The organism is Arthrobacter crystallopoietes, from assembly GCF_002849715.1.
Classification (GTDB): Bacteria; Actinomycetota; Actinomycetes; order Actinomycetales; family Micrococcaceae; genus Crystallibacter; species Crystallibacter crystallopoietes.
Map to the genome: position 1 here is coordinate 736893 of NZ_CP018863.1, position 110215 is coordinate 847107.

116 protein-coding genes, 1 pseudogene and 2 riboswitches (2 of these 119 only partly in view) are annotated in these 110215 nt (G+C 65.1%); of the genes and pseudogenes, 51 read left to right on the forward strand and 66 right to left on the reverse strand.

Annotation, left to right across the window (positions count from 1 at the left end; genetic code table 11):
* Positions 1-698, reverse strand: partial view of a M20 metallopeptidase family protein gene (locus AC20117_RS03555; protein WP_074700959.1) — the 5' portion only. 601 nt of this gene lie to the left of the window's left edge; only the first 698 of its 1299 coding nucleotides appear in the window; the start codon lies at positions 696-698; its stop codon lies off the left edge, out of view.
* Between the two features lie 122 nt (positions 699-820).
* On the opposite strand from AC20117_RS03555, the gene AC20117_RS03560 reads away from it, so the two are divergent.
* On the forward strand, positions 821-1828 hold the full coding sequence (locus tag AC20117_RS03560; RefSeq protein WP_101632520.1) for an Lrp/AsnC family transcriptional regulator: 1008 nt from the start codon (positions 821-823) through the stop codon (positions 1826-1828).
* Positions 1829-1873: 45 nt separating this feature from the next.
* On the opposite strand, the gene AC20117_RS03565 is transcribed toward AC20117_RS03560, so the two are convergent.
* Together AC20117_RS03565 and AC20117_RS03570 are read right to left on the reverse strand one after the other, a co-directional pair.
* Entirely contained in the window at positions 1874-2902 is a 1029-nt protein-coding gene (locus tag AC20117_RS03565; protein ID WP_074700958.1) for an NAD(P)H-dependent flavin oxidoreductase, read from the reverse strand.
* Positions 2903-2915: 13 nt separating this feature from the next.
* Positions 2916-3833 (reverse strand): NAD(P)/FAD-dependent oxidoreductase, encoded by a 918-nt coding sequence (locus AC20117_RS03570; RefSeq protein ID WP_074700957.1) that lies wholly within the window; start codon positions 3831-3833, stop codon positions 2916-2918.
* Positions 3834-3969: 136 nt separating this feature from the next.
* Between AC20117_RS03570 and AC20117_RS03575 the strand changes: the two genes are divergently transcribed.
* Entirely contained in the window at positions 3970-4269 is a 300-nt protein-coding gene (locus tag AC20117_RS03575; protein ID WP_074703245.1) for an acylphosphatase, read from the forward strand.
* 31 nt (positions 4270-4300) lie between these two features.
* Here AC20117_RS03575 and AC20117_RS03580 read toward each other — a convergent pair whose 3' ends face one another.
* Entirely contained in the window at positions 4301-5428 is a 1128-nt protein-coding gene (locus AC20117_RS03580) for an HNH endonuclease family protein (protein WP_236777428.1), read from the reverse strand.
* Between the two features lie 245 nt (positions 5429-5673).
* Here AC20117_RS03580 and AC20117_RS03585 point away from each other — a divergent pair, with 245 nt between their 5' ends.
* A complete protein-coding gene (locus AC20117_RS03585) occupies positions 5674-6633 on the forward strand; it encodes a diacylglycerol/lipid kinase family protein (RefSeq protein ID WP_074700956.1) in 960 nt (319 codons plus the stop codon).
* Here AC20117_RS03585 and AC20117_RS03590 read toward each other — a convergent pair.
* Positions 6630-7268 carry a TetR/AcrR family transcriptional regulator gene (locus AC20117_RS03590; RefSeq protein WP_083339745.1) on the reverse strand — a complete coding sequence of 213 codons (639 nt, stop codon included), beginning with the start codon at positions 7266-7268 and terminating at the stop codon, positions 6630-6632. The two genes, AC20117_RS03585 and AC20117_RS03590, sit on opposite strands and share 4 nt — an antisense overlap.
* A 379-nt stretch (positions 7269-7647) precedes the next feature.
* Here AC20117_RS03590 and AC20117_RS03595 point away from each other — a divergent pair, with 379 nt between their 5' ends.
* Positions 7648-7896: an SCO4226 family nickel-binding protein gene (locus AC20117_RS03595; protein WP_074700955.1), complete on the forward strand. Its 249-nt coding sequence runs from the start codon at positions 7648-7650 to the stop codon at positions 7894-7896.
* A gap of 86 nt (positions 7897-7982) precedes the next feature.
* On the opposite strand, the gene AC20117_RS03600 is transcribed toward AC20117_RS03595, so the two are convergent.
* From AC20117_RS03600 to AC20117_RS03615, 4 genes are read right to left on the reverse strand one after another with little or no spacing between them, the layout of a single operon-like run.
* Positions 7983-8372 (reverse strand): universal stress protein, encoded by a 390-nt coding sequence (locus AC20117_RS03600; protein ID WP_074700954.1) that lies wholly within the window; start codon positions 8370-8372, stop codon positions 7983-7985.
* Positions 8369-10060 (reverse strand): tripartite tricarboxylate transporter permease, encoded by a 1692-nt coding sequence (locus tag AC20117_RS03605; protein ID WP_418202252.1) that lies wholly within the window; start codon positions 10058-10060, stop codon positions 8369-8371. Before AC20117_RS03605 ends, AC20117_RS03600 begins: the two co-directional genes overlap by 4 nt.
* A gap of 21 nt (positions 10061-10081) precedes the next feature.
* Positions 10082-10585, reverse strand: coding sequence for a tripartite tricarboxylate transporter TctB family protein (locus tag AC20117_RS03610; protein WP_074700952.1), 504 nt, complete (start codon positions 10583-10585; stop codon positions 10082-10084).
* Complete coding sequence (locus AC20117_RS03615; RefSeq protein WP_074700951.1) at positions 10582-11598, reverse strand: Bug family tripartite tricarboxylate transporter substrate binding protein; 1017 nt, start codon at positions 11596-11598, stop codon at positions 10582-10584. The genes AC20117_RS03610 and AC20117_RS03615 overlap by 4 nt, the downstream gene beginning before the upstream one ends.
* Positions 11599-11834: 236 nt before the next feature.
* On the opposite strand from AC20117_RS03615, the gene AC20117_RS03620 reads away from it, so the two are divergent.
* The 3 genes from AC20117_RS03620 to AC20117_RS03630 are packed head-to-tail and all read left to right on the forward strand — an operon-like array spanning position 11835 to position 14387.
* Positions 11835-13412 (forward strand): sensor histidine kinase, encoded by a 1578-nt coding sequence (locus tag AC20117_RS03620; RefSeq protein WP_074703242.1) that lies wholly within the window; start codon positions 11835-11837, stop codon positions 13410-13412.
* Positions 13409-14077, forward strand: a complete 669-nt coding sequence (locus AC20117_RS03625; RefSeq protein WP_074700950.1) for a response regulator — start codon at positions 13409-13411, stop codon at positions 14075-14077. The genes AC20117_RS03620 and AC20117_RS03625 overlap by 4 nt, the downstream gene beginning before the upstream one ends.
* 16 nt (positions 14078-14093) lie before the next feature.
* Positions 14094-14387 carry a hypothetical protein gene (locus AC20117_RS03630; protein WP_074700949.1) on the forward strand — a complete coding sequence of 98 codons (294 nt, stop codon included), beginning with the start codon at positions 14094-14096 and terminating at the stop codon, positions 14385-14387.
* Here AC20117_RS03630 and AC20117_RS23220 read toward each other — a convergent pair.
* The 3 genes from AC20117_RS23220 to AC20117_RS03640 all read right to left on the reverse strand — a co-directional run bounded on the left by AC20117_RS23220 (position 14274) and on the right by AC20117_RS03640 (position 17944).
* Positions 14274-15197, reverse strand: a complete 924-nt coding sequence (locus AC20117_RS23220) for a hypothetical protein (RefSeq protein ID WP_139186787.1) — start codon at positions 15195-15197, stop codon at positions 14274-14276. The two genes, AC20117_RS03630 and AC20117_RS23220, sit on opposite strands and share 114 nt — an antisense overlap.
* Positions 15198-15251: 54 nt before the next feature.
* The gene (locus AC20117_RS03635) at positions 15252-15950 is read right to left on the reverse strand and encodes a dienelactone hydrolase family protein (RefSeq protein ID WP_236777429.1); all 699 of its coding nucleotides are present in this window, start codon (positions 15948-15950) and stop codon (positions 15252-15254) included.
* 86 nt (positions 15951-16036) lie between these two features.
* Positions 16037-17944, reverse strand: a complete 1908-nt coding sequence (locus AC20117_RS03640; RefSeq protein WP_158300429.1) for a penicillin-binding transpeptidase domain-containing protein — start codon at positions 17942-17944, stop codon at positions 16037-16039.
* A 220-nt stretch (positions 17945-18164) separates the two neighbouring features.
* On the opposite strand from AC20117_RS03640, the gene AC20117_RS03645 reads away from it, so the two are divergent.
* Positions 18165-18398 (forward strand): hypothetical protein, encoded by a 234-nt coding sequence (locus AC20117_RS03645; protein ID WP_074700946.1) that lies wholly within the window; start codon positions 18165-18167, stop codon positions 18396-18398.
* Between the two features lie 23 nt (positions 18399-18421).
* Positions 18422-19054, forward strand: coding sequence for a cyclodeaminase/cyclohydrolase family protein (locus AC20117_RS03650; RefSeq protein WP_074700945.1), 633 nt, complete (start codon positions 18422-18424; stop codon positions 19052-19054).
* An 11-nt stretch (positions 19055-19065) separates the two neighbouring features.
* Here AC20117_RS03650 and AC20117_RS03655 read toward each other — a convergent pair whose 3' ends face one another.
* Together AC20117_RS03655 and AC20117_RS24090 are read right to left on the reverse strand one after the other, a co-directional pair.
* The gene (locus AC20117_RS03655) at positions 19066-20211 is read right to left on the reverse strand and encodes a N(5)-(carboxyethyl)ornithine synthase (protein WP_074700944.1); all 1146 of its coding nucleotides are present in this window, start codon (positions 20209-20211) and stop codon (positions 19066-19068) included.
* On the reverse strand, positions 20208-20342 hold the full coding sequence (locus AC20117_RS24090) for a hypothetical protein (RefSeq protein WP_257790778.1): 135 nt from the start codon (positions 20340-20342) through the stop codon (positions 20208-20210). The genes AC20117_RS03655 and AC20117_RS24090 overlap by 4 nt, the downstream gene beginning before the upstream one ends.
* A 356-nt stretch (positions 20343-20698) precedes the next feature.
* On the opposite strand from AC20117_RS24090, the gene AC20117_RS03660 reads away from it, so the two are divergent.
* The 4 genes from AC20117_RS03660 to AC20117_RS03675 all read left to right on the forward strand — a co-directional run bounded on the left by AC20117_RS03660 (position 20699) and on the right by AC20117_RS03675 (position 23772).
* Positions 20699-21235 carry an AMIN-like domain-containing (lipo)protein gene (locus AC20117_RS03660; RefSeq protein WP_074700943.1) on the forward strand — a complete coding sequence of 179 codons (537 nt, stop codon included), beginning with the start codon at positions 20699-20701 and terminating at the stop codon, positions 21233-21235.
* 226 nt (positions 21236-21461) lie between these two features.
* Entirely contained in the window at positions 21462-22283 is an 822-nt protein-coding gene (locus tag AC20117_RS03665; protein WP_074700942.1) for an amino acid ABC transporter substrate-binding protein, read from the forward strand.
* A gap of 42 nt (positions 22284-22325) precedes the next feature.
* Positions 22326-22985, forward strand: a complete 660-nt coding sequence (locus AC20117_RS03670) for an amino acid ABC transporter permease (protein WP_074703241.1) — start codon at positions 22326-22328, stop codon at positions 22983-22985.
* The gene (locus tag AC20117_RS03675) at positions 22972-23772 is read left to right on the forward strand and encodes an amino acid ABC transporter ATP-binding protein (protein WP_074700941.1); all 801 of its coding nucleotides are present in this window, start codon (positions 22972-22974) and stop codon (positions 23770-23772) included. The genes AC20117_RS03670 and AC20117_RS03675 overlap by 14 nt, the downstream gene beginning before the upstream one ends.
* A 5-nt stretch (positions 23773-23777) precedes the next feature.
* Here AC20117_RS03675 and AC20117_RS03680 read toward each other — a convergent pair whose 3' ends face one another.
* Positions 23778-24467 carry a hypothetical protein gene (locus AC20117_RS03680; RefSeq protein WP_074703240.1) on the reverse strand — a complete coding sequence of 230 codons (690 nt, stop codon included), beginning with the start codon at positions 24465-24467 and terminating at the stop codon, positions 23778-23780.
* 381 nt (positions 24468-24848) lie between these two features.
* On the opposite strand from AC20117_RS03680, the gene AC20117_RS03685 reads away from it, so the two are divergent.
* Positions 24849-25055: a hypothetical protein gene (locus AC20117_RS03685; RefSeq protein WP_074700940.1), complete on the forward strand. Its 207-nt coding sequence runs from the start codon at positions 24849-24851 to the stop codon at positions 25053-25055.
* Here AC20117_RS03685 and AC20117_RS03690 read toward each other — a convergent pair.
* Positions 24997-26250, reverse strand: a complete 1254-nt coding sequence (locus AC20117_RS03690; protein WP_236777430.1) for a benzoate/H(+) symporter BenE family transporter — start codon at positions 26248-26250, stop codon at positions 24997-24999. The two genes, AC20117_RS03685 and AC20117_RS03690, sit on opposite strands and share 59 nt — an antisense overlap.
* Before the next feature lie 163 nt (positions 26251-26413).
* Between AC20117_RS03690 and AC20117_RS03695 the strand changes: the two genes are divergently transcribed.
* Positions 26414-26935: an SRPBCC family protein gene (locus tag AC20117_RS03695; protein ID WP_074700938.1), complete on the forward strand. Its 522-nt coding sequence runs from the start codon at positions 26414-26416 to the stop codon at positions 26933-26935.
* Between the two features lie 175 nt (positions 26936-27110).
* Here the strand turns inward: AC20117_RS03695 and AC20117_RS03700 are convergent, their stop codons facing one another.
* Entirely contained in the window at positions 27111-27725 is a 615-nt protein-coding gene (locus tag AC20117_RS03700; RefSeq protein ID WP_074700937.1) for a flavodoxin family protein, read from the reverse strand.
* A gap of 264 nt (positions 27726-27989) precedes the next feature.
* On the opposite strand from AC20117_RS03700, the gene AC20117_RS03705 reads away from it, so the two are divergent.
* On the forward strand, positions 27990-28838 hold the full coding sequence (locus AC20117_RS03705) for a prephenate dehydratase (RefSeq protein ID WP_074700936.1): 849 nt from the start codon (positions 27990-27992) through the stop codon (positions 28836-28838).
* Positions 28839-28878: 40 nt separating this feature from the next.
* On the opposite strand, the gene AC20117_RS03710 is transcribed toward AC20117_RS03705, so the two are convergent.
* Both AC20117_RS03710 and AC20117_RS03715 read right to left on the reverse strand, forming a co-directional pair.
* Positions 28879-29955 (reverse strand): ATP-dependent DNA ligase, encoded by a 1077-nt coding sequence (locus AC20117_RS03710; protein ID WP_074700935.1) that lies wholly within the window; start codon positions 29953-29955, stop codon positions 28879-28881.
* 9 nt (positions 29956-29964) lie between these two features.
* Positions 29965-30528, reverse strand: coding sequence for a dihydrofolate reductase family protein (locus AC20117_RS03715; RefSeq protein WP_074700934.1), 564 nt, complete (start codon positions 30526-30528; stop codon positions 29965-29967).
* Positions 30529-30720: 192 nt separating this feature from the next.
* Here AC20117_RS03715 and AC20117_RS03720 point away from each other — a divergent pair, with 192 nt between their 5' ends.
* Entirely contained in the window at positions 30721-31707 is a 987-nt protein-coding gene (locus AC20117_RS03720) for an aldo/keto reductase (RefSeq protein ID WP_074700933.1), read from the forward strand.
* 13 nt (positions 31708-31720) lie between these two features.
* Here AC20117_RS03720 and AC20117_RS03725 read toward each other — a convergent pair whose 3' ends face one another.
* On the reverse strand, positions 31721-32440 hold the full coding sequence (locus tag AC20117_RS03725; protein WP_083339742.1) for a PIG-L deacetylase family protein: 720 nt from the start codon (positions 32438-32440) through the stop codon (positions 31721-31723).
* 259 nt (positions 32441-32699) lie between these two features.
* Here AC20117_RS03725 and AC20117_RS03730 point away from each other — a divergent pair, with 259 nt between their 5' ends.
* On the forward strand, positions 32700-32948 hold the full coding sequence (locus AC20117_RS03730) for a hypothetical protein (protein ID WP_074700931.1): 249 nt from the start codon (positions 32700-32702) through the stop codon (positions 32946-32948).
* Positions 32949-33013: 65 nt separating this feature from the next.
* A riboswitch (SAM riboswitch) is annotated at positions 33014-33132 on the forward strand.
* Positions 33133-33193: 61 nt separating this feature from the next.
* Positions 33194-33700, forward strand: a complete 507-nt coding sequence (locus AC20117_RS03735) for a flavin reductase family protein (protein WP_074700930.1) — start codon at positions 33194-33196, stop codon at positions 33698-33700.
* A gap of 88 nt (positions 33701-33788) precedes the next feature.
* On the opposite strand, the gene AC20117_RS03740 is transcribed toward AC20117_RS03735, so the two are convergent.
* A complete protein-coding gene (locus tag AC20117_RS03740) occupies positions 33789-34715 on the reverse strand; it encodes a LysR family transcriptional regulator (protein WP_074700929.1) in 927 nt (308 codons plus the stop codon).
* Between the two features lie 123 nt (positions 34716-34838).
* On the opposite strand from AC20117_RS03740, the gene AC20117_RS03745 reads away from it, so the two are divergent.
* The 3 genes from AC20117_RS03745 to AC20117_RS03755 are packed head-to-tail and all read left to right on the forward strand — an operon-like array spanning position 34839 to position 38088.
* Positions 34839-35750 (forward strand): 5-dehydro-4-deoxyglucarate dehydratase, encoded by a 912-nt coding sequence (locus AC20117_RS03745; RefSeq protein ID WP_211482341.1) that lies wholly within the window; start codon positions 34839-34841, stop codon positions 35748-35750.
* Positions 35751-35761: 11 nt separating this feature from the next.
* A complete protein-coding gene (locus AC20117_RS03750) occupies positions 35762-37075 on the forward strand; it encodes a glucarate dehydratase family protein (RefSeq protein ID WP_236777431.1) in 1314 nt (437 codons plus the stop codon).
* Positions 37069-38088 (forward strand): 2-hydroxyacid dehydrogenase, encoded by a 1020-nt coding sequence (locus AC20117_RS03755; RefSeq protein WP_236777432.1) that lies wholly within the window; start codon positions 37069-37071, stop codon positions 38086-38088. Before AC20117_RS03750 ends, AC20117_RS03755 begins: the two co-directional genes overlap by 7 nt.
* Before the next feature lie 70 nt (positions 38089-38158).
* On the opposite strand, the gene AC20117_RS03760 is transcribed toward AC20117_RS03755, so the two are convergent.
* The 7 genes and pseudogenes from AC20117_RS03760 to AC20117_RS03785 form a co-directional block, all read right to left on the reverse strand.
* Positions 38159-38878 (reverse strand): sulfite exporter TauE/SafE family protein, encoded by a 720-nt coding sequence (locus tag AC20117_RS03760; RefSeq protein WP_074700927.1) that lies wholly within the window; start codon positions 38876-38878, stop codon positions 38159-38161.
* Entirely contained in the window at positions 38875-39921 is a 1047-nt protein-coding gene (locus AC20117_RS03765; protein ID WP_074700926.1) for an ABC transporter ATP-binding protein, read from the reverse strand. The genes AC20117_RS03760 and AC20117_RS03765 overlap by 4 nt, the downstream gene beginning before the upstream one ends.
* Positions 39914-40999, reverse strand: a complete 1086-nt coding sequence (locus AC20117_RS03770; protein WP_074700925.1) for an ABC transporter ATP-binding protein — start codon at positions 40997-40999, stop codon at positions 39914-39916. The genes AC20117_RS03765 and AC20117_RS03770 overlap by 8 nt, the downstream gene beginning before the upstream one ends.
* Positions 40999-41697 (reverse strand): ABC transporter permease, encoded by a 699-nt coding sequence (locus AC20117_RS03775; RefSeq protein ID WP_236777433.1) that lies wholly within the window; start codon positions 41695-41697, stop codon positions 40999-41001. The genes AC20117_RS03770 and AC20117_RS03775 overlap by 1 nt, the downstream gene beginning before the upstream one ends.
* Before the next feature lie 116 nt (positions 41698-41813).
* Positions 41814-42038: pseudogene (locus AC20117_RS24190) on the reverse strand (ABC transporter permease); the annotation flags it as partial.
* Between the two features lie 9 nt (positions 42039-42047).
* Positions 42048-42977 carry an ABC transporter permease gene (locus tag AC20117_RS03780; RefSeq protein WP_074700924.1) on the reverse strand — a complete coding sequence of 310 codons (930 nt, stop codon included), beginning with the start codon at positions 42975-42977 and terminating at the stop codon, positions 42048-42050.
* Positions 42978-43008: 31 nt separating this feature from the next.
* The gene (locus AC20117_RS03785) at positions 43009-44580 is read right to left on the reverse strand and encodes an ABC transporter substrate-binding protein (RefSeq protein ID WP_101632523.1); all 1572 of its coding nucleotides are present in this window, start codon (positions 44578-44580) and stop codon (positions 43009-43011) included.
* Between the two features lie 295 nt (positions 44581-44875).
* Between AC20117_RS03785 and AC20117_RS03790 the strand changes: the two genes are divergently transcribed.
* From AC20117_RS03790 to AC20117_RS03810, 5 genes are all read left to right on the forward strand, one after another.
* On the forward strand, positions 44876-45826 hold the full coding sequence (locus AC20117_RS03790) for a 2-hydroxyacid dehydrogenase (protein WP_074700922.1): 951 nt from the start codon (positions 44876-44878) through the stop codon (positions 45824-45826).
* A gap of 32 nt (positions 45827-45858) precedes the next feature.
* The gene (locus AC20117_RS03795) at positions 45859-46254 is read left to right on the forward strand and encodes a universal stress protein (RefSeq protein WP_074700921.1); all 396 of its coding nucleotides are present in this window, start codon (positions 45859-45861) and stop codon (positions 46252-46254) included.
* A gap of 135 nt (positions 46255-46389) precedes the next feature.
* Entirely contained in the window at positions 46390-47208 is an 819-nt protein-coding gene (locus AC20117_RS03800; protein ID WP_074700920.1) for an IclR family transcriptional regulator, read from the forward strand.
* A 127-nt stretch (positions 47209-47335) separates the two neighbouring features.
* A complete protein-coding gene (locus AC20117_RS03805) occupies positions 47336-48742 on the forward strand; it encodes an NAD-dependent succinate-semialdehyde dehydrogenase (RefSeq protein WP_074700919.1) in 1407 nt (468 codons plus the stop codon).
* A gap of 124 nt (positions 48743-48866) precedes the next feature.
* Positions 48867-49253, forward strand: coding sequence for an Hsp15 family ribosome-associated heat shock protein (locus AC20117_RS03810; RefSeq protein WP_170837953.1), 387 nt, complete (start codon positions 48867-48869; stop codon positions 49251-49253).
* A 68-nt stretch (positions 49254-49321) separates the two neighbouring features.
* Here AC20117_RS03810 and AC20117_RS03815 read toward each other — a convergent pair whose 3' ends face one another.
* The 4 genes from AC20117_RS03815 to AC20117_RS03830 form a co-directional block, all read right to left on the reverse strand.
* Complete coding sequence (locus tag AC20117_RS03815; protein WP_074700918.1) at positions 49322-50374, reverse strand: alpha/beta hydrolase; 1053 nt, start codon at positions 50372-50374, stop codon at positions 49322-49324.
* Between the two features lie 63 nt (positions 50375-50437).
* A complete protein-coding gene (locus AC20117_RS03820; protein WP_074700917.1) occupies positions 50438-50905 on the reverse strand; it encodes a DUF3237 domain-containing protein in 468 nt (155 codons plus the stop codon).
* 237 nt (positions 50906-51142) lie between these two features.
* On the reverse strand, positions 51143-51517 hold the full coding sequence (locus AC20117_RS03825) for a cupin domain-containing protein (protein WP_074700916.1): 375 nt from the start codon (positions 51515-51517) through the stop codon (positions 51143-51145).
* A 188-nt stretch (positions 51518-51705) separates the two neighbouring features.
* The gene (locus AC20117_RS03830; RefSeq protein ID WP_074700915.1) at positions 51706-52659 is read right to left on the reverse strand and encodes an aldo/keto reductase; all 954 of its coding nucleotides are present in this window, start codon (positions 52657-52659) and stop codon (positions 51706-51708) included.
* 145 nt (positions 52660-52804) lie between these two features.
* On the opposite strand from AC20117_RS03830, the gene AC20117_RS03835 reads away from it, so the two are divergent.
* The gene (locus AC20117_RS03835) at positions 52805-53032 is read left to right on the forward strand and encodes a hypothetical protein (RefSeq protein WP_074700914.1); all 228 of its coding nucleotides are present in this window, start codon (positions 52805-52807) and stop codon (positions 53030-53032) included.
* Here AC20117_RS03835 and AC20117_RS03840 read toward each other — a convergent pair.
* The 4 genes from AC20117_RS03840 to AC20117_RS03855 all read right to left on the reverse strand — a co-directional run bounded on the left by AC20117_RS03840 (position 53029) and on the right by AC20117_RS03855 (position 55803).
* Positions 53029-53220, reverse strand: a complete 192-nt coding sequence (locus AC20117_RS03840) for a hypothetical protein (RefSeq protein WP_101632525.1) — start codon at positions 53218-53220, stop codon at positions 53029-53031. The genes AC20117_RS03835 and AC20117_RS03840 overlap by 4 nt on opposite strands.
* 87 nt (positions 53221-53307) lie before the next feature.
* Positions 53308-53622: a 2Fe-2S iron-sulfur cluster-binding protein gene (locus AC20117_RS03845; protein ID WP_074700912.1), complete on the reverse strand. Its 315-nt coding sequence runs from the start codon at positions 53620-53622 to the stop codon at positions 53308-53310.
* Positions 53623-53646: 24 nt separating this feature from the next.
* The gene (locus tag AC20117_RS03850) at positions 53647-54855 is read right to left on the reverse strand and encodes a cytochrome P450 (RefSeq protein ID WP_074700911.1); all 1209 of its coding nucleotides are present in this window, start codon (positions 54853-54855) and stop codon (positions 53647-53649) included.
* A gap of 9 nt (positions 54856-54864) precedes the next feature.
* Complete coding sequence (locus AC20117_RS03855) at positions 54865-55803, reverse strand: ABC transporter substrate-binding protein (protein WP_236777434.1); 939 nt, start codon at positions 55801-55803, stop codon at positions 54865-54867.
* A 160-nt stretch (positions 55804-55963) separates the two neighbouring features.
* Between AC20117_RS03855 and AC20117_RS03860 the strand changes: the two genes are divergently transcribed.
* Both AC20117_RS03860 and dctA read left to right on the forward strand, forming a co-directional pair.
* On the forward strand, positions 55964-56836 hold the full coding sequence (locus AC20117_RS03860; protein WP_074700909.1) for an IclR family transcriptional regulator: 873 nt from the start codon (positions 55964-55966) through the stop codon (positions 56834-56836).
* 146 nt (positions 56837-56982) lie between these two features.
* On the forward strand, positions 56983-58515 hold the full coding sequence (dctA, locus tag AC20117_RS03865; protein WP_083339741.1) for a C4-dicarboxylate transporter DctA: 1533 nt from the start codon (positions 56983-56985) through the stop codon (positions 58513-58515).
* 96 nt (positions 58516-58611) lie between these two features.
* Here dctA and AC20117_RS03870 read toward each other — a convergent pair whose 3' ends face one another.
* The gene (locus AC20117_RS03870; protein ID WP_074700908.1) at positions 58612-59055 is read right to left on the reverse strand and encodes a DoxX family protein; all 444 of its coding nucleotides are present in this window, start codon (positions 59053-59055) and stop codon (positions 58612-58614) included.
* A 156-nt stretch (positions 59056-59211) separates the two neighbouring features.
* Here AC20117_RS03870 and AC20117_RS03875 point away from each other — a divergent pair, with 156 nt between their 5' ends.
* The 8 genes from AC20117_RS03875 (at position 59212) to AC20117_RS24095 (ending at position 66419) form a co-directional block, all read left to right on the forward strand.
* Positions 59212-59799 (forward strand): phosphatase PAP2 family protein, encoded by a 588-nt coding sequence (locus AC20117_RS03875; RefSeq protein ID WP_074700907.1) that lies wholly within the window; start codon positions 59212-59214, stop codon positions 59797-59799.
* A 67-nt stretch (positions 59800-59866) separates the two neighbouring features.
* A complete protein-coding gene (locus AC20117_RS03880) occupies positions 59867-60568 on the forward strand; it encodes a TetR/AcrR family transcriptional regulator (RefSeq protein ID WP_074700906.1) in 702 nt (233 codons plus the stop codon).
* 56 nt (positions 60569-60624) lie between these two features.
* Complete coding sequence (locus AC20117_RS03885; RefSeq protein ID WP_074700905.1) at positions 60625-62667, forward strand: 3-hydroxyacyl-CoA dehydrogenase NAD-binding domain-containing protein; 2043 nt, start codon at positions 60625-60627, stop codon at positions 62665-62667.
* A complete protein-coding gene (locus AC20117_RS03890) occupies positions 62660-63841 on the forward strand; it encodes an acyl-CoA dehydrogenase family protein (RefSeq protein WP_074700904.1) in 1182 nt (393 codons plus the stop codon). Before AC20117_RS03885 ends, AC20117_RS03890 begins: the two co-directional genes overlap by 8 nt.
* A 19-nt stretch (positions 63842-63860) precedes the next feature.
* Positions 63861-65537, forward strand: a complete 1677-nt coding sequence (locus tag AC20117_RS03895; protein ID WP_074700903.1) for a long-chain-fatty-acid--CoA ligase — start codon at positions 63861-63863, stop codon at positions 65535-65537.
* Between the two features lie 102 nt (positions 65538-65639).
* On the forward strand, positions 65640-65969 hold the full coding sequence (locus AC20117_RS03900; protein WP_074700902.1) for a DUF4190 domain-containing protein: 330 nt from the start codon (positions 65640-65642) through the stop codon (positions 65967-65969).
* Between the two features lie 94 nt (positions 65970-66063).
* Positions 66064-66243: a hypothetical protein gene (locus AC20117_RS03905; RefSeq protein ID WP_074700901.1), complete on the forward strand. Its 180-nt coding sequence runs from the start codon at positions 66064-66066 to the stop codon at positions 66241-66243.
* Positions 66244-66284: 41 nt separating this feature from the next.
* Positions 66285-66419: a hypothetical protein gene (locus AC20117_RS24095; RefSeq protein WP_257790779.1), complete on the forward strand. Its 135-nt coding sequence runs from the start codon at positions 66285-66287 to the stop codon at positions 66417-66419.
* 131 nt (positions 66420-66550) lie between these two features.
* Here the strand turns inward: AC20117_RS24095 and AC20117_RS03910 are convergent, their stop codons facing one another.
* From AC20117_RS03910 to AC20117_RS03935, 5 genes are all read right to left on the reverse strand, one after another.
* Positions 66551-67897, reverse strand: a complete 1347-nt coding sequence (locus tag AC20117_RS03910; protein ID WP_236777536.1) for an APC family permease — start codon at positions 67895-67897, stop codon at positions 66551-66553.
* 332 nt (positions 67898-68229) lie between these two features.
* Positions 68230-68415, reverse strand: coding sequence for a DUF1918 domain-containing protein (locus AC20117_RS03915; protein WP_074700899.1), 186 nt, complete (start codon positions 68413-68415; stop codon positions 68230-68232).
* A gap of 59 nt (positions 68416-68474) precedes the next feature.
* Positions 68475-69014 (reverse strand): OsmC family protein, encoded by a 540-nt coding sequence (locus tag AC20117_RS03920; protein WP_074700898.1) that lies wholly within the window; start codon positions 69012-69014, stop codon positions 68475-68477.
* A gap of 36 nt (positions 69015-69050) precedes the next feature.
* Positions 69051-69166: riboswitch (SAM riboswitch) on the reverse strand.
* 70 nt (positions 69167-69236) lie between these two features.
* On the reverse strand, positions 69237-70958 hold the full coding sequence (locus AC20117_RS03925; protein ID WP_083339739.1) for an FMN-binding glutamate synthase family protein: 1722 nt from the start codon (positions 70956-70958) through the stop codon (positions 69237-69239).
* Positions 70959-71488: 530 nt separating this feature from the next.
* The gene (locus tag AC20117_RS03935) at positions 71489-72586 is read right to left on the reverse strand and encodes a DNA alkylation repair protein (RefSeq protein WP_074700896.1); all 1098 of its coding nucleotides are present in this window, start codon (positions 72584-72586) and stop codon (positions 71489-71491) included.
* Between the two features lie 448 nt (positions 72587-73034).
* Between AC20117_RS03935 and AC20117_RS03940 the strand changes: the two genes are divergently transcribed.
* The 4 genes from AC20117_RS03940 to AC20117_RS03955 all read left to right on the forward strand — a co-directional run bounded on the left by AC20117_RS03940 (position 73035) and on the right by AC20117_RS03955 (position 75009).
* Positions 73035-73343, forward strand: a complete 309-nt coding sequence (locus tag AC20117_RS03940) for a DUF3040 domain-containing protein (RefSeq protein ID WP_074700895.1) — start codon at positions 73035-73037, stop codon at positions 73341-73343.
* Between the two features lie 45 nt (positions 73344-73388).
* A complete protein-coding gene (locus AC20117_RS03945; protein WP_074700894.1) occupies positions 73389-73703 on the forward strand; it encodes a hypothetical protein in 315 nt (104 codons plus the stop codon).
* 170 nt (positions 73704-73873) lie between these two features.
* Positions 73874-74470 carry a protoglobin domain-containing protein gene (locus AC20117_RS03950; protein WP_074703235.1) on the forward strand — a complete coding sequence of 199 codons (597 nt, stop codon included), beginning with the start codon at positions 73874-73876 and terminating at the stop codon, positions 74468-74470.
* On the forward strand, positions 74464-75009 hold the full coding sequence (locus tag AC20117_RS03955; protein WP_236777436.1) for a hemerythrin domain-containing protein: 546 nt from the start codon (positions 74464-74466) through the stop codon (positions 75007-75009). The genes AC20117_RS03950 and AC20117_RS03955 overlap by 7 nt, the downstream gene beginning before the upstream one ends.
* A 63-nt stretch (positions 75010-75072) precedes the next feature.
* Here AC20117_RS03955 and AC20117_RS03960 read toward each other — a convergent pair whose 3' ends face one another.
* Entirely contained in the window at positions 75073-75762 is a 690-nt protein-coding gene (locus AC20117_RS03960; RefSeq protein ID WP_074700893.1) for a FadR/GntR family transcriptional regulator, read from the reverse strand.
* Entirely contained in the window at positions 75759-77093 is a 1335-nt protein-coding gene (locus AC20117_RS03965) for an MFS transporter (protein WP_074700892.1), read from the reverse strand. The genes AC20117_RS03960 and AC20117_RS03965 overlap by 4 nt, the downstream gene beginning before the upstream one ends.
* Positions 77094-77344: 251 nt before the next feature.
* On the opposite strand from AC20117_RS03965, the gene AC20117_RS03970 reads away from it, so the two are divergent.
* On the forward strand, positions 77345-78280 hold the full coding sequence (locus tag AC20117_RS03970; protein WP_074700891.1) for a ketopantoate reductase family protein: 936 nt from the start codon (positions 77345-77347) through the stop codon (positions 78278-78280).
* A gap of 131 nt (positions 78281-78411) precedes the next feature.
* Here the strand turns inward: AC20117_RS03970 and AC20117_RS03975 are convergent, their stop codons facing one another.
* The 5 genes from AC20117_RS03975 to AC20117_RS03995 form a co-directional block, all read right to left on the reverse strand.
* Entirely contained in the window at positions 78412-78621 is a 210-nt protein-coding gene (locus AC20117_RS03975; protein ID WP_074700890.1) for a hypothetical protein, read from the reverse strand.
* Between the two features lie 158 nt (positions 78622-78779).
* Positions 78780-79679, reverse strand: coding sequence for an ABC transporter permease (locus AC20117_RS03980; protein ID WP_083339736.1), 900 nt, complete (start codon positions 79677-79679; stop codon positions 78780-78782).
* On the reverse strand, positions 79669-80640 hold the full coding sequence (locus AC20117_RS03985) for an ABC transporter ATP-binding protein (RefSeq protein WP_074700889.1): 972 nt from the start codon (positions 80638-80640) through the stop codon (positions 79669-79671). The genes AC20117_RS03980 and AC20117_RS03985 overlap by 11 nt, the downstream gene beginning before the upstream one ends.
* Positions 80637-81731 carry a LolA family protein gene (locus AC20117_RS03990; protein WP_074700888.1) on the reverse strand — a complete coding sequence of 365 codons (1095 nt, stop codon included), beginning with the start codon at positions 81729-81731 and terminating at the stop codon, positions 80637-80639. The genes AC20117_RS03985 and AC20117_RS03990 overlap by 4 nt, the downstream gene beginning before the upstream one ends.
* Before the next feature lie 84 nt (positions 81732-81815).
* Positions 81816-82088 (reverse strand): hypothetical protein, encoded by a 273-nt coding sequence (locus AC20117_RS03995; protein ID WP_074700887.1) that lies wholly within the window; start codon positions 82086-82088, stop codon positions 81816-81818.
* Positions 82089-82379: 291 nt separating this feature from the next.
* Here AC20117_RS03995 and AC20117_RS04000 point away from each other — a divergent pair, with 291 nt between their 5' ends.
* A complete protein-coding gene (locus AC20117_RS04000; protein WP_074700886.1) occupies positions 82380-82796 on the forward strand; it encodes a ChaB family protein in 417 nt (138 codons plus the stop codon).
* 16 nt (positions 82797-82812) lie between these two features.
* On the opposite strand, the gene AC20117_RS04005 is transcribed toward AC20117_RS04000, so the two are convergent.
* The 7 genes from AC20117_RS04005 to AC20117_RS04035 all read right to left on the reverse strand — a co-directional run bounded on the left by AC20117_RS04005 (position 82813) and on the right by AC20117_RS04035 (position 90133).
* Entirely contained in the window at positions 82813-83130 is a 318-nt protein-coding gene (locus tag AC20117_RS04005; protein WP_074700885.1) for a DUF3040 domain-containing protein, read from the reverse strand.
* Positions 83131-83332: 202 nt separating this feature from the next.
* A complete protein-coding gene (locus tag AC20117_RS04010; protein WP_074700884.1) occupies positions 83333-84931 on the reverse strand; it encodes a sulfatase family protein in 1599 nt (532 codons plus the stop codon).
* Complete coding sequence (locus AC20117_RS04015; protein WP_101632527.1) at positions 84928-85722, reverse strand: ABC transporter ATP-binding protein; 795 nt, start codon at positions 85720-85722, stop codon at positions 84928-84930. The genes AC20117_RS04010 and AC20117_RS04015 overlap by 4 nt, the downstream gene beginning before the upstream one ends.
* Before the next feature lie 62 nt (positions 85723-85784).
* Positions 85785-86558, reverse strand: coding sequence for an ABC transporter permease (locus AC20117_RS04020; protein WP_074700882.1), 774 nt, complete (start codon positions 86556-86558; stop codon positions 85785-85787).
* Positions 86558-87331 carry an ABC transporter permease gene (locus AC20117_RS04025; protein ID WP_074700881.1) on the reverse strand — a complete coding sequence of 258 codons (774 nt, stop codon included), beginning with the start codon at positions 87329-87331 and terminating at the stop codon, positions 86558-86560. The genes AC20117_RS04020 and AC20117_RS04025 overlap by 1 nt, the downstream gene beginning before the upstream one ends.
* A gap of 25 nt (positions 87332-87356) precedes the next feature.
* On the reverse strand, positions 87357-88346 hold the full coding sequence (locus AC20117_RS04030; protein ID WP_074700880.1) for an ABC transporter substrate-binding protein: 990 nt from the start codon (positions 88344-88346) through the stop codon (positions 87357-87359).
* Positions 88347-88411: 65 nt separating this feature from the next.
* A complete protein-coding gene (locus AC20117_RS04035; RefSeq protein WP_074700879.1) occupies positions 88412-90133 on the reverse strand; it encodes an amidohydrolase in 1722 nt (573 codons plus the stop codon).
* A gap of 181 nt (positions 90134-90314) precedes the next feature.
* Here AC20117_RS04035 and AC20117_RS04040 point away from each other — a divergent pair, with 181 nt between their 5' ends.
* Positions 90315-90944 carry a TetR/AcrR family transcriptional regulator gene (locus AC20117_RS04040; protein WP_074700878.1) on the forward strand — a complete coding sequence of 210 codons (630 nt, stop codon included), beginning with the start codon at positions 90315-90317 and terminating at the stop codon, positions 90942-90944.
* A 13-nt stretch (positions 90945-90957) separates the two neighbouring features.
* Here the strand turns inward: AC20117_RS04040 and AC20117_RS04045 are convergent, their stop codons facing one another.
* From AC20117_RS04045 to AC20117_RS24145, 4 genes are all read right to left on the reverse strand, one after another.
* Positions 90958-91836, reverse strand: coding sequence for a formylglycine-generating enzyme family protein (locus AC20117_RS04045; RefSeq protein ID WP_236777537.1), 879 nt, complete (start codon positions 91834-91836; stop codon positions 90958-90960).
* Positions 91837-91971: 135 nt separating this feature from the next.
* A complete protein-coding gene (locus tag AC20117_RS04050) occupies positions 91972-93312 on the reverse strand; it encodes an MFS transporter (protein ID WP_236777437.1) in 1341 nt (446 codons plus the stop codon).
* A 72-nt stretch (positions 93313-93384) separates the two neighbouring features.
* On the reverse strand, positions 93385-93891 hold the full coding sequence (locus AC20117_RS04055) for a DUF6010 family protein (RefSeq protein WP_139186786.1): 507 nt from the start codon (positions 93889-93891) through the stop codon (positions 93385-93387).
* A gap of 86 nt (positions 93892-93977) precedes the next feature.
* Entirely contained in the window at positions 93978-96725 is a 2748-nt protein-coding gene (locus AC20117_RS24145; RefSeq protein ID WP_074700875.1) for a helix-turn-helix transcriptional regulator, read from the reverse strand.
* Between the two features lie 135 nt (positions 96726-96860).
* Between AC20117_RS24145 and AC20117_RS04065 the strand changes: the two genes are divergently transcribed.
* The 5 genes from AC20117_RS04065 (at position 96861) to AC20117_RS04085 (ending at position 102735) form a co-directional block, all read left to right on the forward strand.
* Positions 96861-97106: a heavy-metal-associated domain-containing protein gene (locus tag AC20117_RS04065; protein WP_074700874.1), complete on the forward strand. Its 246-nt coding sequence runs from the start codon at positions 96861-96863 to the stop codon at positions 97104-97106.
* A gap of 57 nt (positions 97107-97163) precedes the next feature.
* Positions 97164-97673 carry a hypothetical protein gene (locus tag AC20117_RS04070; protein ID WP_074700873.1) on the forward strand — a complete coding sequence of 170 codons (510 nt, stop codon included), beginning with the start codon at positions 97164-97166 and terminating at the stop codon, positions 97671-97673.
* A gap of 96 nt (positions 97674-97769) precedes the next feature.
* Positions 97770-101060, forward strand: a complete 3291-nt coding sequence (locus AC20117_RS04075) for a heavy metal translocating P-type ATPase (protein ID WP_257790780.1) — start codon at positions 97770-97772, stop codon at positions 101058-101060.
* 123 nt (positions 101061-101183) lie between these two features.
* The gene (locus AC20117_RS04080) at positions 101184-101885 is read left to right on the forward strand and encodes an alpha/beta fold hydrolase (RefSeq protein ID WP_211482307.1); all 702 of its coding nucleotides are present in this window, start codon (positions 101184-101186) and stop codon (positions 101883-101885) included.
* A 43-nt stretch (positions 101886-101928) separates the two neighbouring features.
* Positions 101929-102735 (forward strand): IclR family transcriptional regulator, encoded by an 807-nt coding sequence (locus AC20117_RS04085; RefSeq protein ID WP_074700871.1) that lies wholly within the window; start codon positions 101929-101931, stop codon positions 102733-102735.
* A gap of 43 nt (positions 102736-102778) precedes the next feature.
* On the opposite strand, the gene AC20117_RS04090 is transcribed toward AC20117_RS04085, so the two are convergent.
* The 6 genes from AC20117_RS04090 to gap all read right to left on the reverse strand — a co-directional run bounded on the left by AC20117_RS04090 (position 102779) and on the right by gap (position 109693).
* Positions 102779-103768: a 2-hydroxyacid dehydrogenase gene (locus tag AC20117_RS04090; protein WP_074700870.1), complete on the reverse strand. Its 990-nt coding sequence runs from the start codon at positions 103766-103768 to the stop codon at positions 102779-102781.
* Positions 103769-104731 carry a hydroxymethylglutaryl-CoA lyase-like TIM-barrel protein gene (locus AC20117_RS04095; RefSeq protein ID WP_074700869.1) on the reverse strand — a complete coding sequence of 321 codons (963 nt, stop codon included), beginning with the start codon at positions 104729-104731 and terminating at the stop codon, positions 103769-103771. It lies immediately after the preceding gene.
* A complete protein-coding gene (locus tag AC20117_RS04100; protein ID WP_074700868.1) occupies positions 104728-105978 on the reverse strand; it encodes a CaiB/BaiF CoA transferase family protein in 1251 nt (416 codons plus the stop codon). Before AC20117_RS04100 ends, AC20117_RS04095 begins: the two co-directional genes overlap by 4 nt.
* A 46-nt stretch (positions 105979-106024) precedes the next feature.
* Positions 106025-107518 (reverse strand): GntP family permease, encoded by a 1494-nt coding sequence (locus AC20117_RS04105; protein ID WP_074700867.1) that lies wholly within the window; start codon positions 107516-107518, stop codon positions 106025-106027.
* 269 nt (positions 107519-107787) lie between these two features.
* Entirely contained in the window at positions 107788-108504 is a 717-nt protein-coding gene (locus tag AC20117_RS04110; protein ID WP_101632529.1) for a DUF2637 domain-containing protein, read from the reverse strand.
* Between the two features lie 169 nt (positions 108505-108673).
* Positions 108674-109693 carry a type I glyceraldehyde-3-phosphate dehydrogenase gene (gene gap / locus AC20117_RS04115; protein ID WP_074700866.1) on the reverse strand — a complete coding sequence of 340 codons (1020 nt, stop codon included), beginning with the start codon at positions 109691-109693 and terminating at the stop codon, positions 108674-108676.
* 104 nt (positions 109694-109797) lie between these two features.
* On the opposite strand from gap, the gene AC20117_RS04120 reads away from it, so the two are divergent.
* Positions 109798-110215, forward strand: the 5' end (the start) of a protein-coding gene (locus AC20117_RS04120) for an ROK family protein (RefSeq protein WP_074700865.1). The gene runs 836 nt beyond the window's last position; the window shows 418 of its 1254 coding nt (coding positions 1-418); the start codon lies at positions 109798-109800; its stop codon lies beyond the right edge, outside the window.

Here is a 110215-nt window from a genome sequence, read left to right on the forward strand (position 1 = left end):
GGGGCGGAACCATGTCCGCCGGCACCGTGCACTGTCACGAAGAGCCCGTCCGAGGCCGACATCAGGATGTCCGGCTTGGTGAAAAACCGGGCGTTGGGCTCCAGTCCGGCCATCACATGCATTCCGAAAGCTGCGTCGGGACGTTTGCCGGCTGCATCCAGCACGCCTTCGCGGATCATGACGCCTGCGCCGTCGCAGCCCTCTTCCCCCGGCTGGAACATAAGCACGACGTCGCCGGCCAGCTGGTGCCGGCGCTCGGCGAGGAGGGTGGCGGCGCCGGCGAGCATTGCGGTGTGCAGGTCGTGGCCGCAGGCATGCATGGCGCCGTCGATGCGGGAGCTGTAGTCCACACCGGTGGCTTCCTGGACGGGCAGGCCATCCATGTCGCCGCGCAGCAGCACCACCGGACGGTCAGCGGCTGCAGAACTTCCGGTAGCGGCGGAGGCAGCGGCGTCGATCGTAGCGGCGTCGTCGTTCCTTGCGGCGGGCTGGTCCAGGCCTGCAGTGCCGCGGAGAACCGCGGTCACGGACGTGGTGTCCTGGCCGAGCGTGATTTCAAACGGCAGGCCATCGAGGGCTTCCAGCACCTTCTCCTGCGTCCGGGGCAGGTCCAGTCCGATCTCCGGCTCCTGGTGCAACCGGTGGCGCAGCCGGACAATTTCATCCTGCAGCTGACGGGCATCCGCTGTGACGGTCATGGGTAGACTCCTGACAAAAAGACGTTCCAACCATTATTCAGTGATTGGACTCACAATGGCCTAAAATCCAAGAAAACAACATCAAAACTGTCCGATTCTGAAGAAACGATCACGTCCGACCCATGGATCTCAGCGACGACGACAGAGCGCTCATCAATCTCCTGCAATTGGCACCGCGGATCAGCTGGACCGACGCCGCAGCCGTCCTGGACCGCCACCCCGGCACACTGGCGGCGCATTGGCAGCGGTTGCGGGCCGGGGGGCTGGCCTGGATCACCGCGCATTTGCTGGGCGATCCGGATGAAATGACGCTCAGTTTTGTGGACGCCGACTGCGAGTTGAGCCGGCGGCAGGAAGTCGAGGACGCGCTTTGCGCCATCCCGGAAGTTGTCTCGCTGGAAGAATCCGCCCGGAACCGGGATCTTGTTTTGACCGTGGTGACGCCAAGTTGGGCGGCGTTCACCCGTACCGTGCTGCCCCAACTGGCACAGATACCCGGTCTGGTCCGCTACCAAAGCGGAGTCTGCACCACCCTGCACACCGGCGCCGACTCCTGGGAGCTGGACGCCCTCAGCCCGCAGCAGCGCGCCCGCTTCCGGAAACTCCAGCCGCCTCCGGCGGGCACCTCCGCGGGGCCGCCGCCGTCGTCGTACTGGCCTATTGTCCAGGAGCTGAGCCGCAACGGCCGAGCCACCGCAACGGAGATCGCGCAGGCTACCGGGCTGCATCCGGTCACCGCGCGCCGCCAGCTCAACCGGGTGCTTGAGTCCGGCACGCTGGCCTTCCGCTGCGAGGTGGCACAGGATTACTCCGGCTTCCCGGTCAGCTGCCAATGGTTCGTGGACGTACCTCCGGACCAGCGGCTCCGGGCCGCGGCCGTGCTGCGGCAAATCGGGCAGCTGAGACTGTGCGCTTCCACCACCGGAACCAGTAACTTCACCTTCATCATGTGGCTGCGCTCGGCCTCCGATGTCACGGACGTCGAAGCGGCTTTCCTGGCCGCTGTGCCGGGAGCGCGGATTGTGGAGAGTTCGCTGACCGTCAAGTTCGTCAAGCGTGTGGGCTGGATGCTCAATACGGACACCACGGCGACGGGAGAAGTGGTAGTGCCACGCCCGCCGGCTGGTTAAGTTGGGCGACTGGCCAGGACGTTGGCTGGCCAGCTGCCATCCAGCTCAGGCCACCCGGCCGAGCCGCCGGGCCACGTCCGCAGCAGGTTCCGCCGTCGCGTCCGGAAAGCCGACGCCGGCCCACAGCGACATCAGCTGCGGATCCTGCGCCTCGGCCGCCGCGGCCCGGACGGCCCGGGTGAGCTGGTTGACCTGCGGGTAGACCGCCGGGGCGTACTTGCTGAACCCGCGGATGAAGTCATTCTCCAGCCCGCGGGCCAGCCGTCCGGAGAAGGCCCGGGTGAGTGCGGTTGAGCTGAAGCGGGCGTCGATCAGGGCGTCCTTGTAGAACTTGGCGGCGCCGGATTCCGGGGTGCGCAGGAATGCCGTGCCGGCCTGCGCCGCCACCGCCCCCAGTTCCAGCGCCCGCCCCGTCTGGGCCGGGGAACTGATTCCGCCGGCCGCCACCAGGGGAAGGCCGACGGCGGCACGCACCTCGGGCAGCAGCGTTTCCAGGGTCTGGTCATTGGGCTCGGCCCGTACGCTGAACGTCGACCGGTGTCCGCCCGCTTCCGCGGACTGGACCACCAGTACGTCGCAGCCGAGCGCCTCGGCCGCGCGGGCGTCCTGGGCGCTGGTCACCATGGCCCACACCGAAATGTCCGCCCGGTGCAGTTTGGCGACGGTCTCTTCCTCCGGCAGCCCGAAGGTGAACGAGACGACCGCCGGCCGGGCTTCAAGCAACAGCTCCAGTTTGCCGGCGTAGTCGTCGGTGTCCTGCCAGTCCGGCTCCGGGACTGCGGTCTCCAGGAACTCGGCGAGCCGGCGCCGGTAGGCCTCGACGGCTTCGACGTCTTCGGTGGCCGGTTTCCCGGCGGTGTTCGCGGGCACGAAGAGGTTGACCCCGAACGGCTTGTCCGTCAGCGCGCGCAGGTGCGCGATTTCCTCGGTAACCTTGCCCCGCGCTTTCAGTGCCCCGGCCAGGAAACCCAGCCCGCCGGCGTCGTTCACTGCCGCGGCCAGCGCAGGGGTGGACGGCCCTCCCGCCATCGGGGCGGCGACGACGGGCAGTTCAAGTTCGGCTGGAGTCCACATAACCGAAGACTACCTAACCCCCGGCTGCCGCCACATCTTCGCGGACTAGTTCGGCGTTCACCGAGACTGCCACCCGGTAGGCATCCCCCGCGGCGGCGATGAGCTGGGCGGACGGATCGTTCGCGTTTCCCACCGCCCAAACCCCCTCGATGTCCGTCTTGCCGATTCTGTCGGTGGTGATGCAGCCGTCCTCCGCGCGGCCGCAGCCCAGCGACGACACGATCGCGGCATCGACCGCGGCTTCAGGTTCAACGAACAGGGCCTGGCAGTCGACACGCTGCCCGTCCGCCAGTTCAAGCGCGGCCAGGGCATCGCCTTCAACGACCAGCTTCTTCACCTCGCCCGGCACAATCGCCACGTCCCGGGCAGCAAGCCGCCGGCGCTGGGCGTCATCCGGCTCCCCCGAGATGTGCGTGAACAGCGTGACGTGCGGTGACCATTGGCGGACCAGCAGGGCCTGTTCCAAGGAGGTATCGCCCGTGGCGAGTACCCCGAGTTTGCGGTCGCGGACCTCCCACCCGTGGCAGTAGGGGCACTGCAGGAGGTCCTTGCCCCAGCGCTCGCCGGCGCCGGCCAGCTCCGGGAGCACGTCGCGCAGCCCGGTGGCCAGAATGAGATGCCGCCCGCCCACCTGGCTGCCGTCGTCGAGCACCGCGGAGCGGGCTTCGGTAATGTCCACCACGGTTGCTTTAATCAGGTCAACGCCGTAACCGCGGACTTCTTCGCGCGCCAGCCGGAGCAGCTCCGCCGGGGTGGTCCCGTCCCGGGTGAGAAAACCGTGGGCGTGGGAGGCCAGCTGGTTGCGCGGAGTGCCGGAATCCACCACGGCTACCCTGCGCCGCGCGCGGCCGAGCACCAGCGCTGCGCTGAGGCCGGCGACACCACCGCCGATGATGACGACGTCGTAGTCCTGTTTCTGTGCGGAGGTCATGGACCAGTTTTACCGTTCCGGCCGTGGGCTGGGACAGTGCTTTGAGCGAATCGGACAGAATTCCGTGCGGCCGGCGATACCGGCCTTCTTCGGGCCAGCCCTCGACCATCCGGCTCGGGCTGGCTACGTTGGATGCATGGCTATTGATGACGAGGTACAACAGAACCGGACCCGGCTTCTGGCCATTGTGAGCGGGCAGGTCCAGGGGGTGGGCTTCCGCTATTGGGCGCGGGAACAGGCCGAGCAGCTATACCTGCACGGTGCCGCCATGAACCAGCCCGACGGCACCGTCAAGATCGTCGCCGAGGGCCCGAAGGCAGCGGTCGAGGATCTACTCGCGCGGCTGGATTCGGGCAACACGCCCGGGCAGGTCCGGAGTATCGACGCCACATACTCGCGGGCCACCGGAGAATTCACGCGCTTCGGGGTGGGTTAGCATCACCATCCGCTGACGCTGACGTTTACGATTACGGCAGGCTCACGCAGGCCAGCAGGTCGCCGTCGGCGTCCAATCCACCGATGTCCCCCATCGTCGGGTGGTAGTACTCGAACCAGGTTTGGGCTTCGGCGTGCGTGCCGAAGTCCGAACAGTTCACGCTCCGCGCAGGCGCCGGCTGCGGGCCGGCTCCTGCCGGGGCATTGTCCGCTTCCGGCGCGGGCGTCCCTGTGGGTGCCTTGGCCGCTGGAGCCTTAGCCGCTGGCGCTGTGGCCGCCGGCGCCTCCGCTTCGGCCAAGGGTTCCTCCACGAGGGTTGAACCGGCAGCAGCCTCGTCCGGACAATCGGCCAGGATCCGTTCCATCGCATCGTGCTCTGCCAGCGTCACCCACAGCGAGTAGGCGGCCTTGACCGAGATCTGACGGGAGACGTACGCGCACCGGAAGGACTTGTTCTGCGGCAGCCAGGTGGCGCCGTCGCCGTCGGACTTCTGGCTGTTCATCCGCTGCGTGGTCGCCAGCAGATTCAGCGGATCGTTCGCCAGCAAAGTGCGCTGCTCAAGCGTCAACTGCTGCGCGCCCTTCTGCCAGGCATCACTGAGGGCCACCACGTGGTCCACGGGCACCAGCGCGCTGGTCTCCTGGCCGCGGGTGAATTCGACCGTCCGCCCCGAGTACGGGTCCTGCAGCACGCCGCTGATCACGCGGCAGGATTCGTTACTGCGGAAGGTGGGCGAGTCCACGTCGCGCGCGAGGATGTCGTTCCGGGTATCGCAGCCGTTGCGGTCCACGTCCGCCCATGCCTGCCCGAATTCGTCGCGGTCATACCCGGTCTTCGGTGCGCGGCCCTTGATCGGCAGGGTTTCCAACAGTGCGAGTGCTGCAACATCGGGCTCCTGCCGGTCCAGCGGCTCGGCCGATTCCGGTTCGGGGCTTGGATCCACTGGAGCAGGCGCCTTCGCCGGCGCCGGGTTCCCAGTGGCGGAAGGCTCAACCAACGACGGCGGCGTCGGCACCGCCGCTGCCGGCGTTTGGCTTGGCGCCGGGCTGCTTTGGCCCCTGCTTTCCTCCGCGTCCGCCGACGTTCCGGCGATCAGCCAGAAAACCAGCAGCACAACGATCAGAAAACCGGCCGCAATGAACCGCCGGCGTGGTCTCACGGCCGCTTGCTTCTCCCCCAAGGAACTCTTCCCCCAACTCAAAAGATCTTCTCCTACACAGTACCGCCCGGTTACGACAGTCTGTGGAGACTCAATGCTGGCGGGCCCCCCGGGGCCGCTTTTTTGCTGCCGCACCAGCTCGGCAAGACCCGTCCGGGTCCAATCAGCCGCTGTCCGCCCCAGCACGGCGGACACACGATTAGACTCAGATCAAGCACTGTCAGCACAAAAACCTGAGGACGCACATGACCGAGCCATCGAACACGTCCCGGCGCGCCGCCGTCGTGCTTAATCCCATCAAGCCGACAACCGTGGACATCCGGGACCTGGTATCAAAAATCAGTGCTGACGAGGGGTGGGACGAACCGCTCGTGCTGGAAACCACCAAGGAAGACCCGGGCCACGGCATGGCGCAGCAGGCTTTGGACGAGGACGTGGACCTGGTGATCGCCGCCGGTGGCGACGGAACCGTGCGCTGCGTCGCCGAAGAACTGGCCGGCACGAATACGCCGCTGGGACTGCTACCGCTGGGAACCGGCAACCTGCTGGCCCGCAACCTGGATCTTGACGTCGATGATCCCGAAGGCTCCGTCCGGGTCGCCCTGACCGGCACGGAACGCCGTCTTGACGTCGTCCATGTTACGGTCGACCGCGCCATGGAGGCACATGTTTTCCTGGTCATGGCGGGCCTGGGCTTCGATGCGGCGATGATGGGCGATACGCGGGACGACCTCAAGGACAAGGTCGGCTGGCTGGCCTATGTCGACGCCGGAATCCGCAATCTGCCCGGCAAGCCGCAGCGGACCAAGATCACTATCGACGGCGGAAAGCCGATCGGCCGCCGGCTGCGCAGTGTCATGGGCGGCAATTGCGGCAAGATCATGGGCGGTCTGGAAATCTTCCCCGGGGCCAAGATCGACGACGGGCTGTTGGAAATCATGACTGTGGCACCGCACGGGACGTTCGGCTGGCTTGGGGTGGTCGCCGGGTTGCTCCGCCGCGGTAAGGGCAAGGACCCTTCGATCGAGTATTTCCAGTGCAAGTCTGCCGTAATTGAGACGCAGGTGCCGCAGGACATTGAGATCGACGGCGACTATCTGGGCAAGGGTACGCACATCGCCATGCGCGTTGAACCCAACTCCCTGCGCGTGCGGATGCCGTACGGCAAAAAGGATCCTGCCATCCTGACCAGCCCGGAGCCCTAAACTTCCTTGCCGGGCTCCGGAGGCGACCGGTGTTCTTCGAGAAGCCGGAGGCCCATCTTCCGCGCCCGGCTGGCCGCCTGCAGGTCCCCCTCGGCCGCCAGGATGATGGAGCCCTTCATCAACAGGTGCCAGGCGTTGGAAAACTCTTCCGTATCGGAGAGACCAGCTTCATCGGCCCACCGCCGCAACTGGCCGCGGATCCTGCCCAGATACTCAACGCAGGCTTGGCCCAGCGGATGGCCTGCACCCATTTCCAACAGCACGTTGACGAAGGAGCAGGCTTCAAAATCGTAGCGCTGGAACCACTCGTCGAAGACGTCGAAAACAGCCAGCAGCCGCTGCTCCGCGGTGTCCCCTCTATGCATGGCTTCCGCCACCACGTAACCCGTGGTCCATACTTGATCCCTGCGTTCCAGGAACGCCAGCCCCAGATCGTCTTTTGAGGCGAAATGGCGGTAAAAGGTAGCTTTGGCTACGCCGGATTCTCGGATCAGCTCATCTACTCCAACGTCCCGGATGCCGCGCGTCGAGAACAGTGCATAGGCGGTTGCGAGGATTCGCTCCTTCGGATCGAGGCGGACGACGGCTGCTGCCGGAGCATCGGCACGGCCATCATCTTCGATCCTCGATGTCATACAACAAATTGTAGCCGGTAGACAGACCTGTCTTTCTTTCCGGCCTGCAATATGAAAGACTAATCTTGCAGCGCGCGGCTTGCCGCCCGAACCCCCAACCGGGCGCCCCGCGTGTAAGCCCTCGGTAGAGACCCCCAACGTCTGCCGAGGGCTCTCTGCTTTAACCGGATGCTTGTCATGCCACGGGCGGGAAGAGGACCATGTAGGTAGGGCTTCCGGGAAAAGTCCTTGCCGAATCCAAGCCGTTCCAGTCGACGCCGGTGAATGAACACGTCAAGCAATCCATCGGCCGCTCTGGAATAACCGGGCTCCAATCCGCCCACTGCAATTGTTCGACGTCGCCAGAAATGGCAACGTCATCAGAAAAAGGAAAGCTGTTATGCCCGAGTTCATGGACGTGCATCACAACATGGTCGGCATCACCGCAGAGGCCCTCAAGGAGGCCCATAACGCGGACCTTGCCATCCAGGATGAAGAAAAAGTGGAATTCAAAAAGGCGTGGGCCGATCCGGAGAGCGGGGTTGTCTACTGCCTATCCGAAGCACCGTCGGCCGAGGCCGTCCAGCGTATCCACGAGCGCGCCGGCCATCCCGCCGACGAAGTGCACGCCGTACCGCTCGTCGTCTGAAGCACGGCACAGAAATAAGCAGAGGAGCCGCTTCCCCACGGGGAACGGCTCCTCTGCTTATTTGCCTCTCTGGCGGGCGGCGCGGCTTACGCCTTGACCGCGAGGACCGGACACTCTGCCTGCAGCAGGATCCGTTGCGCGGTGCTGCCCATGATCAGCTTGCCCACCGGAGTACGCTTGCGCAGACCGATCACGATCAGGTCCGCCCGATGCGTTTCCGCCGCATCGAGCACCTCATCCGCGGCGTCGTTCCCGCCCATGGGCTGAAGCAGGATGTGTTCCACCCCGGAGGCCGCCAGCCGGCTGTCCAGCGCTTGGGCGGCATCGGACTGGACAAACCGCTGGTCCACGAAGACATCCCCGCGGGTCGAGTTCACCACGACCAGCGGCGCCTTGGCGTTGGCGGCTTCCCTGATGGCCCGTTCCAGGGCGGCTTCGCCTTCCGGCGTGGGGATGTAGCCCACCACTATGCTCATGATCGCTCCCGTTCATTGTGGATGTTGTCCGAGCGGTGGCGCCCTGCGGGTTCCGCGGGACCGCCGCCGCTGTTGCCGTCGTGCTCCGGCAGGACATTGTCTTTGTCCTTGTCCTGGCCCGCGTCCTTGCCGCCGTAGGCTTGGCCCTTGGCCACGCCGCCGTCGTCGTTGGTTGCAGCAGTTTCACCCGGAGTTTCCGGGACGTTGCCAAGGAGGACTGAGTCAGGCCGGCGCTTGCGGATGATCTTCAGTGCCAGCGGTGCGAGCAGCACCAGTGCCACGATGATGTAGACAACGACGGCGACCGGCTCGCTCCACAGGCCGGAGATGTCTCCGGCGCTCAGCTGCAGCGTGGTGCGCAGGGACTCCTCCGCGCGCGGGCCGAGGATGAGGCCGATGACCAGGGGCAGCACCGGCAGGCCATAGCGCCGCATGGCGAAGCCGAGCAGACCGAGCAGCAGCAGAATCACCAGGTCGAACGTCTGCAGGTTGACTGCATAGGCGCCCAGGGTGGCGAAGAACAAGATGCCGGCGTAGAGGTACGGACGCGGCAGCTGCAGCAGCTTGGCCCAGACCGGCGCCAGCGGCAGGTTGATCAGCAGCAGCAGGGTGTTGCCGATGAACAGGCTGGCGATCAGCGCCCACACCAGCTGCGGCTCGCTGTCGAAAAGCAGCGGCCCGGGCTGGATGCCGAACTGGATGAAGGCAGCCAGCATGACGGCGGCGGTAGCGTTCGTCGGCAGGCCCAGTGCCAGCATCGGGGTCAGGGTACCGGCGGCCGAGGCATTGTTCGCAGCCTCGGGACCGGCAACGCCCTCGATCGCGCCGTGGCCGAATTCCTCCGGGTGCTTGGACAGCTTCTTCTCCGTCACATAGGAGAGGAACGTGGGAATCTCGGCGCCGCCGGCAGGCAGGGCGCCGAACGGGAAACCGTACGCGGTGCCGCGCAGCCAGGGCTTCCAGGACCGTTTCCAGTCCTGCTTGCCCATCCAGGGCCGGCCCACCGGAATGGTTTGCAGCGGCTTGCGGCGCAGATGCGCGGCGATCCAGAGGGCTTCGCCCACCGCGAAGATCGCGACGGCGACAACCACGATGTCCAGCCCGTCCACCAGCAGCGGCTGGCCGAAGATGAGGCGCTGCTGCCCGGTGACCGGGTCTGCGCCGACCAGGCCGATGGCCAAGCCGATTCCGAGCGCGGAGAAACCGCGCAGCTTGGAACCGCCGAGCACCGCGGTCACAGCGATGAGGGCCAGAACGATGATGGCCAGGTAGCTGGGGTCGCCGAGACTGACGGCGAAGTCAACCACAAACGGCGCGAAGGCCACGAGCAGGGCGGTGCCGATGGTGCCGGCAACGAAGGAGCCGATGGCTGCCGTCGCCAGCGCCTGAGCAGCCCGGCCGGACTTGGCCATCCTGTGGCCTTCGATCGCGGTGATGACCGTGGACGATTCGCCCGGGGTATTCAGCAGGATCGAGGTGGTAGAACCGCCGTACATGCCGCCGTAGTAGATGCCGGCGAACATGATGAACGCACTCGTCGGCTCCAGCGAGTAGGTGACCGGCAGCAGCAGGGCCACGGCCATGGCGGGGCCAATGCCCGGCAGCACGCCGACCGCGGTGCCCAGCAGCACGCCGATGAAGGCGTACAGCAGGTTGATCGGCGTCGCCGCCGTCGAGAATCCCTGCATCAGCAGGTCGAATGTTTCCACTTAGAGCACTCCTTCCAACAGTCCGGCCGGCAGCATGATGCCCAGGCCAAGGTAGAACCCGTAGAAGGTGCCCAAGGCCATGACCACGGAGATAACGGCGTCACGGACATAGCGGCGGCTGCCGAGCGCCCAGACGCTGCCCCAGAACAGCAGGGTTCCGGAGATAACCCAGCCGACGGTGTCGATCAGGGCAATGTTGAGCACAAACGCGCCCAGCAACGGCAGCACGGTCCGCCAGTCGGTGGGGTGCGTCAGGTCCACGTCTTCGCCTTCCTCGGCTTCGCCGTGGCCGCCGCGCAGCACGTTGATGGCCAGCAGGACGGCACAGACCAGCAGCAGTGCCCCGACGATATACGGCAGGGTCTTCGGGCCGACAGGGTCGGTCTGGGAATACGGGACGTTCAGGGACAGCGCGTCGAGGATGACGATCGCGCCGACCGCCCCGAGCAGGGCAGCGAGGCCCAGCTCGGAGCGGCCTTTCAGCCGGGAAACCAGCTTGTTCACGCAAGCCCCAGTTCGGTCAGGACGTTGGCCACGCGCTCATCCTGTTCCTTCAGGAAGGTGGAGAACTCCTCGCCGGTGGCGAAGGCGTCGGTCCAGCCGTTGGTTTCGAGGGCCTGCTGCCACTCGGGCGTGCCGTGCATCTTTTCCAGGGCGCCGATCCACTTCTGCTTGTCTTCTTCGCTGACTCCCGGAGGGGCAACGATGCCGCGCCAGTTGCTGAAGACCAGGTCAATGTTGGATTCCTGCAGGGTGGGGGCGTCGACGCCCTCGAGGCGCTCTTCGCCGCTGGTGGCCAGGACGCGGATCTCGCCGCTCTTGATCTGGTCGATGTACTCGCCGGCGCCGGAAGCGGCGAAGCCGAGCTTGTTGCCCAGGATGGCCGGGAGCAGGTCGCCGCCGCCGTCGTAGGACACGAAGTTCACGTCCTTCGGGTCAATGCCGACGGCCTGGGCCAGCTGCATCGGCAGCAGGTGGTCGGGGCCGCCCGGCGAGGAGCCGCCACCCACGCTGACCTTGGACGGATCTTCCTTCCAGGCCTTCACCAGATCGTCAATGGTCTTGTAGGGGGAGTCCTTGGAGACCATGATGGCGCCCGGCTCCTGGATCAGGCGTGCCAGCGGCGTGGTCTCGGTCAGCTTGGACTCGGACTCGTTGGTGTAGCTCGCGCCCACCACGCCCAGGCCCATCAGCATGGCCAGGTCGCCGTTGGCTTCTTCGTTGACGGTGCGGGCCAGGCCTACGGTGCCGCCGGCACCGGCCAGGTTGAAGACCTCGATGTTGGAGGCGATGTCGGTTTCCTCCATCACCTTCGCGGCAACGCGGGCGGTGGTGTCGTAGCCGCCGCCCGGCGTGTTGGGAACCATGATGCGCAGGTCGGTGACCGGGCCTTCGGCAGCCGCCGAGGTGCCCGCGGCGTCGCTGCCGCTGCTGGAACCGGTGACACCGCAGCCGGAAGCCGCCAGGGCAATGCCTGCCGCCACGGCGGCCAGTCGGAATGCGTTGAATCGACGCATGGGAATCCTCTTCTCATCAGGAGTACGAATAAGTCCACGGTAGGGCCGGCCGTGATGGCCGTCACGCTTGTGTTCTCAAAGAAAGTTGTGTTCATTGTGGTCACGCTCACATGCCGGAAAAAGGCCGGATAATGGGTATAGTTCACCCGATCAACCGGGGACATGGACCCGGCTCCGAGGTGGAAAGGATCCCAGTGCTCAAGCACGCCGGCAGGCTGACAAGACGACGCCGACGCATCACCCTGGCCGGTCAGTATCTGGTCCTGCAGCTGCTGATTGTGCTGGCCGTGCTTGTCGGCGTCATCGCCATCTCGCTGGCTCAATCCGCGCAGGCTTTTGAACGCGTCGAAGGACGACGGGCCCTCTCCGCCGCCGAAACCCTCGCAGCCATGCCTGCTGTGCGCTCGCTCCTCCCCCGCGCCGAGCCGCGGCTGGGCTCCGCGCTGCCGGCGGTGGCCGAATCCGTCCGGACCGTTTCCGGTTCCACCTTCGCCATTCTAGCCAGGCCGGACCGCACCATCATCACTTCCCCCGATCCCTCCCAGCTGGGCGAGCTCCTGCCCCTGGGCGAGAGCAGCGTGCTGTCCGGGCGGTCCTGGACCGGCGAGGTCAACATGGACGGCACCACCTCGCTGGTGGCACATGTCCCGGTGCTCGACGACGGCGGACAAACGGTGGGAATTGCCGCCGTCGGACGTGAATACCCCTCCATGTGGGAGCGCCTGGGCCAGGCCGGACCCAACCTGCTCACCTATCTGGGTGTCTCGCTTGCCCTCGGCACCGCCGGTTCCCTGCTGCTGGCGCGGCGCGTCAAACGCCAGACTCTGGGCCTGGAGCCTGAGGAGATCGCCGGGCTGGTGGAGCACCGCGAAGCCATGCTGCACGGGGTGAAAGAGGGGGTCATTGCGCTGGACCCGCAGCAGCGGATCACGCTGACCAATGACAGCGCGCGCCAGCTCCTGGGCCTGCCGCTGGACTGCGTTGGCCGCACCCTCGACGAACTGGACCTGATGCCGCAGCTTCGCGAGGTGCTGACCCGCGACCAGGCGGACGCGGACCGGCTGGTCCTGGTTGGCGAGCGCGTGGTGGTCTTCAACCGCATGCCGATGCGTTCCCGCGGCAGGGTGATCGGTTCCGTCACCACCCTGCGCGACCGCACCGAACTCTCCTCGCTGGAGAAGGAGCTCGGCGCCACCCGCACCACCACGGACACCTTGCGCGCGCAGACCCACGAGTTCGCCAACCAGCTGCACACCATCTCCGGCCTAATCCAGCTCGGCGAGTATGACGAAGTGATCAACTTTGTCGACGGCGTCAGCCTCAGCCGCACCCGGCTCTACGATGACGTCACCAGCCGCATCCAGGATCCGGCGGTCGCAGCCCTCCTGATCGCCAAGGCCAGCCTCGCGGCCGAGCGCAATGTTGCGCTGGAACTGGCCGAAGGTTCCGGCCTGGAACGGGCGGACGATGAGCTGTCCCGGGACCTGACTACCGTCGTCGGCAATTTGGTCGACAATGCCCTCGACGCCGTCACGGGCATTCCCGCCGCTAGCGTCCGGATCCTCCTCGAGGACACCGCCGATGAGGTTCTGGTCATGGTGAAGGACTCCGGCCCGGGCGTGGCCGTGCAGTCCCTGGAGGACATCTTCACGCAGGGTTTCACCACCAAAACCTCACAGAACGACGGCGGACGCGGCTTCGGTCTCGCGCTCACCCGGTTAGTATGTCTGAGGCGGAACGGCGAAGTGAGCGTCCACAACGACGGCGGCGCCGTGTTCACCGCCCGCCTCGGAAAGCGGAGCCCACAGTCATGATCAAGGTACTTATTGTCGACGACGACTTCATGGTCGCGAAGGTCCATGCCGGCTTTGTCCGGCAGACGCCCGGATTCGCCGTCGTCGGCGTTGCCCACACGGGAGCCCAGGCACTTGTCGAGGCCCAACGGCTCCAGCCTGATCTTGTCCTGCTGGACATCCACCTCCCCGACATCAGCGGGCTGGACCTGCTGCAGCAGCTTCGCGAAGAGGTGCCCGAGCTGGACGTGCTGGTGATCAGCGCCGCCCGCGAGGTGGACACCGTGCGCCGGGCGCTGCGCGGCGGCATTGTGCACTACCTGATGAAGCCGTTCTCCAACGAGGACCTGCGCGAGCGGCTCGAACACTACCAGCAGGCCTACCGCCCGCTTGCCTCGTCCAAGAGCACCGCCGAGCAAGCGGACGTGAACCGGGTCTTCGGCGTGAGCCGGACCGAGCGGCCGCTGCCCAAGGGGTGCAGCGTCGAGACCCTGCGCCTGGTGGAGCAGCTGCTGCGGGACACCGGAACCGACCTTTCGGCCAGCGAAGCTGCGGACCGGCTGGGCACCTCCCGGGTCAGCGCCCGGCGTTATCTCGAGTACCTCAGCGACGACGGGCGCGTGAAAGTCCAGCTCCGCTACGGCGGGGTCGGCCGCCCCGAACGCCGCTATGTCTGGCGTTCCTGACGGTAAACTTTCGGTCATGACGAGTACCAACACGGTGTTCGGCTGGGCTTTCGGCGACGGTGCCCGAGCCGACGACAAGGACTATCTGGCCAGGCTCCGTCAGGACTCCCTGGAGAACGCGCGGCAGGAAGCAGCCCGGAAGGGAGTGGATGTTGTTCCGGACTCGGCCGACTTCACGCTGGTCTCGGACGAGGATTCACTGATCGATTTGGGTGAAGCCGGGCAGAACCGGATTGTCATGCGCTGCACGGTCGACGTGACGGGCCCGGGTGCCGGACAGCTGCGGGCCGAGGGGCCGATGAACGGCTAAGACGCCGTCATCCGGAGGATCCGGCCGTGGATGCCCCAGATAACGGCAGAAAAAGACTGCCGTTCCCCACGCAACCGCCAGAATGGACAGCCCAACGCTGTCGACGGAACCTGCGCTGGCAGGATAGAGAAGCCAGGTGGCTCCCAGCACCACCGAACTGATCCAGCAGCTTGTGCCGAGCAGCGTACGGCCCGGGGCCCAGAACGTCATGACAAGAACGGCCAGCGACAGGTACAGGCCGAGCGCGGCCTGCACAGGCCAGTGGGTCAGCCCCCAGGTGATGTCGTCTTCGATGCCCGGCGTTTGCGAGAGCTCCACCGCCGCTGCCGCATACGCCCACCAGAACGGAACTCCCACCAAGGCCAGCAGGAGCAGCGGACCGCTGGGATCCAGCCCCGACGTCGTGCGCCGGCGCCGTGGTTGGCGGCTGGGGCTGCCGGGGCTGCCGCCGGAGGTACTTCTTCTGTCGTGCCGCCCGGCAACGGAACTGAGCAAGGTCATGGGGATGAGGATGGCCGCCACTACCAGCGGCGAGGTGTCATGCGTGAAGATCCAGGCCAGCAGCAGTGCCGCCGCGGTGGTCCAGAGCTGGACCAGGGCCGGGCCCGGCTCCTGCGGTCGGGCCGCGATGGCCAGGAAGGCACCGCTGATCACGAAAGTGAAGAGCACGCCCCAGCTGGCCTCCAGTCCCATGACCGCGGCGAAGCCTTCGTTGGCGCTGAAGACCGTGAGCAGATCGACGATCCCGAAGAACGCCACCGCCCAGAACAGCACTGCCAACCCCGCCCAGATACGGGCACCGGCGACCATAGACAAAAGTCTATCGCCGCCGGTGCCTTCAGCGCAGAGATGCTGCGGGTAGAGCTACTTGACGTTGGCCTTCAGGCAGGAAACCGAGCGCTCCCAGGCCAGCTTCGCTTCCTCGGGGCGGTAGTTGCCTTGCGGGTTTTCGTCATTATGGAAGGCGTGCGGGGCGTCGTAGTAGAAGAACTCGACCTTGGCCCCGGACTCGCGGCGGATCTGCTCTTCCTGCGCCCGCGCCTTCTCCGCCGGGTAGGACGAATCCTGCTCCCCGTAGTGCCCCTGCACAACGGCCCGCACTCCGGTGTAGGAGTCCGGCACGGCCTGTCCCACCCCGTAGAACGGCACGGCCGCACCGATCCGGTCGCCCTGTTGCGCGGCGAGCGCCAGGACAAAGCCCCCGCCCATGCAGAAGCCGATGGCTCCCACCGTGGAGCTGGTCACGGCGTCGCTGGCGAGCAGGTAATCCACGGCGCCGGCGAGCAGGCGTGCGCCCTCTTCCTCGGGCAGCTTGGACATCATCTTGCCGGCTTCCTTGCCGTCGTGCGTGATCCAGCCGCCGTAAAGATCGGGGGCCAGCGCGACGAAGCCTTCGGCGGCGAGCCGGTCCGCCACGTCACGGATGTGGTCCGTCAGGCCCCACCACTCCTGGATGACGATGACGCCCGGGCCCTGGCCGGACGCGGGCAGGGCCAGATAGCCGTGTGCTTCTCCGCCTGCCGATGCAAAGCTGACGTTCTGGTGCGGGGTCTTCTCAGCCAAACTTCCTCCTGGTGTCGCATTCATCGAAATGTCGGTTAGTCGATCCACGGTCCAGTGTAGATGTCACTGGATGGAGTTCCGCGGGCTCAGTTTCCCCCAACGGCTTTAAGGAACTCCTCCACCATGGGCGCTCCGGTGACGGCGCCCAGGTCTCCGTCCTCCACGAACACCGCCAGCGCCAGGTCGCCCTGACCGGCGATCACCCACGAGTGGGTCTGCAGCGGGTCCTCGCTGCCGTATTCGGCCGTACCGGTCTTGCCGATCACCGGCGCCCCCGGCAGGTCGGCAAGGTTGGCCAGATAACCATCAACGACGGCGGAGCGCATCATGCCGGTCAGCTGGTCGGCTTCCTCCTGCGTGAGTTTCGGGACGTCAGGCAGCTCCGCCTCGGCGTCGTTTCCCTTGACCAGCTGCGGAACGACAGCCTCCCCCTTGACCACGGACGCCATCATGGTGGTCAGGGCCAGCGGTGAGGTCTGGACGCGGCTCTGGCCGATCATCGATGCGGCATGGGCCGTTCCTTCGGTGTCCTCACGGGGAACGTTCCCCATGAACGCTTCCAGACCAAGGTTGGCGTTCATTCCAATGCCGAGCGCCCCGGCTGCGTCGGCCAGCTCATCCTGAGGCAGGTTCTCATACTGGGAGACGAAAGCGGTGTTGCAGGAATGGGCAATGGCTTCGGTCAGCGTGATCTCGCCCAGGAAAGCTGCCGGGTAACCGTCGGCATTTTCAAAGGTGCGCCCATCGGCGACGAATTCCGCCTCGCAGGTCACGGAGGATTCCGGCGTCATGCCCTGGCGAAGCAACCCCAGGGCCGTGGCGATCTTGAACGTGGATCCAGGCGCGTACTGGCCCAGGAAGGCGGTATTGTAACCGTTGCTGTCCGGACCATTGGCCGCGGCGAGGATCTCGCCGGTGGACGGGCGCATGGCCACAATGGAACTGGGCGATTCGATGTCAGCCAGCACTTCCTCCGCCGCCCGCTGCATGTCCGGCTCCAGGCTGATCTGGACGTCCTGCCCGTTCTCGGGCTCAATGCTGAACAGCTCCCGCGGTTCCGCGGCTTGGGTCTCGGCGGCGCCCTGCTCGCCGTCGTTCTCTTCAGTGGCTGGGACGGCGGAAATCGTCAGGCCCGGCGTGCCCGACAGGTCATCGTTGTAGGCGGCCTGCAGCCCGGAAGTGCCCACCGTCTCGCCGGGGACGATCTTGCCTTCGGACTTTTCGATGTCCTCGGCCGTAGCTTCGCGGACAGTGCCCAGCACTGCCGCCGCGAATTCGCGCGAGGGCGCCAGCGGCAGCTCGTCTTCGAGGACGGCCGAACCGTCAATGGAGTCCAGCCGGTTTTGGTCCAGATCTTCGAAGGCGGCCTCACGGAGGGTGATGGCATCCACGAACGCCTCCGGCCCGTAGGACTCGACCTTCGACTGGTAGTCGCCGGCGTCGATGTCCACCAGTTCGGCCAGCTGCTGCGCGGAGGCCTTCGCCTCGGCAGCGCTCAGCCCGGACTTGTCGATGCCGACCACCCGGACCGGCCGCTCGGTCACCAAGGGTTCGCCGTCTGCATCGAGAATGTCGCCGCGCTCAGGTTCGGCGGTAGTCTTCGCCAGCCGCTCGCCTTCCGCCAGGGACGGTTCCACGATGGTCGGTGACCACACGACCTGCCAGCTATCGTCCGCGTGGGCGAGCTCCGCCGTCGTTGTATAGGTCCATTTTTTCTCGGAGTCCGGGATGGTCCATTCGTAGGACAGCGTGGCGGTGGTGCGGCTGTCCTGGACCTCGCCCACCTCGGCCACGGAGACCTCAGGCATCAGCGGATCCATGCCTTCCAGAACGCCGGCCAGCTGCGCCTGAACATCCGCCCCGGTGGCGCCGGAGAAGGCGATGCTCTCCACGTTCTTTCCGCTCAGGCCCTCCGCGAGTGCGGCGGCCGTGCTCTGCGCCTCGTCCTTGCTGGGGGCGCAGGCGACCGCCGTGCCGACCAGCAATAGTGCCAATACTGTTCCGAGCAAGCGCCGCAGCATGTTCCCCCTGTTGTCCGGTGACCTTTAGCGAACTTATAATCGCGCGGCGGATATGTCGAGTGCGCGGGAAAGTTATGGGGATCCGGTCGGTTATTGACGGGGTTGGCGGTTGGTGCTGACCTTTGGGCCCGGAGTTACTAAGCTGGCTGAGTAATGCCACGGGATGTGGCCATCCGACCGAAGGGAAGCAGCCATGACTGAACAGAATCTCCCCGACCCCGACCTCAACGTCCAAGGGGAAGATCCTGTTATCCCCGACGAAGGCGTGGATGCTGTCCCGCCGGAGCTGGTGGAAGGCGGCATCGACACCAAGGAAGAGGGCACGGTGGATGAAACCGTGTCGGACGAAATGGACAGCTACGACCGGACCGGAGGCGACAAGGGCGCGCCCTTAAGCGAATTCGATCCCGGAAACTCCGAGCAGTAGCCTGCGTCGGGAAGCCCGGCCAAATGATCCGTGACGAGAAGATCCGTGGATTCCTCGACCGCCTTGCCTCCGGCGAACCCACGCCGGGAGGCGGCGCGGCCGGGGCGCTGCAGGCTGCGCAAGGCGCCGCATTGCTGTCCATGGCGGCGAACTTCACCACCGGCCCAGAGTACGCCGAGCATGCGGAGCGCACCGCGCGGATCCTCGCTGCTGCGCGGGATCTGATTCCGGCGGCCTTGGAACTGGCGGACGCGGACGAAGAGTCCTTCCACACGGTGGCGGATGCCTACGGACTCCCGGACGGGACCGATGAGGAATCACAGACCCGGACCCGGACTGTGCAGGAATCGTTGGCCCAGGCCGCCGAGCCACCCCGCAAACTGGTCGAGCTCGCCGGGGAGATCCTTCGTCTGGGGCAGGAACTGGCCGGCTTTTCCAACCCGAACGTCCTCAGCGACATCGGAGCCGCCGCCGAGGCCGCCCGCGCTGCCGCTTCCTCCGGCCGCGTGACATTGGAGATCAACATCGCCGATCTCAAAGACCAGCAAACCCTGACGGCGCTTCAGCCCGCGGTGGCCGAAGCCGGGCGGATCATCAACGGCTGCGAGGAGCTCTCGGCCCGCATCCGCCATCTCATCAACGGCAGCGACCGCTGACCGCTGCCGGTCTAGCGGTGCGGGTACTGCGCTGACCGGTCCTGGAAGGCAAGAATGGCAGGATTGCGGATCACGCCGTCGCGAATCTCGATGGCGCGGTTGATGACCGCGTCCTCATCCCAGCCCGAGGGACCCGCCATGACGGTGCCGAGGAACGGCAGGACTGCCTGGCTGATCTCCCACGTGGCCGAATTCCACAGATAGGACGGGCTGTGGTCTACACCGTAGTAGTTGATGTGGTCCCCGACTTCGAACATCGGCGAGGTAAACGTCGTCGGACGCGCCCAGCTGAACCCCATGCCCTCGTCGCAGGAGACGTCCACAATCAGGCTCCCCGGCTGGAAGGCGTCCAGATCCTCGGTCCGCAGGTAGGTCAGCGGCGCGTTGGGATCCTGCAGCGTGCAGTTGACGACAATGTCGTTCTCGGCCAGGAACGGCGCCAGCGGCATCCGGCCCCGCGGCGTGATCACGTGGCTCAGGAACGGCGCAGTCTGATCCTGATCGAACTGGACGATGTCAACCGAGTGGATCGGCGAGCCGACGGCGGCGACGCTGCGGCTGGTGAGCACCTGCACGCCGTGCACGCCGTGGGCATTGAGGGCGGTGACGGCGCCGCGGGCTGTGGCACCGAATCCAATAACGACGGCGCGCAGCCTTCGTCCATAGTCGCCGGTGGACCCGGTCAGCTGAAGCGCATGAAGGACCGAACTGTATCCGGCCAGTTCGTTGTTCTTATGGAAAACGTGCAGGCCGAACCCACCATCGCTGGTCCAGTGGTTCATCGCTTCGAAAGCGATGAGAGTCAGGCGTTTGTCGATGGCAAGCTGGGTGACGGCGCGGTCCTGGACGCAATGGGGCCAGCCCCACAGGATCTGGCCATCGCGCAGTTCGGCGAGGTCTTCGGGCTGGGGCTTCGGCAGCATGATCACGTCCGATGACTCAACGAGCTCAGAGCGCGCGGCGATGCGGCCTACCAGCGGCTCCAGTTGCGCGTCGGAGAGTCCGAACTGCTCGCCGTAGCCGTGCTCCAAGGTAATTCTGCTTCTGAGGGCAGGGTCAATCTGCTCAAAGTGAAGGGGATGGATCGGCAGTCGCCGCTCGTCGGGCTTGCGAGTGGTCGACGGGATTCCCAGGCTCAGCTGGCTCACGGCGCTCAGTTTTTCTTGGCCTTGGTGAGCTTTTCCAGTTCGGATGCAGCGGCGGCGCCGGCCTTCTTGTCAGTGCGCTTTTGCTTGATCGATTTGGCGGGCTTTTTGGACATGGACTGTCGCGGGGACTTGTCTGCCATTGGGGGATTCCTTAATTGGAGCCGCAATGGCTCCGAGGTTCTGAGACTACACCACGCTTTTTAGCGTGAATCATTGATCGATTCACTGCGGAGCGGGCGAATCCGAAGGGCCGATGGCAGTCTCGCGCTGCCCCGTTGAGGGTGAACTGACCCGTAATCCGCTGTGACCGGCCATTGCGAAACGGCTACAAAGAGGCCCCTCGCACGAGGGTGAAACCTGACTTCCACACCCGGTTTGAAGTACTTCTGAAATATCCCGTGACGGTTCGGAATCAGTATGGAACGACAGGGATTAAACGGCTGGATCCGGTCATATTCTGAGAGCATCATTCGCGCAATTTGAAAGGCATTCAGCCATGAAAAAACTGCATGCGTGGCTCGCGGTCATTATGTTGATCGTTGGACTGGGACTTGTCGCACCCAGCGCAGCCACTGCAGCACCTTACTGCGGCATCTCTTGGGGATCACTCGCTAAAACGTCTTCGGCCACGACCTACGGGCACCTGACCAATGTCAGGGCAGGCAAGCACGCTTGCTTCGACCGCCTGGTGTTCGATATCAAGGGCAAGCGCTCCGGATACGTCGTCAGCTACGACCAGGTTTACACCGAAGGTAAGGGGGACCGTGTTCACCTTCGCGGCACGGACCTGCGCATCATTGTCAAAGCTCCCGCCTATAGCAACGGCAAGGCAACCTACAATCCGCGCAACAAGTCCAACATCGTCAATGTCAAGGACTTCCGGACCTTCCGCCAGGTAGCGTGGGCCGGCAGTTTCGAGGGCCAGACGACCATCGGGCTCGGCGTCCGGGCACGGCTGCCGTTCCGGGCCTTCACCCTGAACGGGCCAGGCTCCCAGTCAAGGCTGGTGATCGATGTCGCCCACCGTTGGTAGGCACTTAAGAAACTAATCATTCCCAGCTATAACGAACGCGGTGTCCCCGCAGGTGGCCATGCAAGCGCACGGTCCACCTGACGGGGACACCGTCGTTCCTGCTGTTGGCCAGCCATGACACATTTCGGAATATTGGCTCTACCCATCGACGTTGTACGTGCTACCGTTCAGCGTTCCCGGCCACCAACCGACAGCGCCACCGACATCTTCTCAAAGGGGTCCCACCATGATTCGTCGCCGCCTCTCCCTGCTTGGCGCCTCCGCCGCGATTGCTCTCGCCGTTGTCGGTTGCGGATCTTCCACGCCCGCCGAACCCGGCGCAACCTCGGCGGACGCCGGCCCCACAACCCTGCAGGAAATCCAGGATGCGGGCGTCATCACGGTTGGCACCGAGGGAACCTACAAGCCGTTCTCCTTCCACGAGAACGGTGCCGGAGAACTGACCGGGTTCGACGTCGAAATCATCACTGCCGTGGCCGACAAGCTCGGCGTGGAAGCCCAGTTCGAAGAGACCCAGTGGGACGCGATCTTCGCAGGTTTGGAAGCCGGCCGGTTCGATGTCATCGCCAACCAGGTTTCCATCAACGAGGAACGCCAGGCCAAGTACGACTTCTCCGACCCCTACACGGTGAGCACGGGCGTGCTCGTGACCAAGGCGGACAACTCCGAGATCACCTCCTTCGATGACCTCGAGGGCAAGACGACGGCGCAGTCCCTGACCAGCAACTGGTACACGCTCGCGCAGGAATCCGGCGCGAATGTGGAGGCCGTTGAAGGCTGGGCGCAGTCCGTGACGCTGCTCGAGCAGGGCCGGGTGGACGCGACCATCAATGACAAGCTGACCTACCTGGACTACCAGAACACCAGCAACAACGAGAACATCAAGATCGCCGCCGAAACCGAGGAAGAGTCCCTGAGCGCGCTGGCGTTCAAGAAGGGCAGCACCGAACTGGTCGACGCGGTGAACACCGCTCTCGAGGAACTGCGCGCCGAGGGCAAGCTGACGGAAATCTCCGAGAAGTACTTCGGCGAGGACGTTACGCAATAACGACGGCGGCAGCAGCCCAGGCGCTAGCCTAGCCGTATGGACATTGATTGGGACCTCGTTGCCAGTTCGTTCTGGCCGATGGTCCAAGGCGGCATCCGGGGAACCATCCCGCTCTCCTTGGCATCCTTCTTCCTGGGGCTGGTCCTCGCGCTGATCGTCGCATTGATGCGGCTGAGCGGAAACAAGGTCATTTCGGCGATCGCCCGCGGGTACGTGTCCGTCATCCGCGGCACGCCCTTGCTGGTGCAGCTGTTCGTGATCTTCTACGGCCTGCCCTCCATAGGCGTGGTCATCGATCCGTGGCCCAGTGCCATCATCGCGTTCTCGCTTAACGTCGGCGGCTACGCGGCGGAAGTGATCCGCGCAGCCATCCTGTCCGTGCCGAAGGGCCAGTGGGAGGCCGGGCACACCATCGGGATGTCGCCGGTGACCACGCTGCGCCGGATCATCCTGCCGCAGGCCGCTCGGGTGTCCGTACCGCCGCTGTCCAACACGTTCATTTCGCTGGTCAAGGACACCTCGCTGGCCTCGCTGATCCTGGTTACCGAGCTGTTCCGCCAAGCGCAGGAGATCGCCGCATTCAGCCAGGAATTCATGGTGCTCTATGTCGAAGCCGCCGTCATCTATTGGGTATTCTGCCTGATCCTCTCCAGCGGGCAGTCACAATTGGAAAAGAGGCTGGACCGCTATGTCGCCCACTGATCCCCTGGCCCCGCGCGGAACGGTACCTGCGCACGAGCCCGTATTGACCGTGTCCAGCCTGCGCAAGTCCTTCGGCGCGAACCACGTGCTCAAATCCATCGATCTGTCCGTCCGGCAGGGCGAGGTGCTGGCCCTTATCGGACCGTCCGGTTCCGGTAAGACCACGGTGCTGCGCTGCCTGAACGGCTTGGAAACGCCCGACGGCGGAGTGGTCGCCTTCCGCGGTATCCACCCGGTGGATTTCGCCTCACCGCCATCCAAGAAGCAGCTCGCCTCCCTGCGGGACCAGAGCGCGATGGTCTTCCAGCACTACAACCTCTTTCCGCATAAGACGGTGCTGGAAAATGTGATCGAAGGTCCTGTCCAGGTGCAGAAGCGGCGCAAGTCCGAGGCCGCCAGCGAGGCGTCAAACCTGCTGGAACGCGTGGGGCTGGCGGACAAGAAAGACCAGTACCCGCACGAGCTTTCCGGCGGCCAGCAGCAACGGGTCGGCATTGTCCGTGCGCTGGCACTGAAACCCTCACTCCTGCTCTTCGACGAGCCGACCTCGGCACTGGACCCCGAACTGGTCGGCGACGTCCTCCACGTGATCAAGGAACTGGCTGAGGAAGGCTGGACCATGGCGCTGGTCACGCACGAACTCGCTTTTGCGCGAGAGGTAGCCAGCGAAGTGGTCTTCATGGATGGCGGCGTGGTGGTGGAACGTGGCCATCCGGACCAGGTGCTGCGCGATCCGCAGGAAGAACGCACCCAACAGTTCGTGCACCGGCTGCTCAACCCGTTCTAGGTCAGCTATCTCCCGAGGCCCTCTTTATCCACATTCCGGTGGAAACGCATTCCCGCGAGGCCGCCCAGGATCGCCCCAGCAAGCGTAACGGCCAAGATCACCAGCAGCGTAATGACGGCACTCAGGGTCATCTGGTCGGTTCCCATCGGGATGCGCGGGAAGGCGTTCATGTTCGCAACAATGTTGAACTGGTTTCCTGCCACTGCTCCGGCCACAGCAACGATTATCGCGATGACCACGGCCCAGATCCATACCGCAATGCCCTGCTTCATTCCGTTGAAGCGCGCCATCCTGCCGGCGACGTAACCTCCGCAGTAATAGGCGATGAAAAGAATCACAGCCAGCACTATGGCTCCCACGATTCCCGCCGTCGCCGCATCCTGCGCCGCCGCGCCTGCTGCCTCGTCCGGGCTCAATCCGGTATTCGCGCCGATCGCGACCCCGACTGCGCTGACTAAGGCGATCAGCAGCACCGCAGCGCCGGTCGCCGTCAGCCAGCCGAAGAAGGCCGAGCCAATCTTGACGCCGCCGTACTTCTCCTTCTCCCGGCCGACAACCGTGCGCCGGTCCTCCCGCCCGTCGACGCGGGCTGGTTCCGCACCGTCCCCCGGTCCGCGGTCCACCGATTCACGGGATGAGGACCCGCTGTCCGGCCGGTCGTAATCCGGCCCGATCGCTTCGTGTCTTGCATTCATGATGACGATTCCTTCCACCCGCCACTGCTCCGCGGTGCCCGAAAAAGCACCGCGAACAACACGGATAGTAAGTAGTCTTATTTGTTAAGTGAATCACTGCCTATATCACTGCGCAAGTGCGATGGAAACCCCTACAGGACGCGGCGGGCTAGCCATCGTGGAAAAAACAGCTAGAATCGTTGTCGATTACAACTAAGTAATATCTGAGCCGCATTCTGTCATCCTTCGTCTCACTGGCAGAGTGGGCACACCTGGGTCCGGCCGTTCCCCACAGCCCGGAACCAGGTTCCCGGGGAGTCCCGGCCGCCTCGGCCCCAACCGAGGAACCGGAACTCAAAAAAGCCCCGCAGCAGCGGGGGGACGAAAGATTGACTCAGCACTATGACCTCATTGACACATAAGAAGATCACCGCCACCTCTGTGGACGAAGCAGACAACCTGCTCGACGCGGTTGTGGACGAGCTCCAGCAACTGGCCGGCCAGGACGGCATCCACGGCATCCTGGTTACCAAGACCGGCCCCGGTCAGTTCACGGTTGAGTTGAGCGAAGAGGTGCCGTTCGGCGTGACCGAGGAAGCCATCGCTTAGTCCGCTTCAACAGGACATGGACCACCAGCCCTGCCAGCAGCGCCCAGAATGCGGCACCGATACCGGCGAAGCCAACGCCCGAGGCGGCAATCACGAAAGTGACCAATGCTGCCTCCCGTCCATCGGCGTCGGAAATCATCGTGGACACCGAAGAGCCAAGCACGCCCAGTAAGGCCAGGGCGGCTATCGTTTCCATGATCCCGTCCGGACCGAGCACCACCAGCGCCGCCACCCCCGTACTCAGGAGACCGAATACCAGATAGGTGACGCCTGCAATCCGGGCTGCGCGCCAGCGCCGGGACGGATCGGAATGCACCTCGTCATTGGCGGCCAGGGCGCCGGAGATCGCTGCCAGATTCACGGAATGCCCGCCGAACGGCGCCGCGAGCAAGGTCAGCGCGCCGGTCAGCACCATCGAGAACCGCCACGGGACCCGGTAGCCGAAACTGCCCATAACCACCACTCCGGGCACGTTCTGCGAAGCCATCGTGACAATGAACAGCGGCACGGCCAGAGCGGCGGCGGGCAGCAGCTCCAGCGACGGCGCCGCCAGACTGACCTGGGGCAGCAAATTTTCCCAGTGCAGCTCCCGCATTCCCGGGCTGGCGGCAATGACCGCAAACCCCACGAGCACGACGGCGGGTGTGGCCCATTTGCTCCACCAGCGCATCCCCAGCACCCAGACCAGCACGAGCGGCAGAAGCAGCCCCGGATTCGCGCCGGCGAGCCCCACCGCATCGAGGCAGATGGACAGGATGATTCCCGCCAGCATGCCCGAGGCTACTCCGGATGGAATCAGCTCGATCAACCTGCCCAGCGGGCGGATGACTCCGGCGAGAACCACCAGGACGCCCACCATGGCAAAGGCCGCGACAGCCGTCGGCCACCCGCCGGGAAGGACCCCGGTCGAGGCCAGCAGCGCAGCTCCCGGCGTTGACCACGCCAGGGTCAGCGGCATCCGGTAGCGCTGGGCCAGTATCAGCATCCCGATCCCCTGCAACACGCACAGCGCCAACAAGCCGGAAGCCGCTTGTGCCGGCGTCGCGCCAACCCCGCGAAGCCCTGTCAGGACCACTGCAAAGGAACTGGTAAAACCGACGACGGCGGTGACGATGCCGGCGGACAATGTTGCATCATGCGCGAGCACCGGTGCTGGTTGCGCGGCAACCTCTGGTTCATCTTGTTTGCTGGCCACAGCCAGAGGCTAGCATTTACGCCGGAAACAAAATCAGTCAGCAAACTTAGTTTCCCATTGTGGCGAACCACCCCCTTGTGTAGCGTGATGATGAGTGGCCACTAGCTGGTCCGCGACGGCGGACATTTTGCACTCAAGGCACTCAAGCCAAAGGAGCACAATCATGGAAACGGTAGAAGAGACCATTGATGTAGGCGTCCCGGTAAGCACGGCTTACAACCAATGGACACAGTTTGAGTCCTTTCCGAACTTCATGTCCGGGGTTGAGTCCGTAACCCAGCTGACCAACACGACGAACCACTGGATCACCAAAATCGGCGGCGTGGAACGCGAGTTCGACACCGAGATTGTGGAGCAGCACCCGGACCAGCGCATTGCCTGGCGCAGCCTGGACGGCAAGTCCCATGCCGGGGCCGTGACCTTCGAGCGGCTCGGAGCGGACAGTACCAAGGTCGCAGTCCGCTTCGAATGGGACCCGGAGACCTTCACCGAAAAGGCCGGCGCCAAGCTTGGGATCGACAGCCTCCAGGTGAAGTCGGATCTGAAGAAGTTCAAGGAGTTCGTCGAAAACAGAGGCGCCGAGACGGGCGCATGGCGCGGCAATGTTGATGACACTGCTGCGGGCAGCGCCGGCCAGGCTGCCGCAAACATGGACGAGGACCTGCCGCCCGGCCGCCCGGTCTAAACCGTCCGCTGAAACTCGGACACTGCGGCACTCAGGCAGTTGCCAGCTTCTTCAGGGGTAATTTTCAAAGTGGCGTCGTAGTGTTTTAGACACCTCATCAAAGGTGCGAGTGAACAAGACACCGGCTGGTCCTAGAGCCTCCCCCAACCTCCTGGACCGGCCGGTGTCGTTCGTTTTAGCCCGTGGGGTAGGGCATTTTCTTCAGGCTCGCTGCCAGATGCACGGCGTTGCGGGCGGACGTCGCCGTCGTCGTTGCTGTTACCTCCGGCGTTTCGGGCAGGTCCTGGAAATCGGTGCCGTGCATGGCCTCCCCGACCCAGTAGGTGGATCCCTGTGCCGGAATACTGAAACCGACGTCGCCCAAGCCTTGGTAAAGCTCGGCGGTGACATGATGGGCGCCATCTTCATTTCCGACGACGGCGACCAGCGCCACCTTGTCATACATGCTTGGCCGGCTCTGGCCATCCGTCTCGGAAAGCTCCGCATCGAGGCGCTCCAGAACCTTTTGCGCAAGACTTGCCGGATGCCCCAGCCAGATCGGCGTGGCCAGCACCAGGATGTCCGATCCGAGAATCTGCTCCCGGATCCGGGGCCACTCGTCGCCGTCGCCCATGTCGGTCTGGACACCGGGCTTGATGTCGTGGTCCACGACCCGGATCAGATCGCACTCCACGCCTTGGGAACCGAGTTGCTGGATGACTTGGCGGGCCAGCAGCTCGCTGCTCGAGGGCTTGGGCGACGGTGTCAGGGTGCAGACCAGGGCAAGGGCTTTGAGCTTCACATCATCCATGGGGCCATTCTGCCGACGATGCTGGCGGGCGGCCACCCCGAACGGCACATTCGCTTTCAGGTTATTCACAGGCTGCTCCGGGTTTACTTCCATGTACAAGGCCTAGTGTTGAAAACACCTCATAGGTGCGAGTGATTACGGCACCGGCGGTCGGAGTTTCCCCCAACCTCCCGATCCGCCGGTGCCTTCTCTTTTGTCACGTTCGTTAAACGCGGGAGCAGACGCGAAAGCATCCGCCGGAGCGGGCGATGCGATAATTCAGCCATGACTGATGCAATCGCCTACCAGGGTGAACCCGGCTCCAACTCCCATATAGCGTGTACCGAAGTGCGCCCCGACTGGGAGGCTGTGCCGTGCGCCAGCTTCGAGGATGCCTTTGCCCAAGTCACCAGTGGCCAGGCAAAGCTGGCTATGATTCCCATTGACAACTCGATCGCCGGGCGCGTTGCCGACATCCATGCGATGCTCCCCAACACCACACTGCAGATTATCGAGGAACACTTCCTGCGCATCAGGTTCAGCCTGCTGGGCATCCCCGGCACCAGCATTGACCAGGCGAAGGAAGTCCACAGCCACATTCATGCGCTGGGGCAGTGCCGCAAGCTCATCCGCGAGCTCGGACTGAAGCCTGTCATCGCCGGCGACACTGCCGGGTCTGCCCGCGAGGTCAGCGAATGGCAGGATCCGGCCAAGGTTTCCCTCGCACCGCCGATGGCAGCCGAACTCTACGGACTCGATGTGCTCGCCCATGATGCCGAGGACGATCCCACGAACACCACGCGCTTCGTGGTGCTGGCGGACAAGCAGCCGATCCCCAGCCGCGAAGAGCTCGCGGGCCCGGCGGTGACGAGCTTCGTCTTCCGCGTCCGGAACGTTCCGTCAGCCCTTTACAAGGCGCTGGGCGGCTTCGCCACTAACGGCATCAACATGACCCGGCTGGAAAGCTACATGGTCGGCGGCGAGTTCGCGGCCACGATGTTCATGGTGGATGTGGAAGGCCACCCCGAAGACACGGCGATGATCCACGCCTTTGAGGAACTGGACTTCTTCACCACCGAAATCCGGATCCTCGGCGTCTATCCGGCGCATCCCTTCCGGCGCAAGACCGCCTAGGAAATGGCGCCCGGGCCGCGGCCGGCGGCCGCGACCCAGATCAGCCGTTCCCGGGATTGAGTACTTCATCCAGGTTGAACTTCACCGGTTCTTCCAGCTGCTCGTAGGTGCAGGACCGGGGATCCCGGTCCGGCCGCCAGCGGGCGAACTGGGTGGTGTGGCGGAACCGTTCGCCCTCCATGTGGTCATACTTCACTTCGACCACGCGCTCCGGGCGCAGCGGCGTAAAAGACAGGTCCTTGCCCCCGCTCCACCGGCTGCCTTCGGAATTGCGCGGGGTCCGGGTGCCCTCTTCTTGCTTCGCCCACGCCCACGGATGGTCATCGAAGGTAGTAACCAGCGGCTGCAGTTCCTCGAACAGCTCCTGGCGCCGCTGCATCGAAAACGAACCGGCCACGCCCACATTGGCGAGTTCACCGTCGTCGTTATAGAGCCCGAGCAGCAGGGAGCCGATCCGGTCCGGGCCGCTTTTGTGCACCCGGTAGCCAGCGAGCACGCAGTCCACCGTGCGCTCGTGTTTGATCTTGAACATTGCCCGCTTGTTCGGCTGGTACAGGCCGTCCAGCGGCTTGGCGATCACGCCGTCGAGCCCGGCGCCTTCAAACTCATGGAACCAGCGCACGGCCACGCCGTGGTCCGCCGTGGCATTCGTCAGATGGATCGGCGGCTGCGCGTGGGCGAGGGCCTTTGCCAGGCGGGCACGCCGCTCGGCAAAGGGCTCGCCGGTCAGGTCCTCATCGCCCAGGGCCAGCAGGTCGAAGGCGACGAACTTGGCCGGCGTCTGCTCGGCGAGAAGCTTCACCCGGCTGGCCGCGGGATGGATCCGCTGCTGCAGGGCCTCGAAGTCCAGCCGGTCCCCCGAAGCTCCGACCAGGACGATTTCGCCGTCGACCACGCACCGTTCCGGCAGGTTCTTCTTGACCGCTTCGATGATTTCGGGAAAGTAGCGGTTCATCGGCTTTTCGTTGCGGCTGCCGATTTCGACGTCGTCCCCGTCGCGGAAGATGATCGATCTGAACCCGTCCCATTTGGGTTCGAAGCTCATGTCGCCGTCGGGAATCTCGCTGAGGGGCTTCGCCAGCATCGGGGCGACCGGGGGCATTACCGGAAGTTTCATGCGTCTCTCCTACCGGACGGTATAGCGGACAGCGACACCGCCGGGCTCCAGGACCTCGGCGCTGTGCGGGACAAACTTTTCCCCGGCGGCCGACGGCGGATACGCCGGCAGCCCTTCGCCGAGCACGGTGGGCAGCATGTGCAGGTACAGCTCGTCCACCAGTTCCTTGCGGAACAGCAGCCGTGTCAGCGTCAGCGAACCCCAGACGATGACGTCACCGCTCTCGGTGTCTTTGAGTTCGTGGATCCGGGCGGGAATGTTGTCGCCGATGACCTGCGCCTCGCCGTCGCCCCAGGGAGCCCGTTGCAGAGTTCTGGACACCACGTGCTTAGGCAGCCGGTTGATTGGCTCCGCGATGGGCTCCTGCCTCGGATCAGCGCCGGGCCAGTAAGCGGCGAACATCGAGTAGGTCACCCGGCCGAGCAGGATGGCGGAGCAGCCTTCGAGCAGGCGGGCGTTGGCATCCATAATGGACGTCCAGCCGCGGATCTGGTCCATAAACCGCAGGCCGCCGTCGGGCTCGGCCGCGTAGCCGTCCATCGTGGTGAACTGCTGGATGATGAGCCTGCCCATGGTGGTCCTTCCTGCGCAGCCAGGCCACCGTCGTCCGCTGGCCGAATAGAAGTATCCCTCCATCACGTTAGTGTCCGCGGCCCGATTTGGACAGGGTCTTACCGCCCAGGCCTTCTGCGGGCTGCGGGCCGCTCGTGCTAAGAAAGTAAGGACAGTTCCGGACAGAACAGCCCCAATCGACAGGACTCAACAGTGCAATCTCGCCGCATCGGCACCCAGGAAGTCGGCAGCATCGGTCTGGGCTGCATGAATCTCAGCCACGCCTACGGAACCCCGCCCTCGCGGGAAGCTGCCGCCGATTTGCTCCGGCATGCGCTGGACAGCGGAGTCGTCCACTTTGATACTGCGGCGCTGTACGGGGCCACGGCCAACGAGACACTGGTCGGCGAGGTACTCGGTTCCCGGCGCGACGAATTCTTCCTGGCCAGCAAATGCGGCATGACCAGTGTTGACGGCAAACGTGTGATCGACGGCCGGCCGGAAACGCTCAAAACCACGTGCGAAGAGGCGTTGCGCCGGCTCCGCACAGACCACATCGACCTCTACTACCTGCACCGCTGGGACCAGGACATTCCGATCGAAGACAGCGTGGGCGCCCTGGCCGAACTGGTCCAGGAAGGCAAGATCGGCGGGATCGGTCTGTCCGAGGTTTCGGCGGCGACGCTGCGGCGGGCAAATGCCGTCCACCCTATTGCCGCGCTCCAGACCGAGTACTCGCTCTGGAGCCGCAATCCCGAGCTCGGCGCGCTGGCCACGTGCGCCGAACTCGGCACGGCCTTCGTCGCGTTCAGCCCGCTGGGCCGCGGCTTCCTCACCGGGAAGATCCGCGACGTCGCAGCGCTGCCCGAATCGGATATCCGCCGGGCGATGCCGCGCTTCTCCGCCGCGAACTACCCGCGGAACCTTGAGCTCGTGGATCAGTTCGCGGGCCTGGCCAAGGAAGCCGGCTGTACTCCGGCGCAGCTGGCCATCGCATGGCTGCTGCATCAGGGCGAGCACGTCATCGCGCTCCCGGGAACCACCAGCGTTCCCCACCTGGACGAGGACCTGGCGGCCGACGCCGTCGTCCTTAGTGAGGAGGTGCTCAAGCGCGCGGACACGCTGATTAACGAGCAGACCGTGCACGGCCCGCGCTACACTCCGGCCATGCAGGCGGACGTCGATACCGAAGAGTTCTGAACCGCAGGCCGGGTTAGAACCGGTACAGCTCGAACCCGACCCTCCGGGCAGAGGCTTCGGGACCACCGGTGGTCAGCTCTATCTGGCGCCGGGCCTGGACCTCAACGGGCTCTGGGCTCAGTGCCTGCAGATAGCGCCGGTGTTCGCTCAGGGACCGGACGGCCCGTTCAATGCTGTCCTCGTCGACGTCCAGCCAGTGCGTGGGGTGCATGGAACACACGCCCACCCAGCGCACGCCGGCATGCGGCGGCAGACCTTCGGCGCTGAGCTCGGGGAAGATCCACTCGTTAGCCGCGTCCGCCACCGCGTCCATGACGGCTGTTCCCAGATGGCGGTGGTCGGGCGAATTCCAGCTGCCCGGCCCCCAGGTCTGGCCGAAGTTCAGGGTAATGATGCCGTCCGGCCGGTGCCGGCGGATCGCGCGGGCGATATCCAGCCGCAGACCGGGAGTGTTCTCGATCCTGCCGTCCGCGTAGTCGAGAAACTCCAGGTCTTCGACGCCGACGTGCCCGCAGGCCCGGCGCTGCTCCTCGGCCCGGATCACCGCCGACTCTTGGGGATCGAGCCCGGCAATGCCCGCTTCGCCCCGCGTCGCCAACACGTAACCGATGCTCTTGCCCGCCGTGGTCCACTGGGCCACGGCCGCTGCGGCTCCGTACTCCGGATCATCCGGGTGGGCCATAACCAACAGCGCCCGCTGCCAATCGGCCGGCATTTCCGACGACGATTCCATAGCTGCCTCCCCCGTTCACAGGCCCTGCACTGGCCCGATGGCTGTTGTTTCACCCAGCGTAGCCGGGGCGGCACGGCCGGCCACTTGATAACGGCGCCATGTCGGGCCAACGGCGAGAATCTCTTTCCCATTACGGTCATTGTCGTCAGTGCGCCGCGTCCCTACCATGGAAGAACCTCAATACCTGTCCCTGCGGGACTCAGCCACGAACCACAGCTTTGCCTTCATCCGCGCACTTCTCCCGCCCCAAGGATCTGCCGTGAAAAATCTGCCCCGCCGACTGGCCATGCGAACCCTGGCCGCCCTTGACCTGCACTGCGCCCGTTGCGATTCGATAGGCGAACACCGCCTGGACAAGCACCTGGGCAGAGCCGGAGCTCCGGCTTCCCCGATCGTCCGGGCGAGACAGTACGTGCTGGTCTGCGCCGCCTGCGGCGTCGCCCAGGAACTGACGGAGCAGCAAAAGAGATCAGTCCTGCACTACACGGCCCACCCCCTGACGGCCTGACCGCGCGTTACCTACTATTGCCTTGGCTTGACCGGCGGCCGGTCAAGCTCTTAGCGTGATAGCTGAATCATGAGCGCCAACATCAAGCCCTGGCTTGTTGGCCGGCAACCCTCTCGTGCGTAGCGGGGTGCTCCAGGTGATGATTCGGCCGTACCGAAGAACAGCGGTTCGGCAAGTACCGCGTATCCGCCCCGCGTCTTGAACCCGGGCCAGCGGATCCGCCTGATGGCAAAGGAATGCCCGCGATGCCCCTGACTGACGACCTGCAGCCCGACACCCTCCGCAACGCCTTCGGCCGCTTCCCTTCCGGCGTCGCCGCGTTGTGTGCTCTGGTCGATGGCGAGCCGCAGGGAATCGTGGCTTCTTCCTTCACCGTCGGCGTCTCCATGGACCCACCGCTGGTGATGTTCGCAGTGCAGAACACCTCCCGCACCTGGCCGGTTGTCCGCCAGGCCGGCCGGATCGGCGTGTCGATCCTCGGTACCGGGCACGACGGCGTCTGCCGCCAGATCGCCTCGAAGACCGGTGACCGCTTCGCCGGCCTGCCCCTGCACTCCACGGACGAAGGCGCCCTCTTCCTCGAGGATGCCGCGCTGTGGCTGGAGTGCTCCGTGGAGCAGGAAGTCCCAGCCGGCGACCACCACGTGGTGCTACTGCGCGTCCATGGCCTCTCCACGCACGATGGCGCCCACGAACCGCTGGTCTTCCACGGCTCCGCGTTCCGTCGGCTCGAACAGCCCGCCTACATCTGAGGAAACCGCGGCAAAATAACGACGGCGGCTGCTTCGGTTCAGGGACCGGCCGCGGATCGCACCGAACAGCAGCGTTGCCAGGTCGGGTCTAATCGGCGGCGTCGGCGGATGGGTCGTCCAGGTTCCCGTCCAGCAGGCTCAGAAGCTTCAGAACCGCCGGGTTGGTATTGTTCTCGTTCCACGCAACTTCGAGGTCCACGCGGTTCAGCGCTTGGGTACCGTGGGAGCCCTCGATCTCGCGGAACCGTACCCCCGGCGGCGAAAACGCCCGCGTCGACGCCGGAACCAGTGTCACGCCCAAGCCCGCTTCCACGAAGGCCAACAGTGCCGGGACCTGGCTGGCGTACTGGGTGATCCGGGGCTCCGCGCCTGCGCTGGCAAACAGCCGCAGCACCAGGTCGTGGAAGTAACGGGCCTCGCTGGTCGAGTACATCATGAGGGGTTCACCGCTCAGGGCCTGCAGCGGCAAGGACTCCCTCTCCTCCAGCAGCGGGCTCTCCGCGGGCAAGGCAATCACCAGTCGGTCCTGCATCACCGGCCGGTACTTAATGCCCGGCCGGGCAACGATGGGCCGCAGCAGCCCGATGTCTACAGTGCCTTTCACCAGCCCGTCCATCTGGTCCGTGGAAACCAGTTCGCGCAGCAGCAGGGAGACGCCTGGCTGTTCACTGGCGGAGCGCCTCAGGAGCCGAGGCAGCGCACTCTGGCCTGCGATGGCGGTGTAGCCAATAGTGACGGCGCCGGCGTCCCCTGTTGCCACGCGCTGGACGTCCAGCTGCGTTTTGATGGACAGGTCAAGGATCTGGCGGGCGCTGGGCAGCAGCGTCCGTCCCGCAGCCGTCAGCTCGACTCTGCGGCTGGTGCGGTCGAAGAGCTGGGCATGCAGTTCCTTTTCCAATAGCTGGATCTGCCGGCTCAGCGGCGGCTGCGTCATGTTGAGCCGCTCGGCTGCCGCGCCAAAGTGCAGCTCTTCAGCTACCGCGACAAAGGACTCCAGCTGGATCAGCGTAAACATCAATGCGCTCCTTGTATTGTTCTGTGCCTATTTTAGCTTGGACGCGCATCGACGAGGGCGCTTATCGTCAGAGGAGTGCAGGCGACAACGAAGCGCCGGTCCTTTAGCTACCAAGGAGATCAAATAATGCTTGACGGTGTGCTGTTCTTTCCCATTACTCCCTTCGCCAGCGATGATTCCGTGGATCACGGCGCACTCAAAGAACATCTGGAGCATGGGCTGCAGTTCAAGCCAGGCGGCATATTCGTCGCTTGCGGGACGGGCGAATTCCACGCTCTTTCCCTGGTCGAACTCTCCGATGTGGTGACCACCGCCGTCGCTACGACCGCGGGCCGCGTGCCGGTCTATGCGGGAGCCGGTGGGGCGCTGGCTCTCGCCAAGGAACAGGTCGGTCTGGCGGAAGCGGCCGGAGCCGACGGCATCCTGCTCTTCCCTCCTTACCTTGTCAGCAGCCCGCAAGAGGGTCTGGTGGCATACGTCAGGGCCATCGCCGGGGCGACTTCGCTGCCCGTCATCGTCTATCACCGTGCCAACGCCCGTTTCACGGAGGCCTCCGCCGTGGAGATTGCCCGTATCCAAAATGTGGCCGGGCTGAAGGACGGCGCCGGAGATCTGGACTTGATGGCGCGTATTGTCCGCGCCGTCAAAGACGAGCTGGCGGGAACAGGCAAGGACTTCCAGTTCTTCAACGGCCTGCCCACAGCCGAGGCATCCCAGCAGGCTTACCGCGCCATCGGCGTGACGCTGTACTCCTCCGCAACGTTCGCTTTTGCACCTGAACTCTCGGTCGCCTTCTACCAAGCGCTCGAAGCCGGCGACGAAGAGCGCCTCGGCCAGCTGAGCCGCGAATTCTTCCATCCGCTGGTACGGCTGCGCGATTCGGTGCCGGGTTACGCCGTCGCCCTGGTCAAGGCCGGCGCCGAACTCGGCGGAATCCAGAGCGGGCATGTCCGGCCGCCCCTGACGGACGCCTCGGAACAGGACCGCGAAGAGCTCAAGCGTCTGCTGGCCGCTGCCCGCGCCCTGCTCGGCTGAGGGGCCGAACCGTGAGCAAATCGATACTGGAACAGGCTCCTGTGCTGGCCAACCTCGGCCAAGCCGCTATCACCGGCGTAACCATCACTCCCGTCGCCTTCAAGGACCCGCCTCTGCTCAACACCGTGGGCGTTCACGAACCGTTTGCCCTGCGGGCGATCGTCGAGGTCCACACGGATGCCGGCGTCAGCGGCGTCGGCGAAACCTACGGCGACGAGGCGCACCTGGCACGGCTACAAGCGGCCGCCCGGTCCCTTCCCGGCACGGACATCTTCAACATTAACCAGCTGCGGGCAAAAGTTGCCGCAGTGCTGGCCGCAGACACCAGCCAAGGCGGCCACGGGATGAGCGGGATGGTCACCGGCTCCAGCACCACGGATCGTGTCCTGTCCCCCTTCGACGTCGCGGCCCTGGACATCCAAGGCAAGCTGCTGGGCCGCCCCGTCAGCGACCTGCTCGGCGGCGCCGTCCGGGAGACCGTCGACTTCAGCGGATACCTGTTCTATAAGTGGGCCGGGCACCCGGACGCCGAGGCGGATTCCTGGGGCGAAGCACTGGACCCGCAGGGCATCGTCGAGCAGGCCCGCCGGATGGTGCGGGACTACGGATTCACCGCCCTCAAGCTCAAAGGCGGCGTGTTCGAGCCCGATCAGGAAATCGCCGCCATCAAGGCACTGCGTGCCGAGTTCCCCGGCCTGCCGCTGCGGCTGGACCCGAATGCAGCCTGGACAGTCGAGACGTCCATCCGGGTCGGCCGGGAGCTCGACGGCGTGCTGGAGTACCTCGAAGATCCTACTACTGGCATCGATGCCATGGCCCAGGTCCGCCGCGCGGTGCCAATGCCATTGGCCACCAACATGTGTGTGGTGAGCTTTGCCGATGTCGCGCCTGCGGTAGCGGCCGGAGCCGTGGACGTCATCCTCTCGGACCATCATTTCTGGGGTGGTCTGCGCCGCTCGCAGGCGCTGGCGGGAATCACCGATACCTTCGGCATGGGGTTGTCCATGCATTCAAACTCGCATCTGGGGATCAGCCTGGCGGCCATGGTCCATCTGGCGGCCGCTACCCCGAATCTGGACTACGCCTGCGATACGCACTGGCCTTGGAAGGATCCGGAAGAGGATGTCGTCCTTCCAGGTTCGCTGGAGTTCAAGGACGGCGCCGTCGCGGTTCCAACGCTGCCGGGACTGGGCGTGGAACTGGACCGGGGCCGGCTGGAGAAACTGCACCGCCAGTACCTTGCCTCCGGGCTGCGCAGCCGCGACGACACCGGTTACATGCAGCGGATCCATACGGCCTACGAACTCAAGTGCCCGCGGTGGTGACGATCCAGGAAGGCACGGCGGTGGAGCGGCCGCTGAACATCGTTGTCACCGACCCGATCATCAGCCGTTTCGAAACCCAGCTAAAGCACGACGGCGGCGCGCACCATTGGCAGATGGCCGCGGCTTGGGATGCAGACCGGCAAGGCAAAGCCCTTGCCGACGCGGACGTGGTGGTCTGTTCCGCCCTTCCCGCCGAGCAGGCGTCCGCAGCCTCCCGGCTGCAACTGGTCCACGTTACCGGGGCAGGCTTCGACAAAATTGCGGTGGGTTCGCTGGCTCCGTCGGTGATCGTGGCGAACACGTTCCATCATGCCCGCCCCATTGCCGAACACGTTCTGATGGTCACGTTGATGCTCTCGCGCCGCGTCCTGACGGCGGACCGCGAGCTCCGCGCCGGGAACTGGCAGACCATCGCCACCAGCGCCGACGTGCCGTTCCACCCGACACTGGATTCCATGGTGCTGGGACTGGTGGGCCTGGGCTCGATCGGCACCGAAGTCGCCCGGCTAGCCCAAGCCATGGGAATGACGGTGCAGGCCATCCGCAACAATTCGGCCGCCATACTTCCGGAGGATCTGCATCCGGCGTGGGTGGGCGGTCACGACGAACTGCCCAAGCTGCTGGAGACTTCCGACGTGGTGGTCGTGACCGTCCCGCTGGACGCAGCCACCCATGGACTGATCGGGGCTGCCGAAATAGCCCGGATGAAGAGCTCAGCCGTCCTGATCAATGTGGCCCGCGGTCCGGTAGTGGACCAGGCCGCGCTGTACGACGCTCTGGCGGGCAACCGCATCGCGGGAGCCGGGATCGACGTCTGGTGGGGGCCACCCGAGAAGGGCAACGTCCCGCCGTCGGACTTTGCGTTCGAGGCGCTGCCGAACGTCGTCGTAACGCCGCACTACTCCGGCCATGCGCGCGTCACCTTCGAGCGCCGGGCTGCCGACATTGTGGCCAACATCGGCAATCTGGCTGCGGGACGGCCGCTGTTCAACATAGTGCGTGCCGCCGATTAGAACGACGACGGCGAAGGAGAGGCCTGGTTTCCGGCGGTTGCTTGCCGGAAACCAGGCCTCTCCTTCGTGATCAGCCCAGCAGCAAGCGGCCCACCAAAAGGACGGCGCCGAATCCCGCTGCTGAGAGTGCTGCGAGTCGCAGGCGGCGGCGGTCCAGGAAACGGTTGGTGTAGCGGGAGACGACATATCCGGCGAGTGCGGCGGGGACCATCCAGGCCGTCAGGATAAGGACTTCGGAGGTCACTTGACCAGCCGCTGCAAGTGCCACCAGTGAAACCGCTGAGCCGACCATGAAGAAGGCGCTCATGGTGCCGCGCAGCCGTGCGCCCTGCTGTCCTTGCCACACCAGGGCCATGGGAGCCCCGCCGATGGACGTCGAAGTCCCCATGACGCCGGAGGCAGCCCCCGCCGCGATCAAATTTGCCCTGCCCGGGAAGGGTGACCAGCCGAAGAAGGCCAGCACCACCCCTAGCAGAACGGCTGCGGCGACCAGCCAGGCCAGTCCCTCGCCGGGGAGGACCACTACCAGCCAGGCACCGAACAGGCTGCCGGGAATCCTGCCCACCAGCGCCCAGCCGGCCCCCTTGAGATCAAGATGAGCCCGCTCCCGGGCAGTGACCATGGTGGTCAGCATCAGGGCCAGGATGATGATGCTGGCGGGTAGGAGAGCGGGGTCGACGAGTGCGATGACGGGTGCGGCGAGCATGCCCATGCCGAAGCCGATCGAGGACTGCAGGCCGGCTGCAGCGAAGACGGCTACGGCAATCAGGGCATACTCGGCCGGGGTCACTGGGCCGGTACCGGGTCCGGGGTGCGGACCTTGATCGTCTCGAGCGGAAAGTGGCATTCGGCGGCATGCGAGGCGTCTTCGGGGGCGGGGACGGCCGGGGGCAGCTGCTCGGCGCAGATGTCCTGGGCCTTCCAGCAGCGGGTCCGGAAGCGGCAGCCCGAGGGCGGATCCAGCGGCGAGGGTATTTCGCCCTGCAGGATGATCCGGTTGCGCTCGGTGCCGGTGACATCCAGTTTGGGGGAAGCAGACATCAGCGCGGCCGTGTACGGGTGGCGGGGGCGGTCGAAGACTTCCTCCGTGGCACCGGTCTCGATGATCCGGCCTAAATACATCACGGCCACCCGGTCCGCGACGTGGCGGACCACGGACAGGTCGTGCGAGATGAACACGTAGGCCACCCCGAGCCGATGCTGCAGGTCGTTCAGGAGGTTGAGCACCTGGGCCTGGACGGAGAGGTCCAGGGCCGAGACCGGTTCGTCCAGGATGATCACGTCGGGGTTCAGGGCTAGCGCGCGGGCGATGCCGATGCGCTGGCGCTGGCCGCCGGAGAATTCCTGCGGAGACTTCTTCGCGTCCGAGGGCCGCAGCCCCACCATGTGGAGCAGTTCGCGGACGCGGGCCTCGCGTTCCCTGGACGTGCGGTAAAGGTCCTTGTGTGCCCGCCACGGCTCGGAAATGATTTCCCCGGCGTTCATGCGGGCGTTCAGGGACGCGAACGGATCCTGGAAGACCATCTGCACCCGCCGGCGCCAGGCCAGCAGTTCCTTGCCGCGCATGCCGAAGGGGTCCTGCCCGTCGAAGCGCACGGTCCCGGAATCCGGCCGTTCCAGCATCATCAGGGTCCGGGCCAGCGTGGACTTGCCGCAGCCGGACTCGCCCACCAGGCCCAGCGTCTCGCCGCGCCCTACCGAGAGGCTGATGCCGTCCAGGGCACGCAGCCGGCTGTTGCCCGAAGGCCCTTTGGGGACGTGGAAGGTCTTGGTGACGCCCTCGACTTCGAGCAGCGTCCCGCTCCCCTGCGGCCGGGTCAGTGTTTCAGTCATTGTCCAGCTCCTCGCTGAAGTGGCAGGCCGCAGCCCGCACGGTGACAGGCAGTGCCGTGGCTGTGGCAGGCCGGGCGGGATGGCGGCCCGGGTTCCCGCCGTCGTCCTTGATCGGCAGCAGTTCCGGGCGCCGGGCCCGGCAGATCTCCTGCACCATCGGGCAGCGCGACTGGTAAACGCAGCCGGGCGGGATGTTGTGCAGTTCGGGCGGGCTGCCGGGAATGGAATTGAGCTCACCGCCGCGTTCGGCGTTGACCGGCACTGATTCCAGCAGGCCCTTGGTGTAGGGGTGGCGGGGGTTGGAGAAGACATCGGCCACCCGCCCGGTCTCCACCACATTCCCCGCATACATGATCGCCACGGTATCGGCTTCTTCGGCGACAACGGCCAGGTCGTGGGTAATGAGCACTACCGCCATGTCGCTTTCCTCGCGGAGACTGCGCAGCAGGGCCATGATCTGGGCCTGGACGGTGACGTCCAGGGCCGTGGTCGGCTCGTCCGCGATCAGCAGCCGCGGGTTCAATGCCACCGCCATCGCGATCAGGATCCGTTGGCGCATGCCGCCGGAGAACTGGTGCGGGTACGCGTTAACCCGGGACTCCGGCTCCGGGATGCCCACGCGTTTCATCAGTTCGATGGCCTTTTCCTTGGCCTGCTTCGCGGAGAGTTTATGGTGGATCCGGAAGGCCTCGCCCAGCTGCGTGCCCACCGGATAAACCGGGTTCAGGGCGGTCAACGCGTCCTGGAACACGATGCCCAGCTCCGGTCCGGCGAACTTGCGCCGCTGCCGCGGACTCAACGCGGCCAGGTCCGTCCCGTTCAGGACGATCTCGCCGCCGGTCACGTCCGCGATCGGATCCAGCAAACCGGCAACGGCCTTGGCCGTCATGGACTTGCCGCAGCCGGACTCGCCCAGCAACGCCAGGGTCTCCCCGGCACGGGCCTCAAAACCCACATTGTCCACGGCGCGCACCGTGCCGCGGCCCGTGCGCAGGTCCACGGTCAGTCCCTCGACTTTCAGCACCGTGGTGCCGGTCTGCCCGGCCGTAGCCGGCGAGTCCTGGGTGAGAGCGCTCATTACTTCGACTCCTCGGTCTTGACAGGAATACGGGCGATCAGGCGTTTGCGCGGCAGCGCCAGACGCCAGCGCTGCGCCGGATCGGTAGCGATCCGCAGCCAGGCCGCCAGCACGTTCGCGGCGATGGTAGTGATCACGATGGCCAGGCCGGGGAAGATGGAGAGCCACCACGCGGTCTGCAGATACTGCCGGCCCTGGGCCACCATCAGGCCCCAGCTGACGTCCGGCGGCTGGATGCCGATACCCAGAAAGCTCAAGGAAGACTCGGCCAGCATGACGTAGCAGAACTCCAGCGTGGCCAGCGTCAGCAGCGTCGGCAGCACCACCGGGATGACATGGCGGCCAATGATGGCGTTGGGCCTGGCACCGAAGGTCCGCGCCGCGTCCACGAACGTCCTGCTCTGCAGCTCCGCCGACTCGGCGCGGGCGGTACGCAGATAAATCGGGATCCGGGTAATCGCCAGGATCAGCACAATGTTGGCAACGCTGGGGTTGAAAACATAGAGCACGACGACGGCGAGCAGCAGCGAGGGAAAACTCATGATCACATCTGCGACGCGCATGGACACGGTTTCACGCCAGCCGCGGTGGTAGCCGGCCCACACTCCCCAGAGGGAACCGATGACCAGCGCAACGCCGACCGCCGGCAGGGCCACGGAAATCGTGGTCCGGGTGGCCACGACCAGGCGGCCGAGCACGCTGCGGCCGAGCGAGTCGCTGCCCAGGAAGTACTCCCAGCCGTTGGCCAGCGTGACGGCGCCTTGTTCGCGAACATGAGGTTCTGCCTGGTAGCCAGGTCCCCCATCAGCATCGGGCCGAAGAGGGCCACCAGACCGACGAAGACCAGTACGGCGGCGGCGACGGTGGCGAATTTATCGCGCAGCAGCAACCGGAAGAGGCCGAGCTTCTTGTCCGAGCTGTCGGCTTTGGTGCCCTTGGGGTCGCCGCCGGGCGGCGGAGAATCCGGGAGGGTGGTGTCAGGTTGTGAAGCGTTAGTGTGCGGCGGCTCGTGGCCGGAAGCGGTGATGGGCGTGGTCATGGGTTCCTCCTACGCCTTCACAGTGGCCGGGCGGACACGTGCATCCAGCAGCGCGTAGCCCAGGTCAATGAGGATGTTCAGGACAAAGATTGCAATCGCGGTCAACAGGACCGCTGCCTGCAGGACCGCGAAATCGCGCTGCAGGATGGAGTCGATCATGAGCTTGCCGATGCCGGGCCAGCCGAAGATGGTTTCCACCACCACCGCCCCGTTGACCAGGCCCACGGTCAGATCGCCCGCCACGGTCAGCGCCGGCGCCGCCGCATTGCGCAAAGCATGATGGGTGACCACCCGCACGTCGCCGGCACCCTTGCTGCGGGCCAGCTTGATATACGGCTCGGACAACGCGGACACCATGGCGCCCCGGACAATCTGGACCAACACCCCGAACGGCCGCAACAACAAAGTCGCAATCGGCAGCACCCAGGCCGACGCGCCGCCGACACCGGAGGTCGGCAGCCAGCCCAACGTGATGGCAAAGATCCAGATGCCGACAATAGCCAGCCAGAAGTCCGGGATCGACGCCGCGGCCATCGACACGAAACTGGAAATACGGTCGGCGATGCCGTTAGGCTTCAACGCCGCCCAACAACCGACAATCACCGCCAGAATGACGGCCAGCACCATGGTAGTAGCGGCCAACTGCAGGGTGGCCGGGAAAGCCCGCAACGCCATGGCTGCCGCGGACTCCCCCGTCCTGAGGGACTCACCGAAGTCCAACCTGAGGACCCCGCCGAAGTAATCGGCCATCTGCGTCAGCAGCGGCTGGTCCAGACCATGACGGGCAGTAAAGTCCGCCCGCATCTGGTCCGTCGCATTCAGCGGCAAATACAGGTTGGCCGGATTACCGGTCAATCGGGCAAGCGCGAACACCCCCACAATCACAGCCACCAACGGCAACGCGCTGGAAAGGATTCGCTTTCTCAGGTAGACAAGCATGGTTTCGTTCCTCGTTTCCCTGCTGTCGTTTTCAGCTGGCCGGGGTCATCTCGGTCAGGCGCAACTCGTCGCCGGAGGATGAGTTAGGCGTGTAGTTGATAGCTGCAGACTTGCCCAAGATGCCCGTCTGGTGTGCGATGGTCGCGAACTGCACGACGTTCTCGTTCTGATAGGTGAAGATGTCTTCGTAGGCCTGCTGCCGGTCATCTCCGGAGCTCTTGCCCGCTTCAAGCAGCCGCTTGTCGAATTCTTCCGTTCCGAAGGAGCTTTGGGCGCCGTCGCTGAGCATGTACTGCTCAACGGTGAACGCGGCGTCCCCAGCCTGGTTGCCATGCTGGATCAGGAGCGCGATGGGACCTTGGTCCTCAACGAACGGCCGGATCTGGTACTGCAGGTGCTGCGACGTTTCGGTCATCTTGAGTTCAACGTTGAGACCTGCCTGGGCCAGCTGTTCCTGCAATACCTGCGACAGCTCCGTGACCTTGGGGAACTGTGCGTTGCGGGCTACCAAAGTGATCTTGGTGTCAACCGGCACGCCGTCCGCCTTGGCTTCTGCGACAAGCGCCTTGGCCTTCTCAAGATCGAAGGGCCAGGCCTCCAGCGAGGCGTTGTGTCCAACTACCCCTTCCGGGATCAGCTGTGCTGCTACCTTGTCCTTGTTCTGGTACAGGCTGGCGACGATGCCTTCCTTGTCGATGGCGTAGTTAATGGCCTGGCGGACGCGGATGTCGTCCAGCGGCGCGGTATCGCCACTGAGTCGCAGGCCGATCGTTTCGTTATTCGGGTAATTCACGCCAAGATCTCCGGCGCCGTCGTCCGGCCCCAGACCCATCGCAATATCGGCTTCGCCGCTCGTCACCATGGCCGCTCGGACAGTGCCCTCGCCACGCCACTGGTACTCAGCCTTGGGGAAGGCCGGCGCATCGCCCCAGTATCCGTCCCACGTGCTCAGCGTAATCTTCTGGCCGGCATCCCACTGCTCGATCTTGTAGGGCCCGGTACCGATCGGTTCCCGGACCTTCTCCGTGTCGCTGGTGGAGGTTGGTACTACTTCGAGGAAGGACAACCGTAACGGAAGAATCGGATCCGGTTCCGGCGTCGTAACCTTCAGAGTTGTTGCATCCACCGCCTCGACTTCCAGATCGGTGTCGCCGAAGACATACCCTTCGACGTTGCAGCCGAGATCGGAGTTAACAGCGCGGTCGATAGTGTAGGCGGCGGCTTCCGCGTTGAAGTCGGTCCCGTCCTGGAACTTCACATCATCGCGAAGTTTCAGAGTCCATTCGGTATCGGAGGTTGCCTCCCACTCGGTTGCCAGCAGCGGCTCGAGTTCGCCGGTAGTCGGGTTGCGCTCGATAAGAGGCTGTGTGACGTTCGACCGGACAACGACGCCGGTCGAGGTCAGGTTCGCTTCGCAGGCCTCCAAAGTGGGGGGCTCCTGCTGGAGGACCACTCGGAGGGTGTCGGACGCGGCACCGGCGGTAGCGCCGGCGGCATTCTCTGAGTTGGCTACGGAACAACCGCTTAGGAGCAAAGCGGACCCGGCAACGACGACGGGTATCTGCAGCCTGAGCTGTCGTTTGATGGATGGTGAAGAAGACATCATTAGGTTCCTTCGGGTCGAAAGCACTGCATTCGGTTCGTTGTCTACGTATGAAGCTCAAGTCTGTGCTGGTGTTCCCCAGCTTGTGGCTCGAGGCGCCAACCGTCAATAAGCAGTTTTTGTGTGAACGGCAGCCAAAACCCGACCAGGCCTTGACACTGCATATGACCCAGCCCACTTTTCCGCATGATTCCGCGGATTTTTGTGGGCGTTCAGGCATCAATACACCGAGCGTATTGATCTATCCAATTTCAGAGTTGGACGCGCATCGATCGACATCACTAATGTCCAGACCATGACGACAACCAACGCAGTGCTGCAGGTAGGGCCCTTGATGCCTGCCGTTCAGGATCCGATCACCACCGAGTACGGTGCCGTGCGCTTGCCCGATAACGCAGATGAGCGTGCAGCTTTCCTTGCAGCACGAGGCGCTGAGTTCGGCGTCGCCGTGACGTCCGGGCGCTTCGGTGTCGGCACCGGACTGATGCAACAGCTCCCGAACCTGCGTGCGGTAGTTAACTTCGGCGTCGGTTATGACACCACCGATGTGGCTCAAGCCGCTGAGCGCGGCATCGCCGTCAGCAACACTCCCGACGTTCTCAATGACTGTGTCGCCGATACCGCGCTCGCCCTTTATCTGGATGTCCTCCGCCGGATCAGCACCGCGGACCGCTACGTCCGGCGAGGCGACTGGCTAAGCAAGGGCAACTTTCCGCTGGCGACGAAAGCCAGTGGAAAGCGCGTCGGCATTGTCGGCCTCGGCCGCATCGGCAAAGTCATCGCGCGTCGCTTGGAAGGCTTCGATTGCCTCATCTCGTATCACAACCGACGTCCCGTTGACGGCGTTTCGTACGAATACCGGGACTCGCTGATTGATCTTGCACGGGACTCAGATGTCCTCATCGTGGCAGCCGCCGGCGGTCCCGACTCTGCCGGATTGATCAATGCGGAAGTCATTGAGGCACTTGGCCGCGACGGATACCTCATCAATATCGCCCGGGGTAGCGTCGTCGACGAGTCCGCTCTCGTGGCCGCGCTGGTCAAGGGAAAATTGGCCGGCGCCGGGCTGGATGTCTTCGCCGACGAGCCCAGGGTTCCCGTGGAACTCCTGGGTCTGGACAACGTCGTCGTCCTCCCGCATTTGGGCAGCGGCACGCATGAAACGCGCGCTGGCATGGCCCAGCTGACTTTGGCCAACCTCAAGCGCTTCCTGGACGACGGCACTTTGGAAACTCCCGTCCATTAGTCTCCCGCATACACCAGCAAACAGGAGTAAACATGAGTGTTGCCGTTGGCTTCGTCCCCACGGATGAAGGTCGTATTGCCCTGCAAAGTGCCATTGATGAGGCGGCCCTGCGCAGCACCAATCTGAGGATCCTCGGTCCCGCCCTGGCGGAAAATACTCCTGCTGCACAAGCAGAACTGACCGAAGCCCTGAAGCGTGCCGCGGATCTTGGGGTTCCGGCGGTGGTCCGGGACATGGAGGGCGACGACGACCCGGGCGACCTGATCGTTGATGTCTCCTTTGAGGACGACGTCGAGCTCGTTGTCATCGGGGTCCGCCGCCGCTCCCGGGTGGGCAAACTGATTCTAGGCAGCACCGCCCAACGTGTGATCCTCGAAGCCGGTTGCCCCGTCCACGCGGTCAAACCCTCAGTGGGTCCGCGCGGCTGACAGAAGCTCTCCCGAGCCTGCCCGCATGCGCTTCATCGACTGGGCGTGTCTGCATATGAAGACGGCTGGGCCACGACCGTACGTTTCCGCTACAGTGTGTCGTCAACGGTTTGTCTTCCCTGGAAGGAGGCCCCCATGAGCGCACCTTCTGCCGTGCCCGCCCGGGCGGGCACGGCCGCCCTCAGCGGCATTCGTGAGGTAAAGTCGGCGGCCCGGACCGTGGAAGTTCTTGAGTTTCTCGCAGCACGGCGCAACCGGCCAGTGACCATCCGGGAACTGTGTTCGGAATTGTCCGCCCCGCGCAGCAGCATCTATGCCCTGCTGCGCACTCTCACTGACTTGGGCTGGGTCCGCACGGATCCTACCCGCTCCATGTACAGCATCGGAATCAGGGCCCTCCTCGCCGGCACCACGTATCTGGACACGGATCCGCTGCTGCGGATCGTCCAGCCACATCTCGAAGAGCTGGGCAAACGCCTCGGCGAAACCGTGCACTACGGCAGACTGGATGGCTCCGACATTGTCTATCTGGCAACCCAGGAGTCTCCCGCCTATGAACGCAAATCCAACCGCGTCGGCCGTCGACTACCCGCTTACGCAACATCACTAGGCAAAGCGGTTCTGGCAAATTTAGGCACCGATGTGGATGCGCATTTGCCGGAGAAGCTGCTGCCCTTGACCCAGCACACGATCACCTCGCGCCGAAAGCTCAAGGCTGATCTGGAGGCTAGCAGGAAGAGGGGCTACGCCCTCGATAACGAAGAGAACACCCTGGGCTTGCGTTGCTTTGGAGTGGGCCTCGACTTGGATGACAGCGGCGGCGACGCCTTGAGTTGTTCGGTGCCCCTGGATCGTTTGAGCCCGCCTCGCGAGCAGGAGATCGTGAACGAACTCCTCGCGACTGCAACACTGATGCGAAAAATCGTTCGCAGTCTCGACGGCCTGCTGGGCTGACCCGCCGAGCGTCATCCCGCACCCACCGTGACCGGTTTCACAAAACCGGTCTTTCGCGACATGATTGCTGCATAGCCGGAAATAATGTGGTTTCCGGCGTGCCGTTGATCAGATAGGAGCACTGGCCGTGACCGCTACGACCAACACCGCCTCATCCACGAAGACCGCTTACCGGGTCCTGAACCCTGCTACCGGCGAGGTGGTTGAGGAATTCCCCACTGCCACGGACGCGGATATCCAGGACGCACTCGCGGCAGCCCAGGAAGCCTTCCAGTCCTGGAAGGACGTGCCGATCACCGAGCGCGCCAAGGTGGTCTCCCGCATCGCGGAGCTGTTCACCGAGCGCGCCGACGAGCTGGCCGCCATCATTACCGAAGAGATGGGCAAGCCCATCTCCGAGTCCAAGGACGAGGCCGAGTTCTGCACGGACATTTTCAACTACTTCGCCACCGAGGGCCCGACCCTCGCGGCCGACCAGGAGATCAAGGCCATCGGCGGCGGCCGCGCCATGATCCAGAAGCTCCCGGTCGGCCCGCTGCTGGGCATCATGCCGTGGAACTACCCGTACTATCAGGTGGCCCGCTTTGCCGCGCCGAACCTGATGCTCGGCAACACCATCATCCTTAAGCACGCGGAGAACTGCCCGAAGTCCGCCCTGGCCATCCAGAAGATCATGGACGACGCCGGCCTGCCCAAGGGCGCCTACGTCAACGTCTTCGCCACGCATGACCAGGTCGCGGAAATCATTGCCGACCCGCGCATCCAGGGCGTCTCCCTGACCGGTTCGGAGCGCGCCGGTGCTGCCATCGGCGAGATCGCCGGACGCAACCTCAAGAAGGCGGTCCTCGAACTCGGCGGCTCCGACCCGTATGTGGTTCTGGACGCCGCCGACATCAAGGCCGCCGCAGATGCGGCCTGGGCAACCCGGATGGAAAACACCGGCCAGGCCTGCAACTCGAACAAGCGCATGATCGTCATGGAAGACATCTATGACGACTTCGTCGCCGAACTGACCGAGCGGGCCAAGAACATGAAGCCCGGAAACCCTGCCGAGGGCACCGAAAACACCTTCGGCCCGCTTTCCTCCCGTGCCGCGGCGGAAGGCCTCGCCGAACAACTGAAGGACGCCGTGAACAAGGGCGCCACCGTCCACGCCGGCGGCAAGCTGGTGGACGGCCCCGGCTCCTACCTCGAGCCCACGGTCCTGACCGGCGTGACCAAGGAAATGCGCGCCTACAAGGAAGAGCTCTTCGGCCCGGTCGCCGTGGTCTACAAGGTCTCCAGCGACGAGGAGGCCATTGCCCTGGCCAACGACACCGACTACGGCCTCGGCGGTGCCGTCTTCTCCACGGATGAGGAACGCGCCCGCAAGATAGCCCAACGCCTGGAGGTCGGCATGGCCAACGTCAACGGCGTCGGCGAGGGCGCGGACATTCCGTTCGGCGGCGTCAAGCGCTCCGGCTTCGGCCGCGAGCTCGGCCCGCTCGGCATGGACGAATTCGTCAACAAGCGCCTCTTCTACATCGCCGACTGACACCGTCAGCAGGCAAACAGAGTACGACGTTGGCACTCGGGTGAGCCGAAAAACTCACCCGAGTGCCGGCGTCGTACGTTGCTGCTCCCGGCGTTTTCTGCGTCCGATAAACTGAGTGACCATCATGAGCATCCCCACAAGCAGTCCGAAATCAGTACGCATCGACGCCTGGCTGTGGGCCGTCCGCGCCTACAAAACCCGCTCCGCCGCCACGGCTGCCTGCCGGGCGGGGCATGTGCGGCTGAACGGGAATCCCGCCAAGGCGTCGCAGGCCGTGGTGCCCGGCGATACTCTGCGGGTGCGGCAACCGGGCTTTGAGCGGATTCTCGAAGTCCGGCAGCTGATCGCCAAGCGCGTCGGGGCCGAGGCCGCCTCGCACTGCTATACCGACCACACGCCGGAACGGCCGCCCACGCCCTCGCTCGGCATCCCGCAGCGGGACCGCGGCACCGGGCGGCCCACTAAGAAGGACCGCCGCGAGCTGGAGCGGCTCCGCGGCCTGCGCGGCTGAGCGCCGCAATCCACTCGGAAAGTACCGCAGCAGCGTCCCACCTCAGCCACCGCGCTCCACTGCCCGTCTCAAGTGGTCTTGCGCCGCAGGAAGTCCACGCTCCGGGACAGGACGAGCTGTCCGGCCCTGCTGTCCAGCTTGAACTGGTATTCGTGGCCGAGCGCCGGCTCGTACCCGACCGGGAAAAACAATGTCTCGACGTCGGCCCCTTGGTCGCTGAGTGCTTCGGCAAGTGCGAGGGAATGCGGCAGCAGCGGATCCGCGTTGCCGGCGGTCACGAACGCGGGCGGGAAGTCCGCTCCCACCCGCCCGGTGATGGACGCGAGATCCACCTGCGGCATGGCGAGGTAGTTCCGGGAACCGGTGTAGGCCCACATCACCGTCCGCAGGAAGCCGTTGCCCATCCCGCCCTTGGCGCTCTTGATGGACAGATCGTATCCGCCGCAATGCAGCAGCACCGCACGAAGTTCCGTCAGCAGGATGGGAGCGGGGATGCCCAGCCTGGCGGCGTAATCGGCATCGGTAATCAGCAGCGCAAGTTGCGCGGCTATCTGGGCGCCGGCGGAATCGCCAGCCAGCACCAGCCGTTCCGCGTCTACCCGCAGCCGTTCCGCATGCTGCTGCAGATAGGTCAGGGCGGCAGCGGCTTGGCGGACGGGTTCGGGGTATTTCTGCGCCTGCGCCAGGGAATAGCCGACGCCCACAGTGGTAAAACCGTAGGAAGCGATAATCCGCAGGTAGTTGGCCACGTCCTCCTTGCTCCCGGAAACCCACGCCCCGCCATGAAGCCAGACGATGGTCGGCAGGCCTTGGGCGGTGCCGGCACGATCCGGATAGTAAACGTCTAGGTAGCCATGGTCGCTGCTCTCCAGATACTGCTCATGCAGGACCTCCGAAATACCCTCCGGTACATGCTTAGCCATCTCGCGCGACACCCGGCGCCAGTTCCGGTCGAATATAGTCCGGATCAGCAGCACCGCCGGTTTGGGGCTGACCAGACTCCAGGAAAACAGCGACACCGCCAGTGCGCCCAGAACACCGGCGACGACGGCGAGAACCCGTAAACCTGGCGGCAGCCGCCGGGCTACGGTCGCCTCGAGGGAGAGTTCGTCGGCGCTCATGCTTCATTATGAACGAGGCCCGGGCCGCCGGATAGCTCTTGTAACGAGCGGATAATGCCCCGGTTACTCCACTACAAAAAGATTCAGCCGGACGGCATCCGGATGCCGCTCCCCCGTGCCGATGATAATCTTCGATCCAAGCCACGCCCAGCGTCCGCCGGCCGAGCTCAGCCGCGGGCTGCAGCGGAAATAGATCCGCTCCGGCGGGACCGACTCGCCTCGGACCAGCGCGGCAATGTCTTCCGCCGAGCCAGAGCGCAAGCCGAAGTTCGAGACATAGATGCGGTCGCCGTCGTCGGTCTCGATGGCGTATTGCGCCTGCAGCTCGGTGACCGTCTCGGACTTCAGGATCTGGAAGTCGGCGCCGGCCGGAAGCACGCTGCCGTTCAGCTCCGGGCCCTGGACCGTGCCGCCGATGATGGGAATGATCCGCCGGTGCCCCTCGGCAGTTTCGCCGACTTCGATCGGCTGGCCGACGGCGACGTTGATAGTGGCAAGGAAGGTCAGGCCCGGGTTCTGGGGAGTGGTCATGGAAGAGACGATATCAAGGCTGTGGAGGGATACTCAGGCAACGCACAGGTTGCTCCCGGTCAATGAACAACTTGGAGCTTTAGTGTGAAAACACCTCATAAAGGTGCGAGTGATGCGGCGTCGGCCGGTCGGAGTTTCCCCCAACCTCCAGACCGGCCGGCGCCTTTCTCTTTGCGCCCTGCAGCGGCGCCTCAACGCAAAGGTCAGACGCCGTCGTCGTTAATGACAGTCGGGAACTCAGGCCTCCTTCGCGTATTCGGCCGCGCTCAGGAATTCGTACCCGACGAAAGGCTCGTTGCCCTCAACCCAGGCGTCATGGCCCGGAGGGATGGCGTAGGAGTCACCGGCCTTCACCGTGGCCCGCGTTCCGTCGCTGAGTTCAACAGTTATGGACCCGCCGGTACACAAGCCCACGTGGCTGACCTGGCAGGAATCGGTTTTCACCACGGGTTTGATGCACTCGGACCAGCGCCATCCTGGTTCGAACCGGAACCGCGCCATGGTGTAGTCGCTGACCGTGACCACGTCTACCTGCGTCTTATCGGGACGGCGTTTCTCATCCGGATCGTCAAAGGACCGAGAGGCAAGCTGGGATACAACATTTGCAGCCATTTCTGCTCCTGAGAAATATGCGAGCCGTACGACGTTCCCTCCGGGCAACCCGGCTCAAGCCACTCCGGAAGCGGTCTGCCCCAACGCCATTGATGGATGTCTCGGCGAAAGGGATTTTGGCACAAAATTCGCACCTCCCACGTTCCTCTGATCGGCGCAGCTTGTCGAGGGCCGGACGCGTCCCGTGATTACGGAAGAGCGCGCCCCCGGGCAGCCACCCACAGTGAATACCACTCGTCCCGCGTCATGGCTGCGGCGATTCTTTCGGCTTCCGCACAGGCCCGGATCCGCTTCGGATTGCTGGTACCGACCACCGGGCGGATGCGGGCCGGATGCCGCATCAGCCAGCCCAGCACCACGGCCTCCGGTGAACACTCCTTTTCCTCCGCAATTTCGGTGACCAAGGCTGCGGTTGCCGCGTCCGGGCCGGTTTCCGCAGTCCCGGATGCCCCGCTATAGCGGCCTTGGGCCAGCGCGCCCCAGGCTTGCAGTTCGACGTCGTTCGCTTGGCAGTACTCAAGGGTGCCGTGCGGGAATCCGATCTCGGCGGCTTCGGTGTGGTTGACGAGTACGCCGGATTCGAGCCACCCGCTGCGGTGCAGGCTCATCTCCAGCTGGTTCGCCGCAAGTGCGTCCGACAGGGCCGACTGAAGCCATCGCATCTGGCCGGCGGACATGTTGGAAACGCCCAGCCGCAGCACCTTGCCGTCGTCCTGGAGCTGCTGGAAGGCGGAGGCTATTTCCTCCGGATGTGCGAGCGGGTCAGGACGGTGGATCAGCAGTACGTCGATCCGGTCCGTGCCCAGCCGCTCCAGACTCTCCTCAACCCGGGCGATGACCGTTTCCCGGGAGGAGTCATACTGCCCGATGCGGCTGGCGGCCGGAAGCCGGATACCGCATTTGGTCTGCAGCTGGATCCTGTCGCGCAGCTCCGGTCTGCCCGTGAGCACGCGGCCGAACGCTTCTTCCGCCTTGCCGTGGGCGTATATGTCGGCATGGTCAAAGACCGTGATGCCCGCTTCCAACGCCGCATCAACGGCCGAGTTGGCCGCCGCTATATCGCTGGCTTCCAACGGCCCGGAACCCCAGCCGCCGCCCAAACCCATGCAGCCGAAAATCAGGCGGGAACCGGCGTCGTTCATTGGAAATCCTTCCCTCGGCGAGGCAATACGGCGGCCTACCGCGACACTCTTGTGTCGGAACGCCCCTAGCGGGGTGCGCGGTAAACCGGCAATAGTAGAAGCGGGACTGCTGCTGCGGAGTCTGCCACGAACAGAGGAGCGAACAATGGAAATTGCCAAGGACGACGCCGGCGATATGGTCATCGGTGACGTGAGCAGACTCGGCGGCCGGGCGCTTACCGTCGGGATCACCGGCATCTCCGGCGACGAGGTGCTCAGCATCGGCTGGGTAGAGACCGGTGACAGCATCAAGCTCAATCTGGAGGACGCTGTCACCCTCCGCGATGAGATCGACCGGATCATCAAAGACCGGCACACCGGCGAGGATATCTAGCCCTGGACTGCGGGCGGCGCCACGATCACCCGGTGCTGCCCTTCACACAGGTAGACGGCCAGAGTCCCCTCGGGGACCGGGCCTTCCGCCGGCCACTGGCTCTCGTCGAGCCCGCGTAGTCCCGCGCCGCAGAAAGGACAGCTCTGCTGCCCGATGCCCGGATCGTTTTCCCGCTGTTCGTCTGCCACAGTCACGTCCCTCCGAGTGCCGCCGAACCGTTTCTTCAACCTACGTCGTTTTGCCTCCCAGCGGAACCTTTCGCACCTGCCCCGAGCTCAGATCTGGGTTTCGGGAAGGCGGACGGTGATGTCCTCCAAGACTTGCAGCTGGCAGGAAAGCCGGCTGTTGGCGCAGCGTTCGGAGGCGGTGCAGTCCAGCATCTCGTCTTCCACATCGCTGACGGCGGGCAGCGCTTCCGGCTCTTCGGTTTCGACGTACACATGGCAAGTGGCGCACATGGCGCTGCCGCCGCATTCGGCGACGATGCCCGGCACTCCGTTGGAAACCGCGGTGCGCATCACGCTGGTGCCAGGTTCCGCATCCAGTACTGTTTCCAGGCCGTCGGGCAGGATGTAGGTGATCTTTGGCATGGTGTTCCTTCTTGTTCTAGGTTTTCAGGCCGCCGTCAGGCGCAGCGGCAGGCTGTCCAGCCCGCGCAGGGTGTTGTTCAGCTGCTGGACGGGTTCGCCGGCGGGCTCAAGCTTTTCAACATGGCGGGCGAGGGCCGCCAGGAAGCACTCGCCTTCCAACCGGGCCAGCATCTGGCCCAGGCAGGCGTGGACGCCGAATCCGAAACCCACGTGCCCGGCGGCCTTGCGCCGGATGTCGAAGCTTGACGGGTTCTCCCACTGGCGCGGATCACGGTTGGCCGCGGCGAGGAACATCAGGACCTTGGATCCCTCCGGAATCCTGAAGCCGGAGAGCTCGGCATCCTTGTTGGTGGTGCGGAAGAAGGTCTGGACCGGCGACGAGTAGCGCACCGTTTCCTCAAAGGCCGCACGGGCCAGGGACGGCTCCTCGCGCAGGTAGCCGAACTGCTCCGGATTTTCGGCCAGGCACTGCAGAGCATTGCCGATCCCATGCACCGTAGTGTCGACGCCGGCGGAAAGGAAGGAGCGCAGCAGCTTAGCCTGGTCCTCTTCGTTGTAGCCGGCATCGGCCGCCGCCGCATGGATCTTCGCTCCGAGCCCGTCCGGCGCGGGCGCACCCGGCTGGCACTGTTCCATAATCCAGGTCTGCGCCTTGGCACCGCGTTCCATGGCACGCTCGAAGTGGCTGTTCCGGGGACCGAAGGTATTGAAGACCATCGAGCCGTACGGCAGCAAGTTCTCGCGACCGTCCTTCGGCAGCCCGATGAAGTCCGGAAAAACCTCGAGCGGGTAGGCCTCGGCAAGGTCAGCGACGCCATCAACCGTGCCATTGCCCGCGGCGACTCGTGCAACCAGCTCATCGGCACGCTCCTGGAACCCCTCTTTGAGCCCACGCAGCACCTTCGGCGTCATGATGTGGGAGACCACGTGCCGGGCCTTGGTGTGGTGGGGCGGGTCGGCCTCGAGCAGCAGGCTCGGCGGACGCCACGGCTTCTCCTTGGCGAAGTCAGAGATGCCTACGCCCCGGGAGGACACGTACGTTTCATGGTCGGCCAGGACCTGGGAAACTTCCGCGTGCCGCGCGACACCATACAGCTGGTAGCGCTCCAGCCAGAACACCGGACCGGCCTCGCGCATCTGCTCATGGGCCTCGTAAGGATCATTCAGGAACTCGTCGCTGAACGGGTCCAGCTCCAGGACCGGTACTTCCTGCGCTGTGGATTGGATGGTCAAGGTTCTCCCCTACTCCGCGACGAGGGACGCTATGTCCAGTTCGCTGTCGATGATGTTGTACTCAAACATCAGGTCTGCTGTTTTCTGCAGCTGCTGGGTGTCCAATTCGCCCTGGAACCGGGGCATCTCGATGGCTCCGACGACGTCGGCCGTCACCTTGGTGAACGTCGGTACCAGCTCGACCAGCCGCCCGCGATTGCCCTGCAGGTCCTCAGCAGAGGCGGAGATGGACTCCTGGAACGCAGCAATTGCCTCGGGATTCTCCTGCGCAAACTTTTCGGTGGTGATCCAGCCACCCACCGGCATGTCCGCGACGGGACCGGTGAACAGATCGCCAATCTTCACCAAGCCTGCTGCCGTGGCGCTGGCCTGGAACGGTTCCACCTGCCAGATGGCGTCTACGGCGCCACGCTCGAGGGCCGCCTGCATATCCGGATAGGGCATCTCCACGAGCTTCACATCGGAGGTCTGCATACCGGCATCCTCGAGCAGCGAGTTGATGGCAACGGTGCCGATATTCTGCAGGTTATTAACCGCGAAGGTCTTCCCCTTCAGATCCGCCACCGTTTCAATACCTGAGTCCTTCGCGACGAAGATGCCGTGGTCGGCTTTGCCAACGTCGTTACCGGCAACCAGCCGGATAGGCAAGCCCTGTTCGACAGCCAGCAACGCCGATGTGTAATTCGTATACGTCAGATCCACACTGCCGGAGACGAGTGCCGGAATGGCAGCCGCCCCGCCCTGCGTGGGAACGAGTTCCACTTCGAGGCCGTTATCGGCGAAGATCCCGGATTCATCCGCGTTGACCGCGGTGGACGTATGCACCAGCGGGAAATAACCCAGCTGGAGTTCCTCGACATCCTCGTCTCCCGAGCCGGCGGAAGCACCGCCGCCGCACGCACTCAAGGCGAGCGCCGCCGTCGTCAATACGGCGCCTACCGTTGCCATTTTGATGCTTCTCCGTTGAACCATCGCACTCCCTCTCGTCACTGGGCATGTCCGCCCGCGTTCCCCAAGCCCGTTCGCTACGTCGCGACCGGCAGTACTGGAACTATGACCCGTGACACAATTGTCCGAACAGTCCACTTTCATTTGAAAGGAAAAAGTCGTGGCCAGATCATCCGGCGGCCGCTCGGCGTTGAGCCGCATCATGCAGGTCTTTACAGCGTTCGACGTCGATGCGGTCTTCCTGAACATCTCGCAGCTGTCGGCGCGCAGCGGCTTGCCGCTGGCCACAACACACCGGATCGTTGCCGAGATGGAGGACTTCGGCTTGCTGGAACGGCAGCCCGACAAGACCTACCGGCTGGGGGTGCGGCTTTGGGAGATCGCTTGCCGGACCCCAGGGGCGCTTGGCCTGCGCGAGATCGCGATGCCGCACCTGCAGTCCGTCCAAACCAGGGTCCGGCAGCACACCCAGTTGGGCATCTTGGAGGGCCGGGAGGTGCTGTTCCTCGAACGCCTCTCCGCGCGCGATGCGGTGGTCAACGTGACGCTGGTGGGCGGCCGGCTGCCGCTGCACGTTTCCAGCAGCGGACTCGTCCTGCTGGCGCATGCCGACGAAGAGTTCCAGTACGAAGTCTTCTCCGGCGAACTGTTCCGTTACACGGAGCAAACAGTTCGATCGCCGGACGCCCTGCGCCAGCTCCTGCAGAAGATCCGCCACGACGGCTTTGCCATTGGTAACGGCTTCATCCACCCTGACGCCCGGGGCATCGCGGTACCTGTGCGCGGAGTCAACGACAACATTGTGGCAGGCCTCAGCGTGGTAGTGCCCAACGACGAAGCGCCGACACTACCCCTGGTGCGCCTGCTCCAGGGGGCTTCAGCCGCCATCACCCAGGATCTGCTGGCAGCTTACACTCCCCAGGCCGACCCGCAATCCGCGCCGGGAGGACGCTTCCGCCAACTCGTCAGTTCTTCGGCGGACTCCATGGAGTACCTGCCGACAGCACCGCGACCAACACGCGCCGGCAGGTAAATCCGCTCGATTCCCACCCACCCACTTTCCTCTTTCCACAATGCGAGAATTACTTCTCCCCTTGTGGAATTGCTGGAAGAGGCATAAATTGGTCCTAGCTTCCCTGTGAGGCAGACCACAATCCCCTAATCGAACGGTTTGGACCGATGAAGATCCCTGACAATGCCGCGTTGAAGGCGAGTTCGACGCCGGCCAAGAAGAAGCGGCTGTACCAGTCGCTCTTCTTTCAGATCCTGATCGCTGTAGTGGCGGGTGTACTGATCGGCCACTTCTGGCCAAACATCGGTGCAGAACTCCGTCCGCTGGGCGACGGATTCATACGACTTATCAAAATGATCATCGCCCCGCTGATCTTCCTGGTCATCGTGACCGGTATCGCCGCCGTCGGCGATGTGAAATCGGTTGGACGTGTAGGCGTCAAGGCGCTGGTCTATTTCACGGCCGCGACCGGGTTTGCGCTGGTCTTCGGGCTTGTCATGGCCAACCTGGTACAGCCTGGCAAGGGTCTGAACATCGATCCCGCCACCATGTCCGAGGACGCCCTCGCCGAGAAGACAGGTGGCGCACATCCGGAGGGCGCTTCCAACTTCCTGCTTAGTGTGATTCCGGACAGCCTGGTCGGCGCGTTCGCCACGAACTCCTTGCTACAGGTGCTGTTCTTCTCCGTCTTCTTCGGATCCGCCGTTATCGTCATTGGCCAGGACCGCTGCAAGCCGCTGCTAAGCCTGTTCGAGACCATCCTGGAAATCGTCTTCAAGATCATGTCCTGGATTATGCGGGTAGCTCCCATCGGTGCCTTCGGTGCCATGGCGTTCATCATCGGCCAGTACGGCATCGAGACTTTGGGGACCTACGCCAAGCTGATCGCCGCATGCTATGCGGCGGCGGTGATCTTCATCGGGCTGCTGTTCGCGGTGGCATGGTTCATCGCCGGCGTTCCGCTGTGGAGCTTCCTGAAGTACACCCGGGAAGAATTCCTGCTGGCGCTGGGTACCGCCTCAACGGAAGCCGTGATGCCGCGCATCATGACCAAGCTGACCAATGCCGGCTGCTCCCGCGCCACCACTGGTCTGGTGGTTCCTACCGGCTACTCGTTCAATCTCGACGGCGCCGCAATGTACCTGTCCATCTCGCTGCTCTTCCTGGCGCAGGCATTCGGCCATGATCTGAGCCTGGGTCAGCAGTTGGCCGCGCTCGGTGTGCTGCTGCTGACGTCGAAGGGCATGGCCGGCGTGCCAGGCTCCTCGTTCCTGGCCCTCTCCGCGACCGCCGCTGCCCTGGGCATCTTCCCGGTGGCAGGCGTAGCCCTGATGCTCGGCGCAGACCGCCTGATGGACTCCATGCGCGTGGCCGTGAACCTGCTCGGCAACTGCGTGGCCACTTTCGTGGTGGCGAAGTGGGAGAAGCAGTTCGACCGCGAGGCAATGAAGCGGGCGTTCGCTGGCGAGATCACCAACGAGGCGTCCTCGCTGTTCCTGGACAAGGAACAGGAGTTCGAAGAGGACGAGCGGGAGCGCGCAGCCCAGGGCCTCGGCCCGGCTCCGCGTTACGCCGGGGGCCCCTCACGGGACGAGTATGAAGCTATCCACATGGTGCCGCTGCGCAAGCATGGCCCGGACCCGGATCCGACAGACGCGTCCGCGCCGGCATCGGATGAACTAGCCCGAAGCCGGGACTGACAACCCACGGATTCCATAGCATCAAGAGGACGACGTCGGCACTTTGGTAAGTGCCGGCGTCGTCCTCTATTTTGTGGTTAGGTAAGGATTTCGTTGTCAGGCGAGGACCGCCACTTTCGATTCCTTCCGACCGAAGAGGTAGCGGTCCACCGAGTACGGGCCGGGGCCGATCATTGCAATAGCGAGGGCCGCGGTGCCCAGAATCAGGACCTGGGAAAAGCCTCCTTGCTCCACATAAAAACCGGAGGGCAGGTGGGCGAAGAGGAGGGCTCCGGCCATGTCGGCCACGAACAACAGGGCGATCGGCCGGGTCAGTACGCCCAGGATCAGGGCCATGCCGCCGAGGAGTTCCAGGTAGGAAATGAAGGGACCGAACAGTTCGGGCAGCGGCACGCCCAACTGCGTGAAGTAGCCAGTGACGCCGGCTACAGTATTCTGGCTGACTTTCTGCCACCCGTAGGCGACGAATATCAGCCCGGCGATGACGCGCAGGGCAGTAATTCCAACGTGCTGCAACTGTATGCGGGTGGAATCGGACATCGGGTTCTCCTTCGGACGGGATGGTCCTTGGACTGCGATTAGTTGACATGTCCAGCATCTGCCTAAGCGCTTGAAAAATCCTTTGGGTACCGTGCAACACGGTTTACGGCGACTTAGCGGCCAACCGAGTAGCGGGCAAGCCCGCTAGGCTGGAAGGTGTCCCGAAATCCCGTCCGCATCCACCGGATCGCACGCGTCATCACCGAGATTTTCGCGCCAGCAGTCCTGGTGACACTGGTGTTGGTGGCCTCGCCGTTCACCCTGCCGGAGGTGACCGCCGCGCAGGCTGCCGTGGCCGCGTTCTTTGTCACGCTCCTGCCCTTCAGCGTTGTCGTTGTGCTGGCGCGGCGCGGCAAACTCAGCGACATCCATATCGGGACGCGGACGCAGCGCGCTCCCATTTTGGCGGGCACCGCTGTCTCGATAGGGGTGGGCCTCTGGCTGCTCACGCTGATGCATGCACCGCCGGCGTTGCACTCGCTGATCTACGCCGTGCTGCTGGGCCTGATCGCTTCCCTGCTGGTGAATCTGGTCTGGAAAGTGTCTGTGCATGCGGCGGTCGCTGCGTTTCTCGGCGCGATGCTGGCCTCGGCCACCCTGCCGCTGGGACTCTTCTGGGCAGCTATCCCCTGGGCGGTCGGCTGGTCGCGGGTCCAGTTGCTGGCCCACACCTGGCCGCAGGTGGTTGTTGGCTGGGTGCTCGGTCTAGGCATCTTCGCCGCGTACATCACTTACCTGCGGTGAGGGTGCCGGTACCGTACGGTGGAACGGTGATTCGCGATGAGTTTCCGGCAGGCAGCAGGGCAGCCTGATGGTCAAGACAATGGACAATGGCAGCACCGTTGAACAGGCGCAGTTCCGCTCCGGCGTGGCTTCGATAGCACTGGAACTTTTTGTCAGCCAGGGTTATGAGGCCACCAGCGTCGATGCGATTGCGGAGGCAGCGGGCATCTCCCGCAGCAAGTTCTTCCGGCAATTCCGCTCCAAGGAAGATGTCATCTTCGCCGACCACGAGACCTTGCTGGAACACGCGGAGGTGCTGCTGGCACGGAAACATGAGGACCCGTGGGAAGCGGTCTGCCGGGCCGCCGCGATGGTTTTCGAGCATTTTGCGAAGCAGGTCGAAACGGCCCGGCAGCGCTACCAGGTGGTCAATGCCGTACCCGCGCTGCGGGACCGCGAACTCGTCACGGTCTTCCGCTATGAACGCCTGTTCGGTCAATATCTTCGCGACGCCGTCCCTGGACTGCCGCCGCTGGATGCCGTGCGGTTTGCGGCAACAGTCATCAGCACGCACAACTTCCTGCTCCGCGAGCTGATGCGCAACGAACGGCAACTTGACGTCGGGGAACTGCGGGCAGCGCTCGATGATGTGCGGCGCCTCTACGGTGTGCTCCCATCTGCGGACGCTGGCCCGCGGGCCGAGGAGGAAATGGTGGTGGCCGTGTTTCCCAAGTCCCTCCCGCCCGCTGAACTCGCGCGCCGGCTCCAGCAGAAACTGCAGCGCGGTTAACTTTTGAAACTGAGTTTCCCTTGACTTGATACTGGGTTTCATCACATACTTCTACGGTGACTACCGCCGAGACAGTTTCCGACGTCGTTGTTTCCCGCCTTGAGCACAATGGTTTCCGGTTTGCCCTGCTCACCCTTTCCGGTTCCGGCGGACGGCCCGCCACGCTGGGTCCGGCCTCCTTAGAGCAGCTGGGCGCAGCGCTCGACGCGGTGGAGACACCCGACGTCGACGCAGTGGCCGTGACGGGGACAGGCAAGGTGTTCTGTGCGGGCGCCGATCTGGACAATATGTTGAAGGCCGAAACTCCTGAGGAGTCGGAAGGAATCGCCCGGCAGGGCCTGAACGTTTTCGGCAAGCTGGCGGCGCTGCCGGTACCGACCTTCGCGTTCCTCAACGGTGCGGCACTGGGCGGCGGCCTTGAGCTGGCCCTCCACTCGGATCACCGCATTGCAGCAGCCTCGGTACGCGCCATCGGCTTCCCTGAGGTCCGGCTCGGGTTGATCCCCGGTTGGGCGGGGATTCCGCTGTCCGTCGCGCTGATGGGACCCGAGGCTACGGCCCGGCTGGTGGTGCGCGATGCGCTGGCCGGCCGCCACCTCACTGCACGGGATGCGGAGGCCGCTGGCCTGGTCGATGCAGTAGTACCTGAACCGGAGTTCCTGCCCGCCGCTTTGGACACGGCCGCGGCCATCCTCGCGGACGGGACGACCGCCCACCGGCCACAGCCGAGCCAAGCAGGTTGGGCAGACGCGCTGAAAGCTGCCCGTCGCGAGCTGGACAGCCGGCTCCATGGCGCGGCACCTGCACCCTATCGTGCGCTGGAGCTCATCGACCGGACAGTTCAAGACGCAGCGTTCCCCGAGGCCGAGATCCGCGCATTCGGCGCGCTCGTCCTCTCCCCCGAGGCCCGCGCCAGCATCTACGCCTTCCGCCTCACCCAGTCACTGAGCAAAAATCCAGCCGGTCGGCCGGCAGCCGATCCCCGCCCGGTAACCTCCGTCGGCGTTATCGGTGCCGGCCTGATGGCCAGCCAACTGACGCTGGTCTTCGCCCGGCAACTTCGCGTCCCGGTGCTGATGACGGACCTTTCGGCGGCGCGGCTGGACAAGGCACTGGACTGGATCGACGTTCAGCTCGCCAAGCAGGTGCAGCGCGGCACACTGACCAAGGCCACCGCTACCCAGATCCGCGGACTGATCAGCGTCACCACGGACAAGCAGGATTTCGCTTCGTGCGATGCGGTGCTCGAGGCAGTTTTCGAAGATCTCGCGGTGAAGCAGAACGTCTTTGCCGAGCTGGAGCCCATCCTGCGGCCCGACGCCCTGCTGCTGACCAACACCTCATCGCTGTCCATCGAAGCCATGGGCGCCGGCCTGGCGCACCCGGAGCGCCTGCTCGGTTTCCACTTCTTCAACCCGGTGGCCGTCCTGCCGCTGCTGGAGCTGGTGCGGACGCCGCAGACGGATCCGGCGAGCCTGGCCACGGTCTTCGAACTCGCCGCCCGGCTGCGCAAGACGGCGGTTCTGGTCGCCGATACTCCCGGCTTTGTGGTCAACCGCCTGCTGACCAGGCTGTTCAGTGAGGTGCTGGCGCTGATTGACGACGGCGGTGACCCGGCCGCCGTCGACCGCCTCCTGGATCCACTGGGGCTGCCGATGCGGCCGCTGGCGCTGCTGCGCTTCATCGGTCCCGTAGTGCAGCAGCACATCTGCGAGACCATGCACAGTGCCTTTCCGGACCGGTTCCGGCTCAGCGCCACCCTGCACAAGTTGATCGAGGCCGGCCTGCCCGGCTATCTGGACGACGACGGCGACGTCCCGCCCGAGGTCCGCGCCCTCCTGCCCGCAGCGCGCAGCGTGGATCCAGCCGGTGCGCGGAGCCGGATCATCGCGGCGCTGGCCGACGAGGTGGAGCACATGCTCGCCGAGGGCGTGGTGGCCGGGCCGGAGCAAATCGACCTGTGCATGATCCTCGGCGCCAACTACCCCTTCCACACCGGCGGCCTGACGCCGCTGCTGGACCGGTTTGCCGGCACCAGCCATCACCCGAGGCCCGCCAGCGCGGGCAGCCTGAGAACAAAGGACAGCATCAGTGCCTGACTACGACGTTTCCACTCCGCTCGACACCGACTACTACGGCGTCTTCAGCGGCATCCCCGCGGCGGACAGGGCTGTCTGGGAACGAGCCCGGACGTTCACCGACGAAGCGGTGCCGCAGATGAACGATTACTGGGACCGCGCGGAGTACCCTCTCCATCTGGTCAAGCGCATGGGCGATCTGGGCCTGCTTTCCGACGGTCTGACCGTCCCCGGGCAGGAACCGATGTCGCCCCTGGCCGCCGGCCTGGTCAACATGGAAGTCTCCCGCGGCGACGGTTCGCTGGGCACCGTGATCGCTGTGCAGGGCGGGCTGGCGATGCGCTCCATCGCCTACTTCGGCTCGCAGGAACAGAAGGACCGGTGGCTCGGACCGCTGGCCCGGGGTGAAGAGTTCGGTGCGTTCGCCCTGACCGAACCGGACCACGGATCGGACTCCGTCTCGCTGGAGACCACCGCGGTGCGCGACGGCGATGAGTTCGTGCTGAACGGTGAGAAGAAATGGATCGGCAACGGTTCGGTCGGCGGTGTGACGGTAGTCTGGGCGCGGGACGAGCAGGGCAACGTCCGCGGTTTCCTGGTCAGGCAGGACACCCCGGGCTACGAGGCCGAGACGATCACCGGCAAAGCCTCGCTGCGGGCCATTTACCAGGCCCGGATCCGGCTGGAAAATGTCCGCATTCCGGTGGACAGCGTACTGCCCGGCACCCGCACCTTCAAGGATGCTTCAGCCGTGCTCGTCGCTACCCGGCTGGGCGTGGCATGGTCCGCGCTCGGCCACGCCACCGCTGTCTACGAGGCCGCGCTGAACTACGCGAAGCAGCGGACGCAGTTCGGCAAGCCGCTGGCCAAATTCCAGCTGGTCCAGGAACGGCTCAGCCATATGCTCGCCGAGCTGACCAGCATGCAGCTGCACTGCGTCCACATGGCCGGCTTGGACGCGGCCGGTGCCTTGCGGCCCGCGCAGGCCTCGATGGCGAAATACCACAACACCCGCAAGGCACGCGAGCTGGCGTCAATCGCCCGCGACATGCTTGGAGGCAACGGCATCTTGCTGGAGAATCATGTGGTCCGCCATCTGCTCGACATCGAATCCATCCATACCTACGAGGGCACCGAAAGCGTGCAGGCCCTGCTGATCGGCCGCGAGGTCACCGGCCACAGTGCCTTCGCCTAAACCCCGCCAAACCAGGAGCATGACAGTGACGTCAGTAATTCCCGCCGACATCCAGCCTGCCAACGACACTCCCCTGAGCCCGCTGCGTTTCCTGCAGCGTTCGGCCGAGGTGTTCGGCCGCAAGACCGCCATCATCCACGGTGACCGCAGCTACAGCTACCAGGATTTCGCCAACGAAGCCCAGCGGCTGGCCAAGGCCATCAGGAACCGGATCGAGCCGGGCGACCGGGTGGCGTTCCTCTGCCCGAATGTTCCTGAACTGCTGATCGCGCACTTCGCTGTGCCGCTGGCCGGCGGCGTGCTGGTGGCACTCAATACCCGCCTGTCGCCGCGGGAAATCCAGTACATTCTGGAACATTCGGAGTCCAAACTGGTGTTCGTGGACTCCGAGTTCCTGGGGTCGTTGGCAGGGATGCAGGCGCAGCTGCCCGAACTCGCCGAAGTCGTGGAAGTCTCCGACAGCACGGTCACACCGGCCCGACCGGTGGCTGCGACCAGCGGCGCCGGCACCCTCGCGACCACCGGCTACGAGCAGTTCCTGGCCTCGGCACCGGCGGAGCCGGATCTGCCCTGGGGCGTGGTTGATGAGCGCACGCCGATCACGCTGAACTACACTTCGGGAACCACGGGACGGCCCAAAGGCGTGCTCTACTCGCACCGCGGCGCCTACCTGAATGCCCTCGGCGAGACTTTCCACAACGGTTTCACCGGCGATACCCGCTACCTATGGACGCTGCCGATGTTCCATTGCAACGGCTGGTGCACCCCGTGGGCCGTCACCGCCGCAGCCGGCACGCACGTTTGCCTGCGTGCCGTCCGCGCCGACGCCGTCTGGGACGCCGTCGACAACCAGGGCATCACCAACCTGTGCGGCGCGCCGACTGTCTGCAGCATCATCGCCGAAGCCGACCAGGCACACCCGTTGGAGTCGCCGCTGCGGCTCACGACGGCGGGAGCACCGCCGTCGCCAACCATCATCGGCAAGCTCGAAGCCCTCGGAATCACGGTTGTCCACGTGTACGGATTGACCGAGGTGTACGGCCCGAACACCATCTGCGAGCACCAGCCGGAGTGGGACTCGCTCCCCGCTGCGGAGCGGGCCGAGAAAATCTCCCGCCAGGGAGTGGGCATGCTGCAGGCGGACAGTGCCCGGGTGGTGGACACCGAGATGAACGACGTGCCCGCGGACGGGAAGAGCATTGGCGAGATCGTCCTGCGCGGCAACAACGTCATGCTCGGGTATTACAAGGATGAGGAAGCCACCGCGGAAGCGTTCCATGGCGGCTGGTTCCATACCGGGGACCTGGGCGTCATGCATGCCGACGGCTACATCCAGCTCAAGGACCGGGCCAAGGACATCATCATCTCCGGCGGCGAAAACATCTCGACGATCGAAGTCGAGCAAGCCATCGTCTCCCACCCCGAGGTGCTGGATGCCGCCGTCGTCGGCGTTCCGCACGAAAAGTGGGGCGAGCGGCCGATGGCATTCGTGATCCGCAGCAGCACCGCCACCGTCAATGATGCGCGCCTGCGCGCTCACCTGCGGGAACGGCTGGCCGGATTCAAGCTGCCGGACCGGATCCTTTTCACCGACGAGCTGCCGCGGACGTCCACCGGCAAGGTGATGAAAGCGGACCTGCGCGCCTCCGCCCTTCAGGCAGCAGCAGCCCAGGACGCTCAAGAGCCTGTCTCATGAGCTAGCCCCGCACGGAGGCGAGCAGCCGGTAACAGTGCGCTGGCTGTCGGAGGGCGGCGATAGGCTGGGTAAAACCTTTCAGCACAACCTCCGGGGGTCAGCATGTCCAATCCGTACCAGCCGTCGAATCTGCCCGGGCCGCAACATCCCGCGCCGGTCTACCAGCAGGTCTACGTCCAGCCCCAGCCGAAGGGCGCCAGCGTCACGGCCATGGTGCTGGGGCTGGTTTCGCTGTTTCTCGGGTTCACTTTCGTAGTGCCCATTGTGGGATTCATCTTCGGCTTGGTCGGGCTGAGCAAGGAACCCGCGGGCAGGGGAATGGCGATCGCCGGACTGGTGCTCAACGGGCTCATGCTGCTGGGCTGGGTGCTGCTGTTCATCTTCGTCTTCGGCATTCTCGGCGCGGTAGCCACGTCCGGCACCATGGCCTGACTTGCTAGTGCGCTCGCCATACCCGGACTTAAAATAGTGGCGTGACCTGTCGGCGTCCTTGCAGGCGGGCACTGCCAGCCATAGGAGAAACACCATGGGTATAGGTAACAGGATCAAGCGGGCCGCCGAGCGGTTGGGCGGCAAGGGCAGGATGGGCACCGGTCATACACCCGGCACCACGCGGGGCAGAACGCGCGGTACTTACGGAGCCGCCGGCACGGAACACGGCAGCATCGGCGGGAAAATCATGGGCGCCCTGAGGAGAAAGCACTGAGCGAACAGATCCACGGGATTCTTGACCGGGCACAGGAAGAAATGCTCTGGGTCGGCCCCGACCACCCCTCGTACCGACTGTTGGCGGAGCTGACCCACGCGGTCCGGGACGCCTGGCAGGAAGGCTTCGAACACGCCCGCCACGGCGCCGCCGAAGACAACCCGTACCGCTACTGATTAGGACGGCGGTGCCGCCTTTCGTCCCCGACCCGGCACCTTGCCGGCACGGGGACGAAAGGCGGCCACCGCCGTCGTTGTCTTGCTGTCAGTGCAGCATATGCTGCCTCAGCGCGAGTAAGCGTGCTTCATCAGCGCGAGCGGACCCGCTCCAACACGTGCTCTTCCGCCAGCGGTCCGGCCTTGATACCGGCGGGCACCCGGAAGAAGTAGACCAGCCCGATGACCCACCACAGGCCGAAGAGGATCCACGGCTCTATGCCCAGCTGAGCCGGCATCCCCGGCATGTACAGGCTGAACAAGGCCACACCCAGCACGGCCGCGGCGATGCCGATCGCGATGCCGCCCTTGCCCTTGCCGCCGATCCGTAGCGGCCGGTCCATCTGCGGTTCGCGGCGGCGCAGGATCAGGAAGGAAATCGCCACCATGGTGTAGGCCAGCACGATGCTCGGCGCACCGGAGTCTACCAACCAGACCAGCATCTCCACACCGAAGAACGGCGCCAGGAAGCTCAGCGCGCCGATGAACAGCAGGGCATTATGAGGGGTGCCGTACTTGGGGTGCAGCTTGCCGAACCAGGCCGGCAGCATCCCGGAGCGCGCCAGCGAGAACATCAGCCGGGACGCGCCCAGCAGCAGCGAGTTCCACGAGGTGAGGATGCCCGCGATACCGCCGGCGATCAGCACCTTGGCCATCATGTCCGAGCCGAACATCGCGCCCACGGCGTCCGCCGTCGCGATGTCCGTCCCGGCCAGCTCGCTGGCCGGCATGGCCGACGACGTGGTCAGCACCACCATGACATACCAAATGGTGGCCAGGATGACCGAGACCACCACGAGCCGGCCGATCTGGCGGGCCGGAATGTTCACTTCCTCCGCGGACTGCGGAATCACGTCGAACCCGATGAAGAGGAACGGCACCACCACGAGCACCGCGAAGAAACCGGTCATACCGCCGTTGAAGAACGGTTCCATGTTGGAGATCTCGCCGCCGGTGAAGGCGCCGGCGATCATGACCAGGCCGATGGCCAGCAGGAACAGCACCACGAAGGTCTGCACAATGCCGGCTTCCTTCACACCGCGGATGTTGATCCAGGTAATAACGACGGCGGCAACGGCACCTACCAGCGCCCACGTCAGGTGGACGTCGAAACCGGCGACGTTCCAGAGCTTGACCTGGCTGAGGTTGGGAAAGATATATTGGACGGTCCGCGGGAGCGCCACCGCTTCGAAGGCCACGATGGTCACGTAGCCGCCGATGATGGCCCAGGAACCGATGAAGGACGGGCGCGGGCCCATCGCGCGCATGATGTAGTTGTGCTCGCCGCCGGCCTTGGGCATCGCCGCGCACAGCTCGGCATAGGTCAGCCCGACCACGGCCATGATGATGCCGCCCGCAAGCATGGCCGTCACCGAGCCCATGGTTCCGGCGGACTCCAGCCAGCCTCCGGTCAGGACCACCCAGCCGAAGCCGATCATGGCCCCGAAGCCCAGGGCGAGGACGTCGAAGCGCCCCAGTACTTTCTTTAGTGAGGGTTCGGATTCGTGTTGTGACACAGCCACGCCGATGCCCCTTTCTCGTTCAGATGCCGTTCAGGCATGGGAAATTGCCGGCGACGCGAGGGTGGCGCCGATCACGGCAAGAGTAACTGCACGACATTACTACGATGTTTCGCCCTGAAACGGCCATGTTGCGTTGGCTGCGTCTTATTGCCCAGCGCGGCCGGCGCTGGACAGTGCTGAGGGCGGCAGCATGAGCATGCTGCCGCCCTCAGTCAGCTATCGGCTGGTGCGGGCTGTGCGGCCCGCGGCTAGGGGTTGTGCTGGACTACGAAATCCCCACCGGGGAAGACCACGGATTCGTGGCCGTCGTCGAACCGCACGAAGTACGGAGGAGCGCCGTCATCTCCCCTGACCTCGACGATTTCCCCGTGCCGGTCGGACGACTCGACGGTCCGGCCGCGGACAATGATCCTGTTGCCTGGCGATGCCTTCATCGTGAATTACCTCCTGGCCCTAGGGTACGAGGGACCGCGCCGAAGGGGAATAGCCGGAGCTACTTCTTGAAGACCTCGGCGCTGACCGGAGTGGGATTGGCGAAGAGATCCAGCACCGGGCAGTGCGCGTCTACCGTGCGGCGCAGCTCCTCGTAGCGTTCCTGCGTTTCGGGGCCGTTGATGTTCACGCTCAACCGCACCGCGCTGAAGCCGGGGCGCACACTCCGATCGGCGCCGAACAGGCCCTGCACGTCCAGATCGCCCTCGGCGTCGATGCTGATCTCGTCGAAACGGATGCCTAGCTGGTGTGCGTACAGCCGGTAGACCACTACCTGGCATGAAGCCAGGGCGCCCAGCGCGTACTCCACCGGGCTGGCAGCGGTATCCTCGCCGGCCAGGCCCGCCGGTTCGTCAACGGAAAACTCGTGTTTGCCCGCGGTGACACGGGTGGCCACCGGGCCGGTTCCCTGGCCTGCCACCTTGAACGTCAGCTTGGCGTTGGCGGTGTCTTCAGCGATCTTGCCGGTCCAGAAGGCGCCGGCCTCATCCAGACGGGTGGCACGATCTTCGGCCAGGTCGCGGAGAGCTGTTTCAGTCATGGTTGAATCCTTCCTGTCGGCGCACGCCGGAGCAGGGCGCCATACTTACGCCTCCCGTTTGGGCCGGCGTCGAATCTTCACCTGGGGCACCCCGCTACAGCTACGAGGGTTGCCGTCCAACCGGCCAGGGCCGAAGGTTGGAACTCTTGATTCTGTGTCCGATTCTGCATGGTGCAGCACGGTACGTTCAACCGTTTTGTAACACGAGGACTTCTATAGTTCCTAGCGGCCCAGCTCGCCTTCGGGCCGGCCAACCTGGCCTTCGGGCTGGTGTTTGTCGCCGGGGATCCGGGCCCGGTCATACTCCGGACTGCCGGGTACGGGCTCCGTCTTGTGTTCGTCCTCGGCTGGCTTCTTGGGCGGTTCGCGGAAGTAGTCAGCGTTGGCCAGGTTCCAGTCTTCGCTCCAGCCGCGGGGAGGATCCTTGAGCAGTTCGCCGGGCTCCATCCAGTTGTAGATGTTCTCGTAGGAGCGCGTGGTCAGATGGTCCACGCGGCGCCGAAGCATCCGCGGCGAGACCTCGTCCGGGGATTTGCAGCCCATCGACGCCATGATCTGGACGCTCTCGTCCACAGTGAGCTTCTGGTAGTTGAAAACGCGCTGGCCCTTGTCCTCGACGTTGAGCGCGCGCACCAGCCGCGGGTTCTGCGTGGCCACGCCCACCGGGCATTCGTTGGTATGGCATTTCTGCGCCTGGATGCAGCCGGTGGCCATCATCATGGTCCGCGCGCTCATGGTGAAGTCCGCGCCTTCGATCAGGCGCTTGACGATGTCCGAGCCGGAGGCGACCTTCCCCGCGGCGGCAATGCGGACGCGCTCCCGCAGCCCCACGCCGACCAGGGCGTTGTGCACCAGCATCAGGCCCTCCGTCAGCGGCGTGCCCACGTTGTCCTGGTACTCCAGCGGCGCCGCGCCGGTGCCGCCTTCGGAACCATCGACGACGATGAAATCCGGCGTCACCTTCTCCTCCAGCATCGCCTTGCAAATGGCGAGCACGTCCACCCGCGAGCCCACGCACAGCTTGAAGCCGATGGGCTTTCCATCGGAAAGCTCGCGCAGCTGCTTGACGAAGCGGATCAGTTCCCGCGGCGTGCCGAAGGCGCTGTGGCTGGCAGGCGACACGCAGTCGACGCCCATCTCCACGCCGCGGGCTTCGGCGATCTCCGGGGTGACTTTAGAACCCGGCAGGACACCGCCCAGACCGGGCTTGGCCCCCTGCGAAAGTTTGATGCTGATGCCCTTGACCTCGGGACGCGCCGCCTTCGGGATGAAGGCTTCTGGGCTGAAGTGTCCGTCTTTGTCCCGCGCGCCGAAGTAGCCTGAACCTATCTCCCAGATCAGGTCGGCACCGTATTCGAGGTGGTACTTCGTCAGGCCGCCTTCACCGGTTTCCTGCACAAAACCGCCGAGCGCCGCACCCTTGTTCATCGCGAGCACGGCATTCTTCGACAGCGAGCCGAAGCTCATGGAAGAGACGTTGAACAGCGAAATATCGTAGGGCTGCCTGCAATCAGGCCCGCCCAAGGGTATCCGGGGATGCTGCTTGGGTGGCGCCACCGGAGCGGTGGAATGGATCAGGTATTCGTAGCCGATCTGGTTCACTTCGCGCTCCGTGCCGAAGGCCTTGTGGCTGTTCTCGCCCTTGGCACGCGCATACACCAGCGACCGCACATCGCGGTTGAACGGCTTTCCGTCCACGTTCCGCTCGACAAAGTACTGCTGGATTTCCGGCCGGATGGATTCCAGCACGTACCGCATATGCCCCAGGATGGGGTAGTTCCGCAGGATCGAGTGCCGGGTCTGGACCACGTCCCAGATCCCGATCACCAAGAGCGCAACAACGACGGCGGCCAGCACCCACCAGCCAACGGAGCCGAACGACGCGGCCACGATGGTAATAAAGCCCAGCACCGCAAGAACAACAAAAACCAAAAAGCGTGCCATGGCCCGAGTCTACGACCGACGCCGAAGGAACCGGACGGATCAGGCGGATTCGTCCGGTTCCGGGCGTAGGCACGGCTCAGGCACAGCGCTCAACCTTGACCGTCAGGCGCAGCAGTCGGCTGGCTGCCGCCCAGCCGGTGCGGGTGCCGATAGCGCTCCCCGCCTCAGCCGTGGCATCAAGCTGTGGAACCAGGCCCGCGCACGATTATCGCTTGCGTAGGCTGTTACCGCTGGGGCTACGACTTCGCTCTTGACTGGAGCCACGGACTTGGCCCTGTTCTTCGGCGACCGCAGGGCAGTCCCATTCCCTTGGTACCGCGAGCGCTGGCGGGTCCGCTCTGCCTGCGCCATCAGCTGCTGCAGTTCAATGTTGTGGATCTTCAGCCAGTATTCCGGAGGCTGGAGGCTCATGGCTGGTCCTGCTTTCTTCACGGATTCCGATGGGTCTTAGCGTCAACGCCGCGCCTACCGGATTCCATGGCCGGAAAACTGCCAGTTATCGTCGAATTCCTGCCATTGCTCCCCTGCCGCTAAATAACGACGTCGAACTCCGCCGCCGCTGATAGTTGGCCGTTCACCTGCACTTGGAGTAGGTGGCGGCCGGCGTAGTGCACGCGGGTGGTCATCGGCCGGAGTGCATGGGCCTTGCCGAACCGGCGTGTCTCGCCCGGTTCCAGCTCCGCGACGGCGAGTTTGAAGACCTTCGGTGCCAGCGTTCCGTTGGCCTTGACGTAGTGGACCATGTAGTCGACGGCCAGACGCGCCGGGTGCAGCGAGTCGTTCCTGACCGCAACCGTGAACGCGATCTCGCCGGGCAACTGCACCTGGGCCTGGTCCAGCTCCGGCACCGAGACGCTCACCGCATTCGGAGTGAAGCCCAGCAACGCGAGCGCACCGGGGTGTGCCTTCTTGACCAGGGTCCGCAGCCCGTGCCGCACCACCCACGGAGTCCCGTCGCCGGGCTCCCCCAGCCATTTCCCTGCCAGGGCGACCACGGTTTCCGGGTCGTGGCGGGCGATGTCGTTGAGGTGGTTGGCCACGGACCGGCGGACGAGTTGGCTGGAGTCGGTGTGCAGGGCATCGAGCAGCGGCAGTGTCGCTTCCGGGCGGGCGATGATGTCCGGCACGCGGACCGCCCATGGCAGGTACGGCCGCGGCCCTTCGCTGGCCAACCGCCGGACCTGTTCGTCCGGATGCCGCGTCCAGTCCTGCATCTGTGCCAGCGCCCGGTCGAGGTCCTGCAGGAGCAGGCGGCGGATCGCGAACTCCCCTGTAAGCCGGGGAGTCAGCTCGAAGAGCAAGGTCAGTGCGTCGTCGAATGCACGTGTGGTCCCGTCCTGCAACGCGAGCGTGACGGCAGCCTCCGAAACAGGCCAAATCATCCAGCCGGTGAAGGACTCATCGTTCAGCGCAGTCCGGATAACGTCGGCTGCCTGACCGTAGCCGACGTCCAGATCGGACAGCAGCGCAGCCGCCAGCAGGTCGCAGCGTGCGCGGAGCGAGAGCGGCTCCAGCTTCGCCTCGGCAGCGCCGAGCGCGCTCCAGCCCGACCGGAGTGAGCCCTGACCGAGCGCTACCCTCAGTCCCTCCACAGCCTCCGGGCCCAGAAGGTCGTTCATTGCACCCATGTGATCATCCCTGTATCCGAACGGCTCTAGCGAATATCCCCTCTTCGGCATCTTATGGTGCGCAGGACTTCAGTGCTGATAGTAGCCCGACGACAGGACAGCACGATAAGACAATCAGCTCTTTCTCCGCCGCTTTCTATTCATTTTCAAGTGTTGCCATTATCACCAATTCTTTTTTGCTTTATTTATCCTTTTGGATACCATTGTTATAGAGGCTCGAGAATATGATAAAGAGACTTCAAAGGGCACTAAATGCCTACTGGTTGATTTATCCGAAATAAATTCATATTCACAGGAATAGTGAATAACAAGAACAAGGGGAAACTGTTCCGGACGCCGTTCGCAGCCTCGCTTCTGGCTCGGATGTCGGCAGGCATCTGCCTCCGACATGCCAGAGTCCCAGAGGCCGATGTGTCCAGGACTTGAATCGCTGAAAGGAGTTTGCTTGATGTCCGGCAAGGAGATGTCTTTGTCCTACAACGAACGAATGCAGCTGGAGGAGCTGGAGAGGCGGATCGATACGGAAGATCCTGCATTTGCGCGGAAGCTTCGGGCCGGGGAGGCGGGGCAGTCGGCGCCAGTTCCGAGCTGGCCGGGGCTGTTCGTGCTGTTGACCGGAGTGCTGGTACTCCTGTTCGGCGTCGCCACGCAATTACCTCTCATCGGGATTATCGGCTTCCTGCTAATAGTTATCGGGGGATATAAGCAGGTTCGCGAGCCGCTCCCCCACGAGGATTCGGACGGGCCGTCCAGGTAATTAAGCCCCCGTCAACAATCAGCGATAAAGGGAGGTCGAATTCTCATGTTGGACACGATCAATTTCACCCTGACAGCCGAATGCCGCCAAGGGGATGAGCAGACCTTCCGTGACGTTATTGACTGGATATTAGCTAACGGTGTGGGAGGTGCGTCCTTCGAAGCTGCCGAGGTAACCGGCGGCGTAGCGTACCTCCACGGATCCATCGTCGGCGACCGCCGGTTGGTCGCGGAATCCGGACTTGCCGAGTATCTCTCCGACGTTCTCGCCCGCAAGGAAGGCATCCACGTGGATATCAGCGTCCACATCGCCTCGCCGGGCAGGCAGCTGCCGGCTGAGCACGCGGCGGTTGCGGCATAACGGTCCGGCACGCGTAATGAAGCACCCAGAACCGCGGCAGCACCGAGGTCTGCCGCGGGGCCTTCCACATATCCGGCTGTTGCGTTCCATTCGGCACCGGTGGCAAACCATTGACCCCGGCTGGTCCCGGGGGTACGAATGAGGGACGCGAACTAGTTGGAGGTATGGCCATGTCGTCCGAGTCGACCAACACAGAGATACCCGGCTACAACTACGGAACCGCCGAGCATTCGCCCGTCACCCTGACCGAGTTGGAGGAACTCAAGGCCAGTGTGATGCTCGATGAGCGCGACGTGGCGATGCTGCAGCGGGCGGGTGAGCTGCTCGATGACCAGGTCGATGACATTCTCGATGTCTGGTACGGCTTCGTCGCCAGCCAGCCGCAACTCGTGGCCCAATTTTCCCAGCCCGGCGGCCCACCCATCGATGAGTACCTCGCGGCGGTGCGTCCGAGATTCGGGCAATGGATTCGTGACACGTGTTCCCGCTCCTACGACCAGGAGTGGCTGGATTACCAGAACGAGATCGCGCTCCGGCACACCCCCGCCCACAAGAACGAGACGGACCAGGTCGGCTCCACCTCGGTAGTGCCGCTGCGGCATCTCATCGCGTTGACCGGGCCGGTCACGATCACAGTCCGTCCCTTCCTGGCCCGCAAAGAGAACGACGGCGAACAAGTTGACGCCATGATGCAGGCCTGGCTCAAAGCGGTGCTGCTGCAGATTGCCTTGTGGTCGCGGCCGTATACGCGGGAAGGGCAATGGTAGAGATGGTCAACGAAGCCAAAGATGTGAACAGCGACCAGCAGGCCATCGCCGCCGTCGAACACCATCACGGGCAGATGCTGACCCGGCTGAACCATTTGACCCGCGCGTTGGTTGACGCCGTGGAAAGCGGGAAGAAGTCGGCCGAACATGACGCTCACGAGCTGCTGGTGGAATGGTGCGAAAACGACCTCATTCCGCATGCCTTGGCAGAAGAGTCAGCTCTTTATGAACGTGCCCGTTCCCGGCCCGAGGCGAACCTTCTTGTCGAGGGCATGCTCGCCGAACACCGGGTGATCACAGATACGTTGGAGGAACTACGCGGCGCACAGGGCATCCGTGCCGCTGCCCTGGCCACCGCCATCGAGCGCCTCTTCGCCCAACACCTGGACAAGGAAAACAAGCTGCTGCTGCCCTTCTTTGTTTCCCAGCCGGACCTGTCCCTGGTCGAGGCGGTCGAAGGGCTACATGAAATCGTCGGCGAGGCCCATCCCCATGGCGGCGAGCATCTGCATACAACTACGGAAACCCGACTGGCCTGAGAGGACAGATCGGCTGAGTGCGGACGGCGTGGACTCCACTCGGTCCGGCTGCGCTCTATTCCGCTACTCTCCCGCTTGCGGCATCCAGGACATGCAGTAGTTGAGGTTGGCGTTGACGGTCGCTACGGCCGCGTCCTCGTCGCGGGCGGCAATGGCTGCCACGAGCGCCTCATGCCCGGCTTCCAGGCATCCGTCGAATCCGTTGCGCAGCCGCTGGGCCATTTTCGTGCCATGGAAGACGTCTCCGAAACTCCCGTAGAGCTCGTGCAGCAGCCTGTTGCCCGAGGATTCCGCCACCTTCAAGTGGAAATCCCAGTCGGCCGCAATCCACTGTTCCAGATCCTCCGCCGCCCAAGCCTCGCGGCGCTTGGCGAGCATCGCATGCATAGCCGCGATGTCGCCGTCGTTAGCCAGTCGGGCCGCCAGACGCGCGGCCTTCGTGTCCAGAGCGAAGCGGACCTGCAGCACGTCCTCGTCCTCGTGCTCCCGGTAGGCCTTCCGGGCGGCACCATGGATCTCGCTGGCCGCGCGAACGTAGGTGCCGTCCCCGCGCCGGACCTCCAGCATCCCCGCGTGGGCCAGCGCCTTGACTCCCTCGCGCAGGGTCCCCCGCGAGACGCCGAGCTGCGCCATGAGCTCGGGTTCGGGCGGGATCCGTTCCTGCAACGGCCACTGGCCGGAGACGATCGCCTCGCGCAGTCGCTCGGTGACTTCGTCGGCCAACTGCGGGCGTTGGATTGAACCGAGCGTCATGCCTGGCTCCCCTCGCCGCGACGCCCACGCAAGCGCCCCCGGCCACGGCCACCTGAACGAACCCGGCCCCGGCCAGCACCACGTCCACCAGCAGAGCCGGCACCGCCACCCGCGCTGAGCCAGTACGCCAGGAACAGCTGCAGCACTGCCACGCCCACCATCAGCTCCAGCGACAGAGTCCATCCGCCGGTGGCCGCGTGCAGCAACCCCAAACCGAACGGACCCACAGTCGCCACGAGATAACCCACCGACTGGGCAAGAGTGGACATCGCTGTGGTTTCCGCCGCGTTGCTTCCGCTGCGGCTGATCACCACCATGACAATCGGGAACACCGAGAACCCGATGCCGATCAGCAGCACCGGCACAAGGACCAGCTGGTCGGGCGTGACCAATAGGCACGTGTAGCCCAGGAAGCTGGCGCCGGTCGACACCATGAACGCCGGGCGCAGCAGCCGCGGCTTGCTGGCCATCGCCAGCACCAGGACGACGGCGGGAATGCTGATCAATTGCAAGGCCCCGAGCATCAGGCCCGCGGACGCCGGATCCAGGCCGCGGGCGATGAGGATGGAGGGCAGCCAGCTGATGATCGTGTAGACCAGCAGCGCCTGCACTGTGAAGAGTCCCGTGATCAGCAGGCCTTTTCGTGTCAGCAGCAACGGCCACGGCGAAACGCCCGCGCCGGTCTCGGCCACCGGGCGCGGCTTGCCGGCCACAGCAAGCGGAATGAACGCGAGCAGGGCGACGATGGCCAGGAGCGACCACGATGCAAGGCCCATGACCGGCGAGTTCAGCTGCATCGCCACCGGCACGCTCAGCGCTGCGGCAGTGGTCGCGCCGATCGACATGGTGATGGTGTAGACGCCCGTCATGGTGGAGGTCCGGTGCGCAAAGTGTTTGCGGATGAAGGAGGGCATCGCCACGTTGCAGATGGCCAGCCCGGACATGCTGACCACGGTGCCCAGCAGCAGCATGCTGACCGAATCGACCACGCGCAGCGCCAGTCCGGCCGTGAGCAGCGTCAACGCAACAGCGATCGCGCGTTCCAAACCGACGAGTCTGCTCAGCCAGGACGTGGCTGCGCCCGCTACGGCGAAGCAAATAACGGGGATCGACGGCAACGTGGCGGCAACCAGCGGTCCGTACCCCAGCAGCAACTGCAGATCGTGGAACAAGGCGGCGGCGCTGGCCACACCCACTCGCAAATTCAGACCAATGAGCACGACGGCGGCAATCGCCAGGAAGGCTGCAAGCCTTTTCGGTGTGGCCGGCTTCGGCGCTATCTGACGTTCGTCCAACTCCGGAGCAAGAGTTTCATCCAGGACTTCGCCCAAATTCTCATTGGCAGGTTCATGAAGAGGCGCTTGAGTAATTCGGGACGACATACGTAAACATTAGACGTTTGACGTCTTCTCGTGCAAAGTGCCTAGTCAAACACGAGCAGTGCACTCTTGACGAACTGGTGGCTCCTGTAGACACAGCACGTCTGCTTCTGAGTCCTATGAGGGGCTGGGAGACTTGAAACGATCAGAACACTGTCCTCTGACCGCATTCTTTACCTGGGACGAACTGGAAGGAAGTATCGATGCGCATATTGATTGTTGGCGCGGGAGCTACCGGAGGTGCGTTTGGAACGCGGCTCCAGGAAGCCGGCAGGGACGTCACTTACCTTGTTCGCTCTGAACGCCAGAGACTCCTGCAACGGGATGGCCTGCGCTTCCTCGCCCCCGACGGGGATCGCACGCATGCCGTTACCGCCGTCACGGGCATTTCTGAAGGTGACCATTACGACCTGGTGGTGATCGCGGTGAAAGCACCCGCACTCAAGGCGATCCTCGGCACCGCCGGCCCGGCAATCGGCAAGAAGACGCAGATTCTCCCGTTCCTCAACGGTCTTGACCATATCGACGTGCTCGAAGACGCATTTCCGGGGCAGGTGATTGGCGGCCTCGTGAAAATCGTCGCCATGGTCGACGAATTTGGTGCCATCCGGCAAATGACACCCCTGTCCACAATGACCATCGGGGCGTTGACGGCCGATCCTCTGCCTCCCTCCCTTGTGGAAACCCTGGATGTTCCCGGCATCGACCTGACCATCACGACCACGATCATGCAGCAACTCTGGGAAAAGTGGGCGTTCATCAGCGCAGCCGGCGCTCTCACCTGCCTACTACGCAACAATGTGGGCGCGATCCTCGAAGCAGGAGGCCGGCCCCAAATCCTACAAGCAATCGCCGAAGCCGAAAACGTTGCGGCAGCTGCAGGCTACCCCGTGAGCGAGCCAGGACATCAGCAGAGCCTGCAGATGCTGTCAGCTCCGGGGTCCTCGTTCACTTCTTCGCTTTACCGGGATCTTCAAAGGGGGCAGGCAGTCGAAGCCGAGCACCTTCTCGGGTCTCTCGCGGCGCGGGCACGAACCTTGAACGTCGATACGCCGCTCTTGGATCTCGCCGTGACACAGGTGCGGGCTCACCACATCAACCCCACCGGTGGAGGGATCTTCGACTCGGCCTCCGCCTGAAAGGCCCTGGAGGCGGCATAGAAACCAGAGACTCCGCAGCGATCAGATGAGTCGCATTCCGCATTCACCCCTCAATCACCGCGGGCGCAGTTGTGGACAGCAGCCAACGGTACGACGGACGGCCGTTACTTTCAGAGTCCTGCATCCTTCAGCGATTGAATATCGCGGCGGCGTTCGCTCTCGATAATTTTCATCATCTGCCGTTGGATCTTGTCCACGGCGTGTCTGTTCAGTTCCTTGCGGAGCAGGGCCAGTTCGTCAGCAGCGATCTGCCGACGGATCCCGTCGCGCTCAGCAACAGTCGGGGCCTGCTTCAGCGCCCTTTGATAGCGCTCTTCCACAATAGGATTTTAGTTCCCACTGCCCCGCATAGACCAGAGCCGGGGAGCGATGCCAGCGGACTCCTCTGGCGAATTCAATGACGTTGAGGGGCACGTGTAAAAATTTCGACGGATTCTTTACACGTTTGCTGCACACATAAACATCCTTTACACGTCGGCTACGACAGCACGTCTTTAGTGGCGAAGCGGCTGTAGGCGAGCGCGCAGAAGACGACGATGTAGCCGCCTTGGAGCAGGCCGTTGGCGGCGAAGGAGTCCCAGGAGATCGGCTGGCGGAGCAGGTCCGCGAAGCCGAGCCAGTGGTGGCTGAACAGCCAGGGGTGGAGCCATTCGAGCTGCGGAAGGTTGTCGAGGATCTGGGACACGACGGCGAGCACAGCGGTCGCGGCCATGGCGCCGACGGGGACCTCGGTCAGGGTGGAAATAAATAGACCGATGGCCGCGAGTCCGAGCAAGGACAGACCGACGTAGCAGGCCACCAGGAACAGCCGCAGCAATGACTCGCCTACGCTGATCGTGTCGCCGGAAAGCAGGGTGATCGGGCCTACGTCGAAGAGCGCCGAGCCGATCAGCACTCCTGCCGTCGCCACGGAGAGTGCGGCGGCAAGGCAGAAGACGACGGCGGCCGCATACTTCACCGCCAGCAGCCGGATCCGACCAGCCGGCGCCGCGAGCAGATACCTCAGGGTTCCGTGGCCGGCCTCGCCCGCAATCGTGTCCCCCGCGGCCACGCTGACAGTCAGCGGGAGGAACAGCGGGATGGATACAACCATGCCGGTCAGCGCGATGAACAGTCCGTTCTGGGATACGCGGTCCAGGAACGGCGGACCCTGGCCGGGACCCGGATCGCGTGAGGAAAGCCGGACAGCGAGCGCTATCAGTACCGGGACGGCAGCGAGCGCCGCCAGCATGGCCCAGGTTCGCCAGCGCCGGAAGAGCACCTTCAGCTCGGACCCCAGCAGCGCCCAGCCCGCGGAGGGCCGGGATGCGGTTACTCGTGATCCGCCATTGCCAGACGACGGTCCGTTTGGTGCAGATGCGGGCAGCTTATTGGACAACGTCGAAACCCTCCCCCGTCAGCGCCACGAACCGCTCCTCGAGACTGCTGCTTTCCACCGCGAAGCCGCGGACGCGGACACCTTCGGCGACGAGGGCCGCGACAATCGATTCCGGTTCCACCGCATGGTCGGCGAGCGGAGCGCGGACGGTACTGCCGCCGTCGTTGTTTGGATCTTGCGGTTCGGGTGCGAGACCCAGCCGCTGGAGGACGCGGCGGGCCTCGTCGGTGTCAGGAGTCTGGACTTTGACGTGAGCGAGACCGACCCGCCGGAGTTCATCGACAGTCCCCTGCGCCACCAGTTTGCCGGCGCTCATGACGGCGACGTGCGTGCAGATTTGCTCGACCTCCGCGAGCAGATGGCTGGACACGAAAACCGTGGTGCCTTCGGCAGCCAGCGAGCGCACAAGGCTGCGAACCTCCCGCGTGCCCTGCGGGTCGAGGCCATTGGTCGGCTCGTCCAATACCAGCAGTTCGCGCGGCATCAGCAAGGCGTTGGCGATGCCCAGACGCTGCTTCATGCCCAGAGAATAGGCGCGGACCTTCTTGCCGGCCGCATGGGACAGCCCCACGCGGTCGAGCGCCTGGTTCACCCGGGCCCGCCGGGTGGCCGAGGAGGCGTGGCGGTCCGCGGTGTCGAAGCGGTGCAGGTTCGCGGCGCCGGACAGAAAAGGGTAAAAAGCCGGCCCTTCGATCAGGGCTCCAACACGGGGAAGCACCTCGCGGAGGCTCGCTGGCATGTCCTGCCCGAGTACCCGGACGTCCCCGCTCGTGGCGGCGGCGAGGCCGAGCATGACCCGGATGGTTGTGGTCTTCCCCGAGCCGTTCGGACCAAGGAAGCCAAAGACGGAGCCGTGCGGAACCGCCAGGTCGATGCCGTCGACGGCCGTCTGGTGGCCGAACCGCTTGGTCAGCCCGGTAGTTTCAATCGCGAGTTCGGTAGATGGGAGGGCGCCGCTCACCGGCCCTCCGCTGCCGCCTGCAGCTGCTCCAACGGAACCGATCCGGCGAACACCCGGCCATCGTCGGTCACGAGGACGTTCACCAGCGCCGAGGAAAGCAACCGGCCGCCGTCGACCTCTTGAGCGGTTTCGGCGATAACCGGCGAGTCCAACAATTCCGCAGGCACTTCATCTGCCGGCAGGCCGATCACCGTTTCCCAGCCGGATCCGTACTTCGTGTAGTCCTTATCGTGATTGCCGTCGCCCTGATGTCGGTCGCCGTGGTCACCCTTGGCATGCTTGCCATGATGGTCCTCGACAACGCGCTCCGTGACGGTGGCGCCCGGCGGCGGTGTGAAGTTGAAGAGATCGTCCGACGGCGTTTCCAGACTCAGCTCGGTGAAACCGACCTCGAAAGCAGGAGCATCCTGGCCGCGGGCCGCGACATCCACGCTGAGCGGCAACCCTGTTTCCGAATCCACCGCAATCGAGACGGACCTGACCAGCGTCTCCGAGCTGTCGGGGGTCAGCACCAGTTCATAGGCGGTCCGACCGGCAACTTCCGCGTCGGCGCCCACTGTCACTTCCGTGCTGGGCTCGACCGAGGACAGGAAGTGCTCGGCCAGATCTTCAGGGGTCCATGCTTTGTCGCCGTGATGCCCCTCGGTCTCCGAGCCTTCCGGAAGGATCAGATGGGTGGCGGCATTCTGCTTGGAGCTGTACAGCCACACATCCCGGCCGTTGCGGATGACATCGCGTTCGGCCAGCCGGTCCATCACCTGCACGCGCGCCTGTGAATGGCCATCCAGATAAACCCGTGCCGTGTGGGATCCACCGAGGAGCTCGAGGGCGGAGGCTACGCCGGACGGAGCGCCGGACTCTCCGGACGGTGAATCCGTGGGCAACTGCGGCAAACCCAGTTCGGACGTTTGCTCAACAGTTCCGGACAACGAACGGACGGAGCTATCCGCCACCATTTCCAGGACTTCCTGCGGTGTCTTGTCCGGCAAGTCCGTGGCCGCGCCCGCCTGGACGGTGCCCAGCACCACGCCGCCCGCGATGACCGCAGGAACGACGGCGGCGGGGAGCCAGCGCTTCCATACAGGTGTCATGACAACCTCCGACGTTGCAAGTCTTCTTTCCAGACTACGCTCAATCGATCAGGTGTTCACGAGTACAGTTTCTTCTGCTCCGGGTCAGGCCGCAGTCTTGAGAACCCTAGACTCCGTATCGAGTTCAAGCAGCCGGCGCGCCTCTTCAAGTGCGGTCTTTGAATCCTTCTTGTCCATCTGGGCCAGCGTCAGCAAATTCGCGATCCGCTGCTCGCGCCGCATGCCTGAGACTTCATCGGCGAATTCGATCATGGCGATGACACGCGCATGGGCGCGGCGTCCGCGGGCATCGTTGCTCGCGTCGTCGGCCTCGACGTCGCCCAGAATGGCGATAGCTTCCGCCAGTCGCTGGTTCATTGTTTTCTCCCCTACATATACGTCTGTGTACAACAGAAAAGTCGTTTCCCCGCGACGATCCTGTTTGATTGCTTTATCGAACCATAGGCAGTTCACGCCAAAGTTGGAATAGCAGATTGTAATTTACGTCATTGTGACCTCAGTTACAAAACGGAATGTCCCTGCAGGTCACAAAGCCATGACCGCTTCCGGACCTTGATATCGGGGGAAGCCACAACCCCCTTGGCAGCAGCATCGAATTGTGCCACGTTGGAAAGTGGATCCACCAACAATTCAAGGAGGGTGATCCCGATGCCCAAGACAGACAAGAGCGGAAAGCCGAAGAAGAGCGAACTGCCCAGCACGCTCAAGCGTTCCGGCAAGAAGGCCCAGGAAACCTTCGCCGAGGCGCATGACTCGGCCGCCGAGAGCTACGGGGACGAGGAACGCGCACACCGCGTTGCCTACAGCGCCCTGAAGCACACCCATGAGAAGGTCGGCGACCACTGGGAGCCCAAGGAGAAGGCCGGCCCCTCCGACAAGCAGGCCAAGGGAGGCAAGGACACCTCCCGAAAGACTGCCGGCGGCGTGGACGCCAACGCTTCCAAGGAGCACCTGTACGACCTGGCCAAGAAGCTCGACGTGCCGGGGCGCTCCAAGATGAACAAGTCCGAATTGGTCGACGCCGTACAGAAGGCCAACGACAAGGAGACCCGGAAGTCCCGGTAGCTACCGGGACTCGCCATCACCTGACGCCGTGCGTCCCCTTGTCGGTTGCGATCTGATCATCGATTGCACTTCCCCAGCGGTAGAGGCGCATTGCCCAATAACCCGCTGCGCCCATTACCAGGAAGCCGCCGACACCCACGACGGTCAAATTCGTGGCGACGCCGATGATCAACAAGACCAAACCGACAATCCAGGCAAGCACCGCTAGAACAAGCTGTCCATGGTCGGGCCCCAACAGGTCGGACCGCATTACTTGGGCAAGCTCCGGGTCCTCGGCGGCCAACTGCAACTCCAGCGCATGAAGCTGCTCCCGCTCCTCATCCGACAGCGGCATAACGCACCCCCTTCATCAGAAGTCCGGAGAAACAAAAGCGCCGGCCATGAAGGCCGGGCTTTCGCCGGTATAGCTATCATCCGCTTCTAAATCGGAAATTGCTAGTTTTAGAGCGTGCTTTCCCTACCAGCTGATTCCGGGCGTACGTAGCGGCACAAACCGGTGCTTTCAGGAGGGGGAAGTCCTCATTATCGGCAAGCGGTCAGGCCGCTGCGGTTGGTGCCGTTCCGGTATCCGCTAATGCCGCCATCCCCTCCATCATCGCCAGTGCCAGAACATCCTCAAGGTCTTTGAATTTGGCCTCTCCGGCAACGTTATTGAGCTCTTCTCGGTCCAACAGGTGGTCGTAGAGTTCGGTGATGCCGGTGCCGAAATACCTTGTCAGGCGTCCGGCTTTGGTCAGCACCGAGCGGGTACGAACGGGGCCAGGCAGCCCGGGAAGTCCGAACGGTTGGTCCTCCTCAATGATGAGAGCGTCCCGAACCGAGACCGCACTCCGCTCCAGCAACGGCACTAGGGATGTGCCTTGGATTCCCCTGAACAGGTGTGTTCCGGTCAGCTCCATCAGTGTGGGTGCCAAATCCGCGGTGGAGACCAAGGCATCAGTACTGCCCGGACTCATGCCGGGGACTTTGATCGTCAGGGGCACGTTGGTGACGGCCCGGTAATGGCTGAAATGCTTCAGCATCAAACCGTGATCCCCGAAAAGGTCACCGTGGTCGCTGGTAAAGACAACAATCGTGTCCTCGGCCAGCCCGTTGTCATCGAGTGCCGCCAGGATCCGGCCGATCTGCTCATCCATCAGCGTGATCAAACCGTACTGGGCAGCGGCGGCCTGGCGGTACTGCGCCTCATCGGCGGCGAAAGTCATCGTGGGGTCTTCATTCGGTTCGCCGCGGCGGTCGAACATCCGGCGGATGTGCGACGGGGACTTGGCGTGGTCCTGGTAGAACCCGATCGGCAGCTCCACCTCATCCGGTGAGTACATGTCCGCGTACCCTGCCGGCGGTGAAAACGGATGGTGCGGGTCCGGGAAGGAGACGAACATGAAGAACGGTTCCGCAGATTCGGCGAACCCGGCCAAGTGCGCCTCGGCGCGTTCGCCGACATAGGAGCTTGGATGCAGCTCTGCCGGGATGCCGGTTTGGTACACCTGGTCCCAGGTATCCAGACGCTTGGGAGCGTTCTCGGCACCGCCGAGCGCCACAGGGTCGATGCCGCGTTCCCGTGCCCAGTGCACATAGTGCCCACCCGGACGGTCGCCGTGCCCGATGACCAGGTCCACGTGCTGGTAGCCGTAGTACCCCTCGGGGAGCGGCATGAAACCCTCCGCATGCGCCGCCGCATTCTCCCATTGGTCCCAGCCTTCCGGGCGGGACTGCGTGCGGGCGTTGGAGGACTGCGGATCCAGCAGCAGCGGGTCCGTGGCTTCGATCTCGGCCCGCTGGATGGGTTCAAAATCCCACCCCATGTTCTGGTGGTGGAGTTTGCCTACGGCCCGGGTCAGGTAGCCGCCGCAGGACAACTGCTTGACCAAATTATTTGCGTCCGGGTCCATCGTGATCCCGTTGCAGCGTGTGCCGTGCGTCGAGGGCCACCGGCCTGTCAGCAGGCTGGCGCGGTTGGGCATGCAGGTGGGATTGGTGACGGTCGCCTCGGTGAAGACCATGCTTTGGGCGGCAAGCCTGTCCAGGTGCGGAGTCCGGACCACTTGGTTGCCGGCGAAACCTAGATGGTCGGCGCGCAACTGATCGGCGATGATGACCAGGACGTTGGGCCGCCGTGCCTTCCCGCCGCTCATGCGGGCTTCCGGATCATCGACAGCACGTTGGTGCGCTGGTCCGCGAATTCCTTCAGTGCACGCGAGGAAATCTGGTCCCGCGGCGCCGGCAGGTCGATGTCGACCACGTCCAGCACCCGGGCGGGCTTGGCGCCAAGGACCACCACGCGGTCGGAGAGGTAGACAGCCTCGTCGATGTCGTGCGTGACCACCAGGATCGTCATACCGAAGTCGTCGCGGATCTTCAGGCACAGGTCTTCCAGCTCGAAGCGGGTCTGCGCGTCCACCGACGCGAACGGCTCGTCCATGATCAGGATTTCGGGCCGGTACGCCAGGGCCCGGGCGATGGCCACCCGCTGCTGCATGCCGCCGGAAAGCTGCCACGGATACTGGCTAGCGGCATGCGTCAGCCCCACAGCGTCGAGCGCGGTGTCGATGCGCTGGTTGAGCTCGGCTGCCGGCAGTCGCAGGTGGCGCAGCGGCAGCCGGATGTTCTTGCGAACGGTCAGCCAAGGCATCAGGGAACGGCTGTAATCCTGAAAGACCAGGGCCATCTCGGCTGGCGGACCGTCGATTTGCCGCCCGTCGATCGCGGCGGCTCCGGAGGTGACCGGCTGCAGCCCGGCCAGGCACTTCAGCAGCGTGGTTTTGCCGACGCCGGACGGGCCTACGATGCACACCACTTCGCCGGTGTTCACCGTGAAGGTCAGGTCCTCGATCACGCACTTGGCGGACGCGCCGCTGCCGTAGGTCTTGGACAGTGCTGTAACTTCGAGCCGGGGCAGCGCGGCAGCTGCATTGCGGACGGTCATCGGGTCCTCCTGGACGGTGTGCCGGCCTGCGGCGCGCCGGAAGCTGTTAGGGGCAGTCGCGGTCATGAGTTAGCCAATCGTCGGGAGCCTGCGTGCCAGGCCAGAATGCGGTTCTTGAGCAGTTCGAAGACCAGGTTCGCGCCGAACCCGATCACGCCGAGCAGCAGGATGCCGGCCCACATGTCCGGAATCATGAAGCTTTGCTGCGCCAGCAGAGTCATCGCGCCGATGCCCTCGGACGAGCCCAGCATCTCGGAGGCAATCATGACGATGAACGCCACCTGCAGGCTGACCTGCATACCGGAGGCGATCTGGGGCCCGGCCGCCGGCAGATAAACCTGCGCGAGCCTTTCGCCGCGCGACAGCCGGTAGACCGAACTGACGTCCTTCAGCGTGGTGTCCACGCTGCGGATGCCGTCCACCGTGGCGATCAGGGTCGGGAACAGAGCCGCCAGCGCGATGCTGGCCACCCGCATCTCGATCCCAAAACCGATCAGCGAGATGAAGATCGGCACCAGCGCCACCGGCGGAATTCCGCGCAGGAAATGGATCACAGGATCCAGCGCCCACCGGGCAACCGGCACCAGCGCAGTGACAAAGCCAATAACGACGCCGGCAACGGTCGCCACCGCGTAGCCCAGCAGCAGGTTGCGCAGGCTGAGCAGGATGTCCGAGCCGAAGTGGTCGAACAACCAGAGCTGGCGGAAACGGACCATGATGGCGCTCAGTGGCGGGAAGAACGTGTTCACCGAGTTGGCCGAGGCCACCCACCACGCGGCCACCAGCAGCACCGGGGTCGCTACGCCCAGGGACCAATTCAAAGCCTTGCGTTTCATCACAGGACCACCTCCCGGTAGGACTCGTGCCAATGGAGAAGCCGGCGTTCAGCCAGCCGCGTGGCGCCTTGGAACACCAGGCCCAATAGACCCAGGACCAGCACCAGCGCGTACAGCACAGGGAAATCACCGGCCGCCTGCGCCTGATAGATGCTTTGGCCGAGTCCCGGCCCGCCGCCCAGCAGGCCGGCGACGACCGCCACGACCAATGCAGCCGGGGCCGCCACGCGCATGGCGGTACCGATAAAGGGCATGGCACCGGGTAGCGTGACGAGCAGCAAGATCTCGGCGTGGCCCATGCCGTAGGAACGGGCTGTGTCCCGTGCTACCGGATCGGTGTCGTGCACCCCGGCGACGGTCTGCATCACAATCGGCAGGGCGCAGCCGATGACCACCAGGACCCAGGACATCTGCGCCGTCGGCCCCAGCACCAGCACCACCAGGGGCAGTACCACAATCGGCGGAATGGGCTTCAGGAACTCCAGCACTGCCATGGTCGCGTAGCGCACCGGCGCGAAACTGCCGATCAGCAGCCCGGCCGCAACACCGGCGACAGCGGAAATTGCGAGTCCGCCGAGGGCAATCAGGATCGTGTCGGCCAGATCCGCCCAGAAAGTCCCGGTAGCCAGCAGCGCGGCCAGTTCGGCGATGGCGTGACCCGGGGTGGGCAGGGCGCTGTCATTCATCGGCCCCGTGGCCAGGTACTGCCACAGGAGCAGCGCCCCGGCAATCCCCAGCGCACCCACCGCGGCAGGTTTGATTTGTGTTTTCACAGTTACTCCAGGATTTCCGCCAGGTCTACTCGGACAGGAACAGGCTTTGGTCCAGCTTCGGCTCCTCCGCCAGGAATCCGAGTGTGGCCATCCGGGCAGCGGTCCGCTGGACGTCCTCCAGCCGCACTTCCACGGGCCAGAACGGAGTGGCGCCTGCCTTGACGGCTTCGAGTTCCAACCCGGTGATTTCAGCCGCCTGCTTCTGAGACTCGTCCAGATTGTCGTTGGCGTACGCGTTGGCCTTATAGATGGCGCGCTGGAAGCCCAGCAGTTGGTCCTGTTTGGACTCTGCCTGCGCGGATCCCGCTACCCAGAGGCCAATGGCGCCTTTTTCGAAGAACTCAACGCCGGGCGAGGCCAGGAGGGTGTTGCCGGCGGAGGCGGCCTGGCCGGTGAACGGCGTGACCAACGAGGCGGCATCGATCCGGTCGTCTTTGAGCGACTGCAGAGCGGAGGCCGGGTCCAGCACCATCCAGTTCACTTTGGCGGGGTCGCCGCCGTCGTCCTTCACCAATTGGCTGACCGTAACTTCGAGCTGTGCCTTGCGGGCCGGCACGGATACCCGCTTGCCCTCCAAATCCTTGGGCGAATCGATCCCACTGTCCGCTGCGACGTAGAGCCCTGTGTCATCCACCTGGCTCAGGTCTTCCTGCTCAAGCGCGTCGTCAGGATAGCCATCGGCGGCGGCCACCACAGTCAGCGGCACGCCCTGGCTCTTGGCATTGAGCATGGGAATCGACGGGGTATAGGTCAGGTCCAGCTGGCCGCTTTGGGCTGCGGCAATGCCTGCCGGAGGATTGGCGACGACGGAAACTTCGACGTCGAGGCCTTCCTCGGCGAAATAGCCCTTGTCAATGGCGGACTGGAGGGCCGCATCGGCGGCGATGCCGATGGTGCCGACTTTCAGCGTGGTTTCGTTGGCGCCGTCGGCCGCCGGTGGCGATGACTCGGAGCCGCAGGCAGTCAGGCCCAGTGCCACCGTAGCGGCGAGGGCGAGGGGAAGCTTGATACGCATGAGTTCTCCTTGGTTGAAGATGGTTATTCGAAGTTGCAGTTGGAGTCGCAGTGACAGTTGGCCGGCTACAGCGCGGGCCCGGCCGCCGGCACCATGGAAGGTTCGTGCACAATCTGTCCGCCGCTGATGGTCCAAGCGACGTGGCGTTCGAGCAGGGCATCCGGTTCGGAATCGGCAGGCCAGGGCGCGTCGAGGAGGCAGAGGTCCGCCGCCAGCCCGGGGTGCAGGGCCCCCTTGAACTGTTCCGCGTGGTCCTGCCAGGCCGGCTGCGAGGTCATCGCCGCCAGGGCCTGGACCAGACCGAGGCCTTCGCCGTCGTCAACGGGTTCCGGGTGGTCGACGGTTGAGCGGGTCACCGCAGCCAATATGGTCCGCCGCCAGTCCGTTGTGGTCACCGGCGAATCCGATGCAATGTTGAACCGGACCCCTTGGCGCGCGGCCGAGCGCAGCGGCTGGTGCCGGCGGAAACGTTCCGGGCCCAGGATGCCCTCAAGCAAACTGCCTCCGCCGGACCGGATCATCGGGTTGGTGCTGTAGCCGATGCCGTGTTCCGCCAGACCGGCCAACGACTGGTTGGACGGAAAGGAACCGTGGATGACGTAATGCCGGTTATCCCCCGGCTGGGCTGCTTGCGCCCGGATGGCGGCGTTCATGGCTGCCTCCGTTGCGGCGTCGCCGGTGGCATGGATCCCGGCCTGAAGGCCTGCGGAGTGGATAAGCCGGACAATCTCGCCCAGCTCGGCGGAACGCTCGGAGTCGGTGTTACCGGCAACCACCATCGAGCCATGGGTGCAGGCGTGGCCATAGGGTTCGGTCATCCAGGCCGTTCCGCTGCGCGGGGTACCGTCCGCGAAGACCTTTACGCCGGCGATCCGCAGCTTCCTGCTGTCGATGCCGCGCTCGGTGTAGGTCCGGTGCAACCCGGATTCCAGGCCCTCGCGGACCATGTCCGCGCTGATCCCGCCGGTGCCTGCGAAGAGGAGCAGCGTGTTCATGCGCAGGGTGAGTTCGCCGGAGAGTGCCAGATCCCCCAGCAGGTCCAGTGCTGCGGTGGTGCAGGAGCCGTCCAGCAGCCCGCCCGCGCCGGGACCCAGTCCCGGCTCGGTCAGCGAAGTGATGCCTTGGGCGTGCAGGATCCGTTGGAACCTCAGGGCGGCATCGCGCATGACCGGAACCGGCAGGGCTGGCAGCGCCCGCGTCATCAGTTCCATGGCGGCGTCGACCAGCCGGCCGGTCGGCGATCCGTCCGCGGCCCGTTCGATGACACCTCCTGTGGGAGCCGGCGTGGAGACCGTGATGCCGGCAAGTTCCAGGGCCACGCGGTTCGCCAGGAGCTGGTGCCCGGTCTGGTCGAAAACCACCACCGGTGTACCGGGCTTGCAATCGAGGACCAGTTCCGGGCCGCCGGGGCCCAACACCAGCTCATCCCAGCCATGTGCCCTGATCCAGCCGTCGGCCTCCGGCCGGGCCTGCTCGATAATGCGGCAGACCTCCTCCCACCGGCTCGCGGCATGGCTGCCGACGCGTACATACCCGAAGCGCACCATGGAGGAGGCGATGAAGTGCAGGTGCGCATCGTTGATCCCCGGGAGTACTGCGCCGCCGTCGGCGTCGATGATCCGCGTACCCGGGCCGACCAACCCCAGCACGTCCTGCCCACCAATCGCCTGGATCCGCCCGCTGGAAACGGCCACGTTGGCAGCATCGGGGGAACCGTTGGGAAGTACTCCTTCCGGCACGGTTGCGTTGATGACCACCAGGTCCGCGGCTGTTGCCCGCTGCTCCATTCGACGCTCCTTATGTGATGTGCGTTACCGACTGGAATAGTATGTCGAATGACTTGGTCACTTGACCACCTTTTTTCTAAAATTATTCTTAATTCGTTCGGGAAGCCTGTCCGAACACCGCGAATCCAAGGCCAGCCCGGTTCCCGCCTAGGATGGTTCTACCTAACTGGAGGTGAATGCATTGGCCCGAGTACCCACTGCTGAGCGGCGGTTGCAGTTTGTCCGGTCAGCGGCGAGAGTGATCGCCCACGACGGATTGGCCGCAGCGACAACCCGCCGGATTGCGGCGGAAGCGGAGGCTCCGCTGGCCTCGCTGCACTACTGCTTCAGGAGCAAGGACGAGCTGCTGCAGGAGGTCTACTACTACCTCAGCCGGGACTACGCCCAGGCGCTCCCGCCCGTGACGGTGGCCGGTGCGGGCCTGAAAGCTGTGGTGCGGGCGCATGCCCGGCGTGTCTGGGAACGGATGCTTGCCGAACCGCACGAGCAGGTGACGACGTTCGAGCTGTTGCTGCGCCGTTTCCGGGTCGACGCCGAGGAAGAACCCCGGGCGCTGGCCATGAACCGGTCGATGTATGAGGGCTGGATCAAATCCACCTGCGAGCTGTTCGAAAACGCGGCAGTCGACGCAAATGAGGAAGTTCCGGCCAATCTGGAACTGTCAGCCCGGCTGTTCATCTCCGGCATCGATGGCATCAGCATGCAGCATCTGGCGGACCCGGACACCGAACGATCGACGGCGCTGGTTGACATGCTCGCCGAGAGTGTGGCCGGCTCTTTCGCCTACTCCCCGGACGCCGGGAGCGAGTAGGTCCATAACTGGTTCAGGCTGCCGTCCGGAAACCGCAGTTGCTGCTGGCTGAATCGGGGCTGTTGGAACTGCGGGCGGCGACCCGATAGCGGTTGCAGTACGAGTCGTGACACAGGAAGGACCCGCCGCGCATGACCCGGCCGCGCCCGATGGTCGGGCCCTGCGGATTCGCAGCCGGTGCATTGCGGTAATACTTCGGGAGGAACCAGTCGCTGCACCACTCCCAAACGTTGCCGCTGACCTCGTACAAGCCGAAACCGTTGGGCGGGAAACTTTGCACCGGAGCCGTGCCTAGGTAGCCGTCTTCCAGCGAGTTGACGCGCGGGAACTCGCCTTGCCAGATGTTGCAAAAGTGTTCTTCGGCCGGCCCGACCAGCTCATCCCCCCAGGCGTAGCGCTTCCCCTCCAGTCCGCCGCGGGCGCCGTACTCCCACTCGGCTTCGGTGGGCAATCGCCGGCCGGCCCATTTGCAGTAGGCCTGGGCGTCGTTCCACGACACCTGCACCACGGGATGGTCCGGCAAGTCCTCCCAACTTGAGAGCGGACCGGTGGGATGCGCCCAGTCTGCACCGCGGACGTTCAGCCACCACTGTGCCCCTGCCACATCGCCCAGTACGTCCTCCGGCCTGGCTTGGACCTGGAGATGGAACACAGCGGAAGTGCCGAAGCGCTCCGACTCCGTTCGGTAGCCTGTGGCCTGCACAAACGCGGCGAACTCCGCGTTGGTCACCGCAGTCGCATCGATCCGGAAGGCGTCCAGTGCCACGTCGTGAACTGGAGTTTCCCCGTCGGCGGGGTACCCCTCGCCGAAGTGGTCCCCCATCCGGAAGCTCCCCGCCGGCAGCAGCACATCGCCGCGCTCCGCGCTCTCTGGCCGTCCTGCGCTCTCGATGCCGGCCACGGCCGCGCCGGACGCGGCGTCGTGTACAGGGTTACCGAGGGCTGGGCGCGATGGGCTGCCGCAACAAGACACAGGTGCTCCTTCCCCATTGCTGGATTTGTATTAAAAGGTACCGTGCCGGCGCTCCTAGCGGGCAGGATCCTTGGCCGGTTCGGGAGTTTCGGCTGGCTTCGCAACGTCCTCGATGTACCGCGGGCGGTTGATCATCACGGCTCCGGTCATCATGACCAGCAGGCAGACGCCGAGCATGGCGAAGGAGGCGTTCCAGCTGCCGGTGGCTTCCTGGACGACGCCGAACAGCAGCGGGGCGATGCCGGCGCCGGCGTAGCCGATGCCTTGGCTGAAGCCGGCGAGCACGGAGGCACCGTGCGTGGTCCGTGAGCGCAGGTTCATCATCAGCAGTGCGGTGGCGAAGGTGCCCTGCCCCAGGCCGGCGAGCGTGATCCACCACCAGGTGCCATCCATCGGCGCGAGGAACAGGCCCAGATGTCCCCCGGCCCAGCATGCCGCGAAGATGCTGATGGCGATGATCGGGTTGCGCATGCGGGGTACGATCAGCGGCACCAGCAGGCTGACCGGCAGCCCGAGGATCGCGAAGTAGGCCAGCGCCGAGCCGGCTACCGCAGCGTCCACATTCTGCCCGGTCAGGTACGGCGGCAGCCAGGTGAAGTAGACGTAGGTCTGCGCAGAGTTGCCGGCGAGGAAGATCGCCAGGCCCCAGGCCACCGGCGAGCGCCAGGGATTCAGATGCTCCAGTGTGGGCTTGGCCGGCGGCATCTTGACCGAGCTCGACGCGGACGGCGGGGCAGGCTGCGGATCCGACGTCGACGGCGAGGCGGAACTTGTGTGGGCGGCCGCGGCGTCGTCGTTCTTCTCGCGTTTTGCCCGCCGGTCATGCAGCAACTGGGCTGCCCACGGGACCAGCACCAGCGCGCTGATCGAGGCCCAGACGCCAATCGACACGCGCCAGCCGGCTAGGTCCGCTACGGGCACCGCCAACTGCGGACTGGCCGCCGTCCCGACCGCGAGCAGCGTGACATAGCCGGCCGTGACCACGCCCATTCGGTCCGGGAAGTACTTCTTCACGAGCGGCGGCAGCACCACGTTGCCCATGCCGTAGCCGGCCATGACCACGGCGGAGAGGCCCAGGAACGGCCATACCTCGCCCATGAAGGCGCGCCCCACCTGGCCCGCGACGGCCAGCAGCACCGCGAGGGTAAGGACCTTTTCCAGACCCAGCCACCGGATCAGGATGGGCGTGCCCAGGCCGCCGGCGGCGAAGATCAGCGGCGGCAGCATCGCCAGCAGGCCGATGGTGGCGGCATCGAACCCAAGTTCGGGGCTGACCTCGCCGAGCAGCGGCGGCACCACGGAGACGGCGGCGCGCAGACTCAGCGCCATGATCAGGATGCCCAGCAGGGCCCCGATCCGGCCGCGCCAGGGCTTGCGCAGGAAGTAGTTAGTCACCAGCTAACCCTAGCCAACGGCGGAGCCCGGGCGAGTCATAAAACTCACCCGGGCGCCGCCGTCGTTGTTTGGTTAGCGGGATTTGGTGCCGGCTTGAATCGGCCGAACCGATTCGGTCCGGACCATGCTCTCGCGGAATTTGAACCGGCTTTCGCCGTTCATCCGGTAGGCGGCGACGATGTACAGCGCCACGATCCAGTCGAAGCTCACGCAGGAAATGGCCCAGCTCTCGGGGGCGAACTCGTGTCCGCCGCCGAAGTAGTGGAGCGGGACGTCCCAGATGGGATGCAGCGCCCACCCTGCGGCGAGCCAGTAGGGCGAGCGGCGCAGGCCGATGATGCCCAGCGCGCCGAGCCCGAGCGCTTGCAGGAGTTCCGCGAGGGCCCACGGTCCGCTGGCCTGGCCCGCGATGGCGAATCCGAGGTAGGCCCCGCCCGCGATGATGAGGAAGATGGCGAGCAGGGATCGCCCGGCGGCGTCCTTCACGAACCGCGACAGCAGGAACGCGATGGCCACCAGGAGCACGGCGTTGATGGCGCCGCCCAACAGATAATTTCCGATGAGAGTTGAAGTAGTCATGGCAGGAAAATTACTGGGCCACGGGGCTGCTCGAACCGGCGAAATTACCGGGTTTGGCACCGGTAACGACGGTGCAATGGCAGCTGCTAACTACCAACGACGACGGCGGGGGCGCGTCCCAGGTGCTGGCGCATCAGTTCGGCGCGCGTACTGATGCCGAGCTTGGCATACACGTTGCGGAGGTGGAAGTCGATGGTGCGCGGGCTGAGGAAGAGCCGTGCGGCGACATCGCGGTTGGTCATGCCCTGCTGGACCAGGCCAGCGACCTGGAGTTCCTGCGGGGTCAGCGTTGCTGCGGTGGAAGGATCGCGCTTGCGTGCCGTCCTGCCGGAGGCGCGCAGTTCCTGGCCGGCGAGTTCCTCCCAGCGGGCGGCGCCGAGGTCAGCGAAGGTTTCCATCGCGGCCTGCAGCTGGGCGCGGGCATCGACCCGGCGGCGCTCCCGGCGCAGGAACCGGCCGTAGGCTAGCTGGGTCCGGGCACGGTCGAATACTCGCGGCGACGAGGCGTGGTGTTCCAGCGCCAACTGGTAGAGCTTTTCGGCGTCGGCCGGGTTGTCGGCCAGCAACGCGCGGCCGTGCTCGGTGCTGGCAGCCGCCCAGACGTTGCCCGTGGCCGCGGCGAATTCCTCCAGGTCCGCCAGCCGGCTGGCGGCCTCATCCTGCTGCCCGGTTGCCATCGCGGACTCGAAGAAGTCGATGGCGGCCAGCCGACGCGTCAACGGCAGTTCCAGCTGGGCCAGATGATGGTGGGCCGCTTCGGGCTGGCCGCTGTGGACGGCCTTGGCCCACAACCGGAGATCGTGGGTCAGGCCGGCGACGATGCCCAGCGGATGGTTCGCCGCAACGTCGTCGGCCGCCGCCAGGTGGCGCGCGTAGCCGTCGTCGTTCTGCAAGGCATCGAGCAGGGCCAGCAGCGTCAGTGGTGAAGCGGTCAGGCCCGGCTGCCCGGTGCCGTTGGCCAGTTGCAGGGCTTCGGCCGCGCCGGCCCGGGCCTCGTCCCAGTTGCCGGTGGCCACATCGGTGACGGCCCGCCGGGTCAGCGCGTAGAGCACCATGATCAGCGCGCCGGTGCCGCGCGCCCGGGCCAGCAGCAGGTTGTGGTACTTCAGCGAGGCGTCATCATCGCCCAAGTGCAGGGCTGCGATGCCGAGGTTGGGCAGCAGGTCCTGGTCCGCGTTCTCCAGCGACGCCCCGTCGGCGAAGGCCGCCCTGAGCACCGGCGCGCCCTGCTCCATCTCGCCGCGGGACACGTGGTGCAGGCCCACCAGCAGGTGCCAGAAGCTGTGCTCCCGGGCGGGCGCGCCGGCCTCCGGAGGGACCGCGACGTCGACGGGCGTGATGCCGATGCCGGAGTCGCCGCCGAAGGAAGCAAGCGCGGCGGCGAACATCGCCATTTCCCGCGCACGCACAGGATCCGCCTGGGCTACATCGCGGGCGCCCTGCAGGATCATATGGTGGCCCAACTGGAGAGAACCGGTGTTCCACTCGATCCGGGCACGACGACGAACCGCGTCTGCGCGGAGTCCCGGGCTTCCGGCCATGGCTACCGCGGCGTCGCTGAGGGTCCGGGCACGGGCAGCCTGTCCCGCCAGCCACGCGCTGCCGGCCGCCTCATACAAACGCCGTGCCTTGGCTTCGGCGTCGAGGGTCAGCTCCGCGGCGCGTTCCCAGGCAGCGCTGGCGGCCTCGTGCCCGCCGCGGCTGCGCGCCCTTTCGGCCACCTGGTCCAGTTCGGCGGCCACCGCTTCGTCGTCGTCCTCCGCAGCCGCGGCCAGATGCCAGACCCGGCGGTCCGGGCTGTGCTCCTGGGCCAGCACCTCCGCCAGTGCAGCGTGGGCCTGCCGGCGCCGGTAGGCCCTGGCGGAACCGTAGACGGCCGAGCGGACCAGCGGATGGCGCAGCTGCAGCCTCCCGTCCGCGACCTTCAGCAGGCCGGATTGTTCCACCGCATCGAGCGCGTCGTCGCCCGCGCCCAGCGCCTTGGCTGCTTGCCGCACGGTGGTGAGCTGGCCGGCGTCGTCCGCCGCTGCCACGAGAAGCCAGGTTTGCGCGTGCTCCGGCAAGCGCCGGCAGCGGTCCAGAAAGGCCCGCTCCACGCCGGCGGTGAGCGGCAGATGGTGCGGCAGTCCCGACGTTCCGGCCAGTTGTTCGGGCGACAAGGACCCGGCCAGCTCCACCAGGGCCAGCGGATTGCCGGCGGTGCTGCGCACCAGCTCGCCGGTGACTTCGGCCGGAACAACGACGCCGGAATGCTCGGCCAGCAGCTCTGCCGCCGTCTGCTCATCAACGCCCGCCAGCGCCAATGCCGGCAGGTCGCCGTAGTCGAACTGGCGCTCGTCGCCGTCGCGGGCGGCGAACAGCACCGCCACCCGCTCCGCGTCCAGCCGGCGTGCCACGAACAGCAGCGCCGCGGCCGAGACGTCGTCCAGCCACTGCGCATCGTCGATGACCGCCAGCACGGGCTGGTGCTCGGCGGCTTCGGCCAGCAGGCTCAACGCGGCGAGGAAGATCAGGAACCGGTCCACGCTCTCGGTGGCGATTTCGCCGAAGGCGGCCTTCAGCGCGTGGGCCTGCGGTTCGGGGAGCCGGTCTGTGTAGGACATGACTGGGCGCAGCAGCCGGTGCAGCGCAGCGAAGGCCAGCGGGGATTCGGACTCGATGCCCCGGGTCCGCAGTACGCGCAGGCCCTCGGCCCCGGTCACGGCGTCGTTGAGCAGCGTCGACTTGCCTACGCCCGGCAGGCCGTGGATGACAAGGGCGTTGCCCCGTGAAGTGCGGGCTTCTTCGATCAGCCCCACAATGACCGCGCGCTCCCGCGCCCTCCCCTGGATCACCGCACGATTCTACCAACGGCCGTTGGGAAAACCCGGTGGTTTTACCGGTCCGAACTGCCCCTCCCGAGCCGGAAGATCGACCTACCGAAAACCGGAAAAACCAAAACTCAAAGCACATCTCACCAAGGAGCAACCATGTCCCTCCGCTTCCGCCGCAGCCAGCCGGACGAAGGCCAGCTGATCCGAACCACCTACCAGGTAGCCGGCATGTCCTGCGGGCATTGCGAGACCGCGGTCAAGACCGAGATCGGCAGCCTGGCGTCGGTGACCGGCGTCGACGTCGACCTTTCCTCGGGGGCGGTCACCGTAGCGAGCCAGCGTCCGCTGGCCCGCAACGACGTCGCCGCCGCAGTGACCGAGGCCGGCTACACCCTCATCTGACCGCCCGCCCCTCCTGCTGCTCCCCTCCTCACCTCCACAATCTTCAAAGGTAAAACAATGAACAACACCGAACTGCACGCCTCCACCAGCACGACCACCACGTCCCCCACCACCAGCCGCGGCAGGCGTATCTGGCTTTTCACTCGGCACTACCTGGAAATGGTGGTCGCCATGATCCTGGGCATGGTCGTCCTCGGCCCGGTCTGGAACTGGCTGACCCGCGCCGCCGGTGTCTCCGCCGTGTTCGACCGGCCGGATGTGGCCTCACTGGTCATGGCGACGAACATGACCGTGGCGATGGGCGCCTGGATGAAGTTCCGCGGGCACGGCTGGGCACCGATTATCGAGATGGGCGCGGCCATGTACCTGCCGTTCATCGTGCTCTTCGTCCCGCTCTGGATGGGCGCGATCGACGGCCATACTGTGATGGCCGCCGGGCACCTGCTGATGCTGCCGGCGATGGCCATCGCGATGCTGCTGCGGCTGGACGAATACACCCAGGACCATGCGCACCACCGCCACTCCGCCGACCAGGCCCACGAGCACCACGCGCACAAACACGCCTGAGCCGGCCCACCGCTTCCCCGCCGGGCTGCCGCTGCTTACCGAAGTAGCCGCTGCCCGGCGCAACCCCTTGAACAAAACAGACCGAAAGGAATGACCGTGAGTACCTCGGTTCTGGCTGAATGCACGCTCGAGATCGGCGGCATGACCTGCGCCTCCTGTGTAGGCCGGGTGGAAAAAGCCCTGACAAAGCTCGACGGCGTGGCCTCCGCCCACGTCAACCTCGCCACCGAAGCGGCCCGGGTTTCGTACAACCCGGACGCGGTCGGGCTCGAGGACCTCACCGCCGCGGTCATCGCGGCCGGCTACACCGGCAGCCTCCGGCAGCTCCCCCAGACGCCGGCGCCCGACGTACGGAAGGTGCCGGAGCCGCCGTCGTCCGTTGATGATGACAGGGAGGCCCGCCGCGACGCGGAACTTGCCGGACTCAAGCGGAAGTGGCAGGTCGCGTTGGCGGCCGGGCTGTCCCTGATGGCGGTGATGTATGTGCCGCTGCCGATCGATGCGATGGACTGGCTGATGCCGCTGCTGCTGGTGGTCGCCACCGCGGTGCAGTTCTGGGCCGGCCGCGGGATCTACGCCGCAGCCTGGGCCGCCGCCCGGCACCGCAGTACCAACATGAACACGCTCGTGGCCCTCGGAACCGGGGTGGCGTACGGCTACAGCGCCTTCGTCACCCTGTGGCCGGGCGTGGCCGAGAGCCAGGGCCTGCCGCTGCACGTCTACTTCGAGACGTCGCTGGTCATCATCGCACTGGTGCTGATGGGCAAGTGGCTGGAGGGCCGGGCGAAGAAGCAGACAGCCGCGGCGATCAAGGCGCTGGCCGGACTGTCGCCCAAAACGGCGCGCGTGATCCGCGGCGGCGTCGAGCTGGATGTGCCCGTGGACGACGTCGTTGTTGGTGATCTAGTGCGGGTCCGCCCGGGCGAAAAAGTTCCGGTCGACGGCGTGGTCACCGAAGGCGCGTCCGCGGTGGACGAGAGCATGCTGACCGGCGAGAGCATGCCGGTGGACAAGCGGCCCGGCGACACCGCCATCGGCGGGACCATCAACCGGACCGGCTCCCTGGTGCTGCGCGCCACCGCCGTGGGCGCCGACACCGCGCTGGCACAGATCATCCGCCTGGTCGAGGACGCGCAGGGTTCGCGGGCGCCGATGCAGCGGCTGGCCGACAAGGTTTCCGCGTGGTTTGTCCCCGCGGTGCTGCTCATCGCCGCCGGCACGTTCGCCGGCTGGGCGCTGTTCGGTCCGGACACCGGCCGGCTGACGCTGGCCATCGGCACCGCGATCGCCGTCCTCATCATCGCCTGCCCGTGCGCGCTGGGCCTCGCCACCCCGACGGCCGTCATGGTGGGCACCGGCAAGGCGGCCGAGCTGGGCATCCTGATCGGCAACGGCGAAGCGCTCGAACAGGCCCGCCGGCTGACCGCCGTCGTCCTCGACAAGACCGGCACGATCACCACCGGCCGTCCCCGACTGACCGAAATTACGACGGCGGGGGCTTGGGACCGCGACGAAATCCTCGCCTTGGTGGGGGCGGCCGAGCGCGGCAGCGAGCACCCGCTCGGTGAAGCCATTGTTGCCGCAGCCCGCGAGCGCGCGGCGGAGCGGGGTCTGGAGTTGCCGGAAGCCGAGAAGTTCGAGGCACTGCCGGGCCACGGTATCGATGCCGAGGTGGCCGGCCGGCACATCCTGATCGGCAACCGAGCGCTGGTGGTTTCGGCTGGCCGCCTGGGCACCGCAGTTGCCCGGCTCGACGCCGCTGCCGCCGAGGCCGCACGGCAAGGCCAAACCCCGGTGTACGTCGCCATCGACGGCGAGCCCGCCGCGCTGCTCACCGTCGCGGACAGCATCCGGCCCGAATCCGCCGAGGCCATCGCCCAGCTGAAGGCGCTCGGCGTCGAGGTCTGGATGCTGACCGGCGACAACACCGCCACCGCCGCCGCGGTAGCCCGGTCCGTCGGGATCGAGCACGTGATGGCCGAGGTCCTGCCCGGCGAAAAGGCGGACCGGATCAGCGCCCTGCAGCGCGAGGGCCACGTTGTCGCCATGGCCGGTGACGGCATCAACGATGCTCCCGCACTGGCGCAGTCGGATCTGGGCATCGCCATCGGCACCGGAACCGACGTCGCCATCGCCGCCTCGGACATCACGCTGGTGGGTGGGGACCTGCGCGGCTTCGTGTCCGCGATCGCCCTCTCCCGACGCACCGTCGCCACCATCAAGCAGGGCCTGTTCTGGGCCTTCGCCTACAACGCGCTGCTCATCCCGGTGGCGGCCGGGGCGCTGCACTTCGCCGGCGGGATCCTGCTGGACCCCATCCTGGCCTCGGCGGCGATGGCAATGAGTTCGGTCAGCGTGGTCACCAACGCCCTGCGCCTGCGCGGCTTCCGCCGCCCAGCCGGCGTGCAGGAGATCCTGCATCCGCCGCTGCGTGCGCGGGTCGGCCAGTACGCCTACCTCACCGGTGTGGCCGCCGTCGCCGTCGCACTGGGAACCGCCTTCACCCTGCTCAGCCACACCGACGCGGCGCAACGCGGCATGAACGGCGTGCTCGCCTGGACCCAGTCCACCGGCATGCCGATGCGCCCGGCCATGAGCACCATGATGACCACCGACGTCGACCCGCTCCCCGCCGAGGAAGCCGACGTCAACGTCCGGCTCGACGTACCCGCAGCCACGCGGCCCGGCGAACCCACCCGGGTTTTGGTGGAGCTCACCGACGCCACCACCGGTGCGCCGCTCAAGGACCTGGGCCTGAGCCACGAAGTCTGGATGCACCTGATTGTCACCCGCGACGATCTGGGCAGCTTCGCCCACGTCCACCCCGAGCCGACCGGCCAACCGGGACAGCTCGCCGTCGAACTCACCTTCCCCACCACCGGCAACTACCTGGTCAACACCGAGTTCCGCAGGCAGGGCCAGATGCAGGACATCCATGCCGACCAGCAGCTGCGCGTCGGCGGCACCGCCACCCCGAATCCGGAAACGCTCACAGAAAGCCCGCGCACCCAGATTAACGACGGCGTCCGCGTCATCTTGGAGGGCGAGGCAACGGCCGGACAGACCAGCGAGCTCTCCTTCACCTTCGCCGATGCCGCCACGGGTCGGCCAATCAGCAGCCTGAAGCCGTATCTGGCGGCAGCCGGACACGTAGTGATCATGGACGCGGCCGGCGAGGAGTTCGCGCACGAACACGCCGACGTCGAAGACGCCGACGGCAATCCGGTCTTCGCCCTGCCCGGCCAGCAGTTCGGACCCGAACTCACCGTCCACGCCCACTTCGACAAGCCGGGCCTCTACCGATTGTGGGGCCAGTTCCGGCTGCCGGATGACCGCGTGATCACGGCGCCCTTCACGGTCCAGGTCACCGACGACGGCAATGGATGAGCGCGGCTGGCGGTATTCTCAATGATCATGCCGAAATTCACCTGTCCTGATGGCCTTGCCGTTGCCTACCGAACAAGCGGCCAGGGCACACCTCTTCTGCTGCTGAGTGGTCAGGGTAACGGGATGGGCTGGTGGGATCCGATCGTCGCCGATTTCGAGTCCGACCATCTGGTCATCCGCTTCGACTATCTGGGGACCGGCGGCAGCGACGCGCCCGCCTCGGGCTATTCGCTCGGCAGGTTCGCCGATGATGCCGCGGCACTGCTGGACCATCTGGGGATCGAATCGAGCGCCGTCTACGGCACGTCCATGGGCGGAAAGGTGGCGCAGCAACTGGCACTGCGCCACCCTGCCCGCGTCAACTCCCTCGTCATCGGCTGCTCCTCTACCGGAGGGCCGAACACGCTCCGGATGCCCAAGGAGATCAGCTCCCGAATCGCAGATCCGGCGTCCAAGGAAGCACTCCTGACCGACCTCATGTATTCGTCCGCCTGGACGGCCGAGCGCCCCGGCCCCTATGCCACCTTGGGTGAAGCAAAGACTCCCCAGGCTCGGCTGGGCCACCGGCGGGCAAGCAACGGTCACGACGCGTGGGACCAGTTGGGCGCCATCGCGGTTCCCACCCTGGTCCTGCACGGCAGCGACGACTTGATGGTTCCGCCGGCCAATGCCGATCTCCTGGCCGGCCGGATCCCCAACGCCCAAGTGCGCATCATTCCCGGCGGACGCCACGCGTACTTCGAAGAATGCCGCGAGGTCGCCAGCCCGATCGTCCTGGATTTCCTGGCAGAGGTGTTGGCCGCGCCTTCTAACGACTCAAAATAAGCACCATTGGACTGCCCTCAGGCCAGCGTCTAGCGTAAGTCTTATGTCAGGGGAGCCCGCTGAAAAACTGCCAGCAAAGTCGACCAACAATCCGCTGCTTGTGCTGGGGAAAATCACGTCGATCCTCGATGCCTTCTCCCTGACGCGGCCGGTACTGACGCTGGCCGATATCCGTGAGGCAACCGGCATGCCGACGTCCACCGTGCAGCGGCTGGTCACCAACCTGACGTCCCAAGGCTTCCTTGACCGCGAGGAAGATGCCTACCGGATCGGCCTCAAAATGGCGTATTGGGCGGCGCCGGCGACGCGGGGCAAAGCTGTTCTCGACGTCATCAGCCCGCTGCTGAAGGACCTGCGCGACACCACGGGCGAGACGGCCTGCTTCTTCCGTGCCGAGCAGCACTACCGTGTCTGCGTTGCTCTGGCGGAAACGCGGCACGCACTCCGGCGGGAGATGCACTTGGGAAAGATCCTGCCTCTGCATGCTGGATCGGCCGGGCGCGTGCTGCTGGCGTGGGATCCGGAATTGCTGGCCGAGCTGGTCAAGAACCCGCTGCCGCCGCTCACCGAGTCCACGATCACCAGTTCCGAAGACCTCGAGACAGTAGTAAAACAGACCCGAACCGATGGTTTTGCCATCACCACCGATGAGCGCGAGACCGGGGCCTCAGGCCTGTCCGCCCCAGTCTTCGACTCCGCGGCCGGCCTGGTCGGCGCCGTGACGATCAGCGGCCCGACCATGCGCATGCCCCGGCAGGTCTGCGAGGACTGGGTGGAGACCCTCCTGCAGACCGCCGAACGCATGACGCGGCTCATCGGCGGACGCTTCCCCGGCGAGCCAAAAGCCTGACTGCAGACTTTCCACGCCCGTTAGTCCGGCGCGATCAGGATGCTCATGCCCACGCGTCCGGGTTGACGGCGTGTGGCGGGATCCGGCCCTCGGCCATGGCCACCGCGTTCAGCGCGCTCAGCCGCGCCATTTCGCTGCGCACCGGCACCGTGGCACTGCCGACGTGCGGCAGCAGGACCGTGTTGGGCAGCTCGGCCAGGCCCGGGGCCAGCCGCGGCTCGTCCTCGAAGACATCCAGGCCGGCACCGGCGATCGTGCCGTTCCGCAGAGCTTCAACCAGTGCGGCTTCGTCCACAATCGGGCCTCGGGCCGTGTTGATCAGGATGGCGCCGGGCTTCATCCGCTCCAGCACATCGGTATCCACCAGGTGCCGGGTCTGCTCATTGAGCGGGACGTGGACGGAGAGGAAGTCGCTGCGCTCCACCAGCTCGGTCCACGGCACCTGCCGGACCTTGCCGGTGAACTCGCCCAGCTCCTCGTCGCTGACCGGCCGGTCCCCCGGCGGCCGCGGCGCGAAGATCACCTCCATGCCGAAACCCAGCGCGCGCCGGGCGGTGGCACGGGCAATCCGGCCGAACCCGGCCAGCCCCAGGACGCGGCCGGACACATCGTGGCCCAGCATCAGCTCGGGCTCCCAGCCGTGGAAATTCCCCTCGCGGACGAGTCGGTCCGCCTCCACTACCCGCCGGGCAGTCCCGAGGATCAGCAGCAGGGCGATATCCGCCGTCGCGTCCGTGAGCACGCCGGGCGTATTGCCCACCATGATGCCGTTGGCCGTGGCGGCGTCCACATCAATATTGTTGTAGCCCACCGCGTAGTTGGAGACGCCGCGCAGCCGCGCCTGCGATAACAGCGGCGCGTCCATCTGGTCACGCAGCTGCGTCAGTACGACGTCGTAATCGCCGGAGGCGCAGAGCTCGCCCAGCGTTTCATAATCCGGCAGCTCCGGCAGGACGGTGACCTGCCCGGCTGCCTCGAGCAGCTCCAGGCCGGGCGCGGGAACGGGTGTGGTGACGAGAAACCGGCTGCCCATTCAGAGCCCCCTGTCGCATACGGGTTCGCGGTCCGAGGCAATGACCCACTCGAAGGCTTCCGCTTTGGAGCGGGCACCCTGGGCCGACTTGGAGCGGTTGGGCTCGCCCAGTTCCGCCAGCAGCTTTTCGGACAGGTCAACCAGTCCGGCAAAGGTGGCCGGCGTCAGCCCCTCGGGCCGGGTGGCGAAGAGGATGTCCTCGGTGGAGGTGTTGCCGCTGGCGCCCGGGGCGAAGGGGCAGCCGCCCAGCCCGCCCAAGGCCCCGTCCACCAGGGTGGCGCCGGCCGCGATGGCAGCGAGCGTGTTCGCCACGCCGAGGCCCCAGGTGTCGTGGCCGTGGTAAACGATGCGCCGTGCCGGCGACTCGTCACGCACGCGAGAGATGAGGCTGGAAACCTGCGCCGGGACCGCTTGACCCAGGGTGTCGCAAATAACGACGTCGCAGGTGCCTTCCGCCCGCGGGTCATTGGCAATGGCGAGCACCCGTTCCTCCGGTACGATCCCCTCGAACGGGCAGGTGAAGGAGGTGGCGATGCAGAGCTGGATCTGCCCGTTGACGGCGCGGGCATGTGCCACGGCCTCCGGCAGCGCGGCCAGGCTGGCGTCGGTGCTGCGGCCGATGTTGGCCTGGTTGTGGGAGTCCGAGGCCGAGAGGCAGTACTGGAAGTTCCGTGCCCCAGCCGCCGCGGCCTTGGCCACGTGTCCCGGTGTTGCCACCCAGATCCAGCATTTCTCCAGCTCTTCCGCCGTCAGTGCCTGCACCACTTCAAGCGTGTTGGCCATCGTCGGCACCAGATCTGCGCGCGCCATGGAGCCCAGCTCGATGGACGGTACGCCCAGCCGCAGCAGTTCGCGGACGGTCTCGACCTTGCGTTCGGTGGAGAGCATCTTGCCGGTCAGCTGCAGCCCGTCGCGCAGCGTGACGTCCCGCAGTTCCGCGCGGGGTTCCAAGGTGAAACTCATGCCTTCAGGGCCTCCTCGCGGCTCGAGGCCGCATTGATTTGTTCGGTGTCCATGCCTAGCAGTCCGCCGAGGACTTCGTCTGTATTCTCGCCCAGATCCGGGCCGAGGTTGCGGATGGGCAGCGACTGCTCGCCGATCACCGGCACGATCCCCGGGAAGCCGACGTCGGAAAGCACTTCCTCGCCGGTGGACACGTCGAACTTCTGGATCATGTTCCGTGCCGCGTACTGGTCGTCGGCGACGATGTCCTCCGCCGTGTAGATGGGGCCGGCCGGTACGCCGGCGGCGTCCAGCGCGGCGAGGGCATCCGCTGCCGGGAGCCCGGCGGCCCAGTCGCCGATCGCCGCATCCAGTTCCTCGCGCCGGGCCCAGCGGAGGGCGTTGGACTGCAGCCCGGGGTCGGTCCCCAGGTCCGGGCGCCCGATGGTTTCCATGTAGCGCAGGAAAATGCCGTCGCCGTTGCCGGCCACCACGATGCTGGCACCGTCCGCGCAGACGTAGGCGTTGGACGGGGCAATGCCTTCCATCCGGCCGCCGGTGCGTTCGCGGCGCACACCGTACGCCTCGTAGTCCGGCACGAGCGATTCCATCATCGAGAACATTGCCTCGTTCAACGCGACGTCGATAATCCGCTCCGGCAACGCCACAGCGGAACCCGAGCTCCGCCGTCGTGCTTCGCGCTGGAAAAGGCTCATCATGGAGCCGAAGGCGGCGTACAGGCCGGCGATCGAGTCGCCGATCGAGACACCGACCCGGACCGGGGCACGGTCCGGGTCCCCCACGAGGTTGCGGAAGCCGCTGTAGGCCTCGGCCACGGCGGCGAAGCCGGGGCGTTCGGACAGCGGGCCGGTCTGGCCGAAGGCGGAGACGCGCGTGATGATCAGCTCCGGGTTGGCCTCGTTGAGCACCTCGGGCCCCAGCCCCCACTTCTCCAGGGTGCCCGGCCGGAAGTTCTCCAGCAGGATGTCCGACTTCGCTGCCAGCTCCAGCACCGCCTGGCGGCCCGCGTCCGTGCGCAGATCCAGCACCACCGACTTCTTGTTTCGGTTGATGGTCCGGTACAGCATGGACGTGTCGCCCTTGTGCAGGCGCCAGTTCCGCAGCTCGTCGCCGGTGCCCGGGCGCTCCACCTTGATCACCTCGGCGCCGAAATCGGCCAGCAGCCGTCCGGCCGTGGGGGCGGCAATGTAGTTGCCCAGTTCAAGAACGCGCACGCCGTCCAGCGGGGCGATGGGTGTCTGTGTCATAACTCTTTCCTCGGTAGTGCAGTACGTCTGGTGGCCGGGATCCGGCCTAGAAGAGCAGGCTCATGGGCATGATCAACAAAATTGCGACGACGGACGCCACTGACACGCCGACCGTCACCGACTTCAGGGCGCCCCGGACGCTCTGGCCGAGCAGCGACTGCAGCAGCCAGAAGGTGTTGCTGGTGACGTGCACCATGAACAGCGAGCCGGCGCCGGCGGCGAGGGCGATCAGGACGGGGTCGATGCCAAGCGCCGGGGCGATCGGGGCGAGCAGGCCCGCGGCGGTGATGGCCGAGAGGGTCACGGAGCCGACGGCGATGTGCAGCAGGGCGGCAATGCCCCAGACCACGAGCAGCGGAGCCACCGTGCTGGCAGAGAAGAAGCCGCCGAGGATGTCGCCCAGTCCCGCTGCGCCTACGGTTGCGGCGAGCGAGCCGCCGACGCCGGTCAGGATGAGGATCTGTCCGCTTTCCTTGAAGCCCGTGGCGATGGCGGTTTCCACCCGCTTCTGGCCTACCGTGTAGCGGCCCATGATGCCGGTGCCGATCAGGCCGATCAGCAGGGCGATGACGGGCTCGCCCAGCAGTTGCAGCCAGGCCATCTCGATCTTCAGGATTTCCAGGATCGCGCCGGCGCCGATGAGCAGCAGCGAGACCAGCAGCGGGGCGAAGAGCACCAGCAGCGGAGCTTCACGTTCCTTATCCGCCTCGGCGACGGCGACCGAAGCGCCGGCCGGGACAGGTTCAGCGGTAGCGCCGTCGCCGTTGGAACGGCCCGTGGTGCCTGTAGTGCCCGTGCCGCTGCCGGTGCTGCCGCTTCCGGCACCGGTTTCTGTACCGGCCGCAATCGTTTCGGTCCCCGGAGCGGAGGTATCGTCGTCCTCCTCGAGGTAGATGTGGTCCTCATCCTTCTCTTCGTTCCAGAAGCCCCTGCGGAACAGGAAGGTCATGATGGCGATCGAGATGATGATGGTGGGGACGATCAGGATCAGGCCGAAGATCATCATCTTGCCCAGCGGCACGCTCAGCAGGCCGGCCAATGCCAGCGCCGCGACGCCCGGGACCATGAAGACGATGCCGCATTCGAGCGCGATCGCCATTGCCGTGGCCATCCGCGCCGTGCCCAGCTTGCCGATCCTCGGGGCCAGCTTGCGGGCCAGCGGAGCGGAAATCACCAGCAGCACGTCCAGGAAGATGGACTGCAGCGCGGTGCCGATGGCCAGACCCATGGTGTAGGGCAGCCGCTTGGGCCCGAAGACGTGCAGCAGGTGCTCCACCAGGCGGCGGATAGCACCGGTCTCGTTCAGGATGGAACCCATCAGCACGCCGAACGCAATCAGCAGGCCGACCTCGACCATGATTTCGCCGAAACCGCCGGTGATCGTCTCCACCGTCTTGGTTACGCCGAGCCCAGCCGAGAGCCCAAGATAGACGGAGCCGATGATCAGGGAAATGACGGGGTTGACCTTGAACCTGACAATCAGCACCACGGTGGCAAGCACAGCCACCGCAGTGTTGATCAAGATAGCCATATCGGACATGGGAAGAATCCATTCAGTCGAGCCTTCAGCACTGGAGGCTGCGTACGAGTTTCGCTGTGACGGGAAGCACAGCACTCGTCCCATATTATGGGTTCTGACTCACATTGCAAGACTTAGACCAAAGAATTACGACGGCGGCACTCAGGTGCGGATCGAATCCCGCCTGAGTGCCGCCGTCGTTGTTAGTTATCCGGGATGCCGGCCATCTGCTGCGTCCCGGCGCGATCAGAAAGGTGAAGCTGCTGTGCGAGATCCTGTAACCAGCGGAGCTAGCGCTGGGCCAGAGCTTCAGGGTCTTCGGCTGCCAGGGCGCTGACCGTCTCGTCGTAGAGGGGTGCCGGGCCTTCGTTGTTTACCTGACCGGCGGACGGCGTCCGGTAAGGCTCAGCTGCGGCGACCCGCGGTGGGGCGACCGGAGCGGCGGGAACGGCAGGAGCGGCAGCAGGCACCAATTCTTCGGCCGACCAGTCACCCTCATACTCGTGGTAGTAGTAGCCGTGGGCGGCGGCTTCGGCCTCGGCAATAGCCTCTTCCTCGGCCCGCTGCTGGGCGACTTCGGCGCGCTTCTGGTACATGTGAACGGTCAAGTGGGTAATGGCCAGCAGCACCACCGGCGGCATCGCGGCAACCAGCGCGGACACGATCGGCGGAATGCCCGAGGCCATCTTGTCCACGGTGAGGATCGCATGCACGGAGTTGGCAGCCGTGGAGACTATGGCACCGAAGAAAAGCAGTGACCAGGGGTAGATCATCGCGCGGCGGCCATGGCCGTTCAGCGCGACGATGGCCACCGTGGAGGCGACGATCATACCGTCCACAATAATCGGCCAGATCCAGGCCAGGCGTGGTTCGATGCCGGAGCGCTGCGCCAGATCGGTCAAGGCGGCGAAGGAAAGCACGAAGGCGCCGATCGCGATCAAAACCGTGGCGCCGACGGCGGTCCTCAGGACGGCCTTGTGCGGCTCGTTGGGAATCTTGTTGGCCATGTCCGTGGCTGCCTTCTGCTTGAACCGTGCCGGCGGACCGGCAGGGACGCTGACGGCCCCGGAAGATTCTACTGTGGCAACACCAAGGCGCCGTGCATTTGGGGCGAACGACGTCGGGTGCCCGGCTCTTGTGAGCCAGGCACCCGACGTCGTGCTTTGAAAATTGAAACTAGGAGAGCTTGGACGCCACCAGCGAGGTCAGATCCACGAGGCGGTTGGAGTAAGCCCACTCATTGTCGTACCAGGCGACGACCTTGACCTGGTTGCCGATGACCTTGGTCAGACCCGAATCGAAGATGGCAGAGGCGGGATCGGTGACGATGTCCGAGGAGACGATCGGCTCATCGGTGTAGGACAAGATGCCGGCCCACTGCTCTTCGGCCGCGGCGGCCTGGTAGGCGGCGTTGACTTCCGCGGCGGTAACCTCGCGGCCCACGGTGACGGTCAGGTCAGTGGCGGAGCCGGTGGGGACGGGGACGCGGATAGCGAAGCCGTCCAGCTTGCCCTTCAGCTCCGGCAGCACCAGGCCGATGGCCTTGGCGGCGCCGGTGGAGGTGGGCACCATGTTCAGCGCGGCGGCGCGGGCCCGGCGCAGGTCCTTGTGCGGGCCGTCCTGCAGGTTCTGGTCCGCGGTGTAGGCGTGGATGGTGGTCATCAGGCCGTGCTCGATGCCGAAGTTGTCGTTCAGCACCTTGGCCAGCGGGCCCAGGCAGTTGGTGGTGCAGGAGGCGTTGGAAATGATGTTGTGCGCGGCGTCGTCGTACAGCCCGTCGTTGACACCCATGACCACGGTGAGATCCTCGCCGGTGGCCGGGGCGGAGATCAGGACCTTGCGGGCGCCGGCGACCAGGTGCTTCTCGGCATCCGCGGCGTTGGTGAAGAAGCCGGTGGATTCGACCACGATGTCCACGCCCAGTTCACGCCAGGGCAGGTTGCCCGGATCGCGCTCGGCCAGCACCTTGACGGTCTTGCCGTCGACCACCAGGTTGCCGCCCTCCACGCGTACTTCGGCGGCGAGCCTGCCGGTGACCGAGTCGTACTTGAGCAGGTGGGCCAGCGTCTCGGGACTGGTGAGGTCATTGACCGCTACGATCTCAAGGTCTGCGCCCAGCTTGCCCTGCTGCAGAGCGGCGCGGAAGAAATTGCGGCCGATGCGTCCGAAACCGTTGATTCCAATTCGAGTGGTCATGGGAGGTCTCCTTCAAGCGCGGCAAGCGCTATTTATTTACTGTCTAAATTTAAACTCCATTACTATTGTCTGGAACAACCGGCCCGACGTCAAGAGGAACTTTCGTGGACAAGACAGCCAGCACCCCGCAGGCCTTGCGGCGGACCAATCTCAAGGCTGTCCTGGAGGTCATGCGCGACGCCGGGGCGATGACGGGAACGGACCTGATCGAGGCCACCGGCTTGACCAGGGCCACCGTGATTGCGGTCTGCGACGACCTGATCCGCCGTGGCTGGGTGCGCGAACTGGAGGGCGACCGGAGCTCCGGTTCGCAGAAGGGCCGACCCGCCCGCCGGTTCGAGTTCAACGCTTCCGCGGGGTGCGTCCTGGGGCTCGACGTCGGTCTGGCCACCGTCACGGTGCTGGTCGCCGGGCTCACCGGGCAGATGCTCGGCCGGGCCGCGGAGCGCTTCAGCAAGACCGCCGACGAGGCCGAACGGCGTGCCACCATTGCCCGCACGGCCGATCGCGCCCTGGCGGAGG

What these genes read in the sequence shown, in the direction of transcription:
- AC20117_RS03560 (WP_101632520.1), top strand. Translation starts at nt 821, where the DNA reads ATGGATCTCAGCGACGACGACAGAGCGCTCATCAATCTCCTGCAATTG.
- AC20117_RS03565 (WP_074700958.1), bottom strand. Translation starts at nt 2,902, where the DNA reads ATGTGGACTCCAGCCGAACTTGAACTGCCCGTCGTCGCCGCCCCGATG.
- AC20117_RS03570 (WP_074700957.1), bottom strand. Translation starts at nt 3,833, where the DNA reads ATGACCTCCGCACAGAAACAGGACTACGACGTCGTCATCATCGGCGGT.
- AC20117_RS03575 (WP_074703245.1), top strand. Translation starts at nt 3,970, where the DNA reads ATGGCTATTGATGACGAGGTACAACAGAACCGGACCCGGCTTCTGGCC.
- AC20117_RS03585 (WP_074700956.1), top strand. Translation starts at nt 5,674, where the DNA reads ATGACCGAGCCATCGAACACGTCCCGGCGCGCCGCCGTCGTGCTTAAT.
- AC20117_RS03590 (WP_083339745.1), bottom strand. Translation starts at nt 7,268, where the DNA reads ATGACATCGAGGATCGAAGATGATGGCCGTGCCGATGCTCCGGCAGCA.
- AC20117_RS03595 (WP_074700955.1), top strand. Translation starts at nt 7,648, where the DNA reads ATGCCCGAGTTCATGGACGTGCATCACAACATGGTCGGCATCACCGCA.
- AC20117_RS03600 (WP_074700954.1), bottom strand. Translation starts at nt 8,372, where the DNA reads ATGAGCATAGTGGTGGGCTACATCCCCACGCCGGAAGGCGAAGCCGCC.
- AC20117_RS03605 (WP_418202252.1), bottom strand. Translation starts at nt 10,060, where the DNA reads ATGCAGGGATTCTCGACGGCGGCGACGCCGATCAACCTGCTGTACGCC.
- AC20117_RS03615 (WP_074700951.1), bottom strand. Translation starts at nt 11,598, where the DNA reads ATGCGTCGATTCAACGCATTCCGACTGGCCGCCGTGGCGGCAGGCATT.
- AC20117_RS03625 (WP_074700950.1), top strand. Translation starts at nt 13,409, where the DNA reads ATGATCAAGGTACTTATTGTCGACGACGACTTCATGGTCGCGAAGGTC.
- AC20117_RS03630 (WP_074700949.1), top strand. Translation starts at nt 14,094, where the DNA reads ATGACGAGTACCAACACGGTGTTCGGCTGGGCTTTCGGCGACGGTGCC.
- AC20117_RS23220 (WP_139186787.1), bottom strand. Translation starts at nt 15,197, where the DNA reads ATGGTCGCCGGTGCCCGTATCTGGGCGGGGTTGGCAGTGCTGTTCTGG.
- AC20117_RS03645 (WP_074700946.1), top strand. Translation starts at nt 18,165, where the DNA reads ATGACTGAACAGAATCTCCCCGACCCCGACCTCAACGTCCAAGGGGAA.
- AC20117_RS03650 (WP_074700945.1), top strand. Translation starts at nt 18,422, where the DNA reads ATGATCCGTGACGAGAAGATCCGTGGATTCCTCGACCGCCTTGCCTCC.
- AC20117_RS24090 (WP_257790778.1), bottom strand. Translation starts at nt 20,342, where the DNA reads ATGGCAGACAAGTCCCCGCGACAGTCCATGTCCAAAAAGCCCGCCAAA.
- AC20117_RS03660 (WP_074700943.1), top strand. Translation starts at nt 20,699, where the DNA reads ATGAAAAAACTGCATGCGTGGCTCGCGGTCATTATGTTGATCGTTGGA.
- AC20117_RS03665 (WP_074700942.1), top strand. Translation starts at nt 21,462, where the DNA reads ATGATTCGTCGCCGCCTCTCCCTGCTTGGCGCCTCCGCCGCGATTGCT.
- AC20117_RS03675 (WP_074700941.1), top strand. Translation starts at nt 22,972, where the DNA reads ATGTCGCCCACTGATCCCCTGGCCCCGCGCGGAACGGTACCTGCGCAC.
- AC20117_RS03680 (WP_074703240.1), bottom strand. Translation starts at nt 24,467, where the DNA reads ATGAATGCAAGACACGAAGCGATCGGGCCGGATTACGACCGGCCGGAC.
- AC20117_RS03685 (WP_074700940.1), top strand. Translation starts at nt 24,849, where the DNA reads ATGACCTCATTGACACATAAGAAGATCACCGCCACCTCTGTGGACGAA.
- AC20117_RS03695 (WP_074700938.1), top strand. Translation starts at nt 26,414, where the DNA reads ATGGAAACGGTAGAAGAGACCATTGATGTAGGCGTCCCGGTAAGCACG.
- AC20117_RS03700 (WP_074700937.1), bottom strand. Translation starts at nt 27,725, where the DNA reads ATGGATGATGTGAAGCTCAAAGCCCTTGCCCTGGTCTGCACCCTGACA.
- AC20117_RS03705 (WP_074700936.1), top strand. Translation starts at nt 27,990, where the DNA reads ATGACTGATGCAATCGCCTACCAGGGTGAACCCGGCTCCAACTCCCAT.
- AC20117_RS03710 (WP_074700935.1), bottom strand. Translation starts at nt 29,955, where the DNA reads ATGAAACTTCCGGTAATGCCCCCGGTCGCCCCGATGCTGGCGAAGCCC.
- AC20117_RS03715 (WP_074700934.1), bottom strand. Translation starts at nt 30,528, where the DNA reads ATGGGCAGGCTCATCATCCAGCAGTTCACCACGATGGACGGCTACGCG.
- AC20117_RS03725 (WP_083339742.1), bottom strand. Translation starts at nt 32,440, where the DNA reads ATGGAATCGTCGTCGGAAATGCCGGCCGATTGGCAGCGGGCGCTGTTG.
- AC20117_RS03735 (WP_074700930.1), top strand. Translation starts at nt 33,194, where the DNA reads ATGCCCCTGACTGACGACCTGCAGCCCGACACCCTCCGCAACGCCTTC.
- AC20117_RS03740 (WP_074700929.1), bottom strand. Translation starts at nt 34,715, where the DNA reads ATGTTTACGCTGATCCAGCTGGAGTCCTTTGTCGCGGTAGCTGAAGAG.
- AC20117_RS03765 (WP_074700926.1), bottom strand. Translation starts at nt 39,921, where the DNA reads ATGACTGAAACACTGACCCGGCCGCAGGGGAGCGGGACGCTGCTCGAA.
- AC20117_RS03770 (WP_074700925.1), bottom strand. Translation starts at nt 40,999, where the DNA reads ATGAGCGCTCTCACCCAGGACTCGCCGGCTACGGCCGGGCAGACCGGC.
- AC20117_RS03780 (WP_074700924.1), bottom strand. Translation starts at nt 42,977, where the DNA reads ATGCTTGTCTACCTGAGAAAGCGAATCCTTTCCAGCGCGTTGCCGTTG.
- AC20117_RS03785 (WP_101632523.1), bottom strand. Translation starts at nt 44,580, where the DNA reads ATGTCTTCTTCACCATCCATCAAACGACAGCTCAGGCTGCAGATACCC.
- AC20117_RS03790 (WP_074700922.1), top strand. Translation starts at nt 44,876, where the DNA reads ATGACGACAACCAACGCAGTGCTGCAGGTAGGGCCCTTGATGCCTGCC.
- AC20117_RS03795 (WP_074700921.1), top strand. Translation starts at nt 45,859, where the DNA reads ATGAGTGTTGCCGTTGGCTTCGTCCCCACGGATGAAGGTCGTATTGCC.
- AC20117_RS03800 (WP_074700920.1), top strand. Translation starts at nt 46,390, where the DNA reads ATGAGCGCACCTTCTGCCGTGCCCGCCCGGGCGGGCACGGCCGCCCTC.
- AC20117_RS03810 (WP_170837953.1), top strand. Translation starts at nt 48,867, where the DNA reads ATGAGCATCCCCACAAGCAGTCCGAAATCAGTACGCATCGACGCCTGG.
- AC20117_RS03815 (WP_074700918.1), bottom strand. Translation starts at nt 50,374, where the DNA reads ATGAGCGCCGACGAACTCTCCCTCGAGGCGACCGTAGCCCGGCGGCTG.
- AC20117_RS03820 (WP_074700917.1), bottom strand. Translation starts at nt 50,905, where the DNA reads ATGACCACTCCCCAGAACCCGGGCCTGACCTTCCTTGCCACTATCAAC.
- AC20117_RS03825 (WP_074700916.1), bottom strand. Translation starts at nt 51,517, where the DNA reads ATGGCTGCAAATGTTGTATCCCAGCTTGCCTCTCGGTCCTTTGACGAT.
- AC20117_RS03830 (WP_074700915.1), bottom strand. Translation starts at nt 52,659, where the DNA reads ATGAACGACGCCGGTTCCCGCCTGATTTTCGGCTGCATGGGTTTGGGC.
- AC20117_RS03835 (WP_074700914.1), top strand. Translation starts at nt 52,805, where the DNA reads ATGGAAATTGCCAAGGACGACGCCGGCGATATGGTCATCGGTGACGTG.
- AC20117_RS03845 (WP_074700912.1), bottom strand. Translation starts at nt 53,622, where the DNA reads ATGCCAAAGATCACCTACATCCTGCCCGACGGCCTGGAAACAGTACTG.
- AC20117_RS03855 (WP_236777434.1), bottom strand. Translation starts at nt 55,803, where the DNA reads ATGGCAACGGTAGGCGCCGTATTGACGACGGCGGCGCTCGCCTTGAGT.
- dctA (WP_083339741.1), top strand. Translation starts at nt 56,983, where the DNA reads ATGAAGATCCCTGACAATGCCGCGTTGAAGGCGAGTTCGACGCCGGCC.
- AC20117_RS03870 (WP_074700908.1), bottom strand. Translation starts at nt 59,055, where the DNA reads ATGTCCGATTCCACCCGCATACAGTTGCAGCACGTTGGAATTACTGCC.
- AC20117_RS03880 (WP_074700906.1), top strand. Translation starts at nt 59,867, where the DNA reads ATGGTCAAGACAATGGACAATGGCAGCACCGTTGAACAGGCGCAGTTC.
- AC20117_RS03895 (WP_074700903.1), top strand. Translation starts at nt 63,861, where the DNA reads ATGACAGTGACGTCAGTAATTCCCGCCGACATCCAGCCTGCCAACGAC.
- AC20117_RS03900 (WP_074700902.1), top strand. Translation starts at nt 65,640, where the DNA reads ATGTCCAATCCGTACCAGCCGTCGAATCTGCCCGGGCCGCAACATCCC.
- AC20117_RS03905 (WP_074700901.1), top strand. Translation starts at nt 66,064, where the DNA reads ATGGGTATAGGTAACAGGATCAAGCGGGCCGCCGAGCGGTTGGGCGGC.
- AC20117_RS24095 (WP_257790779.1), top strand. Translation starts at nt 66,285, where the DNA reads ATGCTCTGGGTCGGCCCCGACCACCCCTCGTACCGACTGTTGGCGGAG.
- AC20117_RS03910 (WP_236777536.1), bottom strand. Translation starts at nt 67,897, where the DNA reads ATGATCGGCTTCGGCTGGGTGGTCCTGACCGGAGGCTGGCTGGAGTCC.
- AC20117_RS03915 (WP_074700899.1), bottom strand. Translation starts at nt 68,415, where the DNA reads ATGAAGGCATCGCCAGGCAACAGGATCATTGTCCGCGGCCGGACCGTC.
- AC20117_RS03920 (WP_074700898.1), bottom strand. Translation starts at nt 69,014, where the DNA reads ATGACTGAAACAGCTCTCCGCGACCTGGCCGAAGATCGTGCCACCCGT.
- AC20117_RS03925 (WP_083339739.1), bottom strand. Translation starts at nt 70,958, where the DNA reads ATGGCACGCTTTTTGGTTTTTGTTGTTCTTGCGGTGCTGGGCTTTATT.
- AC20117_RS03935 (WP_074700896.1), bottom strand. Translation starts at nt 72,586, where the DNA reads ATGGGTGCAATGAACGACCTTCTGGGCCCGGAGGCTGTGGAGGGACTG.
- AC20117_RS03940 (WP_074700895.1), top strand. Translation starts at nt 73,035, where the DNA reads ATGTCCGGCAAGGAGATGTCTTTGTCCTACAACGAACGAATGCAGCTG.
- AC20117_RS03945 (WP_074700894.1), top strand. Translation starts at nt 73,389, where the DNA reads ATGTTGGACACGATCAATTTCACCCTGACAGCCGAATGCCGCCAAGGG.
- AC20117_RS03950 (WP_074703235.1), top strand. Translation starts at nt 73,874, where the DNA reads ATGTCGTCCGAGTCGACCAACACAGAGATACCCGGCTACAACTACGGA.
- AC20117_RS03955 (WP_236777436.1), top strand. Translation starts at nt 74,464, where the DNA reads ATGGTAGAGATGGTCAACGAAGCCAAAGATGTGAACAGCGACCAGCAG.
- AC20117_RS03960 (WP_074700893.1), bottom strand. Translation starts at nt 75,762, where the DNA reads ATGACGCTCGGTTCAATCCAACGCCCGCAGTTGGCCGACGAAGTCACC.
- AC20117_RS03970 (WP_074700891.1), top strand. Translation starts at nt 77,345, where the DNA reads ATGCGCATATTGATTGTTGGCGCGGGAGCTACCGGAGGTGCGTTTGGA.
- AC20117_RS03990 (WP_074700888.1), bottom strand. Translation starts at nt 81,731, where the DNA reads ATGACACCTGTATGGAAGCGCTGGCTCCCCGCCGCCGTCGTTCCTGCG.
- AC20117_RS03995 (WP_074700887.1), bottom strand. Translation starts at nt 82,088, where the DNA reads ATGAACCAGCGACTGGCGGAAGCTATCGCCATTCTGGGCGACGTCGAG.
- AC20117_RS04000 (WP_074700886.1), top strand. Translation starts at nt 82,380, where the DNA reads ATGCCCAAGACAGACAAGAGCGGAAAGCCGAAGAAGAGCGAACTGCCC.
- AC20117_RS04005 (WP_074700885.1), bottom strand. Translation starts at nt 83,130, where the DNA reads ATGCCGCTGTCGGATGAGGAGCGGGAGCAGCTTCATGCGCTGGAGTTG.
- AC20117_RS04010 (WP_074700884.1), bottom strand. Translation starts at nt 84,931, where the DNA reads ATGAGCGGCGGGAAGGCACGGCGGCCCAACGTCCTGGTCATCATCGCC.
- AC20117_RS04015 (WP_101632527.1), bottom strand. Translation starts at nt 85,722, where the DNA reads ATGACCGTCCGCAATGCAGCTGCCGCGCTGCCCCGGCTCGAAGTTACA.
- AC20117_RS04020 (WP_074700882.1), bottom strand. Translation starts at nt 86,558, where the DNA reads ATGAAACGCAAGGCTTTGAATTGGTCCCTGGGCGTAGCGACCCCGGTG.
- AC20117_RS04030 (WP_074700880.1), bottom strand. Translation starts at nt 88,346, where the DNA reads ATGCGTATCAAGCTTCCCCTCGCCCTCGCCGCTACGGTGGCACTGGGC.
- AC20117_RS04035 (WP_074700879.1), bottom strand. Translation starts at nt 90,133, where the DNA reads ATGGAGCAGCGGGCAACAGCCGCGGACCTGGTGGTCATCAACGCAACC.
- AC20117_RS04055 (WP_139186786.1), bottom strand. Translation starts at nt 93,891, where the DNA reads ATGACTACTTCAACTCTCATCGGAAATTATCTGTTGGGCGGCGCCATC.
- AC20117_RS04065 (WP_074700874.1), top strand. Translation starts at nt 96,861, where the DNA reads ATGTCCCTCCGCTTCCGCCGCAGCCAGCCGGACGAAGGCCAGCTGATC.
- AC20117_RS04070 (WP_074700873.1), top strand. Translation starts at nt 97,164, where the DNA reads ATGAACAACACCGAACTGCACGCCTCCACCAGCACGACCACCACGTCC.
- AC20117_RS04080 (WP_211482307.1), top strand. Translation starts at nt 101,184, where the DNA reads ATGGGCTGGTGGGATCCGATCGTCGCCGATTTCGAGTCCGACCATCTG.
- AC20117_RS04085 (WP_074700871.1), top strand. Translation starts at nt 101,929, where the DNA reads ATGTCAGGGGAGCCCGCTGAAAAACTGCCAGCAAAGTCGACCAACAAT.
- AC20117_RS04090 (WP_074700870.1), bottom strand. Translation starts at nt 103,768, where the DNA reads ATGGGCAGCCGGTTTCTCGTCACCACACCCGTTCCCGCGCCCGGCCTG.
- AC20117_RS04095 (WP_074700869.1), bottom strand. Translation starts at nt 104,731, where the DNA reads ATGAGTTTCACCTTGGAACCCCGCGCGGAACTGCGGGACGTCACGCTG.
- AC20117_RS04100 (WP_074700868.1), bottom strand. Translation starts at nt 105,978, where the DNA reads ATGACACAGACACCCATCGCCCCGCTGGACGGCGTGCGCGTTCTTGAA.
- AC20117_RS04105 (WP_074700867.1), bottom strand. Translation starts at nt 107,518, where the DNA reads ATGTCCGATATGGCTATCTTGATCAACACTGCGGTGGCTGTGCTTGCC.
- AC20117_RS04110 (WP_101632529.1), bottom strand. Translation starts at nt 108,504, where the DNA reads ATGGCCAACAAGATTCCCAACGAGCCGCACAAGGCCGTCCTGAGGACC.
- gap (WP_074700866.1), bottom strand. Translation starts at nt 109,693, where the DNA reads ATGACCACTCGAATTGGAATCAACGGTTTCGGACGCATCGGCCGCAAT.